Origin of the sequence: Sedimentimonas flavescens (genome assembly GCF_025154035.1) — a bacterium.
GTDB classification, from domain to species: Bacteria; Pseudomonadota; Alphaproteobacteria; order Rhodobacterales; family Rhodobacteraceae; genus Rhodobacter; species Rhodobacter flavescens.
Window position 1 is genome coordinate 1 of sequence record NZ_JAOALJ010000005.1, and the last position, 109689, is coordinate 109689.

114 protein-coding genes, 4 tRNA genes and 1 riboswitch (1 of these 119 only partly in view) are annotated in these 109689 nt (G+C 65.1%); of the genes, 35 read left to right on the plus strand and 83 right to left on the minus strand.

The features are described 5' to 3' along the window. Positions 1-195 precede the first annotated feature (195 nt). The 16 genes from N3C64_RS10025 to N3C64_RS10100 form a co-directional block, all read right to left on the minus strand. Entirely contained in the window at positions 196-1374 is a 1179-nt protein-coding gene (locus tag N3C64_RS10025) for a DUF6538 domain-containing protein (RefSeq protein WP_260014212.1), read from the minus strand. Between the two features lie 61 nt (positions 1375-1435). Beyond that, positions 1436-1511: transfer RNA gene (locus N3C64_RS10030), tRNA-Phe, on the minus strand. Between the two features lie 173 nt (positions 1512-1684). Beyond that, positions 1685-1870, minus strand: a complete 186-nt coding sequence (gene yacG, locus N3C64_RS10035) for a DNA gyrase inhibitor YacG (RefSeq protein WP_218630779.1) — start codon at positions 1868-1870, stop codon at positions 1685-1687. After that, positions 1867-2907: a ribonuclease E/G gene (locus N3C64_RS10040; protein ID WP_260014560.1), complete on the minus strand. Its 1041-nt coding sequence runs from the start codon at positions 2905-2907 to the stop codon at positions 1867-1869. Before N3C64_RS10040 ends, yacG begins: the two co-directional genes overlap by 4 nt. Continuing rightward, complete coding sequence (locus N3C64_RS10045) at positions 2907-3479, minus strand: Maf family protein (protein WP_260014213.1); 573 nt, start codon at positions 3477-3479, stop codon at positions 2907-2909. Before N3C64_RS10045 ends, N3C64_RS10040 begins: the two co-directional genes overlap by 1 nt. Next, positions 3476-3694, minus strand: a complete 219-nt coding sequence (gene infA / locus N3C64_RS10050; RefSeq protein ID WP_036636451.1) for a translation initiation factor IF-1 — start codon at positions 3692-3694, stop codon at positions 3476-3478. Before infA ends, N3C64_RS10045 begins: the two co-directional genes overlap by 4 nt. 82 nt (positions 3695-3776) lie before the next feature. Continuing rightward, complete coding sequence (locus tag N3C64_RS10055) at positions 3777-4679, minus strand: carbon-nitrogen hydrolase family protein (RefSeq protein ID WP_260014222.1); 903 nt, start codon at positions 4677-4679, stop codon at positions 3777-3779. Further along, positions 4676-5257, minus strand: a complete 582-nt coding sequence (locus tag N3C64_RS10060) for a GNAT family N-acetyltransferase (RefSeq protein ID WP_260014224.1) — start codon at positions 5255-5257, stop codon at positions 4676-4678. Before N3C64_RS10060 ends, N3C64_RS10055 begins: the two co-directional genes overlap by 4 nt. Then, positions 5257-5664, minus strand: coding sequence for a ketosteroid isomerase-related protein (locus tag N3C64_RS10065; protein WP_260014226.1), 408 nt, complete (start codon positions 5662-5664; stop codon positions 5257-5259). Before N3C64_RS10065 ends, N3C64_RS10060 begins: the two co-directional genes overlap by 1 nt. A gap of 16 nt (positions 5665-5680) precedes the next feature. Beyond that, on the minus strand, positions 5681-6136 hold the full coding sequence (locus N3C64_RS10070; protein ID WP_218630785.1) for an arsenate-mycothiol transferase ArsC: 456 nt from the start codon (positions 6134-6136) through the stop codon (positions 5681-5683). Further along, entirely contained in the window at positions 6133-6612 is a 480-nt protein-coding gene (locus N3C64_RS10075) for a UPF0262 family protein (RefSeq protein WP_218630786.1), read from the minus strand. The genes N3C64_RS10070 and N3C64_RS10075 overlap by 4 nt, the downstream gene beginning before the upstream one ends. Continuing rightward, complete coding sequence (gene hisD, locus N3C64_RS10080) at positions 6612-7922, minus strand: histidinol dehydrogenase (protein WP_218630787.1); 1311 nt, start codon at positions 7920-7922, stop codon at positions 6612-6614. The genes N3C64_RS10075 and hisD overlap by 1 nt, the downstream gene beginning before the upstream one ends. 77 nt (positions 7923-7999) lie before the next feature. Next, a complete protein-coding gene (locus N3C64_RS10085; RefSeq protein WP_260014229.1) occupies positions 8000-8476 on the minus strand; it encodes a GNAT family N-acetyltransferase in 477 nt (158 codons plus the stop codon). After that, complete coding sequence (locus N3C64_RS10090) at positions 8473-8949, minus strand: DUF2948 family protein (protein ID WP_260014231.1); 477 nt, start codon at positions 8947-8949, stop codon at positions 8473-8475. The genes N3C64_RS10085 and N3C64_RS10090 overlap by 4 nt, the downstream gene beginning before the upstream one ends. Beyond that, positions 8949-10217 carry a UDP-N-acetylglucosamine 1-carboxyvinyltransferase gene (murA, locus tag N3C64_RS10095; RefSeq protein WP_218630790.1) on the minus strand — a complete coding sequence of 423 codons (1269 nt, stop codon included), beginning with the start codon at positions 10215-10217 and terminating at the stop codon, positions 8949-8951. The genes N3C64_RS10090 and murA overlap by 1 nt, the downstream gene beginning before the upstream one ends. Continuing rightward, entirely contained in the window at positions 10218-10391 is a 174-nt protein-coding gene (locus N3C64_RS10100; protein ID WP_260014232.1) for a hypothetical protein, read from the minus strand. A 115-nt stretch (positions 10392-10506) separates the two neighbouring features. On the opposite strand from N3C64_RS10100, the gene N3C64_RS10105 reads away from it, so the two are divergent. Together N3C64_RS10105 and N3C64_RS15275 are read left to right on the plus strand one after the other, a co-directional pair. Beyond that, positions 10507-10581, plus strand: a tRNA-Thr gene (locus tag N3C64_RS10105). A gap of 161 nt (positions 10582-10742) precedes the next feature. Then, on the plus strand, positions 10743-11024 hold the full coding sequence (locus N3C64_RS15275; RefSeq protein WP_375546112.1) for a DUF6538 domain-containing protein: 282 nt from the start codon (positions 10743-10745) through the stop codon (positions 11022-11024). A gap of 250 nt (positions 11025-11274) precedes the next feature. On the opposite strand, the gene N3C64_RS10110 is transcribed toward N3C64_RS15275, so the two are convergent. The 7 genes from N3C64_RS10110 to gltX form a co-directional block, all read right to left on the minus strand. Next, positions 11275-11350 (minus strand) — tRNA-Ala (locus N3C64_RS10110). Positions 11351-11434: 84 nt separating this feature from the next. Continuing rightward, positions 11435-11878 carry a thioredoxin TrxC gene (trxC, locus tag N3C64_RS10115; RefSeq protein WP_260014233.1) on the minus strand — a complete coding sequence of 148 codons (444 nt, stop codon included), beginning with the start codon at positions 11876-11878 and terminating at the stop codon, positions 11435-11437. A gap of 128 nt (positions 11879-12006) precedes the next feature. Continuing rightward, positions 12007-14841, minus strand: a complete 2835-nt coding sequence (gene gcvP, locus N3C64_RS10120; RefSeq protein ID WP_260014561.1) for an aminomethyl-transferring glycine dehydrogenase — start codon at positions 14839-14841, stop codon at positions 12007-12009. A 1-nt stretch (position 14842) separates the two neighbouring features. Next, a complete protein-coding gene (gcvH, locus tag N3C64_RS10125; protein ID WP_260014234.1) occupies positions 14843-15202 on the minus strand; it encodes a glycine cleavage system protein GcvH in 360 nt (119 codons plus the stop codon). An 11-nt stretch (positions 15203-15213) separates the two neighbouring features. Beyond that, complete coding sequence (gcvT, locus tag N3C64_RS10130) at positions 15214-16311, minus strand: glycine cleavage system aminomethyltransferase GcvT (protein ID WP_260014235.1); 1098 nt, start codon at positions 16309-16311, stop codon at positions 15214-15216. 143 nt (positions 16312-16454) lie between these two features. Then, positions 16455-16544, minus strand: a riboswitch (glycine riboswitch). 94 nt (positions 16545-16638) lie between these two features. Then, positions 16639-17421 carry a glycosyltransferase family 25 protein gene (locus N3C64_RS10135; RefSeq protein WP_260014236.1) on the minus strand — a complete coding sequence of 261 codons (783 nt, stop codon included), beginning with the start codon at positions 17419-17421 and terminating at the stop codon, positions 16639-16641. A gap of 15 nt (positions 17422-17436) precedes the next feature. After that, positions 17437-18765, minus strand: coding sequence for a glutamate--tRNA ligase (gene gltX, locus N3C64_RS10140; RefSeq protein WP_260014237.1), 1329 nt, complete (start codon positions 18763-18765; stop codon positions 17437-17439). 88 nt (positions 18766-18853) lie between these two features. Between gltX and N3C64_RS10145 the strand changes: the two genes are divergently transcribed. From N3C64_RS10145 to N3C64_RS10155, 3 genes are all read left to right on the plus strand, one after another. After that, positions 18854-19258, plus strand: coding sequence for a metallopeptidase family protein (locus N3C64_RS10145; protein WP_260014239.1), 405 nt, complete (start codon positions 18854-18856; stop codon positions 19256-19258). Positions 19259-19321: 63 nt separating this feature from the next. Beyond that, positions 19322-20251, plus strand: a complete 930-nt coding sequence (locus tag N3C64_RS10150) for an MBL fold metallo-hydrolase (RefSeq protein ID WP_260014240.1) — start codon at positions 19322-19324, stop codon at positions 20249-20251. A gap of 83 nt (positions 20252-20334) precedes the next feature. Then, positions 20335-21282: a 1-phosphofructokinase family hexose kinase gene (locus N3C64_RS10155; RefSeq protein ID WP_260014241.1), complete on the plus strand. Its 948-nt coding sequence runs from the start codon at positions 20335-20337 to the stop codon at positions 21280-21282. 4 nt (positions 21283-21286) lie between these two features. On the opposite strand, the gene N3C64_RS10160 is transcribed toward N3C64_RS10155, so the two are convergent. After that, complete coding sequence (locus N3C64_RS10160; RefSeq protein WP_260014242.1) at positions 21287-22945, minus strand: NAD+ synthase; 1659 nt, start codon at positions 22943-22945, stop codon at positions 21287-21289. A gap of 200 nt (positions 22946-23145) precedes the next feature. Here N3C64_RS10160 and N3C64_RS10165 point away from each other — a divergent pair, with 200 nt between their 5' ends. The 8 genes from N3C64_RS10165 to N3C64_RS10200 all read left to right on the plus strand — a co-directional run bounded on the left by N3C64_RS10165 (position 23146) and on the right by N3C64_RS10200 (position 33393). Further along, the gene (locus N3C64_RS10165; RefSeq protein WP_218630803.1) at positions 23146-24630 is read left to right on the plus strand and encodes an MORN repeat-containing protein; all 1485 of its coding nucleotides are present in this window, start codon (positions 23146-23148) and stop codon (positions 24628-24630) included. A gap of 330 nt (positions 24631-24960) precedes the next feature. Next, positions 24961-26520, plus strand: coding sequence for a 2-isopropylmalate synthase (locus N3C64_RS10170; RefSeq protein WP_260014243.1), 1560 nt, complete (start codon positions 24961-24963; stop codon positions 26518-26520). Positions 26521-26863: 343 nt separating this feature from the next. After that, on the plus strand, positions 26864-27901 hold the full coding sequence (locus N3C64_RS10175; protein ID WP_260014562.1) for a rod shape-determining protein: 1038 nt from the start codon (positions 26864-26866) through the stop codon (positions 27899-27901). A 45-nt stretch (positions 27902-27946) separates the two neighbouring features. Next, entirely contained in the window at positions 27947-28840 is an 894-nt protein-coding gene (gene mreC, locus N3C64_RS10180) for a rod shape-determining protein MreC (protein ID WP_218630806.1), read from the plus strand. Next, positions 28833-29372 (plus strand): rod shape-determining protein MreD, encoded by a 540-nt coding sequence (locus tag N3C64_RS10185; protein ID WP_218630807.1) that lies wholly within the window; start codon positions 28833-28835, stop codon positions 29370-29372. Before mreC ends, N3C64_RS10185 begins: the two co-directional genes overlap by 8 nt. A 10-nt stretch (positions 29373-29382) precedes the next feature. Then, positions 29383-31305 carry a penicillin-binding protein 2 gene (mrdA, locus tag N3C64_RS10190; protein ID WP_260014244.1) on the plus strand — a complete coding sequence of 641 codons (1923 nt, stop codon included), beginning with the start codon at positions 29383-29385 and terminating at the stop codon, positions 31303-31305. 11 nt (positions 31306-31316) lie between these two features. Further along, complete coding sequence (gene rodA, locus N3C64_RS10195) at positions 31317-32456, plus strand: rod shape-determining protein RodA (protein WP_260014245.1); 1140 nt, start codon at positions 31317-31319, stop codon at positions 32454-32456. A gap of 1 nt (position 32457) precedes the next feature. Next, the gene (locus N3C64_RS10200) at positions 32458-33393 is read left to right on the plus strand and encodes a 2-hydroxyacid dehydrogenase (RefSeq protein ID WP_260014247.1); all 936 of its coding nucleotides are present in this window, start codon (positions 32458-32460) and stop codon (positions 33391-33393) included. Here the strand turns inward: N3C64_RS10200 and N3C64_RS10205 are convergent. The 4 genes from N3C64_RS10205 to hisS form a co-directional block, all read right to left on the minus strand. Beyond that, on the minus strand, positions 33390-34316 hold the full coding sequence (locus tag N3C64_RS10205; protein ID WP_260014248.1) for a carbohydrate kinase family protein: 927 nt from the start codon (positions 34314-34316) through the stop codon (positions 33390-33392). The genes N3C64_RS10200 and N3C64_RS10205 overlap by 4 nt on opposite strands. Before the next feature lie 373 nt (positions 34317-34689). Next, positions 34690-35394, minus strand: coding sequence for an ATP phosphoribosyltransferase (gene hisG, locus N3C64_RS10210; protein ID WP_260014249.1), 705 nt, complete (start codon positions 35392-35394; stop codon positions 34690-34692). Beyond that, entirely contained in the window at positions 35391-36461 is a 1071-nt protein-coding gene (locus tag N3C64_RS10215; protein ID WP_260014250.1) for an ATP phosphoribosyltransferase regulatory subunit, read from the minus strand. Before N3C64_RS10215 ends, hisG begins: the two co-directional genes overlap by 4 nt. Beyond that, positions 36461-37948 carry a histidine--tRNA ligase gene (gene hisS, locus N3C64_RS10220; protein ID WP_260014251.1) on the minus strand — a complete coding sequence of 496 codons (1488 nt, stop codon included), beginning with the start codon at positions 37946-37948 and terminating at the stop codon, positions 36461-36463. Before hisS ends, N3C64_RS10215 begins: the two co-directional genes overlap by 1 nt. A 96-nt stretch (positions 37949-38044) precedes the next feature. Here hisS and N3C64_RS10225 point away from each other — a divergent pair, with 96 nt between their 5' ends. Both N3C64_RS10225 and N3C64_RS10230 read left to right on the plus strand, forming a co-directional pair. Next, a complete protein-coding gene (locus tag N3C64_RS10225; RefSeq protein ID WP_218630815.1) occupies positions 38045-38251 on the plus strand; it encodes a SlyX family protein in 207 nt (68 codons plus the stop codon). Positions 38252-38312: 61 nt separating this feature from the next. Continuing rightward, the gene (locus N3C64_RS10230) at positions 38313-39377 is read left to right on the plus strand and encodes an AbrB family protein (RefSeq protein ID WP_260014252.1); all 1065 of its coding nucleotides are present in this window, start codon (positions 38313-38315) and stop codon (positions 39375-39377) included. 62 nt (positions 39378-39439) lie between these two features. Here the strand turns inward: N3C64_RS10230 and dnaE are convergent, their stop codons facing one another. After that, positions 39440-42943 carry a DNA polymerase III subunit alpha gene (dnaE, locus tag N3C64_RS10235; RefSeq protein WP_260014253.1) on the minus strand — a complete coding sequence of 1168 codons (3504 nt, stop codon included), beginning with the start codon at positions 42941-42943 and terminating at the stop codon, positions 39440-39442. Positions 42944-43152: 209 nt separating this feature from the next. Between dnaE and N3C64_RS10240 the strand changes: the two genes are divergently transcribed. The 9 genes from N3C64_RS10240 to N3C64_RS10280 all read left to right on the plus strand — a co-directional run bounded on the left by N3C64_RS10240 (position 43153) and on the right by N3C64_RS10280 (position 55718). Continuing rightward, on the plus strand, positions 43153-44511 hold the full coding sequence (locus N3C64_RS10240) for a xanthine dehydrogenase small subunit (RefSeq protein WP_260014256.1): 1359 nt from the start codon (positions 43153-43155) through the stop codon (positions 44509-44511). Next, on the plus strand, positions 44508-46784 hold the full coding sequence (gene xdhB, locus N3C64_RS10245) for a xanthine dehydrogenase molybdopterin binding subunit (protein WP_260014258.1): 2277 nt from the start codon (positions 44508-44510) through the stop codon (positions 46782-46784). The genes N3C64_RS10240 and xdhB overlap by 4 nt, the downstream gene beginning before the upstream one ends. Then, positions 46781-47722 carry a xanthine dehydrogenase accessory protein XdhC gene (gene xdhC / locus N3C64_RS10250; protein WP_260014261.1) on the plus strand — a complete coding sequence of 314 codons (942 nt, stop codon included), beginning with the start codon at positions 46781-46783 and terminating at the stop codon, positions 47720-47722. The genes xdhB and xdhC overlap by 4 nt, the downstream gene beginning before the upstream one ends. Beyond that, positions 47719-49239: an ABC transporter ATP-binding protein gene (locus tag N3C64_RS10255; RefSeq protein ID WP_260014263.1), complete on the plus strand. Its 1521-nt coding sequence runs from the start codon at positions 47719-47721 to the stop codon at positions 49237-49239. The genes xdhC and N3C64_RS10255 overlap by 4 nt, the downstream gene beginning before the upstream one ends. Next, positions 49236-50315 (plus strand): ABC transporter permease, encoded by a 1080-nt coding sequence (locus N3C64_RS10260; protein ID WP_218630822.1) that lies wholly within the window; start codon positions 49236-49238, stop codon positions 50313-50315. Before N3C64_RS10255 ends, N3C64_RS10260 begins: the two co-directional genes overlap by 4 nt. Further along, positions 50312-51244, plus strand: coding sequence for an ABC transporter permease (locus N3C64_RS10265; RefSeq protein ID WP_218630823.1), 933 nt, complete (start codon positions 50312-50314; stop codon positions 51242-51244). Before N3C64_RS10260 ends, N3C64_RS10265 begins: the two co-directional genes overlap by 4 nt. A 45-nt stretch (positions 51245-51289) precedes the next feature. Further along, the gene (locus tag N3C64_RS10270) at positions 51290-52369 is read left to right on the plus strand and encodes a BMP family ABC transporter substrate-binding protein (RefSeq protein WP_260014267.1); all 1080 of its coding nucleotides are present in this window, start codon (positions 51290-51292) and stop codon (positions 52367-52369) included. A gap of 151 nt (positions 52370-52520) precedes the next feature. Then, positions 52521-54263 (plus strand): OmpA family protein, encoded by a 1743-nt coding sequence (locus tag N3C64_RS10275; RefSeq protein ID WP_260014268.1) that lies wholly within the window; start codon positions 52521-52523, stop codon positions 54261-54263. A 171-nt stretch (positions 54264-54434) separates the two neighbouring features. After that, on the plus strand, positions 54435-55718 hold the full coding sequence (locus N3C64_RS10280) for an NAD(P)/FAD-dependent oxidoreductase (protein WP_260014269.1): 1284 nt from the start codon (positions 54435-54437) through the stop codon (positions 55716-55718). A 118-nt stretch (positions 55719-55836) separates the two neighbouring features. On the opposite strand, the gene N3C64_RS10285 is transcribed toward N3C64_RS10280, so the two are convergent. Continuing rightward, positions 55837-56316, minus strand: coding sequence for a cupin domain-containing protein (locus tag N3C64_RS10285; RefSeq protein WP_260014270.1), 480 nt, complete (start codon positions 56314-56316; stop codon positions 55837-55839). Between the two features lie 57 nt (positions 56317-56373). Here N3C64_RS10285 and N3C64_RS10290 point away from each other — a divergent pair, with 57 nt between their 5' ends. Further along, a complete protein-coding gene (locus N3C64_RS10290) occupies positions 56374-57360 on the plus strand; it encodes a LysR family transcriptional regulator (RefSeq protein WP_260014271.1) in 987 nt (328 codons plus the stop codon). Positions 57361-57436: 76 nt separating this feature from the next. On the opposite strand, the gene N3C64_RS10295 is transcribed toward N3C64_RS10290, so the two are convergent. Beyond that, positions 57437-57513 (minus strand) — tRNA-Met (locus N3C64_RS10295). A gap of 136 nt (positions 57514-57649) precedes the next feature. On the opposite strand from N3C64_RS10295, the gene N3C64_RS10300 reads away from it, so the two are divergent. After that, positions 57650-59815: a slr1591 family oxidoreductase gene (locus N3C64_RS10300; RefSeq protein WP_260014272.1), complete on the plus strand. Its 2166-nt coding sequence runs from the start codon at positions 57650-57652 to the stop codon at positions 59813-59815. On the opposite strand, the gene mnmH is transcribed toward N3C64_RS10300, so the two are convergent. The 3 genes from mnmH to N3C64_RS10315 all read right to left on the minus strand — a co-directional run bounded on the left by mnmH (position 59805) and on the right by N3C64_RS10315 (position 61755). After that, positions 59805-60851 (minus strand): tRNA 2-selenouridine(34) synthase MnmH, encoded by a 1047-nt coding sequence (gene mnmH / locus N3C64_RS10305; RefSeq protein ID WP_260014273.1) that lies wholly within the window; start codon positions 60849-60851, stop codon positions 59805-59807. The two genes, N3C64_RS10300 and mnmH, sit on opposite strands and share 11 nt — an antisense overlap. Then, a complete protein-coding gene (locus N3C64_RS10310) occupies positions 60851-61444 on the minus strand; it encodes a L,D-transpeptidase (RefSeq protein WP_260014276.1) in 594 nt (197 codons plus the stop codon). The genes mnmH and N3C64_RS10310 overlap by 1 nt, the downstream gene beginning before the upstream one ends. A 101-nt stretch (positions 61445-61545) precedes the next feature. Next, positions 61546-61755 (minus strand): YgaP family membrane protein, encoded by a 210-nt coding sequence (locus tag N3C64_RS10315; protein ID WP_218630830.1) that lies wholly within the window; start codon positions 61753-61755, stop codon positions 61546-61548. A gap of 139 nt (positions 61756-61894) precedes the next feature. On the opposite strand from N3C64_RS10315, the gene N3C64_RS10320 reads away from it, so the two are divergent. Next, complete coding sequence (locus N3C64_RS10320) at positions 61895-64342, plus strand: heavy metal translocating P-type ATPase (protein WP_260014277.1); 2448 nt, start codon at positions 61895-61897, stop codon at positions 64340-64342. Between the two features lie 8 nt (positions 64343-64350). Here the strand turns inward: N3C64_RS10320 and glpD are convergent, their stop codons facing one another. Further along, entirely contained in the window at positions 64351-65898 is a 1548-nt protein-coding gene (gene glpD, locus N3C64_RS10325; protein WP_260014564.1) for a glycerol-3-phosphate dehydrogenase, read from the minus strand. Positions 65899-66083: 185 nt separating this feature from the next. Between glpD and N3C64_RS10330 the strand changes: the two genes are divergently transcribed. After that, on the plus strand, positions 66084-66548 hold the full coding sequence (locus N3C64_RS10330) for a lytic transglycosylase domain-containing protein (RefSeq protein WP_260014278.1): 465 nt from the start codon (positions 66084-66086) through the stop codon (positions 66546-66548). Between the two features lie 12 nt (positions 66549-66560). Here N3C64_RS10330 and N3C64_RS10335 read toward each other — a convergent pair whose 3' ends face one another. Further along, complete coding sequence (locus N3C64_RS10335; protein ID WP_260014279.1) at positions 66561-69059, minus strand: ABC transporter permease; 2499 nt, start codon at positions 69057-69059, stop codon at positions 66561-66563. After that, entirely contained in the window at positions 69056-69736 is a 681-nt protein-coding gene (locus N3C64_RS10340) for an ABC transporter ATP-binding protein (protein WP_260014280.1), read from the minus strand. Before N3C64_RS10340 ends, N3C64_RS10335 begins: the two co-directional genes overlap by 4 nt. On the opposite strand from N3C64_RS10340, the gene N3C64_RS10345 reads away from it, so the two are divergent. Further along, positions 69735-70424, plus strand: a complete 690-nt coding sequence (locus N3C64_RS10345; RefSeq protein ID WP_260014281.1) for an arylesterase — start codon at positions 69735-69737, stop codon at positions 70422-70424. The genes N3C64_RS10340 and N3C64_RS10345 overlap by 2 nt on opposite strands. A 1-nt stretch (position 70425) precedes the next feature. On the opposite strand, the gene N3C64_RS10350 is transcribed toward N3C64_RS10345, so the two are convergent. Genes N3C64_RS10350 through hemC form a run of 3 tightly spaced genes read right to left on the minus strand, consistent with a single transcriptional unit; the run spans position 70426 to position 74007 of the window. Next, positions 70426-71631: an MFS transporter gene (locus N3C64_RS10350; protein WP_260014282.1), complete on the minus strand. Its 1206-nt coding sequence runs from the start codon at positions 71629-71631 to the stop codon at positions 70426-70428. Positions 71632-71686: 55 nt separating this feature from the next. Further along, positions 71687-73066 (minus strand): FAD-binding oxidoreductase, encoded by a 1380-nt coding sequence (locus N3C64_RS10355; protein WP_260014283.1) that lies wholly within the window; start codon positions 73064-73066, stop codon positions 71687-71689. Next, a complete protein-coding gene (hemC, locus tag N3C64_RS10360; protein ID WP_375546113.1) occupies positions 73063-74007 on the minus strand; it encodes a hydroxymethylbilane synthase in 945 nt (314 codons plus the stop codon). The genes N3C64_RS10355 and hemC overlap by 4 nt, the downstream gene beginning before the upstream one ends. A gap of 106 nt (positions 74008-74113) precedes the next feature. On the opposite strand from hemC, the gene hemE reads away from it, so the two are divergent. Next, positions 74114-75145, plus strand: a complete 1032-nt coding sequence (hemE, locus tag N3C64_RS10365; RefSeq protein WP_260014287.1) for a uroporphyrinogen decarboxylase — start codon at positions 74114-74116, stop codon at positions 75143-75145. Positions 75146-75193: 48 nt separating this feature from the next. Here hemE and N3C64_RS10370 read toward each other — a convergent pair whose 3' ends face one another. Next, positions 75194-77104, minus strand: a complete 1911-nt coding sequence (locus N3C64_RS10370; protein WP_260014289.1) for a DEAD/DEAH box helicase — start codon at positions 77102-77104, stop codon at positions 75194-75196. 118 nt (positions 77105-77222) lie between these two features. Continuing rightward, positions 77223-78104: an oxygen-dependent coproporphyrinogen oxidase gene (gene hemF, locus N3C64_RS10375; RefSeq protein WP_260014290.1), complete on the minus strand. Its 882-nt coding sequence runs from the start codon at positions 78102-78104 to the stop codon at positions 77223-77225. Positions 78105-78216: 112 nt separating this feature from the next. On the opposite strand from hemF, the gene N3C64_RS10380 reads away from it, so the two are divergent. Then, a complete protein-coding gene (locus N3C64_RS10380; RefSeq protein WP_260014292.1) occupies positions 78217-78624 on the plus strand; it encodes a hypothetical protein in 408 nt (135 codons plus the stop codon). Positions 78625-78627: 3 nt separating this feature from the next. On the opposite strand, the gene N3C64_RS10385 is transcribed toward N3C64_RS10380, so the two are convergent. Genes N3C64_RS10385 through clpS form a run of 3 tightly spaced genes read right to left on the minus strand, consistent with a single transcriptional unit; the run spans position 78628 to position 80894 of the window. Further along, positions 78628-79437: an SDR family NAD(P)-dependent oxidoreductase gene (locus N3C64_RS10385; RefSeq protein ID WP_218630843.1), complete on the minus strand. Its 810-nt coding sequence runs from the start codon at positions 79435-79437 to the stop codon at positions 78628-78630. Between the two features lie 41 nt (positions 79438-79478). Then, positions 79479-80516 carry a class I SAM-dependent methyltransferase gene (locus tag N3C64_RS10390; protein ID WP_260014293.1) on the minus strand — a complete coding sequence of 346 codons (1038 nt, stop codon included), beginning with the start codon at positions 80514-80516 and terminating at the stop codon, positions 79479-79481. Positions 80517-80570: 54 nt separating this feature from the next. Then, positions 80571-80894 carry an ATP-dependent Clp protease adapter ClpS gene (clpS, locus tag N3C64_RS10395; protein WP_236021211.1) on the minus strand — a complete coding sequence of 108 codons (324 nt, stop codon included), beginning with the start codon at positions 80892-80894 and terminating at the stop codon, positions 80571-80573. A gap of 152 nt (positions 80895-81046) precedes the next feature. Between clpS and N3C64_RS10400 the strand changes: the two genes are divergently transcribed. After that, positions 81047-81742, plus strand: a complete 696-nt coding sequence (locus tag N3C64_RS10400) for an HAD family hydrolase (RefSeq protein ID WP_260014294.1) — start codon at positions 81047-81049, stop codon at positions 81740-81742. On the opposite strand, the gene N3C64_RS10405 is transcribed toward N3C64_RS10400, so the two are convergent. Beyond that, complete coding sequence (locus N3C64_RS10405; RefSeq protein ID WP_218630847.1) at positions 81739-82470, minus strand: SDR family NAD(P)-dependent oxidoreductase; 732 nt, start codon at positions 82468-82470, stop codon at positions 81739-81741. The genes N3C64_RS10400 and N3C64_RS10405 overlap by 4 nt on opposite strands. 137 nt (positions 82471-82607) lie before the next feature. Between N3C64_RS10405 and argB the strand changes: the two genes are divergently transcribed. From argB to trpB, 3 genes are all read left to right on the plus strand, one after another. Next, entirely contained in the window at positions 82608-83486 is an 879-nt protein-coding gene (gene argB, locus N3C64_RS10410; RefSeq protein WP_218630909.1) for an acetylglutamate kinase, read from the plus strand. 619 nt (positions 83487-84105) lie between these two features. Continuing rightward, the gene (locus N3C64_RS10415) at positions 84106-84618 is read left to right on the plus strand and encodes a SixA phosphatase family protein (protein WP_218630848.1); all 513 of its coding nucleotides are present in this window, start codon (positions 84106-84108) and stop codon (positions 84616-84618) included. A 22-nt stretch (positions 84619-84640) separates the two neighbouring features. After that, positions 84641-85840, plus strand: a complete 1200-nt coding sequence (trpB, locus tag N3C64_RS10420; RefSeq protein WP_260014295.1) for a tryptophan synthase subunit beta — start codon at positions 84641-84643, stop codon at positions 85838-85840. Positions 85841-85918: 78 nt separating this feature from the next. Here trpB and N3C64_RS10425 read toward each other — a convergent pair whose 3' ends face one another. The 37 genes from N3C64_RS10425 to rplB all read right to left on the minus strand — a co-directional run. Continuing rightward, positions 85919-86710 (minus strand): amino acid ABC transporter ATP-binding protein, encoded by a 792-nt coding sequence (locus N3C64_RS10425; RefSeq protein ID WP_301654574.1) that lies wholly within the window; start codon positions 86708-86710, stop codon positions 85919-85921. A 10-nt stretch (positions 86711-86720) separates the two neighbouring features. Next, the gene (locus tag N3C64_RS10430; protein ID WP_260014296.1) at positions 86721-88031 is read right to left on the minus strand and encodes an amino acid ABC transporter permease; all 1311 of its coding nucleotides are present in this window, start codon (positions 88029-88031) and stop codon (positions 86721-86723) included. Position 88032: 1 nt separating this feature from the next. Continuing rightward, positions 88033-89298, minus strand: coding sequence for an amino acid ABC transporter permease (locus N3C64_RS10435; protein WP_218630851.1), 1266 nt, complete (start codon positions 89296-89298; stop codon positions 88033-88035). Between the two features lie 125 nt (positions 89299-89423). Next, on the minus strand, positions 89424-90440 hold the full coding sequence (locus N3C64_RS10440) for an amino acid ABC transporter substrate-binding protein (RefSeq protein WP_218630852.1): 1017 nt from the start codon (positions 90438-90440) through the stop codon (positions 89424-89426). Positions 90441-90649: 209 nt separating this feature from the next. Next, complete coding sequence (locus tag N3C64_RS10445; RefSeq protein WP_260014298.1) at positions 90650-91360, minus strand: ATP12 family chaperone protein; 711 nt, start codon at positions 91358-91360, stop codon at positions 90650-90652. Further along, positions 91357-92022: an HAD-IA family hydrolase gene (locus N3C64_RS10450; RefSeq protein WP_260014299.1), complete on the minus strand. Its 666-nt coding sequence runs from the start codon at positions 92020-92022 to the stop codon at positions 91357-91359. The genes N3C64_RS10445 and N3C64_RS10450 overlap by 4 nt, the downstream gene beginning before the upstream one ends. Continuing rightward, positions 92019-93092, minus strand: a complete 1074-nt coding sequence (locus N3C64_RS10455; protein WP_260014300.1) for an RluA family pseudouridine synthase — start codon at positions 93090-93092, stop codon at positions 92019-92021. Before N3C64_RS10455 ends, N3C64_RS10450 begins: the two co-directional genes overlap by 4 nt. Next, a complete protein-coding gene (gene crcB, locus N3C64_RS10460) occupies positions 93089-93469 on the minus strand; it encodes a fluoride efflux transporter CrcB (protein WP_218630856.1) in 381 nt (126 codons plus the stop codon). Before crcB ends, N3C64_RS10455 begins: the two co-directional genes overlap by 4 nt. A gap of 44 nt (positions 93470-93513) precedes the next feature. Beyond that, complete coding sequence (locus tag N3C64_RS10465; protein WP_260014301.1) at positions 93514-94821, minus strand: replication-associated recombination protein A; 1308 nt, start codon at positions 94819-94821, stop codon at positions 93514-93516. A gap of 139 nt (positions 94822-94960) precedes the next feature. Further along, positions 94961-95269, minus strand: coding sequence for a RidA family protein (locus N3C64_RS10470; protein ID WP_260014302.1), 309 nt, complete (start codon positions 95267-95269; stop codon positions 94961-94963). Between the two features lie 66 nt (positions 95270-95335). Continuing rightward, positions 95336-95824: a GFA family protein gene (locus N3C64_RS10475; protein ID WP_311201875.1), complete on the minus strand. Its 489-nt coding sequence runs from the start codon at positions 95822-95824 to the stop codon at positions 95336-95338. Positions 95825-96012: 188 nt separating this feature from the next. Then, a complete protein-coding gene (locus N3C64_RS10480; RefSeq protein ID WP_260014303.1) occupies positions 96013-96597 on the minus strand; it encodes an acyl-homoserine-lactone synthase in 585 nt (194 codons plus the stop codon). Positions 96598-96644: 47 nt separating this feature from the next. Further along, positions 96645-97229 carry a helix-turn-helix transcriptional regulator gene (locus N3C64_RS10485; protein ID WP_236021214.1) on the minus strand — a complete coding sequence of 195 codons (585 nt, stop codon included), beginning with the start codon at positions 97227-97229 and terminating at the stop codon, positions 96645-96647. A gap of 294 nt (positions 97230-97523) precedes the next feature. Then, positions 97524-97943: a 50S ribosomal protein L17 gene (gene rplQ / locus N3C64_RS10490; protein ID WP_260014305.1), complete on the minus strand. Its 420-nt coding sequence runs from the start codon at positions 97941-97943 to the stop codon at positions 97524-97526. Positions 97944-98095: 152 nt separating this feature from the next. Beyond that, positions 98096-99112, minus strand: a complete 1017-nt coding sequence (locus tag N3C64_RS10495) for a DNA-directed RNA polymerase subunit alpha (protein WP_218630862.1) — start codon at positions 99110-99112, stop codon at positions 98096-98098. A gap of 120 nt (positions 99113-99232) precedes the next feature. Beyond that, positions 99233-99622, minus strand: a complete 390-nt coding sequence (gene rpsK / locus N3C64_RS10500) for a 30S ribosomal protein S11 (RefSeq protein ID WP_068765008.1) — start codon at positions 99620-99622, stop codon at positions 99233-99235. A 15-nt stretch (positions 99623-99637) separates the two neighbouring features. Further along, positions 99638-100006 carry a 30S ribosomal protein S13 gene (rpsM, locus tag N3C64_RS10505; protein WP_218630863.1) on the minus strand — a complete coding sequence of 123 codons (369 nt, stop codon included), beginning with the start codon at positions 100004-100006 and terminating at the stop codon, positions 99638-99640. 171 nt (positions 100007-100177) lie between these two features. Beyond that, on the minus strand, positions 100178-100834 hold the full coding sequence (locus N3C64_RS10510; protein WP_260014306.1) for an adenylate kinase: 657 nt from the start codon (positions 100832-100834) through the stop codon (positions 100178-100180). A gap of 14 nt (positions 100835-100848) precedes the next feature. Further along, positions 100849-102207, minus strand: coding sequence for a preprotein translocase subunit SecY (secY, locus tag N3C64_RS10515; protein WP_260014307.1), 1359 nt, complete (start codon positions 102205-102207; stop codon positions 100849-100851). 103 nt (positions 102208-102310) lie between these two features. After that, positions 102311-102781, minus strand: a complete 471-nt coding sequence (gene rplO / locus N3C64_RS10520; RefSeq protein WP_218630866.1) for a 50S ribosomal protein L15 — start codon at positions 102779-102781, stop codon at positions 102311-102313. A 150-nt stretch (positions 102782-102931) separates the two neighbouring features. After that, positions 102932-103261, minus strand: a complete 330-nt coding sequence (locus N3C64_RS10525; protein ID WP_260014308.1) for a ribonuclease E inhibitor RraB — start codon at positions 103259-103261, stop codon at positions 102932-102934. A gap of 80 nt (positions 103262-103341) precedes the next feature. Beyond that, the gene (gene rpmD, locus N3C64_RS10530) at positions 103342-103530 is read right to left on the minus strand and encodes a 50S ribosomal protein L30 (RefSeq protein WP_218630868.1); all 189 of its coding nucleotides are present in this window, start codon (positions 103528-103530) and stop codon (positions 103342-103344) included. A 12-nt stretch (positions 103531-103542) separates the two neighbouring features. Beyond that, positions 103543-104103, minus strand: coding sequence for a 30S ribosomal protein S5 (rpsE, locus tag N3C64_RS10535; protein WP_218630869.1), 561 nt, complete (start codon positions 104101-104103; stop codon positions 103543-103545). A gap of 123 nt (positions 104104-104226) precedes the next feature. Beyond that, entirely contained in the window at positions 104227-104586 is a 360-nt protein-coding gene (gene rplR / locus N3C64_RS10540; protein ID WP_260014309.1) for a 50S ribosomal protein L18, read from the minus strand. Positions 104587-104597: 11 nt separating this feature from the next. Then, complete coding sequence (gene rplF / locus N3C64_RS10545) at positions 104598-105131, minus strand: 50S ribosomal protein L6 (protein ID WP_218630871.1); 534 nt, start codon at positions 105129-105131, stop codon at positions 104598-104600. Positions 105132-105141: 10 nt separating this feature from the next. Continuing rightward, entirely contained in the window at positions 105142-105540 is a 399-nt protein-coding gene (gene rpsH, locus N3C64_RS10550) for a 30S ribosomal protein S8 (protein ID WP_218630872.1), read from the minus strand. A gap of 12 nt (positions 105541-105552) precedes the next feature. Then, entirely contained in the window at positions 105553-105858 is a 306-nt protein-coding gene (gene rpsN / locus N3C64_RS10555; protein WP_218630873.1) for a 30S ribosomal protein S14, read from the minus strand. Between the two features lie 18 nt (positions 105859-105876). Beyond that, positions 105877-106434 carry a 50S ribosomal protein L5 gene (gene rplE / locus N3C64_RS10560; protein WP_218630874.1) on the minus strand — a complete coding sequence of 186 codons (558 nt, stop codon included), beginning with the start codon at positions 106432-106434 and terminating at the stop codon, positions 105877-105879. Then, positions 106434-106739, minus strand: coding sequence for a 50S ribosomal protein L24 (rplX, locus tag N3C64_RS10565; protein ID WP_218630875.1), 306 nt, complete (start codon positions 106737-106739; stop codon positions 106434-106436). Before rplX ends, rplE begins: the two co-directional genes overlap by 1 nt. Beyond that, positions 106739-107107, minus strand: coding sequence for a 50S ribosomal protein L14 (rplN, locus tag N3C64_RS10570; RefSeq protein WP_022705624.1), 369 nt, complete (start codon positions 107105-107107; stop codon positions 106739-106741). The genes rplX and rplN overlap by 1 nt, the downstream gene beginning before the upstream one ends. A 91-nt stretch (positions 107108-107198) precedes the next feature. Beyond that, positions 107199-107432 (minus strand): 30S ribosomal protein S17, encoded by a 234-nt coding sequence (gene rpsQ, locus N3C64_RS10575; RefSeq protein ID WP_218630876.1) that lies wholly within the window; start codon positions 107430-107432, stop codon positions 107199-107201. A gap of 11 nt (positions 107433-107443) precedes the next feature. Continuing rightward, positions 107444-107644, minus strand: coding sequence for a 50S ribosomal protein L29 (gene rpmC / locus N3C64_RS10580; protein ID WP_038144431.1), 201 nt, complete (start codon positions 107642-107644; stop codon positions 107444-107446). A gap of 181 nt (positions 107645-107825) precedes the next feature. After that, complete coding sequence (rplP, locus tag N3C64_RS10585) at positions 107826-108239, minus strand: 50S ribosomal protein L16 (protein ID WP_218630877.1); 414 nt, start codon at positions 108237-108239, stop codon at positions 107826-107828. Positions 108240-108251: 12 nt separating this feature from the next. Then, complete coding sequence (gene rpsC, locus N3C64_RS10590) at positions 108252-108962, minus strand: 30S ribosomal protein S3 (protein WP_218630878.1); 711 nt, start codon at positions 108960-108962, stop codon at positions 108252-108254. After that, a complete protein-coding gene (rplV, locus tag N3C64_RS10595; RefSeq protein WP_218630879.1) occupies positions 108962-109342 on the minus strand; it encodes a 50S ribosomal protein L22 in 381 nt (126 codons plus the stop codon). The genes rpsC and rplV overlap by 1 nt, the downstream gene beginning before the upstream one ends. 5 nt (positions 109343-109347) lie before the next feature. After that, positions 109348-109626, minus strand: coding sequence for a 30S ribosomal protein S19 (rpsS, locus tag N3C64_RS10600; RefSeq protein WP_218630880.1), 279 nt, complete (start codon positions 109624-109626; stop codon positions 109348-109350). Positions 109627-109629: 3 nt separating this feature from the next. Next, positions 109630-109689: the end of a 50S ribosomal protein L2 gene (rplB, locus tag N3C64_RS10605; protein WP_218630881.1), read on the minus strand. 777 nt of this gene lie beyond the right edge of the window; 60 of the gene's 837 nt are visible here — the last part of the coding sequence; its start codon lies off the right edge, out of view — the gene reads right to left on this strand; its stop codon occupies positions 109630-109632.

Consider the following 109689-nt stretch of genomic DNA (forward strand, 5'->3'; position numbering starts at 1 on the left):
CACGCGACACCTGTTGACCCCAACTCCACTCTGCGATTATCCCTGTGTTTGCTGAGGCTTGGAGCTGATGCGATGCCTGTAACGGGAACATAACCCAATACAGAGGGAGCCTCCGGGCACCATAGCATCCGCTAAGCAACTGTTTTGCCTCAGCTTTATCGCAAGATGGAGCTACTGTAGAACATGGCCATCCGGCTATGCTGCAGCTCGCATCCATTTGGCCAGCACGTCGAGCGGGTAACCTGTGCCATAGCTGTGTCCGACGCCCTCTGTCTGCCACCCTCCGATTTGGTCCACGATGTCGGCAGGACACTCAACCGCCCGCAGCCGGTCACGCATCGAGTGCCGGAAGCTATGCATGGTCCCTTTGTCGTTGACGTGTGTCTTCAACCATTTGTTCAGTGCCGCACTTGCCGAGTTGGCGTTGGTATGATCGCCCTTGTTGTATCTCGGGAAGGCGAACTCGCTGTCCTTGAAGTTCTCTTGGAGGCGCTTAGCGGCCCAGAGCGATGCACCGACCAGCGGGACCTTCCGGTTGCTGCCTGCCGTCTTCAACCGCCGCCATGGATGCTCTCGCACGACCACATGTGGGATCGGATCATTGAGCTTGAGGTCCTCCCTCAACAGGCCTGCGGCCTCAGCGAGGCGCATCCCGGTGTCGGACACCAGGGCGACAAGCCAGCGCAAGTCATCGTCCAACTTGCGGCACTCCTTCTGTAGGGTGCGGATGGCATCGAGCGACAGCGGTTCCCGATCCTCGACGCCTGCGTTGCGGTCGTAGTAAACTCCGCCGAATGGGTTGGTGATGTTGATGCCGATCTCGGCGGCAGCGAAGTTGATGACCGAGCGCACCGTTCCGAAGACCCGCGTCATGCTGCTGCCTGCCAGTCCGCGCTTGATCAGGTCGTCGCGGAAGGCGTTCGCCTCTGCTTTGGTGTAGGCAGTGATGTCTTTGTTGCCGCAGACGTCAATGACATAGCCGCAGGACCGCTCAGCGGCGCGGTGGAAGGTGACCGGGCGACCTTGTCCCTTGAGCCGCAGGTAGATGCCCACGGCTTCCGAGAGCGTCACGGTTACTGCTGCAGCGGCAGTCATGGCCATCACGGCGGGGACAGCGTTGGTATTCTGCGCCAAGCGAAGCATGTGCTTCCCCGGTAGATCGCAGTCGTTGATCCTGAGGAAATACCAGTGCTCGTCCAGCCGTTGCGCTGCTCTCATTGCGCGAGAGGCAGCGACGGATGCCGACCTCGTGCGCAGTGAGAACGAAATTTTCGAAGATGTGTAGTGGTGCAGCAGGTCCTTGGGGACGCGCCTCACAAAGTAGTAGACGCCATCTTTCACAAATGAGTGCGGTGCAGGTTTGTTCTCCGCCATGTTCTACAGTAGCTCCATCTTGCGATAAAGCTGAGGCAAAACAGTTGCTTAGCGGATGCTATGGTGCCCGGAGGCGGATTCGAACCACCGACACGCGGATTTTCAATCCGCTGCTCTACCAACTGAGCTATCCGGGCACCGGGCCATCGGCTAGGCCGATCCGGCGTTGGTGGAGGGTTACTAGACGCTGGCGCGGGGGCTGTCCAGAGGGTTTTTCTTTTTTTTTTGCGGATACTTGCAGCGCCAGCTTAAGAACCTCGACACGCCCTGAAAAATCACTGTGCAATCAAGACAATACGCAGGAATTCGATCAGTGCAGCGCGCCTTCCGGGCCACCCGGAGCGCCGTCTTGCGGGCGCTCCTCTTCCTCGGTCAAATCGCCGGGAATCACGTAGGAACCCTTCAGCCAGCGCGCCAGATCGACATCGGCGCAGCGCTTCGAACAGAAGGGGCGATATTTGTCTTCCGCCGGTTTGCCGCAGATCGGGCAGCTCATTTCGCGGCTTCCAGAAGCTGCGTCAGGGCCACACGGTCGCGCTTGCGCTGCAGCTCGTAATTCCCCAACGGCGTCCATCCGGCAAGGCTGGTTTCGGCGGCCTCGCCCTTGAAGGCCACGCGCAACTGCTGCTCCAGCGTGGCGCGATCTTTCTTGGGCATCGGCGCGAAATCGACCGTCACCTGCCCGCCCAGACCCCGCAAGCGCAACTGGCGCGGCAGGTCGCGCGCGGCGGCGATATTGGCCTTGAGGCTGGCGGCGGGCGAGGTATCCGCGCCCGTGTTCACATCGACCGCGATCAGCGCGCGGGTTGGCTCAATCATCATATGGCCGCCGCCGGTCAACGCCACGCGGGGGCTTAGCACGGTGTCGATGGCCTCCAGAACGCCATGTTCCTCGAAGCCCTCAACGATCTCGTCGGGCGCGGGCTCAGCCCATTCGCGCCAGGCCTCTTCATGCGGGGCGGGCGCATCGACCAGCAGTTCGGGCTCGCCCTCGGTATCGGTGGTCACCGCCTCCGCCAGATCGCGCATCGCGGCGATATCCTCGACGATCTCGCCATCCTCGGCGCCCTCACAGGCCGAGCGCAGGATCAGCCCCATCTCGGAGCCCTCCATGACAACCTTGGCCAGCGCGCCCAGATCCTCGCGCAGGTCTTCGTCGCGGATGCGGCGCGAGATGTTCAGCCCCGGCGCGCCCGGCGTGACGATGGCGTAGCGTGACTTGAATAACAGACGAAGCGACACCGGCAGGGCCTTGCCCGCCTCGGTCCCGCCGGTCACCTGGCAGATCACCGTCTGGCCGGGCGCCAATCCCTTGGCATCGCGCAGAAAGCCCTTCTCACCGCCGGGGAGGCGCACGAAAACGCCGCCCTGACCTTTCATCTGGCGTTCGATCAGACCGCGACAGATCGCGCCCGGCACAAGCGCCACGGCGTCCGAGCTATCGACCAGCAGATCTTCAAGCTGTCCGTCAACCATAAGCGCTGCGGCCTCAAGCCCGCGCAACTGGCCCAGAACGACCACGCGTCCCTTCATCATGCCCCCTTGGCAGCGATTCCGGCTGCCCGCAACAGAACCGCGGTTTCGGCCAACGGCAATCCGACCACGCCGGTGAACGAGCCCTGAATCCAGGGAATGAACGCCCCGGCAAGGCCCTGGATGGCGTAGCCGCCCGCCTTGCCGCGCCACTCGCCCGAGGCGAGATAGCCGTTCACATCCTCATTCGACAGCGGGCGAAAGCGCACGATGGTATCGACGAGACGTTCGTGCTGGCCGGCTGCCGTGCGCACCGCAACGGCGGTCAGCACGTGATGGCGCCGCCCGGACAGAAGCCACAGGAACTCGGCCGCCTCTTTCTCATCTTCAGGTTTCCCGAGGATACGCCGCCCGCAGGTCACCGTCGTATCGGCGCACAGCACGACCTCTTCGGCGCCGCAATCGATCGCAGCGGCCTTTTCCCGCGCCATGCGCGCCACGTAATCGCGCGCGCGCTCGGCCTTCAGCGGGGTTTCGTCGATATCGGCGGGGCGCACCGCATCGGGGGACAGCCCAAGCTGCCCCAGAAGCTCGAGCCTGCGCGGGCTCGCCGATCCGAGAATTAGCTTCACTTGAAGCGGTAGTTGATACGACCCTTCGAGAGGTCGTAGGTGTTCATTTCCACCTGAACCTTGTCGCCGGCCAGAACGCGGATGCGGTTCTTACGCATCTTTCCTGCCATATGCGCGATGATCTCATGGCCGTTTTCCAGCTCGACCCTGAACGTCGCATTCGGCAGGAGTTCCTTCACGACGCCGGGGAATTCGAGCATTTCTTCCTTGGCCATGGTCACTCCTGATAAGATTACCCGCGCTATGCCGCAGGCGCGCGATACATGCGCCCGGATGCGGCAAAATTCAAGGCCAATGTCAAGTTTCGACCGGGGTTTCGCGCGTAATCGTGACGTCTTTGATCTGCGAAAGCTGCTCGGGCCAATGCGCGAAAGGCAAAACCCGGCCATCGGCACGGCTTTGCGCGACCAGATCAAGATCGACGCGACCGATAACCCAACCGGGCGTATCCAGCGCACCTTCGGCAATCACGCCGGTTTCGGGCCAGCCGGTGTCGGGCGGGCCGAAGATCGCGGCGGCGCCCCGGTTTTCATCGACGGCAGGGCACCAATGAGCATCCCCGACCGTCGGCGCCTGAACGGCAACGCACTGGTTTTCCAGCGCCCGCGCCATCGCCCCCACGCGCACCCGCGACCAGCCGGCGATCGCGTCGGTGCAGGACGGCACCAGAAGGATCTCGGCCCCGGCCTCGCACAGCGCGCGCGCAAGCAGCGGGAACTCGCTGTCATAACAGATCACGATGCCGATCTTGCCAAGCGCGGTGTCGAACAGTTGCAGCCCCTGCCCGGCCGAGACATCCCAGATCTCGCGCTCGAAGCGCGTCATCATCACCTTGTCCTGATGCCCGATCCGGCCCGCGGGGCCGAAGAAGGCCGCGCGGTTGAGGCGCTTGTCACCCTCGATCACGGGGCCGGAGGGTGCCAGGATATAGACCTCGTATTGCTGCGCGAAGCCCGCGAACATCTGCTCCATGGCCGGGCGGTGACGCGCGACCTCGTGCAACGCGGTCTCGATATTGCCTGCCACCTCTGGCCCGCCAAGCGAGGCCAGTTCCATCGCCGCATATTCGGGGAACACCAGGATGACCGCGCCCTGCCCGACCGCATGTTCGACCCAAGCGCGCGCCTTGGCCTCATAGGCCGACCAATCCTCGAGCCAGTCAAGCGGGTAGCCCGCCGCCGCGATGGTTACTTGCCTCATAGCTCTCGCCCCCAGAATTGCAGCGGTTTTTCGGTGCTTTCAGCCTCGCCCAAATCCCGCCATTTGAAGCGCGCAACGACGCCCGGCAGGGGCGCATAGCCGCGCTTGCGCCAGAAGGAATCGAGCGGGCGGTAATCGGCGGGCCGCAACGGGTGGTCGGGCGACCGGATCACCGAGCAGAACACCGAATGGCTGCGCCCGAGGCCGCGGGCATGGGCCTCGCGCGCATCGAAAAACGCGTGGCCCAGCCCCTGCCCGCGATAGTCCGGCAGCAGGACCGACTCGGCGCAGTAAAAGACCTGATTCAGCGCCAGACCGGTCTGCGCGAAGGGGGCGGCAAAACCTTCGGCGTGGTCTTCCAGCGGCGTTCCGGTCGCAGCGCCGACCAGCCGGGCACCGTCAAAAGCGCCGACAACCACCGCCGCCGCCGAGGCGCGGTAGCTTTCCAGATAGCCGCGCTCATAGTCGAGCGATCCGTCATAAAGGTAGGGCCAGTCCCGAAAGACCGCGATCCGCAGCCGCGCCACATCGTCAAGCGCGGCGTCCAGCGCCGCGCCGGTCAGGACGCGGACCTCCATCAGCTGACCTGCCGGATCCAGTCAGCGAGGTTGTAAAAGGTCGTCACACGTTGGATACGCCCGTCGCGCAGCGTGAAGAAGGCACCCGCGGGCAGGATATATTTCTGGCCCTTGGCCTCGGGCAGACCATCGTCGCTTTGCAGATAGACCCCGTTCACGACGAATTCCGCCGCGGCGCGAGTACCCGCGTCATTGGCCATGACCACGACGTCGCTCAGATGCTCGCGGTAGCAGCGCGTCATATGGGCGTTGAAGGCGCGGAAGGCCTCGATGCCGTGGCGGATCTGGCCCTCATTGACGTGATGCTCGAAATCTTCGGTCAGCAGGGCTTCCATCCCCGCCGTATCCCCCGCGTTGAACGCGTCGTAATAGGCCGAGATCGTGGCAAGGGCGGTCGCGCGGGGCATTGCAGTCTCCGTGGGGTTATTCTTTGGGCGGGCCGAAACGCTCAATCATATGGCGTCTGATCTGCTCGCGGGTGGCGCGGTAGGCCGCCAAACGAGCCTCGCGGTTCTCTCCCGCGCCCGTTGGATCCGTGATCGGCCAGAATTCGACCGGCACATGGTGCAGCCGGGACATCTCTTCGACCATCGCGCGCGAAGCGGGCGTCAGCGCAATCACCAGATCGAATGACTCAAGACTATCCCCGAAATCCGACAATTCGTTGAAATCGCGCGAGCGGTGGCGGGTCAGATCGACACCGATCTCATGGCACACCGCGATGGTGAAACCGTCGATCTCCAGATCCGACTTCACGCCCGCAGACTGAACATAGACTTCCCGACCATAGAGCTTCTTCATCACCCCCTCGGCCATCGGCGAGCGCGTGGCGTTGTGGTCGCAGCAGAAAAGGACCGAATGGGGAAGACTGGGCATCATTTCACCGGAGCAAGAGCACAGACGAGGGTGAACAAGCGACGCGCCGTGTCAATGTCGATCTCGGCCTTACCTTCGAGGCGTTCTTGCAAGATGCGCGCGCCTTCGTTGTGGATGCCGCGCCGCGCCATGTCGATCGCCTCGATCTGGCTGGGGGGCAATCTCTTGACCGCTTCGAAATAGCTCTCGCAGATCTGGGCATAGTCCTTGACCGCCTGCCGGAAGGGACCAAAGGACAGGTGAAACTCGGCCACCTTGTCGCCGCCCTCGGTGGAGGTGTCGAACACCAGGCGCCCGTCGCGCACGGCAAGCATCAGGGCAAAGGGGCCTTCGGGCGCGGCTTCGCCCTCGCGGCCGGGAATGGCGAAGGAATTGTCTTCGAGCAGATCGAAGACGGCCACACGGCGCTCCTGCTCGATCTCCGGGGTCGGCGCGGACAGGCCCGAGTCGTCAATTTCCAACTTGGCGATTCGTGCCATCACTCGTCTCCTTCATTCAGTGCCGCAAGGCGCGCACGCACCGACAGGCCATGCGCCTCAAGGCTTTCCGATTTCGCCAGGGTTTCAGCCGAAGGGCCGATTGCCTTGAGCGATTCGGGCGTCATCTTGGCCAAAGTCGTGCGTTTGACAAAGTCGAGGACCGAAAGCCCCGACGAAAAACGCGCCGAGCGTGCGGTGGGCAACACATGGTTGGGGCCGCCGACATAGTCGCCGATGGCCTCGGGAGTATAGGCCCCCAGGAAGATCGCACCCGCATGGGTGATCTCCTCGGCCAGCCCGTCGGGATCGGCCACGCACAATTCCAGATGTTCGGGCGCGACGCGGTTCGACAGCGCCGCGGCCTCGGAAAGATCCTTCGCCACAATCACCGCGCCGAAATCGCGCCAGCTGGCACCGGCGATGGCGCGGCGCTCAAGCGTCTCAAGCCGCTTCTCGACCGCGCGGGTAACCGCATCGGCAAAGCCTTGATCGGTGGTGATCAGGATCGACTGGGCGGATTCGTCATGTTCGGCCTGGCTGAGCAGGTCGAGCGCGATCCAGTTTGGGTTGTTGTCGCCATCCGCGATCACCAGAATCTCGGACGGACCGGCGATCATGTCGATACCGACCTTGCCAAAGACCCGCCGCTTGGCCGCCGCCACGAAGGCATTACCGGGGCCGGTGATCTTGTCCACGGGCACGACGGTCTCGGTGCCATAGGCCAGAGCCGCGATCGCCTGCGCGCCGCCGATGCGATAGACCGTATCGACACCGGCCAGCTTTGCTGCCAGCAGCACCAGCGGGTTGACCACACCGCCCGGCGTCGGGCAGGCAACCACAAGGCGCTGCACCCCGGCAACCTTGGCCGGGATCGCATTCATCAGCACCGAGGACGGATAGCTCGCCAGCCCGCCCGGCACGTAAAGCCCCGCCGCCGAAACCGGCGTGAAGCGCCAGCCCAGCATCGCGCCCGACATATCGCGCCACATCGCATCATGCGGCATCTGGCGCAGGTGGTAGGCACGGATGCGTTCGGCCGCGAGTTCCAGCGCCGCGCGCTCTGCGGGGCTGACCTTGGCGATCTCGGCCTCGATCTCGGCCTCGGAAAAGGCGAGCGTCTCGGGCGTCAGGTCGAGCCGGTCGAATTTCGAGGTCAGCTCGATCACCGCCGCGTCGCCGCGCGCACGTACATCCGCGATGATCCCCGCCACCGCCGCATCGACATCGGGGCTGTCCTCGCGCTTCATGCCAAGCAGTGCGGTAAAACGGGCCTCGAAATCGGCATCGCTTGTGCTGAGGAAATGCGGCATCACGGTCTCCTTATCCGTTCAACGGGATAGAGAGTTGCACGCCCCTCGGCAAGCGCGCGCATTCAAAAAATAAGGCCTCAGGACAGATCCTTGCGCATCGGGCGGCCCAAAATCCAGCGCCCCTCGCGCGGCGGGCCATCGACGTGCCAGCCGTGATGACGGTAGAAGGCAAAAGCCGTGGCGGTCGAGGTCAATAGGCCCCGGCTGCGGCCCATCCCGACCAGCTCGGCCTCCATCGCCGCGAGCAGCGCCGAGGAGTAGCCCTGACGCCGCGCCTCGGGGTGAACGTATAGAAGCGTGATCTTGCCCGTATCCTCAGGCAGTCCGGCCCATTCGATGGCGCCGACCGCCTCGATCCGCTCCTGCCCGGCCACATAAAACCGCCCGCCGGGTGCTGCGATCATCGCCGCCACGCTTTCGGGCGTCTTGTTGGCCAGCCAGTTGGAAATCTTCGCCGGATCATCTTGATGATCGGCGCCGCACAGATCCCGGATCGACGCGCAGAGCACTTCCGAGATGCGCGCGGCATCCTCGGGGCGCGCCGCGCGGATCATTCCGGATGCACCGGCGCCGCGCCCGACACCGCGCGGTAAGGTCGCGTCACGTCGCGCAGATCGACCGAGAGGCACTCGGCCGTGGCTGCGATGGCGCCGTCGCCCGCCAGCGTCAGCACGAGTTGCCCGGCCCCGTCTTCGCCCGCCTCCCAGGCAATGTCGAGAATCGACAGAACCAGATCACGGTCCGCCCGGTCGATACCGCTTGAGGCCACGCGGGTTACATCCGATATTACCAGCAGCGACTGAACCCGTTCAAAGGGCCGCCCCTCTGCCTCGGCGCGCGCCTTGTCTTCCCAGCGAAAGCGATTGACCAGCAGCGCCAAACGGCGGGCCTTGGCCTCCCACACGATCTCGGTGATCGGCAAAACGGCATCCTGCACGAGCGTGGCGATCACGCCCAGATCCTCGGGCGACTCTGCCCGCAGGCTCAGCGCCCCTTCCGCCGCATCCTCGAATCGTGCGTCCGCCATCAGTCCCCCTTCACCCGCTCGATCTTGGCGCCAACGGCGCTGAGCTTTTCCTCGACCCGCTCATAGCCGCGATCAAGGTGATAGACGCGGCTGACCATGGTCTCACCCTCGGCCGCAAGTGCCGCCAGAATCAGCGACACCGAGGCCCGCAGGTCGGTCGCCATGACGCGCGCGCCCTTCAGCTTCTCGACGCCATGCACCGTCGCGTGGCCGCCATGCACCTCGATCTTGGCGCCCATGCGCACCAGTTCGGGCGCGTGCATGAAGCGGTTCTCGAAGATCTTCTCTTCCAGCACCGAGGTTCCCTCGGCCGTGCACAACAGCGCCATCATCTGCGCCTGAAGGTCGGTGGGGAAGCCCGGGAAGGGCTCGGTCACCACATCGACGGCACGCACGCGGCCGTTCTTGCGGCTGACCTTGATGCCGGTATGGGTCTGCTCGACCGAGATACCCGCCCCGTCGAGCTTTTCGCAGAAGCTCTCGATCAGGTCGATGCGGCCGCCCAGGCACTCGACCTCGCCGCCGCAGATAGCCGGGGCCAGCATATAGGTGCCCAACTCGATCCGGTCAGTGACCACCGGGTGAGTCGCGCCATGCAGCCGGTCCACGCCCTCGATGGTGATGTCCGAAGTGCCCTCGCCCTCGATCTGCGCCCCCATGGCGCGCAGGCATTTCGCCAGATCGACGATCTCGGGCTCGCGCGCGGCGTTCTTGAGAACCGAAGTTCCCTTGGCCAGCACCGCCGCCATCAGGAAGTTCTCGGTCGCACCGACCGAGGCAAAGCGCATCTCATGCACCGCGCCCTTGAGGCCGCCGCGCGCATTGGCGTGCAGATAGCCTTCCTTCAGCTCGATCTCGGCGCCCAGGGCGGCCAGCGCGTCGATGTGAATATCCATCGGGCGCGCGCCAATCGCGCAACCGCCCGGCAGCGACACGACCGCATGGCCCAGACGCGCCAGCAAAGGCCCCAGCACCAGGTTCGACGCGCGCATCTTGCGCACGATGTCATAATCCGCGACCGGGTTGATCTCACCATGGCACGAGGCCGCCAGAACCTTGCCATCCTGCAACGCCGTCACCTCAGCCCCGAGCGAGGCGAGAAGCTCCGTCATGGTGCGGATATCCGACAGGCGCGGCGCATTGGTCAGCGTCAGCGGCTCCTCGCTCAGAAGCGTTGCCGGCATCAGCGCAAGACATGCGTTCTTGGCCCCGGCAATCGGGATCTGGCCCTTGAGCGGCCCGTTGCCGCGCACGATGATCGAATCCATCTACTCGTTCCCTTCCGCCTCATCCCCGGTCTCGGCCGCCCGCGCGCGCGACTGCGCCTTGCGGCGTTGCAGATTCGCACGCAACGCCGCCGCCAGCCGCTCGTCGCGGCTCAGCTCGGCAGAGGGTTTGTCCTTACCCTGCTGGCTTTTCGATCCGGAGGTTTTGTCATTCATGGCCCCTCTGTAGCCTGCCCTGAAAAATGTGTCGAGAGAGGGTGCGACTTTGCGCTTGCGCTGTTCGGCGAATACGTCTAAATCCCCGCCCACGGTCGAAACACACCGGTTCGGCGCTGTGGTAGCTCAGTGGTAGAGCACTCCCTTGGTAAGGGAGAGGTCGAGAGTTCAATCCTCTCTCACAGCACCATCTTTTCACTTTGAAAATCAAAAAGATGGCCCCCATCAAGGGCTTAGATTGACTTCGGCTCTACACCGAGGTTCTACACCATGGTCTTGCAGATGGCTCGTCCGCACAAGAATCCAAAGTCTGGCGTCTACTAATTCCGCCCCAAAAAAACCGCCGATTTGGTGGAGGCATTTGGCCGCAAAGAGGTCATTTGGTCGCTAAGAACGAAGGACCCGGACGAAGCAAAGCTGCGATACGTTGAGGCCGCGCGCAAACAGGCGATGGTATTGGCTGTATTGCGCAAACGCCCTGCGCACTTTCCACATCAACAAATCGTCGCGTTATTCGAAGATGCAGAAAGCGGCACGCAGCCTCCCCCCGCTCTGAACCGGCCAACCGATCGCAATCGGATCTCACTGAGGCTTCGATCCTCCTCGAAGAGCTCCAACGCTGCTCTCTACTAGCCGCTCAGAGCCCAATCTCGCGCCCGGGAACCGCCCCTGCGCTCTGTCCTCTTCGTGGTGAGCGCCGGGAGCGTGCCGCATGGCCGCCAACCCGCAGATTCAGAAAGAACTATTTTGCATTGCGCGCCTTTACAGCGCGTACAGTCCGCCGTCGCATCAATGCACAGGCCTCGAAATAATGTCGCCCTTGGTCCGCCAAAAAACTATCGACGACCAATTTCCATTCACATGGTCCGGTGGCTGTGGAGAATGGTGGAGCAGAGGGGGATCGAACCCCTGACCTCGTCATTGCGAACGACGCGCTCTCCCAACTGAGCTACTGCCCCTCACCGTGGGCGGGCTTTTCGCGCAGGCACGGGGCGTTGTCAAGCGCCCCAACCCGCGCTGCGCGAAAAATAATCCCGCCTGCGTCAGGCCGCCACGCCCAGCTTCGAACGCACGAAAGCTGCAAGGTCCGTCGCCGGTCTGGCACCCGCAGCGCGGGCCACTTCTCGCCCCTTCCGGAACAGGATGAAGGACGGAATCCCCTGGATCCGATAGCGTTGCGTCGCGACCGGATTGACCTCGGTATTGATCTTGGCAAGCCGTACCTTGGGCGCCAGCATCCCGGCAGCCGCCTGGAACTGAGGCGCCATCTGACGGCAAGGCCCGCACCACGGCGCCCAGAAATCCACCAGCAGCGGCAAGTCGTCCTTTTCGGCCTTCGCGAGGATCTCGAAATCCACCTCCGTGACCTTGCCCGAGTTCAGCGCACCCCCGCAAACCCCGCATTTCGGCCCCGCCTCCAGCTTCTCGGCAGGCACCCGGTTCGGCTGCCCGCACTCAAGACAGGTCACACGCATCGCTTCGGCCATGACAGCCTCCATTCGAATTCCATTTCGAGAATATATTGGAGCGCACTCGCCTGCTTGCAAGGGCAGCTCTTTCGGCTTTGTCCAAATATCCCGGGGGGTCCGGGGGGCAGCGCCCCCCGGCCTCATGCTCATTCTGCCGCGTAGGCCTCAAGCGGCGGGCAAGTGCAGATCAGGTTCCTGTCACCGAAGACGTTGTCGACCCGCCCAACAGGCGGCCAGTACTTGTCCACGCGGAACGATCCGGGAGGGAAACAGCCCTGCTCGCGCGAGTAGGGACGATCCCATTCGGCCACCAGATCCTCCACGGTGTGGGGCGCGCGGCGCAGCGGGCTTTCCTCGGCGCCGATCTTGCCATCGGCCACATCGCGCACCTCCTCGCGGATGGCGAGCATGGCGGTGATAAAACGGTCGATCTCGGCCTTGGTCTCGCTCTCGGTAGGCTCCACCATCAGCGTACCCGCCACCGGCCAGCTCATCGTGGGCGCATGGAACCCGTTGTCGATCAGTCGCTTGGCAATGTCGTCGACGGTCACACCCACCTCGGCGAACTCGCGGGTATCGAGGATGCACTCATGCGCCACACGGCCCCGGTTGCCCATGAACAGGATCGGATAGGCCGCCTTGAGCCGCGCCGCGATATAGTTGGCGTTGAGGATCGCCACGCGGGTCGCCTGCGTCAGCCCGGCCCCGCCCATCATCAGGCAATAGGCCCAGGAGATCAGCAGGATCGAGGCCGAGCCGTATGGCGCCGCCGAAACCGGCCCCTCTTCGCCGCCCACCTCGGGGTGACCCGGCAGATAGGGCGCCAGATGTGCCTTGACCCCGATCGGCCCCATGCCGGGGCCGCCACCGCCATGCGGGATGGCAAAGGTCTTGTGCAGGTTCAGGTGGCTCACATCCGAGCCTATCTCACCCGGCTTCACCAGACCCACCAGCGCGTTCATGTTGGCGCCGTCCAGATAGACCTGCCCGCCATGCTCATGCGTGATCTCGCAGATCCGGCGCACGGTTTCCTCGAACACGCCGTGGGTCGAGGGGTAGGTGATCATGCAGGCCGCAAGATTACCGCCTGCCTCCGCCGCCTTGGCCTCGAAATCCTCTAGGTCCACGTCGCCATTCGGGGCAGATTTCACGACCACCACCTTCATCCCCGCCATCTGCGCCGAGGCCGGGTTCGTGCCATGCGCCGAAACCGGGATAAGGCAGATGTTCCGGTGCCCCTCGCCGCGCGCGCGGTGATAGGCGGCGATGGTCAGAAGCCCCGCATATTCCCCCTGCGCGCCCGAGTTGGGTTGCATCGAGAAGGCATCGTAGCCGGTGATCTCGCACAGCTTCGCGGTCAGATCGTCGATGGCCTCGTGATAACCCTGCGCCTGATCGGCGGGCGCGAAGGGATGCAGCGCGCCGAACTCGGGCCAGGTGATCGGCATCATCTCGGCCGCCGCGTTCAGCTTCATGGTGCAGGAGCCAAGCGGGATCATCGCACGATCCAGCGCGAGGTCGCGGTCCGACAGGCGGCGCATGTAGCGCATCATCTCGGACTCGGCGCGGTTCATGTGGAAGACCGGATGGGTCAGGTAGGCGCTTTGGCGCAGCAGTTCCTCGGGGAAGCCAAGGCCGACCGTCTCGGGCACCGGGTCGGTGATGCCGAAGGCGTCGAGGACGCGCACCAGCACATCGGTATCGGTCAGCTCATCGACCGAGATGCCGACGCGATCGCGCCCGACCTTGCGCAGGTTGATCCCGCGATGGCGCGCGGCGGCCATGATGCCCATCTGCCCCACGCCGACCTTCACGGTGATCGTGTCGAAGAAGGCGCCCGGCGCAACCTCTGCCCCCGCGGCGACCAGCGCATCGCGCAGACGAACGGCGTTGGAATGCACCATCTCGGCGATGCCGCGCAGACCCATCGGCCCGTGGAACACCGCGTAGAACGACGCCATCACCGCGAGCAGCGCCTGCGCCGTGCAGACGTTCGAGGTGGCCTTCTCGCGGCGGATGTGCTGCTCGCGCGTTTGCAGGCTGAGGCGATAGGCCTTGTCGCCATGGCTGTCGATCGACACGCCGACGATGCGTCCCGGCATGGAGCGCTTGAACTCGTCCCGGCAGGACATGAAGGCCGCGTGCGGGCCGCCATAGCCCATCGGCACGCCAAAGCGCTGCGCCGAGCCCACAGCAATATCGGCGCCCATCGCACCCGGCTCTTTCAGCAGGCACAGCGCCAGAAGGTCGGTCGCCACCACGGCGAGCGCCTTGGCGGCGTGCAGCTTCTCGATCAGGTCGGTGAAGTCGCGCACATGGCCGTAGGTGCCGGGATATTGGAAGATCGCGCCAAAGACCGCCTCGGGCACCAGATCGTCGGGCAGGCCCTTGACGATCTCGATCCCGAGCGGAAGGGCGCGGGTCTCGATCACGGCGATGGTCTGCGGATGCAGGTTGAGATCGACAAAGAAGGCGCGCGCCTTCGATTTCGCGCTGCGCTCGGCCATGGCCATGGCCTCGGCGGCGGCGGTGGCCTCATCAAGCAGCGAGGCATTTGCGACCGGCAGGCCGGTCAGATCGGCCACCATGGTCTGGTAGTTCAAAAGCGCCTCAAGCCGGCCCTGCGCAATCTCGGGCTGGTAGGGGGTGTAGGCGGTGTACCAGGCCGGGTTTTCCAGAATGTTGCGCTGGATCGCGGGCGGGGTGACGGTGCCGTAATAGCCCTGCCCGATCAGCGAGGTCATCACCTTGTTCTTTCCGGCCACCTTGCGCAGGCGGGCCAGCAGCGCGTGCTCGGTCAGCGGCGCCCAGCCAAGGGGTTCGGACTGACGGATGCTTTTCGGCACCGTTTCGTCGATCAGGGCGTCGAGGTTCGGCACCCCCACGGCTTTCAGCATCTCGGACATTTCCGCCGGGCTCGGCCCGATGTGGCGGCGGTTCGCGAAATCGTAGGTGTTGTATGTCGTGGGGGTGAACATGATATTACCCGATGAAATCCTTGTATTCGTCTTCCGACATGAAGCCGTCGAGCTGGCTCATATCCGCGACCTTCATCTTGAAGAACCAGGCGGCGCCAAGCGGGTCTTCGTTCACGAGGCCCGGGTTATCGGCCAGCGCCTCGTTGACCTCAACGATCTCGCCATCGACCGGGGCGAGGATGTCCGAGGCGGCCTTGACCGACTCGATCACGCAGATCTCGTCGCCCTTGGCGACCTGGGTTTCAAGTTCGGGCAGCTCCACGAACACCACGTCGCCCAGCTGTTCCGAGGCATGGTCGGTGATGCCCACGAGCACCAGATCGCCCTCGACGCGCAGCCATTCGTGTTCTTCGGTGAATTTCATGGGGAAGCTCCTCAGCGTTTGTAGGAATGGGGATGGAAGGGCATGGGCACGATGCGCGCGGGCAGACGCTTGCCGCGCACCTCGCCGTAAACCGTGGTGCCCTCGGAAAGGTCGGCAGGCAGGTAGGCCATGGCCATCGGTGCCTCGATCGAGGGGCCAAAGCCGCCCGAGGTGACCTGGCCGATGGGCGCGCCGCCCTCGGCCTCGGCATAGATCTCGACGCCTTCGCGCATCGGCGCGCGGCCCTCGGGGCGCAGGCCCATGCGCAGGCGGGCAGGCCCTTCGGCCAGCTCGCGCAGGATGCGCTCGGCTCCGTGGAAACCGCCCTCGGCCCGCCGACGCTTCTGGATGGCCCAGTTCAGGCCCGCCTCGATCGGGGTGGTCGAAGTGTCGATGTCATGGCCGTAAAGGCACAGCCCCGCCTCCAGCCGCAGGCTGTCGCGCGCACCAAGACCGATGGCCGCAACCTCGTCCATCTCCAGCAATTCGCGGGCGAATTCCTCGGCCCGGTCGGAGGGCAGCGAGATTTCATAGCCGTCCTCACCGGTATAGCCCGAGCGCGAGATCCACAGCTCGGCCCCGTTCCAGCCATGGGTCTGCACATCCATGAAGCGCATCCCGGCAACGGCCGGAACCAGACGCGCCAGCGCCGTTTCCGCCGCAGGCCCCTGCAAGGCCAGAAGCGCGCGGTTGCGGATCACGCAGACCCCTTCGAGGTAATCTTCAAGGTGGCGAATATCGGCCTCGGCGCAAGCGGCATTGACGACAAGGAACAGATGATCGCCGCGGTTGGCCACCATCAGGTCATCAAGGATACCGCCCTCGGCATTGGTGAACATCGCATAGCGCTGACGCCCCTCGCCCAGACCGGTCACATCCACCGGAACCAGTTCCTCAAGCGCCTTCGCCGCGCTGGCTGGCAGGATCACCTGACCCATGTGGCTGACGTCAAACAGCCCCGCCTGCGCGCGGCAGTGCAGATGCTCCTTCAGCACACCCATCGGGTATTGCACGGGCATCTCCCAGCCCGCGAAAGGCACCATCTTGGCGCCCAGTTCAATATGCAGATCGTATAGCCCCGTCCGCTTGAGGACCGCATCATCGGCCATCTCGCCCCCTTGTCAGCCGGATGCCCGGCACCGAATCCCATGACCTTTCGGCCCGCTCGATGCCCCCTCTGTCCCTACCCCGAACGGGGCGCCTGAGATCGTTATCCCTTCGGCGGGCGCATGCGCGCCTCTCTCCAGAGTCCTGTGTCAGAACGGTCCTTTTGCCTGAGAGTTTACCGGGGCGGTTGCTCCTTCGGCACTGGTCCGGAACCAGATTCTCCCGATCCTGACCCTTCTCGGATAGCCGAGCGCCCGCGCGCCTGACAAGCACAAAATCCAGAATCGACACTTTTCGGAAGAATGCGACACACGCCCGTCGCAAATGCGTCAGGAGACCCGGCGAGACGTAATCTTGATCAGTTTGCGCCGCCAATAGTCCCGTCGACCAAAGCGCTGCCAGCGAGGTGCTGCGGGGTTCGCAGCGCGTTCCTGCGCGCGAGCAGCCTGCAAGCGCGCGCGCTCCGCCTCGAGAAACGAGCTGTCTTGATGGAGCGGAGGATGATCAACGACACGGGGTACGGTGCAGCAGGCCATCATCTGCCGAACGACTTCGGGCCAGTCGGCAACTCTGCGCACCGGCAACCCGTCTTCTGCAATCCGGTGAGCCACGTCGCACCGCAACGAATAGCCCGTAGTCAGCCAACTCGGCGCGACCTGCTGACGAATCACGAAACTGTCGCAACGATGGACCGGCGGGCGATGCGCCCAAACGCGCGCGTGCAAATGATCCAACTGGATGAATGGCGCGCTTCGGTAGGCCTGCTGATCGACGAACGACTTGAACGTAGGTCCCACGATCGCATCATCTTCCAGCACGATCGCACCGGGGAGGCCTTCGTTGCAGATCCGACGGTAGACCAGCAGATGCGACAGTGCACAGCCATACTCGCCCGGGCTCATGGGGCGTCCGAGGTTGCGCTGCGTGCCTTCGCGGTCGATCAGCGCCTCATACTCCGGCGGAACCCCCTGCCGCGCGTCGATTGCATCGAACAGGATGAACGGAAGGCCAAGGGCTTGCAGTTGCGCCGAGATCGCGCGGCGACGCTCCTGCGCCGCCGCGAGCGAGATCACAAAGATCGGCCAAGGCGTTTCATCGTGACCTGCGATCACATCACTCTCCGGGCCTTAGCCTTTCGCGCGCACCTTGTGCAGCAGCGGCATCAGGTCGGCCATCTCCGGCCCATGCGCCTGACCGGTCAGGGCCTTGCGCAGCGGCATGAACAGCCCCTTGCCCTTGCGGCCCGTCGCTTCCTTGACGGCGGCGGTCCACTCGCCCCAAGTTTCGGCACTATAGGGCGGCGCGGGCAGCAGCGCGAGCGCCGCGGCGATGAACTCGGCATCCTCGGGCTCGATCACGGGCTCGGCGCCGTTCAGGCACAGATCGGCCCAGTGCTCCAGATCCGACAGCTTGTCGATGTTTTTCGAGGCCACGGCCCAGAAGGCCTCGCCTTGCGCAGCCGGAATGCCGAGGCGCGCGATGTCGTCCTTGACCGCGTCATAGGGCAGTTGCTGGTTGCGCGCGCGGGTCAGCGGGATCAGGTCATTGGCGTCGAACTTGGTCGGCGCTGCGCCGAACTGGCTCAGATCGAACCCATCGGCGATCTCGTCGATGCTCATCTTCAGCTCAATCGGCTGGCTCGACCCCAGACGCGCCATCATGCTCAGAAGCGCCTCGGGGGCGATGCCCGAAGCCCGCAGATCGCGGATCGACAGCGCGCCGAGGCGCTTCGACAGCTCCTCGCCCTGCGCGCCGGTCAGCAGCGAATGGTGCGCGAAGGCCGGTGCCTTGCCGCCAAGCGCCTCGATGATCTGGATCTGGGTCGCGGTATTGGTGACGTGGTCGGCGCCGCGCACGATATGGGTGACGCCCATCTGGATGTCATCGACCGACGAGGCGAAGGTATAAAGCACCTGCCCGCCCGCCTTGATCAGCACCGGGTCCGACACCGAGCCCGCGTCGATCGAGATCGGCCCAAGGATGCCGTCTTCCCATTCGGTCCGCACCTGGTCGAGCATGAAGCGCCAGTAGCCCTCGCGGCCCTCGTCGCGGTAGCGGTCCTTCTGGTCCTCGGTCAGGGCAAGGGCAGCGCGGTCATAGACCGGCGGCTTATGCATGTTCAGCAGCTTCTTGCGCTTGAGGTCCAGCTCGGTCGGGCTTTCGAAACATTCGTACAGTTTGCCCATCCGGCGCAGGCTTTCGGCCGCCGCCTCATAGCGGTCAAGGCGCAGCGACTGGCGCTCTTCGCGATCCCACTGGATGCCAAGCCATTCGAGGTCGGCCTTCAGCGCGTCCACATATTCCTGCTTCGAGCGTTCCTGGTCGGTATCGTCGATACGCAGGATGAAGGTGCCGCCGGTCTTGCGGGCGATGAGGTAGTTCATCAGCGCGGTGCGCAGGTTGCCGACGTGGATATAGCCCGTGGGCGAAGGGGCGAAGCGGGTAACGGTGGTCATGAAGGGTCTCCTGTTCCGCCTGCTCTTTCACAAAGGGCCTCTTTTGTCCATATCAAGCAGGGGCCGGCAGCTTTGGAGGGCGTTGGATATGGACGGTTGGAACGGGCGGCTTGCGCCCACGCTTGCGGAATTCGAGGCGCTGGCCGAGGCGGCGCGCGCAAGCCTGCCCGAGGCGTTCCGCACCCCCGCTGCGACGGTGGTGCTGCGCGTCGAGGATTTCGCCCCCGAGGATCTGCTCGACGAGATGGAAATCGAAGATGCGTTCGAGTTGACCGGCCTTTACGAGGGCATCCCGATGACCGAGAAATCGGTGGTGGACCCCGGCGGACCGGATGTGATCTGGCTGTTCCGCCGCCCGATCCTCGATGAATGGGCCGCGCGCGGCGACGTGCCCCTCGACGAGTTGATCGCCCATGTCTTCATCCACGAACTCGCGCATCATTTCGGCTGGTCCGACGATGACATCGCCACGATCGACCGCTGGTGGGAATAGGAAATCCTTGCCCCGTGCGGGCGCGGTGCTACCCTTTTGCCCATCAAACAGGGAGGCCTTTTCATGACGATCCGACTGAACAGACGCACTGCCCTTGCCACCGCCGGTCTGGCTTTCGCAACCCCTGCGCTCCTGCTCGGGCGCGCAGCAGTGGCTCAGGGCACGACCGCCCCACCCGCCGCCATCCCGCCTTACCGGCGGATGATGCTTGGCAATTTCACCGTGACTACGCTTCTGGCGGCCACCGGCAAGATGGAGGAACCCCAAAGCGTTTTCGGGATGAATGCCAGCCCCGAGGAGTTCGCGGCGCTCTCGGAGGCGGCCTTCATCCCTGCCGACAGATCGTTCAGTTTCTTCACGCCGACGCTGGTTGAAACCGGCGGCGAGAAGATCCTTTTCGACACCGGGCTTTCGGCCGATGGCATCCGTGCGGCGCTTGGCGCGGCCGGGCATGACGCGGGCTCGATCACCACGGTCGTGTTGACCCATATGCACCCCGACCATATCGGCGGCCTGTCGGACGATGCTGGCGCGACCTTCGCCAATGCCACCTATGTCACCGGCCAGGCCGAGTTCGACCACTGGGCCGCCACCGGGAACGAGGGCTTCGAGGCCAAGGTGCGCCCGCTGGCTGAAAAGATGCGCTTCCTCGGCGATGGAGAGGATGTCGCGACCGGCGTCACCTCGGTTCTTGCCGCAGGGCATACGCCCGGCCACATGGCCTATTGGCTGCAAAGCGAGGGGCGCGAACTTGTGCTGACCGCCGACACCGCCAACCATCACGTCTGGTCGCTGCAAAAGCCCGACTGGGAAGTGCGCTATGACGCCGACAAGGCCGCCGCCGCCGCGACCCGGCGCAGCCTTCTGGGGCGCATCGCGGGCGACAAGGTGCCCTTCGTGGGCTACCACATGCCCTTCCCGGGCGTGGGGTACCTTGAGACCAAGGACGACGGTTTCCGCTTCGTGCCCGCCAGCTACCAGCTCGATCTTTAAACCTTCTGCGCTGCGGCGATCCCCTTGGATCGCCGCGCCCAACCTGTCATGATTGCGCTAAACCTACCCGTGCAGGGGCGCCCATGACCTCGATCCTGACCATCACCCTCAATCCCACGGTTGATCTGTCGATCACCGCCGAGCATGTCGAGCCAGACCGCAAGCTGCGCTGTTCGCGACCCGACGAAGACCCGGGCGGCGGCGGCATCAACGTCAGCCGCGCGATCACCGTTCTGGGCGGCCACTCCACCGCCTTCGTGGCGCTTGGCGGCCCCACCGGCGACAAGGTCATGCACCTGCTGGCCGAGCAAGGGATCGGCCTCTATCCCTTTCGCGCCCCGGCCGAGACGCGCCAAAGCCTGACCGTCACCGACGCCTCGACGGGCGAGCAATATCGCTTTGTCATGCCGGGTCCGACCTGGGGTTCGGGCGATGTGAAGAAGGCGCTTGACCGGATCGCACGGGCGGCGCCGGAAAACGGGATCGTCGTGCTTTCGGGTAGCCAGCCGCCGGGCGTGCCCGACGACTTCCCCGCGCGGCTCTCGTCGCGGATCGCCCGGACCAAGGCGCGCTTCTTCCTCGATACCTCGGGGCGCGCGCTGCACAATCTGCTCTATGCGGGGGCCAAGCCCGCCGACGTGCTTCGGATGGACGATATCGAGGCCGAGGAACTGGCCCGCCGCCCGCTGCCCAACCGCACCGACAGCGCCGATTTCGCGCAAAGCCTCGTGCTGCGCGGAATCGCCAAGGCGGTGATCGTGGCGCGTGGCGGTGATGGCAACGTGCTGGCCACCGCAACCGAGCGGTGGGTGGCCGAGGCCGCGCCCGTGCCGGTCGTCTCCAAGGTCGGCGCAGGCGACAGTTTCGTTGGCGCCTTCACCCTTGCGATGGCGCGCGGTCTGACCCTGCCCGAGGCGCTGCGTTGGGGCGCGGCGGCGGCCTCGGCGGCGGTGATGACCCCCGCCACCGACCTGTGCGAAATGCGTGAGGTCCGGCGCCTGCTGCCCGCCAGCCCCGTCTCGGCGCTCTGAGCAGTCAGCTCGGGTCGCGCCAGCGGTTGACCATCGGGTAGCGGCGATCCAGCCAGAAGGCCCGCGTCGTCAGGCGCGGCCCCGGCGCCGACTGGAAGCGCTTCCATTCCGAGATATAGAGCAGATGCTCGATGCGCTTGACCGTGGCGCGGTCGAAGCCCGCGGCAACGATCTCCTCGACCGACTGATCCTCTTCCACCAGCCGCTCAAGGATCGCGTCGAGCACCTCGTAGGGCGGCAGGCTGTCCTGGTCCTTCTGGTTCTCGCGCAGCTCGGCCGAGGGCGGCTTGGTGATGATCTGCAGCGGCACGACCTCGCCCTCCGGGCCCTTCATCCAGGGGCGGTGATTGGCGTTGCGCCAGCGGCAGGTCTCAAACACGCGGGTTTTATAAAGGTCTTTCAGCGGGTTATAGCCGCCCGCCATGTCGCCATAGATGGTGCAGTAACCCACCGCGACCTCGGATTTGTTGCCCGTGGTCAGCAGCATCGCACCGAACTTGTTCGAGATCGCCATCAGCATCACGCCGCGCAGACGCGACTGGATGTTTTCCTCGGTGACGTCAGGCTTGGTGCCCTCCATCAGATGCGCAAGCGCCCCCTCCACCGCGTGGCGGCTTTCCTCGATCGACACGGTATCGAGCCGACAGCCCAACCGCCGCGCAGCATCCGCCGCATCATCGAGCGAACCCCGCGAGGTAAAGCGCGAGGGCAGCATGACGCAATGCACATTCTCAGGCCCCATCGCATCGGCCGCGATCGTCGCCACCAGCGCCGAGTCGATCCCGCCCGACAGGCCCAGTACGACCTTCTTGAAGCCCGACTTTGCCAGGTAGTCATGCAGCCCCATGACCATGGCGCGGTAGTCCTGCTCCCAATCGTCGGGTTGCGCGTCCTTGCGGCCGGGCAGCGCGCGCCAGCCCTCGGGGCCGCGCTCAAAATCGACATGGTCGATGACCTCGTCGAAGGGAGCAAAATGCACCGCCATCTCGCCATGCGGGTTCAGAACGAAGCTGGAGCCGTCGAAAAGCTGGTCATCCTGCCCGCCGACCATGTTGAGGTAAACCAGCGGCAGCCCCGTCTCGACCACCCGCGCCACGGTGACATTCATCCGCAGATCAAGCTTGCGGCGGCGGTAGGGTGAGCCGTTCGGCACCAACAGGATCTCGGCTCCGGTCTCGGCCAGCGTCTCGGCCACATCGGGATGCCAGGCATCCTCGCACACCGGCGTGCCGACGCGCAGCGGCCCGATCCGGTAAGGCCCCGAGATCGGCCCCGAATCGAACAGGCGCATCTCGTCGAAGACGTCCTCATATGGCAGGTGATGCTTGAGCAGCCGGGCCACCACCTTGCCCTCCTGCAAAATCCAGTAAGCGTTGTATTGCCCGCTCTCGTCCCAGTACGGCCCGCCGATCCCAAGCGCGGGACCATCGGTGATCTTCGCTGCCAGAGCCTCCATCGCCGCCATCGCGTCGCGCACGAAGGCGGGTTTGAGCACCAGATCCTGCGTCTGGTAGCCGGTCAGGAACATCTCGGGCAGGGCCACCATCTGCGCCCCGGCGCGCTTGCCCTCTTGCCAGGCGGCCAGCGCCTTGTCGGCATTGGCCCCAAACGCGCCCACGGTGGCGTTCAACTGGGCAAGGGTCAGGCGAAATGTCTCGGCCATCGGCGGCTCCTCTTACACGTCTGGCTTGGTTTAGCGCCAAGGCCGAGCGGTTGAAAGGCAGGCTGCGTCAATTTTGCCCCGTTCGGCAAGGCTTGGCACCCGCGAGGCCCTGCGGAGCGCTTGTCTCGGCCCGAAGCTGCCTTTAGGCTGTGCACGCCCGGGCAGAGCAGGCCAGGGGCCAAGATTGATAGGGGGCACGCATGGCAGGCAACGGCAGCAGAGTCGGTCACTTCCGGGCATATGGTCTGGCACTGGCACTCTCGGGCCTTGCGGCATCGCTACCGCTGAGCGTGGCGGCGCAGGACGTCATCACCAAGCAATATGACGACGGCGGCGTCTATGAGGGCACCTTCAAGGACGGCAAGCAGCACGGCACCGGCAGCTACCGCCTGCCCTCGGGCTATGAATACGAAGGCGACTGGGTCATGGGTGAGATCCTGGGCCAGGGCCGCGCGAAATTCCCCAACGGCTCGGTCTACGAGGGTCAGTTCACCAAGGGCGAGCCGAACGGCAAGGGCAAGATCACCTTCGCTGATGGCGGCACCTATGAAGGCGACTGGGTCGCGGGCCAGATCACCGGAGAGGGTGTTGCGACCTATTCGAACGGCACCACCTACACCGGCAGCTTCAAGAACGCGTTGCATGACGGCAAGGGCGTGCTTACCGGCCCCGATGGCTACCGCTACGAGGGCGACTGGGTCGCGGGCGTCAAGCAAGGCACGGGCAAGATCAGCTACCCCGATGGCGCGGTTTACGAGGGCGCCATGCTGGCCGGGCTGCGCGCCGGGCAAGGCAAGCTGACCATGGCCGACGGGCTGACCTACGAGGGCGGCTGGAAAGAGGGCCAAATGGACGGCGCTGGCCGCCTTGTGCAGAGCAATGGCGATGTCTTCGAAGGCGCCATGGCCGCGGGCAAGCGCGAGGGACCGGGCAAGGTCACCTATGCGAATGGCGATGTCTACGAGGGCGGATTTGTCGCCGACCGCCGCCAGGGCAAGGGCGTGTTCCGCGGCACCGACGGCTATATCTACGATGGCGACTGGTTTGAGGGTCGGATCGAGGGCTCCGGCACCGTGACCTACCCCGATGGCTCGGTCTATGCCGGGCAGTTCCTCAACGACCTGCCGCAGGGCAAGGGGCTGATCACCTACCCCGACGGCTCGACCTATGAGGGCGACTGGCAGGCGGGCGTGATCGAAGGCACCGGCGTTGCGCGCTATGCCAACGGGCTGGTCTACGAGGGCCAGTTCCTCGCCGCGCGCAACCACGGCATGGGCAAGATGACCTACCCCGACGGCTACATCTATGAGGGCCAGTGGGCCGACGGCCAGCGCCATGGGCAGGGCCGCGCGACCTATTCGGACGGCACGGTCTACGAGGGCAATTTCGACGCGGGCCAACGCTCGGGCCAGGGCAAGATCACCATGCCCGGCGGCTTCACCTATGAGGGCGGCTGGCGCAACGGCGAGATCGACGGCGAGGGCGTGGCCACCTACGCCAATGGCGACGTCTACGAGGGCACCTTCGTCATGGGCAAGCGACAGGGCAAGGGCGTGATGCGCTATGCCTCGGGCGAGGTTGCCTCGGGCACCTGGAACGAGAACGTGCTGACCGAGGAAGCCCCCGCCCCGACCGAAGCCGAGCAGGCCCCGGTCGAAGCAGCCCCCGCCCCCGCCGGGAACTGAGCCTCACGCATTGCCTCTGTCGCGGATCATGCCGCGACAGACCGCCGGCGCCGAGCGGGCCGCATTTTTCGCTTTTCAATCGCGCTCGACGCCCTATAGTCCCACCCCATGACACGGATGATGAACATTTCGACCGACCGTACCGGGGCCTTCGCCCCCGGCCTGTCCGTCCGTGGTCTCCTTCTTCTTAGCAGCCTCTGAGCGTGCCCTCGGGCGCGACCGCTCAGGGGTATCCAGCGCCCGAAGTTCCCGAAGCCCAAGCGAGTGCTGGCCTTCGGGATCCCATGACGCTAAGGAAAATGACGAAGAGACAATCCCATGGCCCAGAATATGACTGATAATTCCCGAGTTCTGATTTTCGACACCACCCTGCGCGACGGCGAACAATCGCCCGGCGCGACCATGACCCATGACGAGAAGCTGGAAATTGCGCAGCTGCTCGACGACATGGGCGTCGATGTCATCGAAGCGGGCTTCCCGATCGCCTCCGAGGGTGACTTCGAAGCGGTCTCGGACATCGCGAAGAACGCCAGGAACTCGGTGATCTGCGGCCTGAGCCGCGCGAACTACAAGGATATCGACCGTTGCTGGGAGGCCGTGCGCCACGCCAAGCGGCCGCGCATCCATACCTTCATCGGCACCTCGCCGCTGCACCGGGGCATCACCAACCTCGATCAAGACGAGATGATCGCCCGCATCCACGAAACCGTCACCCATGCCCGCAACCTGTGCGAGGATGTGCAGTGGTCGGCGATGGACGCCATCCGGACCGAGCGTGACTACCTCTGCCGCGTGGTGGAAACCGCGATCAAGGCCGGTGCGACCACGATCAACATCCCCGACACTGTGGGCTACACCCTGCCGCAGGAATCGGCCGACATCATCGCGATGCTGCTGGAAAAGGTGCCGGGCGCCGATCAGGTGATCTTCGCCACCCACTGTCACAACGACCTTGGCATGGCGACGGCGAACGCACTGGCGGCGGTTTCGGCCGGGGCACGCCAGATCGAATGCACGATCAACGGCCTGGGCGAGCGCGCAGGCAACACGGCCCTCGAAGAGGTCGTGATGGCGATCAAGGTGCGCAAGGATCTGATGCCCTTCACCACCCGGATCGACACCACCAAGATCATGGGCATCTCGCGCCGCGTCAGCCAGGTCTCGGGCTTCCCGGTGCAGTTCAACAAGGCCATCGTCGGCAAGAACGCCTTCTTGCATGAATCGGGCATTCACCAGGACGGCGTGCTGAAGAACGTCGAGACCTTCGAGATCATGAAGCCCGCCGACATCGGCATCACCGAGACGAACATCGCCATGGGCAAGCACTCGGGCCGCGCGGCGCTGCGCTCCAAGCTGCAGGACCTGGGCTTCGAGCTGGCCGATAACCAGCTCAACGATGTGTTCGTGCGCTTCAAGGCTCTGGCCGACCGCAAGAAGGAAATCTACGACGATGACCTGATTGCGCTGATGTCGGACTCGGCGGCCAATACCGACACCGACTATCTGCAGGTCAAGTGGCTGCGTGTGGTCTGCGGTTCGGACGGGCAGGAAGCCGAGTTGAAGATGCTGGTCGACAACGTCGAGAAATCGGCCAAGTGCGAAGGCGACGGCCCCGTCGATGCGGTGTTCAACTGCGTCAAGGCGATCTATCCGACGACCGCACGGCTCAAGCTCTATCAGGTCCATGCCGTGACCGAGGGCACCGACGCGCAGGCCACCGTCTCGGTTCGCATGGAAGAGGACGGTCGCATCGTGACCGGCTCGGCCGCAGATACCGACACGATCCTGGCCTCGGTCAAGGCCTATGTCGGCGCGCTGAACCGCCTGCGCGTGCGCAGCCAGAAGACCGCGCCGGATGCCGACGTGAAATCGATCAGCTACAAACTCTGAGCGAATTTTCGACCCTCGGGCGCCGTGCAGATCCCTGCGCGGCGCCTTTTTCCTGCGCGCGCGTTGGTTCGAAAATGAAAACTTCCGTAGCGCCACCCTGAAATCGGCCATCTGGCGCACGGTTTCGTGAGATGTTGGAAATTATCAACTCTTGAGACCATGAAGGCACCCAAAGCCCCCAAAAAGTTGCAAAACCGAAAACCTTGCTCAATCGATACGCGGAATGCCGCGTGCCTGCCCCGGTGCGACAGGGATTCGGCTTCCGCATTTGCGGCGCTTTGCCTATACGGACTGAAACCCGCTCGGACACGAGTCGGGGCATGATTCTATTGGGATGGGTAAAATGATGGGTCTGGGCGGGATCTTCTCCTCTGACATGGCAATCGACCTCGGGACGGCGAACACGCTGGTCTACGTGAAGGGCAAGGGGATCATCCTCAACGAGCCCTCGGTGGTGGCCTACCACGTCAAGGACGGCAAGAAGCAGGTTCTGGCCGTGGGCGAGGACGCCAAGCTGATGCTCGGGCGCACCCCCGGCTCGATCGAGGCGATCCGCCCGATGCGCGACGGGGTCATCGCCGACTTCGACAGCGCCGAAGAGATGATCAAGCACTTCATCCGCAAGGTCCACAAGCGCTCGACCCTCTCGAAACCCAAGGTCATTGTCTGCGTGCCGCATGGCGCGACCCCGGTTGAAAAGCGCGCGATCCGTCAGTCGGTCCTCTCGGCAGGCGCCCGCCGCGCCGGTCTGATCGCGGAACCGATCGCTGCGGCTATCGGCGCGGGCATGCCGATCACCGATCCCACCGGTTCGATGGTTGTCGATATCGGCGGTGGCACCACCGAAGTTGCGGTGCTTTCGCTGGGTGACATCGTCTACGCGCGCTCGGTCCGCGTTGGCGGCGACCGCATGGACGAGGCGATCATTTCCTACCTGCGCCGCAACCAGAACCTTCTGGTTGGCGAATCCACCGCCGAGCGGATCAGGACCACCATCGGCACCGCGCGGATGCCCGATGACGGCCGCGGCGCCAGCCTGATGGTGCGCGGGCGCGATCTTCTCAACGGTGTGCCGAAGGAAGTCGAAATCACCCAGGCGCAGGTCGCCGAGGCCCTCTCGGAGCCGGTTCAGCAGATCTGCGACGCGGTGATGCAGGCGCTTGAGACCACCCCGCCGGATCTGGCGGCCGACATCGTGGATCGCGGCGTGATGCTGACCGGTGGCGGCGCGCTTCTGGGCGAGTTGGACCTGAGCCTGCGCGAGCAGACCGGCCTGTCGATCTCGATCGCCGACCAATCGCTGAATTGTGTTGCGCTCGGCACCGGGAAGGCACTGGAATACGAAAAGCAACTTCGGCATGTGATCGACTACGACAGCTGACACCGTCAGCGGACGGGGGGCACGCCCCCCTAGGCGGAGGCGCGATTGGCACGCAATCGGGACGATCAGGATTACGCAGGCCCCCTGCGCCGCATCGGCATTGCGGCGCTGATCCTCGTGCTGGCCGCAACCTTCCTTGTCTGGCGCATCGACAGCCCGCGGGTTGAACGCTTCCGCGCCAGTTTCATTGACCGTTTCGTTCCGACCTTCGACTGGGCCATGGTGCCGGTGACGAATGTGCTCGGCATGGTCGAAGGCTTCCGCTCCTACGCGCGCATCTACGAGCAGAACCAGGAGCTGCGCCGCGAGTTGCAGCAGATGAAATCCTGGAAAGAGGCCGCCGTTCAGCTGGAGCAACAAAACGCAAAGCTCTTGGCGCAGAACCAGGTGCGGCTTGATCCCAAGCTGACCTCGGTTTCGGGTGTGGTGCTTGCGGATTCGGGCAGCCCGTTCCGGCAGTCGGTCCTGCTCAATGTGGGCTCGCGCGACGGGATCGTGGATGGCTGGGCGACGATGGACGGGTTGGGGCTGGTCGGCCGCATCTCGGGCGTCGGGCGCACGACAAGCCGCGTGGTGCTGCTGACCGATTCCTCATCGCGCATCCCGGTCACGATCCAGCCCTCGGGGCAGCGTTCGATCCTGACGGGTGACAACTCGCCCTTCCCGCCCCTCGATTTCCTTGAAAACCCTGACCAGATCCGTCCCGGCGACCGGGTGATCTCGTCAGGCGATGGCGGCGTTTTTCCGGCGGGCCTTCTGGTCGGCCAGGTGATGCAGGGCCAGGACCGGCGCCTGCGCGTGCGCCTTTCGGCCGATTACGAGCGGCTCGATTTCCTGCGCGTGCTGCGCTCGCACCCGGCCGAGCAGTTGCAGGACGCGGGCCCCCTGATCCCGCCACCGCCTGCGACGATCGAGATGTCGGAGGGCGGCAATGGTTGATCCGCTGACCAGACGCCGGATCTTGCATCGCGCGCTCTATGTCGGGCTGGTGGCGGCGATCCTGTTCCTGCGTCTGCTGCCGGTCAACCCGATGGCCACTGGCATCCCCGGCCCCGACCTGACGCTCGCGCTGACGCTGGCCTGGGTGCTGCGCCGTCCCGATTACGTGCCCGCACTGCTGATCGCCGGGGCCTTCCTGCTCGAAGACCTGATGTTCTGGCGCCCCGTGGGCCTCTGGGCGCTGATCGTCCTTGTCGGGACCGAATTCCTGCGCGCCCGCGAAGGCGCCACCCGCGACCTGCCCTTCCTGCTGGAAATGGCGCTGGTGGCGGGCGTGATGGTGGCAATGCTGCTTTTGAACCGCATGATCCTGGGCCTTGCCATGGTCGATCAGCCTGCCCTTGGCCTTGAACTGCTGCGGCTGGTGATGACCCTGATCGCCTATCCTTTCGTCGTCGCCCTGTCGCGGCTTGCCTTCGGGTTGCGACGCGCCGCACCGGGCGAGATCGACCCGCTCGGGCATCGGCTGTGAGGGCGCAGGCATGAGACGCTCGGAAAAACAGACGCAGGAAAGCCGCTCGACGATCACGCGTCGCGGGTTGATGCTGGGCGCGGCGCAGGCGGCGATCGTCGCCACGCTCGGGCTCAGGATGCGCAAGATGCAGCTCGAGCAGGCCGACGAATACCGCCTGCTGGCCGAGGGCAACTCGGTCAAGATCCGCCTGATCCCGCCCGCCCGCGGCCTGATCCATGACCGCAACGGCACGATCATCGCGGGGAACGAGCAGAACTACCGCGTGACGATCACCCGCGAGGATGCGGGCGATGTCGAGCAGCTTCTGGCCGATCTGCGCCGCCTGATCGCGATCACCGACGAAGAGGCTGCCGAGGTTCTGGCCGAGATCAAGCGCCGCCCGCCGCACGCGCCCGTCACCGTCGCCGACCGGCTGAGCTGGGAGGAGTTCTCGCGCGTGGCAGTCAATGCCCCTGCCCTGCCCGGCGTGACGCCGGATGTGGGCCTGTCGCGGCTTTATCCGCAGCGGGGCGATTTTGCCCATGTCATCGGCTATGTCGGCCCGGTCTCGGATTACGATCTCAGCCAGATCGCCGATCCGGACCCGCTCTTGCGTATCCCCAAGTTCCAGCTTGGCAAGCTGGGCGTCGAGGCCAAGCTTGAGGACGATCTGCGCGGCCATGCGGGCCAGCGCCGGGTTGAGGTGAACAGCGCTGGCCGCGAGATGCGCGAGCTGGACCGCCGCGAGGGCGACCCCGGCGTGAACCTGCAACTGACGCTCGATTACCGGCTGCAAAACTTCGCACACCAGCGGCTTGGCGAGGAGTCCGCTGCCGCCGTGGTGATGGATGTGACCAATGGCGATATCCTGGCGATCACCTCGGCGCCGTCCTTCGACCCCAATCTCTTCGTGCGCGGGATCTCGTCTGCGGATTACCGCACGCTGACCAGCGACGATCACCGACCGCTTGCGGACAAGACGGTGCAGGGCCTCTACCCGCCCGGCTCAACCTTCAAGATGGTGACCGTGCTCGCGGCACTTGAAGGCGGCGTCATCGGCCCCGAGGAGACCGTCTATTGCCCCGGCCATATCGAGATGGGCGGGCGGCGCTTTCACTGCTGGAAGCGCGTGGGCCATGGCCGCGTGAATGTGGTGCAAAGCCTCGAGCAATCCTGCGACGTCTTCTACTACGAGGTCGCGCAGAAGATCGGCATCGACAAGATCGCCGAGATGGCGCGCAAACTCGGCCTTGGCACACGCCACGATCTGCCGATGTCGGCGGTGGCCGAAGGGATCGCCCCCACCAAGGCCTGGAAGCAGGAGCGCTACGGCAAGGAATGGCGGATCGGCGACACGATCAACTCATCCATCGGGCAGGGCTATGTGCTGGCCTCGCCGCTACAACTGGCGGTGATGACCTCGCGCATCGCGACCGGGCGCGCGATCAAGCCGCGCCTGATCCTGTCGCGCGACGGAGTTGAGGAGCCGCTGGCCGAGGCTCCGCCGCTGGATCTGCAACCGGGCTGGCTCGAGCAGGTGCGGCGCGGGATGGACGCGGTGATCAACGGCTCGCGCGGCACGGCGCGCGGATCGCGCATCGTCGCGGCCGAGTGGAGAATGGCCGGCAAGACCGGCACCAGCCAGGTGCGCTCTGCCGTGGTCGATAACAAGGAAGTCCCGTGGGAGCAGCGCGACCACGCGCTGTTTGTCTGCTATGCGCCGGCGGACAACCCAAAGTACGCGGTCGCGCTGATCGTTGAACATGGCGGCGGCGGCTCGGCTGCGGCCGCGCCGATCGCGCGCGACATCATGCTGTTTGCCCTGAACAACGGGCTGCCCCCGCTGGCTGCCTACCCGACCGAGCAGCGCGGCACGATCAAGACCCGGCTGGACGAAATGCAGCTTATCGACCCCGAGACGGTCACCACGAGCGGCAAGAGCCGGGCCTGAGGGGGAATGGGATGAGCTATCTCGAAAGCAATCTCAAGACGGTACCGACCGGCCTGCGCAAGGTGCTTTACCTGAACTGGCCGCTCATCATCCTGCTGTCAGCGGTGGCGAGCTTCGGGTTCCTGATGCTCTACTCGGTCGCGGGCGGAGATGCCGCGACCTGGGCCGAGCCGCAGATGAAACGCTTTGCCGTCGGCATGATCGCGATGCTGATCGTGGGCTTCACCCCGATCTGGTTCTGGCGCAACATCTCGGCGCTGGCCTATCTGTTCGCGCTGCTTTTGCTGGTGGCGGTCGAGTTCTTCGGCGACATCGGCATGGGGGCGCAGCGCTGGCTCGTGCTTGGCCCGATCCGCCTGCAACCTTCCGAGTTGATGAAGATCGCCCTCGTGATGTTCCTGGCGGCCTATTACGACTGGCTCGGCGTCAAGAAGGTCTCGCGCCCGCTTTGGGTGCTGATCCCGGTGGCGATCATCCTCGTGCCGACATTTCTTGTGCTGACCCAACCCGACCTCGGCACGGCGGTGATGCTGGTTCTGGGCGGCGGTTTTGTCATGTTCGCCGCCGGGGTCAGCCTCTGGTATTTCGGCACCGTCATCGCGCTGGTCGTGGCGCTGGTTTTCGGCGTTCTGGAAAGCCGCGGGACCGATTGGCAGTTGCTGCACGACTACCAGTTCAAGCGGATCGACACCTTCCTCGACCCCTCGGCCGACCCGCTTGGCGCCGGCTACAACATCACGCAGGCGCAGATCGCGCTTGGCTCGGGCGGCTGGTCGGGGCGCGGCTTCATGCAGGGCACCCAGTCGCGGCTCAACTTCCTGCCCGAGAAGCACACCGATTTCATCTTTACCACACTCGCGGAGGAGTTCGGCTTTGCCGGAGCCTTCTCGCTCCTGATGCTCTACGCCGGGATCATCGCTTTTTGTATCTATGCCGCGCTGATCAACAAGGATCGATTCTCAAGCCTGCTGACATTGGGCATCGCGGGGACGTTCTTTTTCTTCTTCGCGATCAACATGGGCATGGTGATGGGGCTCTTGCCGGTGGTGGGCGTACCATTACCCCTTGTGTCCTACGGCGGGACGGCGATGATGATCCTTCTGGCCGCCTTCGGGCTGGTGCAGAGCGCGCATATCCATCGCCCGAGGTAAGATGCTGACGATCCTTTACGATGGCGCGGCCAAGATGTGGCCCGTCTATCAACCCGCCCTCAGCACCGCGCTGGCCGAGGCGGGCATTGCCGCGCGCCTTGCGCTACCCGGCGAGGTCGCGCCCGAGGCCGTGGATTACATCGTCTATGCGCCGACCGGCCCGGTGCAGGATTTCACGCCCTTCATCCGCGCCAAGGCGGTCCTGAGCCTCTGGGCCGGGGTCGAGCGCGTTGTCGGCAACGCCACCCTGACCCAACCGCTTTGCCGCATGGTCGATGAGGGGCTGGAGCGCGGCATGATCGAATGGGTCACTGGCCATGTGCTGCGCGCCCATCTCGGGATGGACAAGCACATCCTCGACCAAAGCGGAAAGTGGGAGCAGATCGCCCCGCCGCTCGCGCCCGAACGTTCCGTCGTGATCCTGGGGCTTGGGGCGCTTGGCGCGGCCTGCGCGCGCACGCTGGCAAGCCTTGGCTTTCGGGTCAGCGGCTGGAGCCGGACACCGAAAGAGATCACTGGCGTCGACTGCCTGTCAGGCACGGGCGGCCTGCGCACGGCGCTTGCCCGCGCCGAAATCCTTGTCACGATCCTGCCCAACACGCCCGAGACGACAAACCTTCTGAACACCGAGACGCTGGCGCAAATGCCGCGCGGCGCGGTGATCCTGAACCCGGGCCGTGGTAACGTGATCGACGATGACGCGCTTTTGGCGGCGCTCGACTCCGGGCAGATCGGGCAAGCGACGCTGGACGTGTTCCGCATTGAGCCCCTGCCGCCCGAGCACCCCTATTGGGCGCATCCGCACGTCACCGTCACCCCCCACATCGCCGCTGAAACGCGGCCCTCTTCGGCCGCGCGGGTCATTGTCGAGAATATCCGGCGCGGCGAGGCAGGCGAGCCCTTCCTCAACCGCGTCGATCGCGACCGGGGTTACTAAAGTTCCTCGCGCCAGGGCGGGTTCGCGCCCGCGCGGCTGACGGTGATCCCCGCCACGCGCGCACCAAAGGCCAGCGCGGCGCGCAGGGCCTCGGGGCCGATGCCGCGCACGCTCGCCTTGCTCAGCAGGCCGAAACTGGCCAACCGGTCGAGCACACCGGCGTTGAACGTATCGCCCGCGCCGACCGTATCGACGACGGCGACCTTGTTCGCCGCGATGCTGACCTCGGTCCCGTCCGCCGTCCAGGCCGTAGCCCCTTCGCCCCCGCGCGTCACGATTACCAGCGCGGGCCCACGCGCCTGCAACAACACGGCCTTCTCGGCCAGCCCTGCGGGGCCGGGGATCAGCCAGTGCAGATCCTCGTCCGAGACCTTCACGATGTCAGCCCTTGCAAACATCCGGTCGAGCCGCGCACGGAACGCCCCCTCATCGCGAATGAAACCGGGGCGGATGTTGGGGTCGATCATCACCGCGCGGGTTGCGCCCTCGCGTTCGAGCAAGGCCGCATAGGCCTCGGCCCCCGGCTCGCAGGCTAGGCTGATACCACCGAAGAAAAGCGCGTCCACCCTGTCCGGCAGGCTTGGCAGGTCCTCGGGCGCGATCATCCGCCCGGCCGAGTTCTCGTCGTAGAAGGTGTAGCTTGCATGGCCCTCGCGCAGTTGCACGAAGGCCAGCGTCGTCAGCCGGTCCGAGTAGATCACCTGCGAGGCATCCACCCCGCTTGCCGCCAGCGCGGAGGCCAGTTGCGCGCCGAAAAGATCGGTCGAGAGGCCCGTCAGCATGCCGACGTCGGCGCCAAGGCGGCCAAGCGCGATGGCGGTATTGAACACCGCGCCGCCCGAATGGGGCGCAAAGGCGCCGCCGCGCTCGGCGGTGCGAGCCGGGATCATGTCAATCAGGGCCTCACCACAGCACAGGATCATCGACTTACCCTTTCAGACAGGCGCTCAGCGCGGCCACTTGCCAAAGGCCTCCGCAAAGCACGTCTCGTCCGCAAGATCGCCGTAAAGCGCGCGGTTCTCCAGCCAAATCTGCGGGTTGGTGCAAGCAGTCGCGACGCGCGAGGGGACCGGGTTGACTATTTCGTGCAGAGTATCAAGACGCGACACCACGCAGAAACCCTTGGTAATCGGGCGATGCCTTCGGTCGCCACAAGGGCAACGATACGAATCGCGAAATCGGCCATCTTCTCGCGCATTTGCGCGACCTAGGGGGTGCCGACACTATCACGATGGGCCTGACGCGCGGCGCCAAGCGTCCGGGGCCGAGATGGTCTCGCACTCGAAGATGGCGGGATCAGAGCCGTGGCGGCGCAACGCCAAGCTGCGCGGCAAGCGCGGTCAGCGCCGCCTCTTGCCCCTGCCAGTCGGCAGCCCGCGCGGCGAACAGTGTCGCCTGGCTCTGGTGGATCAGCCCGTCCGAGAGGATCTTGAGGTGGTTGGCGCGCAGCGTCTCGCCCGACGAGGTAATATCGGCGATCGCCTCGGCGGTGAGGTTCTTCACCGTCCCCTCGGTCGCGCCCTGACTATCGACCAGCTGATAGTCGGCCACGCCCTCGCGGGTCAGGAACTCGCGCACAAGGCGGTGGTATTTGGTGGCGATGCGCAGGCGGAATCCATGCGCGGCGCGGTAAGCATGCGCCGCGGCGTCCAGATCCTCCAGCGTGTCGACATCCGCCCAGCAGGTCGGCACGGCAATGATCAGATCGGCATGGCCAAAGCCCATCGGCGCAAGCTCGGCCACCTGGGTTTCCCAGTCGGCCAGCTTGTCGCGCACAAGGTCGGACCCGGTGACGCCCATATGGATGCGCCCGGCAGCCAGCTCGCGCGGGATCTCTCCCGCCGACAGCAGCACGAGTTCCACCCCCTCGGCGCCGTCCACGGCACCGGCATATTCGCGCTCGGACCCGGTGCGGCGCAGGGTGATGCCACGTTCGGCAAACCACTCGAAGGTCTTTTCCATCAACCGGCCCTTGGAGGGCACGCCCAGCTTGATCGTCATGCCAGCCCCTCCAGATCGGCGACCAGTCCGGGGCGGATCACGCCGCCCACGGCGGGGATCTCGCGCCCCTGCCCCAAGACACGGGTCAGCGCATCATAGCGCCCGCCCGAGGCCACGGGGGGCAGCGCGGGATCGGCGGCCGACAGCGTGAAGACGAAGCCGTCGTAATATTCCATCGTGGTGCGACCGTGGCTCGCGTCGAAGGTCAGCGCAGACAGATCCACCCCACGCTTGTCGAGCGCCGACAGGCGACGTTCGAGCCGCTCGGTCGCCGCCTCGATGGCGGGCAGGTCCAGCGCACGAAGCCGCGCGGGCGCCTCGATAGCCGGGCAGCGCAGGGCAAAGAGCGCATCGAGCCGCGCCACATCCGCCGTGGCAATCGGCGCGGCCTCGGCGTCGCGGGTCAGCCGCGCGATGCGCTCTTCCATCTCGGCAGGCGCGCGCATTCCGATCCAGGGCGCGTCAGAGCGGCCACCGGCCAGAACCGCTGCGCGGGTCTCGGGCGCGGGCACGAGGCCCGCATAGCGCGCCATCAGCTTGTGAAAGCGCTGCGGGCGCCAGATGTGCCGCGCCAGCGCCGCCTTGCGCTCGGGGATCGTGTCGAGCCCTTCAACCGCCGCGCTGAGGATACCGATGTCGCCAATGGTCGCGTTCAGCGCCAGCGGCGCCAAAGCGCCCGCGATCAGGGCGAAGACCTCGGCATCGGCGGCCTCGGGATCGGCGCGATCAAAGACCTCGTAGCCGACCTGATTATATTCCGAAACGCGGGAGGCGCCGCGGTGATCCTGCTTGCGGAAGACCTCGCCCAGATAGCAATAGCGCGCGGGCTCGGCACCGTTGGCCATGTGCTCCTGCACGACCGGGACGGTAAAGTCCGGGCGCAGCATGATCTCGCCACGCAGCGGGTCGGCGGTGACATAGGCGCGGGCGCGAATATCCTCGCCATACAGGTCCAGAAGCGCCTCGGCCGGTTGCAGGAGGTCGGGCGCAATCTCGACGGCACCCGCCGCGCGGAAAGCGGCCAGGTAGCGCTCGCCGGTGGCGCGGGCTGCGGCTTTGCTGGCCATTACGCCCCCAACATCTTCTTGACGGTGGAGACCATATCGGCACGGGTCACCTCGACCTGCGCGGGCTGTTCTTTCCACTCTTCAAGGCTGGCCGAGGCCGCGATCTTGGCCCCAAGCACCAGATCCTTGATCTGCACGACGCCGCGCGCGGCCTCGTCAGTGCCCTGAATGATGGCCACCGGGCTTTCGCGCTTGTCGGCGTATTTGAGCTGGTTGCCGAAGTTCTTGGGGTTGCCGAGGTAGACCTCGGCACGGACACCCGCACGGCGCAACTCGGAGGCCATACCAAGGTAATCACCCATCCGGTCGCGGTCCATCACCGTCACGACGACCGGCCCCTTGGCGACGCCCCCGATGCGGCCCTTGGCCCGCAGCGCCGAAAGAAGCCGGTCAACACCGATCGAGACGCCCGTCGCCGGCACCGCCTGCCCGGTGAAGCGCTTGACCAGATCGTCATAGCGCCCGCCGCCCGCGACCGAGCCGAACTGCCGCTTGCGGCCCTTCTCGTCGAGGATTTCAAAGGTCAGCTCGGCCTCGAACACCGGGCCGGTGTAGTAGCCCAGACCCCGCACGACCGAAGGGTCGATCACGATGCGGTCGGGGCCATAGCCCTGGCTGTCGAGAAGCGAGGCGATCAGTTCCAATTCATCGACGCCCTCGGCGCCAAGTGCCGATCCCGCGACCAGCTCGCGCAGACGCGCGACGGTCTCGGCTCCGGTGTCGCGCTTGGCCTCCATGAAGCCCATGACGACATCGGCCTGTTCGTCCGACAGGCCCGCGCCCTTGGTGAAGTCGCCCGACTCGTCCATCCGGCCCTTGCCCATCAGCAGGCGCACGCCCGCCTCGCCGAACTTGTCGAACTTGTCGATGGCGCGCAGCACGATGCCGCGCTCATGGGCGAATTTCTCGGGGTCGGTCGGGTCCAGAACGCCCGCAACCTCCATCACGCCGTTCAGAACCTTGCGGTTGTTGACGCGCACGATGTAATCGCCGCGCGGAATGCCCACGGCCTCCAGCGCATCGGCAAGCATCCCGCAGATCTCCGCATCCGCCGCGACCGAGGGCGCGCCCACCGTATCGGCATCGCATTGGTAGAACTGGCGAAAACGCCCCGGACCGGGCTTTTCGTTGCGCCACACCGGCCCCATCGTATAGCGCCGATAAGGCGCGGGCAGATCGTTGCGGAACTGCGCGGCCACGCGAGCCAGCGGCGCCGTCATGTCATAGCGCAGCGCCAGCCAGTCGCCGCCCTCGTCCTGCCAGGCAAAGACGCCCTCGTTCGGGCGATCGACGTCGGGCAGGAATTTGCCAAGCGCCTCGACCGTCTCGACCGCGCTCGTCTCAAGCGGATCGAACCCATGGGCCCGGTAGACCTCGGCAATCGTGGCGAGCATCTCTGCCCGCTCGGTCACCTCCGCCCCGAAATAGTCGCGGAAACCCTTGGGGGTTTCAGCGCGGGGACGGCGGGGGGCTTTGTCCTTGGCCATGGGTCCACTCCGGCTTGCACCTTGTTGCATCTCGCGCGAGGGTGTAGCGGAAGGGCCGCGGCGCGGCAAGCCAAGGATGGCAGGGGGAACAGGGCGATGCAGGACAGGATGGACCGCGCGGAGGAAGAACTCGCGCATCTGGCGCGCACGGTCGAGGAACTCTCGGACATCGTCGCCCGCCAGACGATCGAGATCGAGCGGCTGAGCCGCAAGGTCGGCCTCTTGATGGAGCGCGAAGCCGAGCGCGAATATGCCTCGGGCGGGCAGATCCCGCTGGCCGACCAGAAACCGCCGCATTGGTAAGCGAGCTTGTCCTTTCGTGCCGGTGCTGTAAGTCTTGGCGCGAACAGGACGCCCGGCGGACATGCGCTTCATCTCTGAACAGATCCACCTGCCCACACTCGGGTTGACGCTGGCCCTCGGGCTGGCGGGCGGGCTGATCGGCCAGGCGATCCACTTGCCGCTGCCGATGCTGCTTGGCCCGCTCCTGGCGGTGGCGGCCGCGGCGCTCGGGCGCTGGAAGCCGCTCGGGCATCCGGTGCAGTTCCCGATGATGCTGCGGATGATCTTCATCCCGATCATCGGCGTCGCCATCGGCGGCACCTTCACCCCGGCGATTCTGGACGAAACGCGCGGCTGGTGGCCCTCGCTCCTCGCCATCGCGGTCTTCATTCCCGTGGCGCATATCATCAGTTTCCGCGCCGTGCGCGCGACGGGCCAGATCGACCCCGTCACGGCGTTCTTTGGCACAGCACCGGGCGGGCTGATCGAAGCGGTGCAGATGGGCGAGGAAATGGGCGGCGATACTGCCATGCTGACGATGCTGCAATTCCTGCGGCTGATCGTAACCATCGTCTGCGTGCCGATCTTCTTCACGGTAATGACCGGCCATGCGGTCGGCTCGGCGGGCGGCGCCACCCTGACCCGCACCGCCATGATGCTGGCCGACCTGCCCTGGCTAATCGGCGCAGGGGTCGTGGGCGGGCTGCTTGGCTGGCGCCTCAAACTGCCCGGCGGGATGGTCACCGGCCCGATCCTCGTCTCGGCCATCGTGCATCTGACGGGACTGGCACAGGGCAGCCCGCCGAACTGGCTGGTGAATGCCACGCAACTCGTGATCGGCACCTCGCTCGGGGTGCGCTTCGCGGGCATGCCGCTCGGCCGCTTCTGGCTTGCGATCCGGCTTGCGGGGCTATCGACGGCGCTGTCGATCACGCTCGCAATCATCTGCGCCTTCAGCCTCGCGGGCTTCGTCGGCGAACCCCCGGCCGCGGTCTTCCTGGCCTTCGCCCCCGGCGGACTGACCGAGATGTCGCTGATCGCGCTCTCACTGCAAATGAGCATCGTCTATGTCACCGCCCACCACGCCGCGCGCATCCTGCTTGCCGTGGCGGTCGCGCGGCTTCTGGCGGGCAAACTCGCCCGCTGACCCTTCAATGTGGAAAAAATATCCCGGGGGGCCGAGGCAAGGCCTCGGCGGGGCAGAGCCCCTTACACCTCTTCGACCATCGCAACGCCCCGCAGCGCGCGGATCGCGCCCTTCACCTGCGGATTGACCGGGAAATCGCGCCCGGCGCTCAGCATGTAGCGGCAGCCGCGCTCGGGGTCGAAGACGGTGAAGCTGATCGGACCGCGCCCGCGCACCTTGCCCTCGGCCTCGACCCGCTCAAGCAGCGATGCAATCGAGGCCACCGCCTCGGCCGTGTCGAGATGGATCATCAGCCCCGCGCCGCCCGCATCCGCCGTCACGGTATCAACGGCGGTCGCGGTCTGCGCCAGCATCCGCACGCTTTCGCCCTCAACCTCAACCTTGACGCTCAGCACGACCAACCGACCGGGCTCAAGCACTCCACGCGCGGCCTCCAGCGCGTCAGAGAAGAACGTGGCCTCGTAGGGCCCCGACACATCTGACAGCGCGACAAAGGCGAAACGGTTCCCCTTGGCCGATTTCTTCTCGCGGACCGAAGCGACCTCGCCCGCGATCTTGGCAAAGAACGGCCCGTTCACCGCCTTGGCCTGCACCTCTTCCAGCGTCATGATCTTCTTGCGCTTGAGCGCGGGCATGTAATCCTCAAGCGGATGGCCCGAGAGGTAGAAGCCGATGGCCTTATGCTCTTCGGCCAGACGCTCGCCCGGCAGCCAGTCGTCGGTATCGGCCAGACGCGGCGGCGGCAGATCGTCCCCGGCCTCACCAAACAGCGACACCTGCGCCGAGCCCTTGGCCTCGGCCACTGCCGCCGACCATTGCACGAGGCTGTCGAGACTGCTGAACACCCGCTTGCGGTTCGGATCGAGCTGATCGAACGCCCCGGCCCGCGCCAGCATCTCCAAGGGGCGCTTGCCCACTCGCTTCATATCCACGCGACGGGCAAAATCGCTCAGCTCTCGGAAGGGGCGCTCACCCCGTGCCTCGACGATCAGCTGCATCGCCTCGACGCCGACGTTCTTGAGTGCGCCGAGCGCATAGACCAGCTTTTGATCCACCACATCGAAAGTCGCAAGCGAGCGGTTCACGCAGGGCGGCACGATCTCGGCGGCAAGTTCCTTCTTCACCTCCTGCGCGTATATCGCAAGCTTGTCGGTCAGGTGAATATCGCAGTTCATCACCCCGCCCATGAACTCGACGGGGTGGTTCGCCTTCAGCCAGGCGGTGTAATAGGACACCACCGCATAGGCCGCCGCGTGCGACTTGTTGAAGCCGTAGTTGGCGAATTTCTCGAGCAGGTCGAAGACCTCGCCGGCCTTCTTCTCATCGACATTGTGGGTCTTCTTGGCGCCCTCGACGAACTTGGGGCGCTCTTTCGCCATCTCTTCGGCGATCTTCTTACCCATCGCACGGCGCAGCAGGTCGGCGCCGCCAAGCGTATAGCCCGCCATGACCTGCGCGATCTGCATCACCTGTTCCTGATAAACGATGATGCCCTGCGTCTCGGCCAGGATCGGGTCGATCGTGGGGTGGAGTGAGGTCAGCGGCTTCAGCCCGTGCTTGACCTCACAATAGGTTGGGATGTTCTCCATCGGGCCGGGACGATAGAGCGCCACAAGCGCGACGATATCTTCGATACAGGTGGGCTTCATCTGGCGCAGGGCCGATTTCATGCCCTCGGATTCCACCTGGAACACCGCGACCGTGCGCGCATCGGCGTAAAGCCGGTAGGTCTTTTCGTCATCAAGCGGAATGGCGTTGATCAGGTTCGCGGCGCCCTCGGCGGGCTCGTAAAGCCGGTTGCCCGCCGGATCGACATGCAGCGGGCGGCCCGATTTGAAGATCAGGTTCATCGCCGACTGGATCACCGTCAGCGTCTTGAGGCCGAGGAAGTCGAACTTCACCAAACCCGCCTGCTCGACCCATTTCATGTTGAACTGGGTCGCGGGCATGTCCGAGCGCGGGTCCTGGTAGAGCGGCACCAGCGCATCGAGCGGCCTGTCCCCGATCACCACGCCCGCCGCGTGGGTCGAGGCGTTACGCAACAGCCCCTCGACCTGCTGCGCGTAATCCAGAAGGCGCTTGACCACCTCTTCGTTGCGCGCGGCCTCGCGCAGGCGCGGCTCGTCGGCCAGCGCCTTCTCGATGCTGACGGGCTTGACCCCCTCGACCGGGATCATCTTCGAGAGCTTGTCCACCTGCCCGTAGGACATCTGCAACACGCGCCCCACGTCGCGCACCGCCGCCTTGGACAGAAGCGCGCCGAAGGTGATGATCTGCCCCACCTTGTCGCGGCCATACCGGTCCTGCACGTAGCGGATCACCTCTTCGCGGCGATCCATGCAGAAGTCGATGTCGAAGTCCGGCATCGAGACACGCTCGGGGTTCAGGAAGCGTTCGAACAGAAGCGAATAGCGCAGCGGGTCAAGGTCGGTGATGGTCAGCGCATAGGCCACCAGCGAACCCGCGCCCGAGCCCCGCCCCGGTCCGACCGGGATGTCGTGATCCTTGGCCCATTTGATAAAGTCGGCAACGATCAGGAAGTAGCCGGGGAAACCCATCCCCTCGATGATGCCCAATTCGAACTCCAGCCGCGCCTCGTATTCCGCGACCGAGACGGCATGGGGGATCACCTCAAGGCGCGCGCGGAGCCCGTCCCAGGCCTGGCGGCGCAGTTCCTCGACCTCGTCATCGGCGAAACGCGGCAGGATCGGCTTGCGCTTGTAAGCGGCAAAGGCGCAGCGGCGGGCGATCTCGACCGTGTTTTCAAGCGCCTCGGGCAGGTCCGCGAAAAGCGCGCACATCTCGGCTTCGGATTTGAAATAGTGCTGCGGGGTCAGGCGGCGGCGTGGCTCGATCTGATCGACATAGGCGCCCTCGGCGATGCAGATCAGGGCATCATGCGCCTCGAACATCTCGGCCCTGGGGAAATAGACATCGTTGGTGGCAACCAGCGGCAGGCCGAGGTCATAGGCCATCTCGACAAAGGGGCGCTCGGTCGCGCGCTCGCCCTCGGTCAGGCGGCCGCCCTCGCCGGGATGGCGCTGCAATTCGACGTAAAGACGGTTGGGGAAGGTCGCGGCCAGACGCTCCATCAGCAGACGCGCCTTGCCCGCTTGCCCGGCCTGAATGAGCTTGCCCACCGGCCCCTCGGCCCCGCCGGTCAGGCAAATCAGCCCCTCGGAATGCGCGGCCAGTTCATCGAGCGCGACCTGCGGCAACTGCCCGCCCTTATCCACGTAAAGGCAGGAGCTGAGCTTCATCAGGTTCTCATAACCCGCCTCGGACTGCGCCAGCAGCACAAGCGGCGCGGGCATCCGCGGCTTTTCGCCGGGCTGCGCGGGGTCATATGCGATCGAGACCTGGCAGCCCACGATCGGCTGCAACCCCGCCCCCTGCGCCAGCACCGAAAACTCAAGCGCCGCGAACATCGCATTCGAGTCGGTGACGGCGACCGCTGGCATCTTGGCCGCATCGCACATCTTGATCAGCTTCTTGACGGGTACGGCCCCCTCAAGCAGCGAATACTCGGTGTGAACGCGCAGGTGGATGAATCGAGGTGCGGACATGCCAAACTCATAGCGCGGCAAAAGGTGGTCACGCCAGCCCAATGCGCCCCGGCCACTGCCCATTACTTGATCATCGGATCAAAATGCGCGCAGCGGGTTGCGCCAAAACACTTGCCACAACGCCAACCTTGGGTTTTGCTGATCAATGCCCCGCTCTACGCCGCATCGAGCGGGGGAACGCGCAATCTGGTAACGCGGCGGATAAACGCATGGATATCTCGTTTCTTCTGAACGGAGAAACCCGGACCGCGCGGATCACGGACCCGACGCAGAGCGTTCTGGACTGGCTGCGGGCGCAAGGCCTGACCGGCACCAAGGAGGGCTGCAACGAGGGCGACTGCGGCGCCTGCACCGTGATCGTCACCGACGCGGGCGGTGCGCGCGCGCTCAATGCCTGCCTGATGATGATGCCGCAACTGGCCGGCAAGGCGCTGCGCACGATCGAGGGCATCGCCTCGCCCGAAGGTGCGCTGCACCCGGTGCAAAGCGCGATGATCGAGCATCACGGCTCGCAATGCGGGTTCTGCACGCCGGGCATCGTGGCCTCGCTGGCGGCGGCGCATTGCAACGGGCGCACCGACCATGACGATATATTGGCGGGCAACCTGTGCCGCTGCACGGGCTATGCGCCGATCATTCGCGCCGCTGTTGCCGCGCAGAACGCCCCCGTGCCCGACTGGATGCACGACGTGCCGCCCGCCGCCGATTTACCCGGCGCCGTCCTGCCGCAAAGCGCCGATGACCTTGCCGCCTGGTATCTCGCCAATCCCGATGGCACGCTGATCGCCGGGGCGACCGATGTCGGGCTCTGGGTAACCAAGCAATTGCGCAGCCTGCCCAAGGTCGCCTTCCTCGGCCATTGCACCGATCTGCAAGAGATCACCGAGACCGAGGCGGGCTATCGCATCGGCGCAGGCGCAAGCATCGCCGCCCTGCGGACCTGGGCTGAGGGGCCGCACCCCGCGCTGGCCGCCCTGTTGCGCCGCTTCGCCTCCGAGCAGGTGCGCCAAGCCGCCACCATTGGCGGCAATATCGCCAATGGCTCGCCCATCGGCGATGCCCCGCCCGCGCTGATCGCCATGGGCGCGACACTGACCCTGCGGCGCGGGGATACACGGCGCGAGATCGCGCTGGAGGAATTCTTCCTCGACTACCGCAAACAAGATCGCCAGCCGGGTGAGTTTGTCGAGGCCGTCACGGTGCCCAAGAGCGCCCCGGATCTGGCCTGCTACAAACTCTCAAAAAGGTTCGATCAGGATATTTCTGCGGTCTGTGGCTGCTTCAATGTCACCATAAATAGTTCGAAAATTGAAAGTGCCCGTGTGGCCTTTGGCGGCATGGCGGGCATCCCGAAACGGGCAGCGGGCTTTGAGGCCGCTCTGCTCGGCCAGCCCTTCACCGAAGAGACGATCCTAGCCGCCCTGCCCGCGCTTGATGCGGATTTCGCACCGCTCAGCGACATGCGCGCCTCCGCCGCCTACCGGCGCGAGGCCGCCCGCGCCATGGCACTGCGCTATCTGCGCGAGGCCTCGGGCGAGGCAACCTCGGTACTGGAGGTCTCGGCATGAGCGCCTCGCAGCCCCACGATTCCGCCCGCCTGCATGTCACCGGCCAAGCGCGCTACCTTGATGACATCCCGACGCCCGAGGGCACGCTGCATCTGGCCTTTGGCCTGTCGACCGAGGCCAGTGCCACGATCGACGCGCTCGATCTGGACCCGGTGCGGCAAAGCCCCGGCGTGCTGCATGTGCTCTGCGCGTCCGATCTGCCCTTCGCCAACGATGCCTCGCCCGCGCCGCAGCCCGAACCCGTGCTGGCCGAGGGCGAGGTGCATTACATCGGCCAGCCGATCTTTCTGGTGATCGCCAACTCGCATCGCGCGGCCCGCATCGCGGCGCGCAAGGCGCGCGTCAGCTATACGCCCCGCCCTGCGATCCTGACCCTCGACGAGGCGCTCGCCGCCGGCAGCCGCTTTGAGAACGGCCCCGTCATCTGGGCACGCGGCGACGCTGAAACCGCCCTCGCCCAAGCCACCCATATCGCCGAGGGCACCCTTGAGGTCGGCGGGCAAGAGCATTTCTACCTTGAGGGTCAGGCCGCCCTCGCCCTGCCGGCCGATGAGGGCATGATCATCCATTGCTCAAGCCAGCATCCGACCGAGATCCAGCACAAGGTCGCCGAGGCGCTTGGCCTGCACATGCACGATGTCCGCGTCGAGATGCGGCGCATGGGCGGCGGCTTTGGCGGCAAGGAGAGCCAGGGCAGCCACCTCGCCATCGCCTGTGCGGTGGCCGCGCGACTGACCGGACGGCCCTGCAAGATGCGCTACGACCGCGACGACGACATGGTCATCACCGGCAAGCGCCACGACTTCCGAATCCACTACCGGATCGGCGCCGACGCCGAGGGCCGCGTGCTCGGTGCCGATTTCGTGCAACTGGGCCGTTGCGGCTGGTCGCCCGATCTCAGCCTGCCGGTCTGCGATCGCGCCATGCTGCATTCGGACAACGCCTATTTCATTCCCGCGCTGCGGGTCGAAAGCCACCGGCTGCGCACCAACACCCAGTCCAACACCGCCTTTCGCGGCTTTGGCGGCCCGCAGGGGATCTTGGGGGTCGAGCGCGCAATGGAGCATCTGGCGCAGGTCAGCGGGCTTGATCCGCTCGAGTTGCGCCGACGTAACCTCTACCGCGCCGAGGCACCGTTCCAGAGCACACATTACGGCCAGCCGGTTGAGGATTGCATCCTGCCCGAACTGATGACCGAGTTGGAGAAATCCGCCGATTACACCGCAAGACGCGCGGAGATCGACGCCTGGAACAGCAATAATCGAACCATCAAGCGCGGGATTGCGCTAAGCCCGGTCAAGTTCGGGATCTCGTTCACGCTGACCCACCTGAACCAGGCGGGGGCGCTGGTCCACCTCTATTCGGACGGCTCGATCAGCATCAACCACGGCGGCACCGAGATGGGTCAGGGCCTGCACCAAAAATGCTGTCAGGTCGCCGCGCGGGTCTTTGGCGTAGAGGCCGAACGGGTGCGCATCACCGCAACCGACACATCGAAAGTGCCCAACACCTCGGCCACGGCGGCCTCGTCCGGCGCGGATATGAACGGCATGGCGGTCAAGGCCGCCTGCGAGGCAATCCGGGCGCGGCTGGTCGATTTCCTCGGCGCGCGCGAGGGTTGCTCAGCCTCCGAGATCACCTTTGAAGCGGGCGAGGTGCGCGCGGGCACCCGCAGTTTCGCCTTCGAGCAGATCGCCAAAGAGGCCTATCTGGCCCGCGTCAGCCTGTCCTCGACCGGGTTCTACGCGACGCCCAGGATCAGTTGGGATCGCGTCAAAGGACAGGGGCGGCCGTTTTTCTACTTCGCCTATGGCGCGGCGGTGACCGAGGTCGCCATAGACACGCTGACCGGCGAGAACCGCATCCTGCGCTGCGACATCGTGCATGACGCGGGGGCCTCGCTGAACCCCGCGCTCGACATCGGCCAGATCGAGGGCGCGTTCGTGCAGGGCGCGGGCTGGCTGACGACCGAGGAACTGGTCTGGAATGACCGTGGCGCCCTGACGACCCATGCGCCCTCGACCTACAAGATCCCGGCCTGCTCTGACCGGCCGCGCATCTTCAACGTGCGCCTTTGGGACGCGCCGAACCGTGAAGAGACGATCTTCCGCTCGAAAGCCGTGGGTGAGCCGCCTTTCATGCACGGGATCTCGGCCTTTCTGGCGCTGAACGATGCCTGCGCCGCCTGCGGCCCGCATTGGCCCGACCTGCGTGCCCCCGCCACGCCCGAGGCCGTGCTGGCCGCCGTCCATCGCGCGCGGGGCGATGCATGAGCCTTGACCCCGCATATTTGGCGCGCGCCGCCAGCCACGGCCCCTTCGTGCGGGTTCTGGTGGTGGCCGTTCAGGGTTCGACCCCGCGCGAGGCCGGGGCCGAGATGCTTGTGTGGCCCGACCGGACCGAGGGCACGATCGGCGGCGGGCAACTGGAATTCGAGGCGATCGCCCGCGCCCGCGCCAATCCGGCGGCGCGGCTTGAGCGTATTCCGCTTGGCCCCGCGATGGGGCAGTGCTGCGGTGGATCGGTCACCCTGGCCTATGAGGCGATGGATGCGGACAGCATCACGCGGATCAAGGGCACCCATCACACGCGCCCTCTGGGCAACGCCTCCGAGATGCCGCTGGCCGTGCACCGCGCCCTTGCACGTGCCCGCGACCGGGGCGAGGCGCCGCCCCTGCTGGTCGAGGGCTGGCTGATCGAGCCGGTCGCCCCCGCGCGCCAGACGCTCTGGGTCTGGGGTGCGGGGCATGTCGGGCGCGCGGTCGTCGGCACACTCGCCCCGCTACCGGATCTGGCGCTAAGCTGGCTTGATACCGGGGCCGACCGCTTTCCTGCCTTGCCGCATGGCGTCACCCAGATGATCGCGGAAAACCCCGCGCATCTGGTTTCTCTGGCGCCGCGCGATGCCCATCACCTGATCCTGACCTATTCGCACGCGCTCGACCTTGAGTTGTGCCACCGCCTGCTGGACCACGGCTTTGCCAGCTGCGGGCTGATCGGCTCGGCCACGAAATGGGCGCGCTTTCGCAAACGTCTGAGCTTGCTGGGACATTCCGACGCACAGATTTCGCGCATTGCCTGTCCAATAGGCGATCCGACTTTGGGTAAACACCCGCAAGCCATTGCGATTGGGGTCGGGGCCGCGCTACTCAGAGAGCTGAGCGCCACCAGAGCCCAAAGGGCCAACCACAAGAAGGATCGCGCCGGGTGACAGGGGACAAACTGCTACAGATCGAGGGGCTGACCAAGGCCTATCCCGGTGTTGTCGCCAATGATGGCGTCGGCTTTTCGGTCGCGCCGGGCGAGGTGCATGCGCTTCTGGGCGAGAATGGCGCGGGCAAATCGACGCTGGTCAAGATGATCTACGGCCTCGTCAAACCCGATGCGGGCACGATGCACCTGATGGGCAAGCCCTACACCCCGGCCGAGCCGCGCGCCGCGCGGGCCTCGGGGGTGGCGATGGTTTTCCAGCATTTCTCGCTCTTCGAGGCTCTGAACGTGGCCGAGAACGTCGCGCTTGGCATGGAAAACCCGCCGCCTATGGGCGATTTGGCCAAGCGCATCCGCGAGATCTCCAACGCCTATGGCCTGCCGCTCGACCCTGAACGCCTCGTGGGCGACCTGTCGGCGGGCGAGCGTCAGCGGGTCGAGATCATCCGCTGCCTGCTGCAAGACCCCAAGCTTTTGATCATGGACGAGCCGACCTCGGTCCTGACCCCGCAGGAGGTCGAGATCCTGTTCCATACGCTGCGCAAGCTGTCGTCGGAAGGGACCGCGATCCTTTATATCAGCCACAAGCTCGAAGAGATCCGCAGCCTGTGCGACGGCGCGACCATCCTGCGCGGCGGCAAGGTCGTGGCCAGCTGCACGCCACGCGAAAAGACCGCGCGCGAACTGGCCGAGATGATGGTGGGCGGAGAGTTCAAGGCCACCGACCGCTCGCAACGCACCCTTGGCCACACCATTTTCGAGGTGAAGGATCTCGACCTCGCGCCGATGTCGCAATTCGGCCCCGCGCTGAAGAAAGTAACGCTCAGCCTCCGCGCGGGCGAGGTTCTGGGCGTGGGCGGCGTGGCCGGTAACGGCCAGGAGGAGCTGCTGGCAACCCTGTCGGGCGAGCGTGTCTCGGCCCCCGGAACGGTCTTGTTGCACGGGCAGGATATCTCGGACCTCGGGCCAAACGACCGCCGTCGCCTTGGCCTGCAAGGTGCCCCCGAAGAGCGCCTCGGCCATGCAGCGGTCCCGGCCATGAGCCTGACCGACAACGCCCTGCTGACCGGCACCGTCCGCCGCCCGCTGACCAACAGGGGCTTTCTGGACATGAAGGCCGCGCGGCTTTTTGCCGAAGAGATCATCAAGAATTTCGATGTGCGCACGCCTGGCCCGCATGTGGCCGCGCGCGCGCTTTCGGGCGGGAACCTGCAAAAATTCGTCATCGGCCGCGAGGTGCTGCAATACCCCGAAGTGCTGATCGTGAACCAGCCGACCTGGGGCGTGGATGCCGCCGCGGCGGCCTCCATCCGGCAGGCGCTGCTGGATCTGGCCAGCAAGGGCGCGGCGGTCATCGTGATCAGCCAGGACCTAGATGAGCTGATGGAAATCGCGGACCGGTTCTGCGCACTGAACGAAGGGCGCCTGAGCGCGCCGCGCGACACCGAAGGGCTGACGCTGGACGAGATCGGGCTGATGCTGGGCGGCGCCCACGGGATGCAGGAGGCCGCGCTATGATCACCCTTGTCAAACGGCCCACGCCCTCGCGCGGCTGGTCCTACACCACGCCGCTCCTTGCCGTTTTGGCCACGATGATCGTCGGCGGGCTGATGTTCGCAGCCCTCGGTAAGGACCCCGCGCAGGCGATCCGCATGATCTTCTGGGATCCGCTGTTCGGCCCGAACGCGGCCTATTTCCGGGGCCAGTTGCTGGTCAAGGCGGGGCCCCTGATCCTGATCGCCTCGGGTCTGGCGGTAGGCTTTCGCGCGGGTATCTGGAACATCGGCGCCGAGGGGCAGTATATCATCGGCGCGATCTGCGGCGCCTCGGTCGCGCTGGCGGCCTACCCGGCGGAATCGCACCTGCTGTTCCCGGCGATGATCGTGGCGGGCGCGCTTGGCGGCTGGCTGTGGGGGATGATCCCGGCGGTGCTGAAGGTCGTGTTCAACACCTCCGAGATCCTCGTCTCGCTGATGCTGGTCTATGTGGCGCAGAACCTTCTGGCCTATGCGGCCTTCGGCCCGCTGAAGAACCCGCAGGGTTTCGGCTTTCCCGGATCGCGCAACCTTCAGCAATACCCCTCCGCGCATAACCCCGAGCTGTTCGCAGGCACCGGCGCGCATTGGGGCGTGCTGGCAGCGCTGATCGCGGTGATCGGAGCCTATATCCTGATGCACCGCCATATCGCGGGCTTCCGCATCCGCGTCGCGGGCGAGGCTCCGCGCGCCGCGCGCTTTGCCGGTGTCGTGCCCGCGCGGCTGGTGATGTTCTGCCTCGGGCTTTCCGGGGCGCTCGCGGGTCTGGCGGGGCTGTTCGAGGTGTCCGGGCCAAGCGGCCAGATCACCGACGGGTTCAACGCGGGCTATGGCTTTACCGCGATCATCGTGGCATTCCTTGGGCGCCTGCACCCGCTCGGCATCCTTCTCGCGGGCCTGCTGATGGCACTGACCTATATCGGCGGCGACATGGCGCAGATGATGCTTGGCCTGCCCGGCGCGGCGATCCAGGTCTTCCAGGGGATGCTGCTGTTTTTCCTCTTGGGCTTTGATGTGCTGACCAACTACCGTATCCGCATCGGGAGGGCCCGCGCATGACCCTGGGTGGTATCGACATCATCGTTCTGACCGCCACGCTGATGGCGGCCTCGACTCCGGTCCTGCTGGCCGCGACGGGTGAGCTGATCGCCGAGAAGGCGGGCGTGCTCAACCTCGGTGTCGAGGGCATGATGATCATGGGCGCGATGGCGGGTTTCGCCGTCGCGGTCACCACCGGCAGCCCGGTCGCGGGTTTCCTGGCCGGGGCGGTGGCCGGGGCGCTGATGGCGCTGCTGTTTGCCATTCTCACGCAGGTGCTGCTGTCGAACCAGACGGCAACCGGTCTTGCGCTGACGCTGTTTGGGTTGGGCCTCTCGGCGCTCTTCGGCAAGGGGTATGAGGGCGTGCGCCCGCCCTCGACCGGCAAGGTGCCCTTCGGCCCGCTCGCCGAGATTCCGGTGATCGGGCCGGTTCTCTTCTCGCATGACTGGGTGGTCTATGCCTCGTTGATCCTTGTCGCCGTGACCTGGGCCTTTTTGCGCTTTACCCGCGCCGGGTTGATCCTGCGCGCGGTGGGCGAAAGCCACGATGCCGCCCATGCGCTTGGCTACCGCGTCATCGCGGTGCGCGTCGCGGCGCTCGCCTTTGGCGGCGCGCTTGCGGGCCTTGGCGGCGCTTACCTCAGCCTTGTGCGCGTGCCGCAATGGACCGAGGGCATGACCGCCGGCGCCGGCTGGATCGCGCTTGCCATCGTCGTTTTCGCCAGCTGGCGGGCCGAGCGCGTGCTGATCGGCGCCTATCTCTTCGGCGGGATCACCGCCTTGCAGTTGCAGCTGCAAGCGGCCGGTTACGCCATTCCAGTGCACCTGCTGTCGATGGCGCCCTACGTCATCACCATCGTCGTGCTGGTCATCCTGTCCGCCATTCACCGCCGCGGGGCGCAGGCTGCGCCTGCCGACCTCGGGCGGTCGTTCCATGCCTCGGCCTGAGGCGTCAATCAGGGGCCGCGAGCCCACAACCAACGGGGAGTTCCCATGAACCGCAGATCCTTTCTGACCACCACCGCTGCCCTCGCTCTGGCCGCGACCAGCCTTCCGGCCCTGGCCGAAGAGCAGCTGAAAGTCGGCTTCATCTATGTCGGCCCGGTGGGCGACATGGGCTGGTCCTACCAGCACGATCAGGGCCGCCAGGCGATCGAGGCGGAATACGGCGACAAGGTTGCCACCACCTTCATCGAGTCGGTCCCCGAGGGCCCGGACGCCGAGCGCGTGCTGACCCAGCTGGCGTTGGAAGGCAACAAGCTGATCTTCGCGACCTCGTTTGGCTACATGGATGCGGTGATGAACGTCGCCGCCAAGTTCCCTGACGTGAAGTTCGAACACGCGACCGGCTACAAGACCGCCGACAACGTCGCCGTCTATGACGCCAAGTTCTTCCAGGGCCGCGCCATCCAGGGCACCATCGCGGGCCGCATGACCAAGTCGAACAAGATCGGCTACATCGCCTCGTTCCCGATCCCGGAAGTGATCCAGGGCATCAACTCGGCCTATCTGCATGCCAAGAAGGTCAACCCGGACGCCGAGATGAAGGTCGTCTGGGCCTACACCTGGTTCGACCCTGCCAAGGAAGCCGACGCTGCCGCCGCCCTGATCGCCGAGGGCGTGGATGTCGTGATGCAGCACACCGACTCGACCGCGCCGCAAGCCAAGGCGCAGGAGGCGGGCAACGTCATCACCTTCGGTCAGGCCTCGGACATGTCGGCCTTCGCGCCGATGCCCCGCGTGACCTCGACGATCGACAACTGGGCGCCCTATTACGTGCAGCGCGTCGGCGCGATGCTTGATGGTACCTGGGCGTCGGGCGCGACCTGGGGCGGTATCGACACCGGCATGGTCGAGATCGGCGAGATCTCGAGCGCGGTTCCCGAAGAGGTGAAAGCCGAGGCGATGGCGCTCAAGGATGCGATCGCTGCGGGCACCTATCATCCGTTCACCGGCCCGCTGAACAAGCAGGACGGTTCGGCCTGGCTCGCTGAGGGCGAGACGCCGGACGATGGCGCGCTGGCCGGGATGAACTTCTACGTCGAAGGCATCACCGCCGAGCTGCCGAAATAAGCTCGTCGCAGATCGTTTTTCAGGGGGGCGGGCCAACTGGTCCGCCCTTCACATTTGGAAACGAAAATTTGACCCAAAGTGGAGAACCCTTCCGTGAAGGTCATGCTAGTCTGCCCCGAAGCGCGGACATTGCCGCCAGAAGGGAGACCCGATGAAACGCCTCAGAACCACCACGGCCCTTGTCGCCGGACTGGCCACCCTGACCCCCGCACTCGGCCTGGCGCAAAGCCCGCCGGAGCTGGACGCCGCCGTCTGCATCGCCGCGAAGATCGGCGCCGGTGCAAGCGAAGAAGAGGCGCTCACGGCCTGCCTGACCTCGGACCCCGCCCCCGAGGCTGTCGCCGAAGAGGGCGCACCGGCTGAGGAACCGGCGGCCGACGCTGAACCGGCCGAGGAATCCGCCGCAACCGAACCGGCACCGGAGGCAGAACCCGCCGCCGAAGAACCCGCCCCCGAGGCGGTCGTGGAAGAGGCCGCACCGGCCGAGGAACCGGCAGCCGAAGAATCCGTGGCGGCCGAGCCCGCTATGGAGGAACCCGCCGCCGAGGAGACCGCGTCCGACCCGACGCCCGAGCCCGAAGCGGCACAGGCCCCGGCCGAAGAGACAGCGCCTGCTGAAACCGCCGCTGAAGACGCCCCCGCAGCCGAACCCGCGCCTGCGGAAACGGCCGCAGAACCGGCCTCCGAACCAGAGGCTGCCGAGACCACTGTCGCGCCTGAGGCCGAGCCGAGCGATGCCGACACGCTGAAGAAAGCGCTGGCCGCGCAACTCGAAGCCATGCCTGCCGAGGAGGCGCAGGCCGTCCAACAGCTTGAGGCCGCAATCGAGGCGACCGAAAGCGCCGATACTGGCGCCCCGGTCAGCAATGCCGCGCTTGCAGCCGAGGAGACCGCCCCCGCAGCCGCGGAGGTGATCGAAGAGGTCATCACCGAACAAAGCGCCCGCTCCTCGACCGAGGATTTCACCTCGAAGATCGACACCAAGCCCGAAGCGAAGAAAAAGAAGAAAGACAGCGGCCTGTCGGATGCCGAGAAGCTCGCGATCGTCGGCCTCGGGGCGCTTGCTGTGGGCGCCATCCTGAACAATGGCAGCGAGGTTGCCGTGAACTCGGGCGACCGCGTCGTCGTGCAGAACCCCGATGGCAGCTATCAGGTGATCAAGGACGACAACGCCCTGCTGCGCCAGCCCGGCTCGACCATGCGCACGCAAAGCTTCGCCGATGGCTCGACCCGCACCGTCAGCACCAAGGCAGACGGCACGCAGATCATCACCGTCTATGATGCGCAGCGCCGGATCGTGCAGCGCACCCGGATCGATCCGGACGGCAGCCGCTATATCCTGGTCGACGACTCGGTCGGCGCCGATCCGGTCGAGGTCTCGACCCTGCCGCGCTACAACCTGACCGAAGAGGCCAGCAGTGACGACGCCCTGCGCGCCGCTATCGCGCGCGAAACCGAGATCGACCGCCGCTTTACCCTGGCGCAGGTGCGTCAGATCCCGGCGGTGCGTGCCCTTGCCCCGGCCATCGCGGTGCGCAACATCACCTTCGCGACCGGCTCGGCCGCGATCCGCCCGGAACAGGCGCGCGACCTTGTGGCCCTTGGCGATGCGATCCGCGCCCGGATCGACGAGAACCCCTATGAGGTCTTCCTGATCGAGGGGCATACCGACGCGGTCGGCAACGCCGCCTACAACCTCGCCCTGTCGGATCGCCGCGCCGAGTCGCTGGCACTTGCGCTGACCGAGTATTTCGACGTACCCGCCGAAAACCTCGTCGTGCAGGGTTATGGCGAGCAGTTCCTGAAGGTAGACACCCAGGTCGCCGAGGAGGCCAACCGCCGCACCACCGTGCGCCGGATCACCGACTTGCTGAGGATATCCGCCGCGAACTGAGCGAAGTTCGATAAAAGGGCGCCCCAGGGCGCCCTTTTACGTTCGCCCCTATTTTTCTTGGCTCCGCGCCATATTGACCTGAATCATGGTGCTTGGCAGAAACCTTACTCACATTCATAAATGCGAATTCAACCCGGAACCGGTATCCGGGCCAACAGGGGGGAACGAAACATGGCACATATAGTGGTGCTCGGCGCGGGTCTTGGCGGCGCCATCATGGCGTATGAGTTGCGCGACACGGTACGCAAGGAAGACAAGATCACCGTCATCACCAAGGACCCGAAGTATCATTTCGTACCTTCGAACCCCTGGGTCGCCGTCGGCTGGCGTGATCGCAAGGACATCACCGTGGACCTCGCGCCGACGATGGCGAAGAAGGGGATCGATTTCATCCCAGTCGCCGCACAAAAGCTCCATCCCGAGGAGAACCGTGTCGAGCTCGCCGATGGCCAGTCGGTTTCCTATGATTATATCGTCATCGCCACCGGCCCCGACCTTGCCTTCGACGAGATCGAGGGCTTCGGCCCCGAAGGCCACACCCAATCCATCTGCCATATCGACCATGCCGAGGCCGCCCGCGTGGCCTTCGACCGTTTCTGCGAGAACCCCGGCCCGATGATCATCGGCGCGGTGCAGGGCGCATCGTGCTACGGCCCGGCCTATGAGTTCACCTTCATCCTCGACACCGCCCTGCGCCGCCTGAAAATCCGCGACAAGGTGCCGATGACCTTCATCACCTCCGAGCCCTATGTCGGGCACCTCGGCCTTGATGGCGTGGGTGATACCAAGGGCCTGCTTGAATCGAACATGCGCGACAAGCACATCAAATACATGACCTCGTGCCGCGTGAAGAAGGTCGAAGACGGCAAGATGATCGTCGAGGAAATCGCCGATGACGGCTCGGTCAAGGCTGAGAAGGAAATGCCCTTCGGTTATGCGATGATGCTGCCCGCCTTCCGCGGCATCCCGGCGGTCTCGGGCATCGAGGGCCTGTCGAACCCGCGCGGCTTCACCATCGTGGACAAGTATCAGCGCAACCCGAAGTATCAGAATGTCTTCGCCGTGGGCGTCTGCGTCGCCATCCCGCCGATAGGTCCGACCCCGGTGCCGGTGGGCGTGCCCAAGACCGGCTTCATGATCGAATCGATGGTCACCGCCACCGCCCAGAACATCGGCAACATCGTGCGCGGGATGGAACCCGACAGCGTCGGCACCTGGAATGCCGTCTGCCTTGCCGATTTCGGCGATCAGGGCATCGCCTTCGTCGCGCAACCGCAGATCCCGCCGCGCAACGTGAACTGGTCGAGCCAAGGCAAGTGGGTCCACTGGGCCAAGGAGGGTTTCGAGCGCTACTTCATGCACAAGCTGCGCAAGGGCACGTCCGAGACCTTCTACGAGAAGTTCGCCATGAAGATTCTGGGCATCGACAAGCTCAAGGAAGTCAAGAAGGGCTGATTTCCCATAGGTGCCGGGCCTTCGGGCCGGGAGCCACTCTGCTGCGGCGGACAAGAGGCGGGTTGAGGCCCGCCTCTGTGCGTTTTGTCGGCACTGCGGCGCCGACGATCGGGTGGTGTCAGGCTTTCTCGCTCGGACGCAGGGGCTCCCCCACCATGCGTATCCCATGGCGCGCGCAGGCCGCGGTAAGTGCTGCGGCCATTTCCGGGGTCGGCGGGCCAGAGGGCGCGGGAAGCCCGGGCGCCGTCGCGGGGCGGGCGGTTTCACGAACAAACGCCTCGAAATCGCCGGGGCGCGTCACCGTCAGCCATTTCGCACCCTCATGGGATTCGACCACATAGCTATGCCCAATCCCCTTGGGGGCCATGATCGTCTGACCGGCGGCAAGCAGGGTGACCTGGCCCCCGACTGAGAAGCGCACACGCCCTTCGATCACGTGGAAAACCTCATCCTCGGTGTCGTGGATATGCAAAGGTGGCGAGTCTTCATAGGGCGCCCAGTGCTTGATCACCGACAGGCCATCGCTGCCAGAAGCTGCGGGCACCACGATGCGAACACGCGTGTTGAGAAACCAAAGGGCAGTATCGGAAGCGGTCATTTCGGGTCTCCTGATCCAGATGGCATGGACAGAAGGCTAGCCCTCGCACTAACAATCATGAAATCGAATGATGTTATGGCAGTCATCGACATGGTGAATTTCCGGACACTCGACCTGAACCTGCTGCGCGTCTTCGCCGCCCTTTACGAGGCGCGAAACGTCACCCGCGCCTCAGAGCGACTGGGGCTGAGCCAACCCGCCGTCAGCGCGGCGCTCGCGCGTCTGCGCGCTCAGCTGGACGATCCGTTATTCGTGCGCGTCGGCAACGGGATGACCCCCACCCCCCAGGCCGAGGTGATCGCCCCTGCCGTCACCGAGGCCCTCTCGCGCCTCGAAGCGGCCCTGAGCGCGACCGAGATCTTCCACCCCGAAACCGCCGAAACGATCTTTTCGCTGCGCGGCGCGGATTTCTTCTCGACGCGCCTGATACCACCGCTGGCCGCCGCCCTCGCGCAGGAGGCCCCCGGGGTCACCTTGCGGTTTCTCGATAGCGGACGCGGCGATCTGATCGAGCTTCTGGAAACCGGCGAGATCGACCTGGCGCTGGAACAACCGACAGAGGTGCCCGGCTGGGTGTCACGCGCACTCCTGTTCCCCTCGCCCTTCAAGATCGTGGCCGCACGGAACAACCCCGCGATCCGCAAGGCCGGGCTGCGCGCGGGCGACACCCTGCCCCTTGAGCTGTTCTGCGCACTGCCCCATGCGCTGCGCTCGATCGACGGGACGATGACAGGCATGACCGACGCGGCCTTGGCACGCAGCGGGCGGCGGCGCAGGGTGGCCCTTGTGGTGCCGCATTTCGACGCGGTGCTGCGCGCGGTGGCCCGTAGCGGGATGATCTCATCGGTGCCCGAGCAGCTCGTCGCGGACGACGCCTGGCCCGACGAACTGATCGCTTTCAAACCGCCTATCGAAATCCCGACCCCAAACATGCAACTCTACTGGCACGCCCGCCATGACAAGACACCGGCGCAGCAATGGTTTCGCACGCGCCTTCTGACCGAGGTCGCCCGGCTTTGGGGCAGCGACCCAGCCTTTGACTGAGGCCGCGCCGAGACAAAACGCTGAAAATCCGCGCGTTAGCGCGTCGGTTCAGGCTACGAATTTCCAAGGGGGAAGTTGGTGGCGAGGGGGGGACTCGAACCCCCGACCCCGTGATTATGAGTCACGTGCTCTAACCTGCTGAGCTACCTAGCCACGTTGGCGCGTAGCTAAGCGAAGGCGCGCGAGGCGTCAAGGGCAGAATCAGAGAAAGTCTGCGCCGCACGTGACGAATTGCACATTGGCCTTCGGGCGGCGGCACGGTAGCTCTGAGGCGACGAAGGAGAGACCGATGCCGCCTGCCCCCCTGCCCCTGACACGCGATATCGTCCTGATCGGCGGCGGGCATGCCCATGCGCTTGTGCTGCGCATGTGGGGGATGAAACCCCTGCCCGGCGCGCGGTTGACGTTGATCAATCCGCTGCCCACGGCGGCCTATTCGGGGATGCTGCCCGGCCATATCGCCGGGCATTATCCACGCGAGGCGCTGCAACTCGATCTGGTGCGGCTGGCGCGCCACGCGGGGGCGCGGTTGATCCTTGGATACGCCGAGGGGATCGACCGCGAGAACCGGCTGATCCATGTGCCAGGGCGCGCGCCGATCGCCTATGACATCGCCTCGATCGACACGGGCATTACCGCCGAAATGCCCGATATTCCGGGCTTTTGCGATTACGTGACACCCGCCAAACCGCTCGATGCCTTCGCCGACCGGTGGGAGGCGTTCGCGACCTCCGCCCCGCCCGGGCCGCGCATCGCCGTGGTGGGCGGGGGCGTTGCGGGCGTTGAACTGGCGCTGGCCTTCACCCACCGCCGCCCCGATGCGCAGGTGAGCGTCTATGAGGCCGCGCCCGAGACACTCACTGCACTTGGGCGCGGTGCGCGGCAACGGCTGCGTGCCCATTGCGCGCGCCATAGTGTGCGGCTGGTCGAGAACGCGCGCCTGACCGAGGCCCGCGCGGATGGCCTGCGGCTCAGCAACGGCAGTTTCGAACCCGCCGATTTCATCCTTGGCACCGGTGCGACCAAACCCGCCGACTGGCTACACGGGACCGGGCTTGATCTGCACGAGGGCTTTGTGAGCGTCGGCCCGACGCTGCAAAGCTCGGACCCCACGATCTTTGCCGCCGGGGATATCGCGCATCTGACCTGGGCGCCGCGCCCCAAGGCCGGTGTCTATGCAGTGCGCGAGGCGCCGGTGCTGTTTCACAATCTGCGCGCGGCGGTGACCGGGTGCGCGATGCGCAGCTACCGGCCGCAGCGCGATTACCTCAAGCTGATCTCGACCGGCGACAAGCGCGCGGTGGCGGACAAATGGGGCCTGCCGCTTGATGGCGCGTGGCTCTGGCGTTGGAAGGACCGGATCGATCAACGCTTCATGGCGATGGTGGCCGATCTGCCGAACATGCCCCCGCCCGCCCTGCCACCCGAGCGTGCGCAGGGGATCGAGGAGGTTCTGGGCGCCAAGCCGCTTTGTGGCGGTTGCGGCGGCAAGCTGGGGGCTGCCGCCCTGCGCGAGGTGCTGGCCGATCTGCCGCCGCCGCAGCGGGGCGATGTGCGGCTTGGCGCGGGTGGCGATGCGGCGGTGCTGGCGCATGGCTCGGGTGTGCAGATGTTCACCACCGATCACGTGCGCGCCTTTAGCGAAGACCCATGGCTGCTTGGCCGCGCGGTCGCTATTCACGCGCTTGGCGATATCTGGGCCGCGGGCGGGCAGCCGCAAGCGGCGCTGGCGCAGGTCACCCTGCCGCGCATGGCCGAGGGGATGGCCGCGCGCAGCCTGGCCGAGATTCTAGCTGCTGCCGGCGAGGTGCTGCGCGAGGCTGGCGCCGATCTGGTCGGCGGCCACACGAGCCTTGGCGCCGAGGTCATGCTGGGCTTCTCGATCACCGGCCTCGCCGAGCGCCCCGTGGGGCAGGATACCGCGAAGCCCGGCGATGTCTTGATCCTGACCAAGCCGCTCGGGACGGGTGTCATCCTTGCCGCCGAGATGCTCAAGGCCGCACCGGGTGAGATCGTGGCCGGGGCCTGGGCGTCGATGGCCACATCCTCGGCCCGCGCGGCGGCGGTTCTGGCGCCGGTGGCCCATGCGATGACCGATGTGACGGGCTTCGGGCTTGCAGGCCACCTGCTCGGGCTGTGCCGCGCGTCGGGCGTGGGGGCCGAGCTTGCACTGGCCGATATTCCCCTTCTGCCGGGGGCCGAGGCGCTCTCAGCGGCGGGGCATGGCTCCAGCTTGCTTGCGCAGAATATCGCGGCCTGCGCCGGGGCGATCATCGCGCCCCCCGGTCCACGCACCGAACTGCTCTATGATCCACAGACGGCGGGCGGGTTGCTGGCGACCGTGCCGCAGACGCGCGCGCAAGAGGTGATCGAGGCCCTGCGTGAGGCAGGTTACGGCGCTGCGGCCATCGGGCGGATCGTCGCGGGCGCGCCCCTATTGCGGATCAGCGGCTGATCGCGGCAACCGCTTCGATCACGCGCGCGGCCACGCCCTCCAGCGCCTCGGGGGCGAGGCTTTCGACGGGCAGCGTCGCCTCGGCTTGCGCATGGCGGGCGCGGTGCTTTTCGTAGCGCGGGTCATAATGCAGCGCCATCAACCCCTCGGCCAGCTCGCGATGCGCGCCCTGCCGTGCCAGCGCCTGCCATTGCTCGATAACATCGGCAGACTGGAACGGCCGCAGCTTGTCGATCAGGGCCAAGAGGCCCGTGTGATCATCCGCGATATCGGCATAGGCCCGCGCGAGGTAGCCTGCGCGCTCGGGCAACGAGGCCGCGATCCTCAGGCGCGGCGCGGCGCACAGCACCGACCACACGCCCTTGGGCAGCATGATATTCCCGATGCGAGAGCTTTCCGCCTCGACCAGAACGGGCCGCGCCGGGTCGAGCGCCGCAAGCTCCATCGCCAGCCGCCCCTCGAAGCCCTTTTGCGCGGGCTGACCGCCGGGCATCGCCCCGAAGATCGAGCCGCGATGGTTCGCCAGCCCTTCAAGGTCGAGCACCTGCGCTCCCTGCCTGCGGGCTTCCAGCAAGATCTCGGTCTTGGCTGAACCGGTATTGCCATCAAGCACGACGAAAGGCGAAACCGGGGTCTGCGTCAGGGCCTCGACGACCAGCCCGCGCCAAGTTTTGTAGCCGCCCTCGACAAGCTCGGCCCGCCAGCCGACCTGCCGCAGGATCGTCGCGAAAGAGCCTGAGCGCTGCCCGCCCCGCCAGCAATATACCAGGGGCCGCCAGCCGCCCGACATGCCCGAAAGCGGGCCTTGCAGGTGCCGCGCGGCATTCTGCGCCACCAGCGCCGCGCCGATCTTGCGCGCGTCAAAAGGCGAGACCTGCTTGTAGATCGTACCGACGCGGGCACGTTCCTCATCATCCAGGACCGGCAGGTTGATCGCGCCGGGGATGTGATCCTCGGCGAATTCGGAAGGCGAGCGGACGTCGATGACGGAGTCGAAATCGAGCGCCGCCACCTGCGCCAAAGAGGCAAGTTGCATCAGTAGACCGTTACAGGGGTTCCCACCGCGACCTGATCGAACAGGGCGATGACATGATCGTTGACCATGCGCAGACAGCCGTTCGAAACCGCGTGCCCGATCGACGAGGGCTCGGTCGTGCCATGGATGCGGATCGCCGTATCACGGCCATTCTGGTAAAGATAGAGCGCCCGCGCGCCGAGCGGGTTCTGCGGGCCGCCCGGCATCCCGTCGGCATATTTCGCGTATTTCTCGGGGCTGCGCTGGATCATCTCGGGGGTGGGTTTCCAGCTCGGCCACTCGACCTTGCGCCCCACCACGGCCTGGCCGCGGAATTTCAGCTCTTCTCGGCCGACGGCCACGCCATAGCGCATCGCCTTGCCCGGGGCGGTGATGTGATAAAGGAAGAATTTGTCCGACACGATGATGATCGAACCCACGGCCAGATCCGGCTTCACGCGCACCTGGGTCGGGTAATACTGCGAGGCAATGGGCCATTTGGGCTGCGCACCGGTCTCGATCTGTGCGCTGACGGTGGATTTGACCACTTCGGCCCCGGCCAGGGTGGGCAGGGTCAGCGCGGCGAGGGTGCTCAGAAAGGTGCGGCGATACATCGCGTTCTCCGGTTGCTTGGGGAAAGGCTAGCAAAGGCGCCTTTGGCCCTCAACCGGGAAAGGGCCGGGCGGGTTCCCCCGCCCGATCAATTCCGTGGGGCTTACTTCGCCTGGAAGGCGCAGCCGGTCTTGAACCCGAGCTTGCCGAAGATCATCGCGGCCGGGCAGAAGCCGGTGAAGGCAGACTGGAACATGTTCGCGCCGATGAACACGGTGAACCACATGAAATAAGGCGAGACGAACTGAGTCAGCAGAACGCTGAGCAGAACCATCGTGCCGGCGAAGGCGAACATGATGCGGTCGAGAGACATGGGAGGACTCCGTTCAAGAGGTTGTTGTGTCTAGCCCTTCACGTAGCATCCCCGCCAATCAAATTCAAGATCTCGAATATTTAAGCGTTACTTGACCCCGATCCCGCTTCGCGCCAAGTGAAGGGCAAAGGGGTGCAAGATGAACCAGGCAGTCTCCCACACGACTTTCATCATCGACGGAATGCATTGCGGCGCCTGCACCGGGCGGGTCGAGCGTGCGCTGGAAGCCGAAGAGGGCGTCATGGCCGCATCGGCCAACCTGATGGCGCGCTCGGCGCGGGTCGAGTTTGCGGCACCGGCCACGCCCGCCACACTGGCAGAGGCCCTGTCCAAGGCGGGATACCCGGTCAACCAGGCCGAGGCGCGGCTGGAGATCGAGGGGATGACCTGCGCCACCTGCACCGGCCGGGTCGAGCGTGCACTGGCAAGCACCCCGGGCGTCATCGCGGCCTCGGTCAACCTTGCCACGCAAAGCGCCGCCGTCACCTATGCGCAGGGCGCCGTGGCGCCCTCGGAACTGGTGCGCGCGGTTGAAGGCGCGGGCTATCACGCGCGCGTCCATTCGCAGGGCGAGGCCCCCGCCCCGGTCGCCGACCGTCAGGCCGCCGAGGCCGAACAGATCAAGCGCAACGTTCTGATTTCGGGCGTGCTGACGCTGCCGGTCTTCGTTCTTGCGATGGGCGTGCACATGATCCCGGCCTTCCACCACTGGGTCGCCGGCACGATCGGCGAGCGCACGAGCTGGTGGATCCAGTTCGTGCTGACCGCGCTGGTGCTGGCCTTCCCGGGCCGCGTCTTCCTGCGCATCGGCATCCCCGCCCTGCTGCGCGGCACGCCCGAGATGAACTCGCTCGTAGCGCTCGGCTCGCTGGCGGCATTTCTCTATTCCGCCGTCGTCACTATCGCACCCACGCTGCTGCCCGCCTCGGCGCGCGAGGTCTATTTCGAGGCCGCAGCCGTCATCGTGACCCTGATCCTTCTGGGCCGCTGGCTAGAGGCCCGTGCCAAGGGCCGCGCGGGTCAGGCGATCTCACGCCTTGTGGGCCTGCGCCCGACCACGGCCAAGGTCGAGCGCGCCTCGGGCGTAATCGAACTGCCGGTCGAGGAACTCGCGCCGGGCGACATCATCCAGCTGGCGCCGGGCGAACGTGTCGCGGTCGATGGCGAAGTGATCGAGGGCCACGGCTGGATCGACGAATCCATGCTGACGGGCGAGCCCGCCCCGGTCGAGAAAACCCCGGGCGCCAAGGTCACCGGCGGCACGGTCAACGGCCCCTCGGCGGTCAGCTTCCGTGTCACGGCGACGGGCGGCGACACGGTGCTGTCGCGCATCATCGCGCTGGTTGAAGAGGCGCAGGGCGGCAAGCTGCCGGTGCAGGCACTGGTAGACAAGGTCACGCGGGTTTTCGTGCCGGTGGTCATGGCGCTCTCGGTGCTGACCTTCGCGATCTGGATGCTGGCCGGTCAGGGCTTCACCCATGCGCTGGTCGCGGCAATCTCGGTGATGATCATCGCCTGCCCCTGCGCGATGGGTCTGGCCACGCCGGTCTCGATCCTCGTCGGCACCGGGCGCGGCGCGGAACTCGGGCTGCTCTTCCGCCGTGGCGACGCGCTGCAACGCCTCTCCGAGGTCGAGATCGTCGCCTTCGACAAGACCGGCACCCTGACCGAGGGCCATCCCGCCCTGACCGACCTTCTGCCCGCGAGCCCCCTTTTCACCCCCGACGAGATCATCGCGATGGCCGCCGGGGCCGAGGCGCGCTCCGAACACCCGCTGGCGCAGGCGATCCTGACTGAGGCCGAGGCGCGCGGCATCACGCCCGCGAAGGCGCGCGGCGCCAAGGCGCTGCCCGGCCGGGGCCTCTCGGCCAAGGTGGACGGGCGCGAGGTGCTTCTGGGCAACGCCCGCGCGATGGAAGAGGCAGGCGTCGATTGCGCCATGCTGGCCCCCGCCGCGCAGGCGCTGGCGAGCGAGGGCAAGACCCCGGTCTGGCTGGCGGTCGACGGTGGACTGGCGGCGCTGATGGCGGTGTCGGACCCGCTCAAGAAATACGCCCATGACGCGGTAGCCGCGCTGCAATTTGACGGTGCCGAGGTCGCGTTGATCTCGGGCGATACCAAAGCCACGGTCGAGGCCGTGGGGCGCCAGCTTGGCATCCTGCGCGTCATCGCAGGCGTGCTGCCCGAGGGCAAGGTCGAGGCGGTCAACTCGCTGCGCGAGCGCGGGCCGACGGCCTTCGTGGGCGACGGGATCAACGACGCCCCCGCGCTGGCGGCGGCAGATGTGGGGATCGCCATCGGCACCGGCACCGATGTGGCCATTGAGGCGGCCGAGGTCGTGTTGATGCATGGCGACCCGCAAGGCGTGGCGCGCGCCTTTGCCCTGTCGCGCGCAACCATGCGCAATATCAAGCAAAACCTGTTCTGGGCCTTCGCCTACAACACCGCCCTGATCCCGGTGGCCATGGGCATTCTGGTGCCCTTCGGCGGTCCCGGCCTCTCGCCGATGCTGGCGGCCGGGGCGATGGCGTTTTCATCGGTTTTCGTGGTGACGAACGCGCTGCGTCTGCGCCGCGCGGGTGCCTGAGGGGGCATTTAGCCAGCCTGCGCCTCGGCCATGAAGGCCGCCAGCGCGGTCGTTTGGTCCTGCGTCAGGCGCAGACCCAGCTTGGTGCGCCGCCACAGCACGTCTTCTGCGGTGCGCGCCCATTCCTTCTCGATCTGCCAGAGGATCTCGGTCTCGGTCAGCGTCGCGCCGAAATCGCGCCCGAGATCGGCCGCCGAGGTCGCCCGCCCGAGGATCGTGCGCGCCTCGGTACCATAGGTTCGAACCAGACGCGCGGCCCAGGGCATGGTCAGGAACGGGTAGTCGCCGCAGAGCGCCTCGCGCAGGGCGGCAACCTTGGGCGCAGAGAAATCTCCGCCCGGCAAGGGCACGCCTGCCGTCCAGTCCCCCGTCATCTGCGGGAAACTCGGGGCCAGCGCTGCCAGTGCGGCCTGCGCCAAACGCCGATAGGTCGTGATCTTGCCGCCGAAGATATTCAGAAGCGGAGCGCCGCGATCATCGAGCCGCAAGACGTAATCGCGCGTGGCCGCCGTGGCCGAGCTTGCCCCGTCATCATAGAGCGGCCGCACCCCCGAGAACGTCCAGACGATATCCGCCTGCGTCACCGGGCGGGCGAAATACTCGGATGCGAAGGCACAAAGATATTCCTGCTCGGCCTCGGTGCAGACCGGTGCATCGGGCGCGCCGAGGTGATCCTGATCGGTAGTGCCGATCAGGGTGAAGTCGCATTCAAAGGGGATGGCGAAGCAGATCCGCCCGTCGCGACCCTGAAAGAAATAGGCGCGTTCATGGTCGAACAGCTTGCGCGTGACGATGTGCGAGCCGCGCACCAGCCGCACCCCGTCGCGCGAGGGGATATGGATCGTGTCACGGATCACCTCGCCCACCCAAGGGCCCGCAGCATTGATCAGGGCACGCGCGAGATGAGTTCCCTCTTCGGTCTCGATGCGCCACAGGTCGCCCTCGCGATGCGCCTCAAGCACCTTGCAGCGGGTCAGGATCGTCGCGCCGCGCGCCCGCGCATCGCGCGCGTTGAGCACCACGAGCCGCGCATCATCGACCCAGCAATCGGAGTATTCATAGGCATGGGCGAAATCTGCCTTCAACTCGCGCCCGGCCGGATCGCGGCGCAGATCAAGCGCACGCGTCCCCGGCAACAGTCGCCGCCCGCCGAGATGGTCATAGAGAAACAGCCCCGCCCGGATCATCCAGCCGGGCCTTCGCCCGCGCAACCACGGCATCGCCAGCCCCGCCAGACGGCTGACGGGCGATGTCGGCTCGAAACGCATCTGCGGATACAAGGGCAACACGAAGCGCATCGGCCGCGCGATATGGGGCATCGCTTTCAGCAGCACCTCGCGCTCGGCCAGAGCCTCATGCACAAGACGCAATTCGAGGTACTCAAGATAGCGCAACCCACCGTGGAACAGCTTGGTCGAGGCCGAAGACGTCCCCTGAGCCAGATCTCCCTTCTCGGCCAGCGTAACGGACAGACCCCGCCCCGCCGCGTCACGTGCAATCCCGCAGCCGTTGACGCCGCCACCTATGATGAACAGATCCACTGGGTTCCCGGCCATATCTGACAAGGAAAACCTCCTTTGACATCATGCCCTTGATTTCAGTGGGCGCCTTTACCGCGCTCTTGTCAAAACGAAATTTCGCGAGGAGATCGGCAAAGCTCCGCTTACGTTCAGCCAACGCGCTATGCGCATGACGCCGCGAAGGGTATCAATCTCTCGATCCGAATTGCTCCGAGGTAGCGATGCAACTGACCCGCCGTTCCGCGCTTTTGTCGCTGATCGCACTTGCCGCCTGTGGCTCCGCCCCGCGCGAATCCTCGAAATCGGTTGAGTTTGACCTGTATCCGGGCGAGACCCCGGAACTGCGCCGACTGATCAACCGCTACGCCGACGAATACGAGGTTCCGCGCAGCCTGGTGCATCGCGTCATCCAGCGCGAAAGCGACTACAACCCCGGCGCACGCAACGGTCCCTATTACGGCCTGATGCAGATTCTGCCGCAGACCGCGCGCGGGATGGGTTTCGACGGCAAGCCGACCGATCTTCTGGATGCCGAAACCAACCTCAAATACGCGGTGAAATACCTGCGCGGCGCGTGGCTTTGCGCCGATGGCTCGCATGATGCCGCCGTCAAATGGTATGCGAGCGGCTATTACTACGAAGCCAAGCGCCGTGGCATCCTGCAGGAAACCGGTCTGCGCGCCTGACGTTAGGCGCGCCTATTCGCGGTCACGCAGTACGCCGGCGGGTCGTTGCGCCAGCGGTCGCAGTGCAAAGGCAAGGCCCGCAACCAGGGTTGCCAGAACACCCCCCGTCACGATCGCCAGCGCCGGCAGCGGCGCAAAGCGGAACTCGGCCTCCATCACCAGATCGACGACGGCCCATCCCGCAAGTGCGCCAAACAGGATTGCAACCAGCCCCGCTGCCGCACCCATCAACGCTGCCCGCAGCGCGAATGAGGCCAGGATCGTCGCGCGCGTAGCCCCAAGCGTCTTGAGCAGAGCGGCCTCCCAGGCGCGTGTACGCTCGCCCGCCGCTGCGGCCCCGATCAGCACCACAAGGCCTGTCAACAATGTCACCCCCGCCGCAAGCGAGGTTGCCCGCGCGATCGCGCCAAGGGCGTCGGTCACGCGGTCGATGGCGTCACGCACCCGAATCGCCGTGATATTGGGGAATGCCCGCGCCAGATCGCGCAGAATCTGCGCCTCGGCGCTTGGCGGGGCGTAGATCGTGGCCAGCATGGTATGCGGCGCGCCCGATAGCGCAGCGGGGTTGAAGGTCAGCACGAAGCCAATCCCCATCGTCGAGAAATCGACATTGCGGAACGAGGCGATCCGCGCCTCGATATCGCGCCCGAGAATATTGACGGTCAGCCGGTCACCGAGCTTCAGGCCCAGTTCCGCTCCCTCCTCGGCCGAAACGGAAACCAGCGGCTCCCCCGCGTAATCGGCGGGCCACCATTCGCCCTCTGTGAGGGTCTCGCGCGGGATTTCGGCATAGGTTACACCGCGATCCCCGCGCAGAACCCAATGCTCGCCCGCCACCTCGCGCGCGTTCTGGCCGTTGATGCGGGTCACGACGCCGCGCAGCATCGGCACGGTCTCGACCCGCCCGACCTCGGGCATGGCATCGAGCGTGCTCTGGAAGGGCTGCAATTGGTCGGGCTGGATGTCGATCACGAAATAGGCGGGTGCCTCGCTTGGCAGATCGCGCTGGATCGCGCCGCGCAGCCCCGCATCGACCTGCCCCACCGCCGCCAGTACCGACAGCCCCAGCCCGAGCGAGAGGATCACCGCCGTCGCCTCGGAGCGCGGGGCGCCAATGGCCGCAAGTGCCGCGCGCAGGGCGGTCCGCCCGCGCACAAGATGCGCACTGGCCCGCGCGGCCCATCGCACCAGCAAGGCCGCACCGGCAAGGATCATAAGGGCGAAGGCGACACCGCCAAAGGTGCCAAGCGTCAGCTGCCACAGCCCCGAGAACCAGACAGCCGCCGCCACAAGCACCGCGACCAGCCCGGCCACCAGCCCGAAGGCCCGCCATGAGGGCAGGCGCCGCCCGCCCTGCGTCTCACGATAGAGCAGCGCCGCGCGCATCTGCGACATGCGCGACAAGGGCCAAAGCGCGAAGATCGCGGCCACAAGCGCACCGTAAAGCGCGGCCTCAAGCATCGGCGGGGCGCTCAGACGCACCTCGACCGGGATCGGCATCAGCCGCTCGATCACGCCGGCTGCGGCGAGCACGACCCCGGCCCCCAGCCCAAGACCCGCCAGAATGCCGACGAGCCCTAGGGCCGCCAGTTGGATCAGGAAGGCCGCGCGGATCGTGCCCCCCTCGGCGCCAAGGGCGCGCAGCGTCGCGATGGTCTCGGCCTTGCGCTCCAGCCAGCCCGCGACGGTGGCCGAGATACCCACCCCGCCCACGGCCAGCCCCGCAAGGCCGACAAGCACGAGGAACGAGCCAAGCCGGTCCACGAAACGCTCGGCGCCAGGGCTGGCGCGACGGCTGTCGGACCAGCGCAGGCCAGCGTTTTCAAAGCGGTCCTCTGCGGCGGCTTTGGCGGCCTCCAGATCGGTGCCCACCGGCAGCAACACGCGATATTCGCTTTCAAAGAGGGCGGCGGGCGCCAAGAGGCCGGACCCCTCCAGCGCATCCAGCGCGATCAGCGTGCGCGGGCCAAAGGCCATACCCATGCCGGTCGAGTCCGGCTCGCGCAGGATGCGCGCCATCATCACGAAGGGCGTGCCGCCCAGCTCGAACCGGTCGCCGGGGGCAAGGCCCAGACGATCGGCCAGAACCGGGTCAAGAAAGGCGCCGGGCAGCCCGCCCTGCCCCGCCAGTGCGTCCATACGCACGGGCGGATCAAGCTCCAATTCTCCCAACAACGGATAAGCGCCATCGACTGCCTTGGCCTGCGTCAGCGCGCGCTCATCCCCGACCGAAACCATCGAGCGGAAATCGACCACCTCGGACAGCGCCTCGGCGCGGGAGGCGATCCAGTCGCGCTCTTCCTGCGTGGCCTGGCGATAGGTGAATTCGTATTGCGCATCGCCCCCCAGCAGGGTCGCGCCCTGATCGGCAAGGCCCGCTCGGATCGCCCCGCGCACAAGACCCACGGCGGCAATGGCCGCCACACCCAGCATCAGGCAGAGCAGGAAGACGCGAAAGCCGCGCACGCCCCCGCGCAACTCGCGCCGGGCGATGGTCAGGGCTGCGCTCATCCCGCCGCTCCGACGATCTTGCCGTCGAACAGCTGCACCACGCGGTTGCAACGCTCGGCCAGTTCGGGGGCGTGGGTGACCATGATCAGTGTCGCACCATGGCGCTCTTGCAGGCCGAACAGCAGATCCATGATGGCCTCACCATTGGCCGCATCAAGATTGCCCGTCGGCTCGTCCGCCAGCAGGATCGCCGGGCGCGGCGCAACGGCGCGGGCCAGCGCCACGCGCTGCTGCTCCCCCCCCGACATCTCGGACGGGTAGTGCCCCCGGCGATGGCCAAGGCCAACGGCCTCCAGTTCCGCCTCTGCGCGCGCAAACGCATCGCCATGCCCGGCGATTTCCAGCGGTAGCGCCACGTTTTCCAGCGCGGTCATCGTCGGGATCAGGTGGAAGGATTGGAAAACGATCCCCATATTCCCCCTGCGGAAGCGCGCAAGCTGGTCCTCGTCCATCGCGGACAGATCCTGCGACAGCGCGCGCACCGTGCCCCCGGTGGCGCGTTCGAGCCCACCCATCAGCATCAGGAGCGACGACTTGCCAGACCCCGAAGGCCCCGTAAGCCCCACGCTTTCGCCGCGCTCGATATCGAGGGTAATGCCCCTAAGGATCTCGACCGGCCCCGCGTTTCCATCTAGCGTCAGGCGGGCATCGGTCAGGGACAAAATGGCAGGGGTCATGCGTATCTTCCGGAAATGTCTTTCCTTCGCATATGGGGTGCGTGGCGCCGTCAGCAAGCTTGTAGTTGCAGCATTTATTGCCGCACCGCTGCCCGCGATGGCCGCACCGGTCACCGTTCTGGCGCTTGGCGACAGCCTGACGCAGGGCTACGGGCTGGCCCCGGAGGAGGGGCTGGTGCCCGCGCTCGGGCGTTGGCTGGCGGAAAACGGCGCCGAGGTCGAGCTGATCAATGCAGGTGTGTCGGGCGACACCACGGCGGGTGGGCGGGCACGCGTCGCCTGGTCGCTGACGCCCGAAGTCGATGCCGTGATCGTCGAACTTGGCGGCAATGATCTGCTTCGCGGCCTGCCGCCCGAAGAGGCGCGGGCTAACCTAGACGCAATCCTCTCTGAGGTCAGCGGGCGCGGTCTGCCCACGCTTCTGGTCGGATTGCCCGCACCGGGTAATTACGGGCCGCGCTACAAGGCGGATTTCGACGCGATCTGGCCCGAGTTGGCGGCAAAATACGACGCCGTGCTGTTACCCAACCTGCTGGCACCGATTGCCGAGCTGTCGCCCAGGGACCGGGCCGGGCGCAACCTGATGCAGGATGACAATATCCACCCTGCCCCCGCCGGGGTCGCGCTGGTGATCGAGGCACTCGGGCCGAAGGTGCTTGAACTGCTGGCGAAAGTGCCTGCGGGCTGAGTTACTGGCGGCGGTGGTCGAGCGCCCAGAGCGCCCCGGCCCCCACGAGCCCCAGACCGGCCCCCAGGATCGCCGCAAGGCTGTAACCGCCAAGCATGGCCCCGATCGCGAAGACACCCGCGCAGATCGCATCCCCCGCGAGCTTTTGCAGCGCCATGAGCGAGGCCCCCGCCCCCGGCCGCGCGGCCAGAAGCTCTTGCAGATAGGCCATCGGCTGGGTCAGCACGATGGCGCCGCCCGCCGCTCCGGGGATGGTCAGCAGCCAGACATAGGGCGTCTCGGCCAGGATCGGAAGGCCCGCCAGATGCACGCCATAAAGCGCCATGCCCCACCAGATCAGCCCGGTCTGCGACACCCGGCCCAACACCATCGGAAGCGCAAGCATGAAGGGCACCTCCAGCCCCGCCAGAATACCCGCGTAAAGCGCGGTATCGCCCGCGCCGCGATGCGCGATCCCGGCGAAGACAAGGCCGATCACCACGAGATAAAGCGTCACCGCCCCGTGGATCGTGCCAAGCGCCAGCACCCGGATCAGCACCCGCGCCTCGGCCATCTCGCGCAGCGATTGGGCAAAGCTGAGGCCCGATTTCGGGTCAGGCCAGCGGGTTGCCCCGTCGCGCGGCCAGAACCCCCAGACCAGCGCCAGCAGGATCCCGGCCACCACCAGCGACACCGGGTAGATCGTGATCAGCGGCACACCCGCCCCGAAGACCACCGACCAGATCGGCAGCACGCAAACCCAGGGCAGCGCGAAGGCTGCGCGCAGGGTCGCCTGAATGCCGGGGCGGTCGCGCTCGGGGTGAAGCGTCGCCGCCAGCCGCGCCAGCGCGAAGAACTGCCCGAAGAGCGAGCCTGACAGCGGCAGGATCAGCGCATGGGCCAGAACGAAGCGGGTGACCGAGGGGCCGAAGGTCATCAGCCCCGTTCCCGCCACCAGAAACCCGCCCGACACCAGCGCGATCACCCTGCGGTTCGCGCGCTGATCAGCCAGGATACCAAACCCCACCGAGGCCGAAACCGAAAGCACCGAGGCGACCACCAAAAGCGCCGAATAGGCACCGTCCGACAGGCCGAACACCGTCACCGCCAGCGCCGAGGCATAGGGCGCCAGCGTCGCGGCATAGGCTCCGAACAGGATCAGAAGCGCCCCCGAGAGCATCAGCATCGGGTCTCGCAGGATCGGACGAAGGGAAGACGGGAGCGCCATGACTTACCTATGGGTGAAGGCAATCTGTGCTCTGCCAACGCCCCGAATGCAAGGGTCAGGGAATGGTCTTGCCGGGGTTCAGGATGCCCTTGGGATCAAGGGCCGCCTTGATCGCGCGCATCACATCCAGCGCAACAGGGTCCTTGTGCGCGGCCATGGTAGCGCGCTTCGACAGCCCCACTCCATGCTCGGCGCTGAAGGTGCCGCCCAGAGCCACGGCCTCTTCGGCCACGGCGGCGCGGATCGTGTCGTTCAGCGCAGGATCGGTGCGCGTCGGATAGGCGGTGTAATGGATATTGCCGTCGCCGAGATGGGCGATCACCAGCTCTTCGGCGCCGGGGTCGATGGTGGCAAGCCGCGCCGTCATCCGGTGCAGAAAAACCTCAAGCCGATCGAGCGGGAAGGCCACATCGCAATCCACCAGATCGGGGGTGGTGAAGGTGATCTCGGCCGCCGATTCGCGCATCTGCCACAGCTTGCGGCGCTGTGCCTCGGAGGTGGCGATGACAGCCTCGAGCACCTGCCCTGCCTCAAGCGCCGCGCCGAGCACCTCTTCGAGCAGCGCCGTAGGGTCATCGCCCGTGCGGGTCGTCGCGATCTCCAGCAGGATATTCACTGGCTGCGGCGGGAAGGGGCAGGCAAGTTCAGGGCGCAGCCGGGCCAGACGCGCCATGTAATGGGCGGGCATATACTCAAAAGCCTCGACCGCGCCACCCGTCGCCGCCTGCACGCGGTTGAGCAACTCGAGCGCGACGCCAAGGCTTTCAACGCCCAGAAGCGCCGTGCCATAGGCCACCGGCGCGGGCAGCAGCCGCAGCACCGCCGCAGTGATGATACCGAGCGTCCCCTCGGCGCCGATGATCAGATCGCGCAGGTCGTAACCGGTGTTGTCCTTGTGCAGCTGCGTTAGCAGGTTCAGCACGCGCCCATCGGCCAGCACGACCTCCAGCCCCAGACATAGCGCGCGGGCCGAGCCGTAGCGGATGACGTTCGAGCCCCCGGCATTGGTGGACAGAAAGCCCCCCACCATGGCCGAACCCTTGGCACCGAAGGTCAGCGGAAAGGCCAGGCCGTGCTCGGCCGCGATCCCGTGCAGCGCCTCAAGCACGACGCCCGCCTCGGCAACTACGGTGCGGGCGGCGGGGTTGATCTCGCGCACACGGTTGAGGCGCGCAAGCGACAGCATCAATGCGCCCTCGGCGAAGGTTCCGCCATTCAGCCCGGTATTTCCGCCCACCGGCACGACCGGGGTGCCGGTCTCATGCGCAAGGCGCAGGATGGCCGAAACCTCGGCCACCGTCGCGGGGCGCAGAACCGCCAGCGGGGTCCAGTGATAGTGGCCCGTCCACTCGCGCCCATAGGCCGCCGCATCGGCGCCCCTCAGCACATGCGCCGGCCCGATCAGGTCACGCAGGCGGGCGAGCAGGTCGTTCATCGCCAGTCGAAGAAACCCTTGGGCGCCTGCGCCAGCAAGCGTCGCGCAAGATCCGTGCCGAGTTCCGCCGCATCGGCAATCGCGCCGCGTGCTTCGCCCGAGATCGCCTCGGAGCCATCTGGGCGCAGGATCTCGCCGCGCAGCCAGAGTTGGTCGCCCTCGAGCGTCGCGAGCCCGGCGATCGGCGTCTCGCACGAGCCGTCAAGCGTCGCCAGATAGCTGCGTTCGGCCGTCAGACGATGGCCTGCGGGCGCGTCATGGATCGCCGCCAGCAGACGTTCGGTCATCGGATCGGCCAGACGCCGCTCGATCCCGATGCAGCCCTGCGCCACGGCGGGCAGCATCTCATCGACCTCGATGGCCGAGCGCGCGACGTGGCTCATGCCCAGACGGTTCAGGCCCGCCATCGCGAGGAAGGTGGCAACCGCCACACCCTCATCAAGCTTTTTCAGCCGGGTCTGCACATTGCCGCGGAACTCGACCAGCTTCAGATCGGGGCGCTTGTTGGCCAGCTGCGCGCGGCGGCGCAGGCTCGAGGAACCAACCGTCGCACCCTGCGGCAGATCGGCCAGACGCGCGACACCGGGGCTGACGAAAGCATCGCGCACATCCTCGCGCGGGAGGTAGCAGTCAAGCACCAGCCCCTCGGGCTGCGCGACCGGCATGTCCTTCATCGAATGGACCGCGATGTCGATGCGGCCCTCCAGCATGGCCTCTTCGATTTCCTTGGTGAAAAGGCCCTTGCCGCCAAGCTCCTTCAGCGGCTTGTCGGCTGCGATCAGCGCGGCATTGTCGCCGGTCGTCTTGATCACCACGATCTCGAAGGCCGCCTCGGGCAGATCATGGGCGGCCATCAGCCGCGCGCGGGTTTCATGGGCCTGCGCCAGCGCCAGCGGGCTGCCACGCGTGCCGATCTTCAGCGGGTCCGTAATGGAAGGCATCTTGGTCATGGCCAAGCGATAACTGCGGCAATCGGCCCGCGCAAGCGCCGAACGCTTGACATCGCGCCGCAGGGCGGGCTTGTGGGGGACAATTGAGGAGACAGCGATGACCGACAAGACCATCCTTCGTGCCCTGCGGGGCGAGGTTCTGCCCACCCCGCCGGTCTGGATGATGCGGCAGGCGGGCCGCTATCTGCCGGAATACCGCGCGACTCGCGCCGAGGCGGGCGATTTCCTGTCGCTGTGCTACAACCCCGAGCTTGCCGCCGAGGTCACGCTGCAACCGATCCGCCGTTACGGCTTCGACGCGGCGATCCTGTTCGCCGACATCTTGCTTCTGCCGCAGGCACTTGGCGTCGATCTGTGGTTCGAGACCGGCGAAGGCCCGCGCATGAGCACGGTCACCACGCCCGCCGAACTGGCCGCCCTGAAGGGCAAGGACGACATCCACGACACGCTTTCTCCGATCTATGAGACCGTGCGTATCCTGTCGCGCGAACTGCCCAAGGAAACCACGCTGATCGGTTTTGCCGGCGCGCCTTGGACGGTGGCCACCTATATGATCGCCGGACGCGGCACCAAGGATCAGGGCCCGGCCCATGCGCTCAAAGCCGCCGACCGCGCGACCTTCGCCGGGCTGATCGACCTGCTGACCACTTCGACCATCGAATATCTCTCGAAACAGGTCGAGGCCGGCGCCGAGGTCATCAAGATCTTCGACAGCTGGGCGGGCAGCCTCAAGGGTCAGGATTTCGAGGATTTCGCCGTCGAGCCCGCCCGCCGCATCATCGCGGAACTGAAAGCACGCTTCCCCGGCCTGCCGATCATCGCCTTCCCGCGCGAGGCGGGCGAGGGCTATATCGGCTTTGCCAAGAAAACCGGCGCGGATTGCGTGGCCATCGACAACTCGGTCTCGGCCGAATGGGCGGCGGCGAATGTGCAAAAAGACGGTTGCGTGCAGGGCAACCTTGACCCGCGCCACATGGTCACCGGCGGCCAGCCGCTGATCGACGCCACGCGCGAGGTGGTGCGCGCCTTCTCGAAAGGGCCGCATCTCTTCAACCTCGGGCATGGCATCACGCCCGATGCCGACCCCGAGAATGTCGCGCTGATGATCGAGACGATCCGCAAGGGCTGAACATCGCCCCCACGAGCCATGAAAAAAGGGGCCTCGCGGCCCCTTTTCTTATCCCTTGAACTTCTTCGGGCCAGGCTTGCCGGTCTTGGCGCCCGGCTTTCCGAAGGGCTTGCCACCGGGTTTGCCGAACGGCTTACCCGCAGGTTTCTCGCCCGGCTTGCCGTATTTCGCCTTGGGCTTATCGGTTTTCTGTGCAGCGCCATGACCGCCTTCGCGGGCCCAGGGGGCAGCCTTGCGGCCCTTGGGGGCACCGAAGTCCTCGTCGCGGTCACGCGCCGGACCCTTGCGGTGCGGTTTCTTTGGACCGCGATCATCGCCGCCCTTGCTCCAGCGCGCGGGCTTGGGCGCGGGGCGGTCGAGTCCCTCGGGCGCTTCGGCCAGAACCTCGACCTTGCACTTGTCCTCAAGCCGCATCGCGGGGCCAAGGCCGGTCATGAAGCGCGCGGCGGCGTCTTCATGGATCTGCACGAAGGTGTGGTCCTGCATCACGCGGATCGCGCCGATGTCGCGGCGGGTCAGATCGCCCGCACGGCACAGCATCGGCAGAAGCCACTTGGGATCGACCCATTCGTCATGGCCCATGCCAAGACGCAGCCAGGTGGCGCGGTCGAATTCGGCGCGGGCGCGCGGCTTCGGCCCATCGACCGTCACCGGTGTCAGATCCTCCGGCGCCGAACGCGCGGCGCGGAAGTTGCGCAGCACGGCAGCGGCCAGCTGGCGCGGCTCGAACGCTTCGAGAAGCTGCGCGATCCCGTCGAATTCCTCGGCAGTCGCCGCAGCGGTCAGTGCCGGATCTTGCAGGATACGCTGTTGATCTTTGGCCAGAATTTCTTCGGGGCCAGGTGCGCTGTCCCAGGTTGCGGTGACCTGGGCCTCGCGCAGCAGGCGCTCGGCCTTGGCACGCACGTTCAAGGGAACGATCAGCGCCGAAACGCCTTTCGAGCCAGCCCGCCCGGTGCGGCCCGAGCGGTGCAAAAGCCCCTCGCGGTTGACCGGCAGATCGGCGTGGATCACCAGTTCCAAGCCCGGCAGGTCGATGCCGCGCGCGGCCACGTCGGTGGCGATACAGACCCGTGCCCTGCCGTCGCGCATCATCTGCAGCGCGCGCGATCGTTCGTCCTGCGACAACTCACCCGACAGCGCCACGACCGAAAGGCCACGGTTCAAAAGGCGCCCGGTCAGGTGCGTCACGGCCGCGCGGGTCGAACAGAAGACGATGGCGCGCTCGGCCTCGTAGAAGCGCAGCACGTTGACGATGGCGTTCTCGCGGTCGGATTTGTCCACCATCAGCGCGCGGTAGTCGATATCGGCGTGCTGTTCGCGCGCGGCGATGGTCGAAATGCGCTGCGCATCTTTCTGATAGGTCGCCGCCAGCTTGGCGATCGGCGGGGAAACGGTGGCCGAGAACATCAGCGTGCGACGCTCTTCCGGGGCCGCTTCAAGAATGAATTCGAGGTCTTCACGGAAACCGAGGTCGAGCATCTCGTCGGCCTCGTCCATCACCACGACCTGCAGGTCGGACAGATCGAGCGCGCCGCGACGGATATGGTCGCAGATCCGGCCCGGCGTGCCCACGACGATGTGGCAGCCGCGTTCGAGCGCGCGGCGCTCACTGCGGGCGTCCATCCCGCCAACGGCACCGGTGATCACCGCGCCGGCCTTGGCATAAAGCCACGACAGCTCGCGGCTGACCTGTTGGGCCAGTTCACGGGTGGGGGCGATGATCAGCGCATGCGGCAGATCGGCATAGGGCGCAAAGGCGCCGTCGGCCAGAAGCTCTGACGCCATCGCGAGACCGAAGGCCACCGTCTTGCCCGAGCCGGTCTGCGCGGACACCAGCAGGTCTGCCCCTGCCAGCGCGGGGTCCGAGACCGCCTCCTGCACCGGGGTCAGAGTGGTGTATCCCTTCTCGGACAACGCCGCAGAAAGGGCGTCGGGAAGGTGCGGAAACTGGGTCATGTCGGGGCCTTCTGAAAACACGAAGGCCGCGTTCTAGTCCAAACCCCGCCGAGTGTATAGGGCGAATCGCCTGCGCAGAGGGCAACCCCGCCAAGCGTTTACTGCGTTGTCGTGCGTTTTACGGCCACTTGGCCAGCGGCGGCAAGCTCATCAGCACCGCATCGGCATTGTGCCCGGTCTCAAGCCCGAACTTGGTGCCCCGATCATAGACGAGGTTGTATTCGGCATAGAGTCCGCGATGGACCAGCTGAGTGTCGCGATCAGCCTCCGACGCGGGCGTGCCAAGGCGGCGTTCGGTCACCGGGATGAAGGCGGGCAGGAAGGCCGCACCGACCGAACGGGTGAAGGCAAAATCCGCCTCCCAGTCGCCGGTGTTCAGATCGTCGTAGAAGATGCCGCCGACGCCGCGCGCGCGGCCCCGGTGCGGGACAAAGAAATACTCATCCGCCCAGGCCTTGAAGCGGGGGTAATACTCGGCGTCATGCGCGTCGCAGGCGCCCTGCATCTGCGCATGGAAATGCGCGGTATCCTCGGGGTATTCGATGCAGGGGTTGAGGTCTGCACCGCCGCCGAACCACCAGGCATTGGGCGTCCAGAACATGCGGGTATTCATGTGCACAGCGGGGGTGTGCGGGTTTTGCATATGGGCCACAAGGCTGATCCCCGAGGCCCAGAAGCGCGGGTCTTGCTCCATCCCGGGCACGCCGCGTGCCGCCATCGCCTTTTGCGCGCGCGGGGCCAGCTCGCCCCAGACGGTCGAGATATTCACCCCGACCTTCTCGAAGACGCGCCCGCCGCGCATCACGCTCATCTTGCCGCCGCCGTGATCCTCGCCTGCGGGGCCGGTGCGGGTGGTGGGGGTGACCTCGAAGCGGCCCGGCGCGGCGCTACCCGGACCGCGATCTTCCAGATCCTCGAAAGCCGCGACGATGCGGTCGCGCAGATCCGAGAACCACTGGCTGGCCTGCGCCTTGCGCTCGGTGAAATCGGTGTCGATCATACGCGGCTCCTCCTGATCACTTTTTGGGTTCATTAACAGGCGCAGCCCGCGGGCGGAATTGCCTTTTGCACCGCGCCGTCGCAGGATGGGCCGTGGATTTCAGGAGGTAGCTATGTTTTCGCGCGTGACCCTGGCAGTTCTTGGCGGAGTGATGCTTTTGGGCGCCTGCGGCACCCCGCAGGAACAATGCATCAGCCGATCAACGCGCGAAGTACGCAATCTTGAGTACCTGCTGAAGGAAACCGAAGAGAACCTTGCGCGCGGCTACGCCTGGGAGGAATACGAGGTCCCCACCTGGCGGCGTGAGATTTGCGGCACGCAACTGGTGCCCGGCACAGGTGGACCCGTCGAGAGACCGCGCTACTGCCTTGTGCGCGACACCGAGACAAAGCGTCGCATCAAGTCGATCGACCCTGCGCAAGAGGCCCGCAAGCGCGATGCGCTGAAGGCCAAGATCGCGGCGCTCATGCCGCAGGTCGAGGCCAATATCGCCGCCTGCCGCGCGACCTATCCCGAGTAAGCCTTAGAACATCGGCACCGAGATCGGATCGACCACGCTGCGCCCGCCATCGACCTGAATGATCTGGCCGGTCATGAACGACGCGCCCGGCGAGGCGAGGAATTGCACCGCCTCGGCCAGTTCCGTGGCGGGGGCGATGCGGCCAAGGGGGGTACCCTCGGTGATGGCGGCGCGCCACTCGGGGTTCTCCTTGATGCCTGCGAGCAAAGAAGCGCTCATGACCGAGCCGAACGAGACCCCGTTCACCCGGATGCGGTGCGGCGCCAGCGCGACAGCAAGGCTGCGCGTCGCCTGATCCTGCGCTGCGCAGGCAATCGAATAGGCCAGCAGTTCGGGCTGCGCGTGCAGCGATGCCTGGGTCGAGACGTTGATGATGCAGCCCACCTCGCCCTCGGTCCGGCGCTCCTTCTCGGCCTGGCTCATCATCCGCTTCGCGGTCATCTGCGACAGGCGCAGCGCACCGCGCATGTTCTGGCGCATCATGTCGTCGAGGATATCCTGCGCGGGATCGAGCGGATCGCAGGGCGTCACCGCCCGCGCCGCGTTCACCAGAATGTCGATCTTGTCGAACGCGTCAATCGTGGCCGAGAGCAGGTTGTTCACCGTCAGCTTCTCGCACAGGTCGCCCGCGAAATAGCGCGCAGGGCCCTCGGTCTTGGCGTTCTCGCCCAATTCCGCGATCAGCTTGGCCTCGTCGATATCGGCGCACATGACATAGGCGCCACGGTCCAGAAAGTGGCGCGCGATGGCTAGGCCGATGCCATGGGCGGCGCCGGTGATGATCGCAGTCTTGCCGGTGATGGAAAGCGACATGGGCTGTCCCCTGAGATTGGTTTGCGGGCTTTTACCCGATTTTAACGGCGCGGACGAGCCATGCGCGTGCGTGACGCGGCGACCGGCTTGGATCCGCCGACGATGGGCTTGCTGGCGCGGATGATCTTGAAGCCGCCATCCCCGCCGAGTTCCTCGATCTCGTGGAAACTGGCGCGCAGGGCCTCTTCATAGGGCAGGTGGCGGTTGGCGACCATCCACAGCGTCCCGGAGAGCGACAGCATCGAAGCCGCCGCACGAATGAAGGCCGCGCCCAGCGCCGGATCGGCCACGCGCGAGGTATGGAAGGGCGGGTTCATCACGATGCCCGAATAGCGCGCCTCGGGCACGTAAGCGGTGGCATCGGCCCAGACGAAGCGCGCGCGCGGGTCGGCGATGTTACGCCGCGCGCAGTCCAGTGCGGCGTGTTCGGCCTCGATCAGGTCGATGCTCTCAACGCCCTCGCGGGCCAGAACCTGCGCGGCAAGCCAGCCCCAGCCCGCGCCCAGATCGGCCATCCGGGCGGGCAGCTTGGCCGGAAGCGCCTCGGCCAGCAGCGCAGAGCCGCGGTCGATGCCATCGGCGGAAAAGACGCCGGGCGCGGTGACAAAGCCGGGCGCGGGCTCGCCCGGACGGGCCTGCCACTCGGCCGGGGCGGCCGCGCCCGCAGCGAAGGCAAAGATCTTGCCATGCGCCTTGGCCAGCGGCGGGGTGACAAGGGCCCAAGCGCGCAGATCCTTGAGCGCCGAATCCACGCCATCATGCTTGGCGCCATCGACCCAGACCGGGCCGTTGGGTGCAACGCGCGTATTGGCCTCAAACAGGATCGCGCGGGCCTCGGCCTTGGCGCGGGGCAGGAACACGATGGCGCCCGTGTACTCGGCGCCAGGTTCGGCCACGACATCGAAGCCACGCGCCTTCAAAGCATCGAAATCGGGCGCGAAACCCTGGATCACCTGCACCCGCTCGCGCGGCAGGTCGGACAGATCGGTGTCGCGGGTGGCGCGCCAGACGGCGATACGGCCCTCGGCGGGCAAGGCATCAGGCGCGGCAAGCGCGAGGGAAACTCGGGGATGGCTCATGGGGACCTTCGGGTCTGGCAATGGGGGCTGGCATCGGCGCGCAGGCGCGATGCGTCATTCCTTTTCCATCGTGCATTGCAGCGGGTGCTGGTGGCGGCGGGCGAAATCCATCACCTGGGCCACCTTGGTCTCGGCCACTTCGAACGAGAAGACGCCGACGACGGCAAGCCCCTTCTTGTGCACGGTCAGCATGATCTCGAAGGCCTGCGCATGGGACATGCCGAAGAACCGCTCGAGGATATGCACGACGAATTCCATCGGCGTGTAATCGTCGTTCAGCAGCAGAACCTTGTACATGGGCGGGCGCTGCGTCTTGGGACGAGTCTTGAGCGCGACGCCGGCTTCGCCTTCGGCGTCGTCCTTTCGGTCGGCCATCATGTGAATGGGCTCGCGCAAGTCGCTCTCTCGCAGGAATCGGATCTTTCTGTCCGGCGAATATAGGCGCATCTGCCCATATGAAAAGCCTTTTGCGGAAAGGGAATTGCCTTTTGCCCCCGCGTCGGGCCACTCTCGCGGCTCGGGAGGCGCCCATGACCCTGACGACGATTGGCTTCGATGCCGATGACACGCTCTGGCACAACGAGCGGTTCTTTCACCTCACGCAGGAGCGGTTTCACGACCTGCTGGCCAACCATGCCCCGCGCGAGCATCTGGCCGAACGGCTGCTGGCGGCCGAGCGGCGCAACATCGGCCATTACGGCTTTGGCGTGAAGGGCTTCACCCTGTCGATGATCGAGACTGCCATCGAGGTCAGCGAGGGGCGCGTGCCCGCCTCGGTCATCAGTGAAATCATGGCCGCCGGGCGCGAGATGCTGGCCCATCCGATCGAATTGCTACCCCATGCCCGCGAGGCGATCGAGGCGCTGGCCGGGCACTACCGAATCGTGCTGGTCACCAAGGGCGATCTGCTCGATCAGGAGCGCAAGCTGGCGCAATCGGGGCTGGGGGAGTTGTTCAACGCGGTCGAGATCGTCTCTGACAAGAAGCCCGAGGTCTATCGCACCGTCTTCGCCCGCCATGGCACTGGACCCACCGAGGGCATGATGGTGGGCAATTCGCTGAAATCCGACGTGATCCCGATGATCGAGGCCGGGGGCTATGGCGTGCATGTCCCCCATGACCTGACCTGGGCGCTGGAACATGCCGATCCGCCGACCGCCGATCCGCATTTCGCCGAACTGCCCGATCTGGGCGCCCTGCCCGATCTGGTGGCGCGTCTGGCCTAGACGTGCTGGCCCGCGTTCACCTCAATCTCGGTCCCGGTGACATAGCTTGAGGCATCCGAGCACAGGAACCAGATCACATCGGCCACCTCGCGCGGTTGGCCAAGGCGCCGCAACGGCAGGTTCTCGACGATCTTCTCGGTGCCGGGGGAGAGGATCGAGGTCTCGATCTCACCCGGCGCGATGGCGTTGACACGCACGCCGAGCGGGCCGAAATCATGCGCCATCTCGCGCGTCAGCGCCTTCAGCGCGGCTTTCGAGGTGGCATAGGCCGCGCCCGCGAAAGGATGCACCCGGCTGCCCGCGATCGAGGTGACGTTGACCACCGCACCCTTGGCCGCCGACAATTCCTCCTTCAGCCCGCGCGCCAGCACGATCGAGGCGAAGAAGTTGACATGGAACACCTGCCCCCAGGCGCTGAGGTCGGTGTCGAGCGTGTTGAGGCGGCTGCCCCCCGGCCCCTTCGGCGAGATCCCCGCGTTGTTGACCAGCGCGTGCAGCTTGCCATCCAGCCGCGCACGGATCTCGGAAATCGACTCGATCGTCTTCTTGGGGTCGGCGAGGTCGATCACGATATGATCCTCGCGCCCGCCGCCCCAGGGGCATTGCTCGGGGAAGGGCTGGCGCGAGCAGGTGATGATGCGCCACCCCTCGCGGGCGAATCGTTTCACCGTGGCATGGCCGATCCCCCGGCTCGCCCCCGTCAGCAGCATCACCTTGCGGTCGTCCATTCCGGCCCCCTGTCCTTCGCGCTTGTCCGTGAACCTAATCCCCTGCGCGGCAATGGCAATGCCCTTGGCATGGGGCAAGTTTGGCCGTAACACTGAGCGCCGACTTTTCCCGGGGGCAAGACATGAGAAAGCAGACCATGGACCGTGACTGGATCGCCACCGCCCGGACGCTCTCCGAGGCGCTTCCCTACCTGCAACGCTACACGGGGGCCGTTGTCGTCGTGAAATTCGGCGGCAACGCGATGGGCGACGATGACGCCATGGCCGAGTTTGCCCGCGACATCGTGCTGATGAAGCAGGTCGGCATGAACCCGGTCGTCGTGCATGGCGGCGGCCCGATGATCAACGAGATGCTGGCCAAGCTCGGCATCAAATCGGACTGGGTGCGCGGCAAGCGCGTGACCGACAAGGCCACCGTCGAGGTGGTCGAGATGATCCTGTCGGGTCTTGTGAACAAGCGCATCGTGCAGGCGATCAACGATCAGGGCGGACGTGCGGTCGGTATCTCGGGCAAGGACGATGACCTGATGGTCTGCGAGGCCGACGACCCGGAACTGGGTTTCGTGGGCCGCCCGGTCGAGATGAACGTGCAGGTGATCCGCGACCTTTACAGCGCGGGCATGATCCCGGTGATCGCCCCGGTCGCGACCGGCGTGAACGACAACGAGACCTTCAACGTCAACGGCGACACCGCTGCGGGCGCCATCGCGGGCGCGCTGCAGGCCGACCGCCTGCTGCTGTTGACCGATGTCGCGGGCGTCAAGGACAAGGCTGGCGAGGTCATCACCAACATGACCCCCGACGAGGTGCAGGGCTTGATCGCCGACGGCACGATCTCGGGCGGCATGATCCCCAAGGTCGAGACCGCGCTGAAGGCGGTCAAGGAGGGCGTGCGCGCCGTGGTCATTCTGGATGGCCGCGTGGCGAATGCCTGCCTGCTGGAACTGTTCACTGAACATGGCGCGGGCTCGATGATCCGCTCCACCATGCCGAAGGTGAAGCCACGTCGCGGATAAGCACCGATTTCCTCAAGGACCTGAATGCCGAGCGGCTCTTCGTCGCCGGCACCCTTGAGGATGCGGGCAGGCACATCGCCCTCATCGCCCCCGCAGAGCCCGGCTTCTGGGCACATCTGACGGCGAGCCCCGAGTTTCGCGACGGCACCCCAGATCCGATCGACCGCTGGTCGGCGCGTGTTATCGGCGCACTTGCGCAGCGCCATGGCGGCGCGGCGGTCTTTCCGTCCGACGGGCCACCCTACCCGCCGTTCTTCGACTGGACACTGCGCTCGGGGCGGTTCCACCGCTCGCCGGTGCAATTGCTGGTACATCCGCAGATGGGGCTTTGGGCCAGCCTGCGTGGCGCCATCCTGTTCGAGATCCTGCCCTGTGCGCCCTTGCCTGCCCTGACAAGCCCCTGCGCGGCCTGCCCCGCGCCATGCCTCAGCGCCTGCCCGGTTGGCGCACTGAGTGAGGGCGCACCCTATGATGTGCCCGCCTGCCACGATTTCCTCAATAAACCCGAAGGCATAGACTGTCTTTCTCGGGGCTGTGTCGTTCGGCGCGCTTGCCCCGCAGGGCGAAGCTATGGCAGGCTCGACGAGCAGTCCGCTTGGCATATGAGGCACTTCCACAAATGACACCGCTCGGCCACCGCCGCCTGATCCTGACGCGTCACGCGAAATCCAGCTGGGACGACCCGCTGATGGAGGATCACGACCGCCCCCTGAACGCCCGGGGCAATGCCGCCGCGCGGGAGCTGGGCGACTTTCTGGCCTCGCGCGGGCTCGAACCCGAAGAGGTTCTGTGCTCCACAGCCAAACGCACCCGCGAAACCTGGGACCGCGTGGCCGCCGCCGTGATCGAAACGCGCCCCGAGGTGCATTACCTCGACGCGCTCTACCACGCCTCGGCCGACACCATGCTTGAGGTGCTGAAGACCGCCACGCAGCCCTGTGTGATGATGATCGGGCACAACCCCGGCATCGCCGAGTTCGCCGCGCGGCTGCCCTCTCGCCCGGTCTTCGACCCCGAGTTCCGCAAATACCCGACCTGCGCCACGCTGATCGTCGATTTCCAGATCGAAGACTGGTCACAGGTCAAACCCGGCTTCGGCTCGATGCTGGAATTCTTCCGCCCAACGCGATGACTATCAGAAGTGAGGATTTTTCATGGGGTATCTGAAATCGACACCCAACGCCGAAGGTTTCTTCGGTGAATATGGCGGCGCGGATCTGCCGCCGCCGCTCGTCCCACATTTCAAGGAAATCACGGACGCCTATCTGCGCCTGTCGAAATCGGCCGATTTCATCGCCGAGCTGCGCTATATCCGCAAGCATTTCCAGGGCCGCCCGACCCCGGTCAGCCATCTCAAGAACCTCTCCGATCTGTGCGGCGGCGCCCAGATCTACGCCAAGCGCGAGGATCTGAACCACACCGGCGCGCATAAGCTCAACCACTGCATGGCCGAGGGGCTTCTGGCCAAATACATGGGCAAGAAGAAGCTGATGGCCGAGACCGGCGCAGGTCAGCACGGCGTGGCGCTGGCCACGGCGGCTGCCTATTTCGGGCTCGAGTGCGAGATTCACATGGGCGAGATCGACATCGCCAAGGAGGCGCCGAACGTCACCCGAATGAAGCTTCTGGGTGCGACCGTGGTGCCGGTGGGCTTCGGCGGGCGCTCGCTCAAGGAGGCTGTGGACAGCTGCTTCCAAAGCTACGTGTCGCAGGCTGACACGGCGCTCTTCGCAATCGGCTCGGTCGTCGGGCCGCACCCGTTCCCGCGCATGGTGCGCGACTTCCAGCACGTGATCGGCGTCGAGGCGCGCGAGCAGTTCCTGGAAATGACCGGCGAGCTGCCTGACATCGTGGCTGCCTGCGTCGGCGGCGGGTCGAACGCGATGGGCCTCTTCTCGGGCTTCATCGAGGATAAGGACGTGGCGCTTTACGGGGTGGAGCCGCTCGGCACCTCCTCGAAACTGGGCGATCACGCCGCCACCATCACCTATGGCGAGGATGGCGACATCCACGGCTTCCGCACCATCGTGCTGAAGGACGCCGAGGGCAACCCGGCCCCGGTCCACACCGTGGCCTCGGGCCTCGACTATCCCGGCGTCGGCCCCGAGCACGCGCATCTGCACCGCACCGGCCGCGTCACCTACACGGCCGCCAGCGACAAGGAGGCGCTCGACGCCTTCTACAAGCTCTCGCGCCATGAAGGCATCATCCCCGCCCTCGAAAGCGCCCATGCGGTGGCCTTCGCGATCCGCGAGGCCAAGGCCCATCCTGGCAAATCGATCCTGATCAACCTTTCAGGACGGGGCGACAAGGATATCGACTATGTGACCGAAACCTACGGCTTCGGCGCATGACAAAAGGGGCCCTGCGGGGCCCCTTCTTCTTGGTGCAAATACCTCGGGGGTCCGGGGGCGGCGCCCCCGGCCTTGGCCTCAGTGTCCCAGGATCTGGCTCAGGAACAGCTTGGTACGTTCGGACTGCGGGTTGTTGAAGAAGTCGTGCGGGTTGTTCTGCTCGACGATCTGCCCCTGGTCCATGAAGATCACGCGGTTCGCCACGGCCTGAGCAAAGCCCATCTCGTGGGTCACGCAGAGCATCGTCATCCCCTCTTCGGCCAGCTCGATCATGGTGTCGAGCACCTCCTTGATCATCTCGGGATCAAGCGCCGAGGTCGGCTCGTCGAACAGCATGATCCGCGGCTTCATGCACAGCGAGCGTGCAATGGCCACACGCTGCTGCTGACCGCCCGAAAGCTGCCCCGGATATTTCAGCGCCTGATCCGGGATCTTCACCTTCTCGAGGAAATACATCGCCGTTTCCTCGGCTTCCTTCTTCGGGATCTTGCGCACCCAGATCGGCGCCAGCGTGCAGTTCTCGAGGATGGTCAGATGCGGGAAGAGGTTGAAGTGCTGGAACACCATCCCCACTTCCGAGCGCACCTTGTCGATGTTCTTGAGGTCCGAGGTCAGCTCGGTTCCATCCACGATGATCCTGCCCGACTGGTGCTCTTCCAGACGGTTGATGCAGCGGATCATCGTCGATTTGCCCGAACCCGAAGGTCCTGCGATAACGATACGCTCGCCCTGGTTCACGGTCAGGTTGATGTCGCGCAGAACATGGAACTGGCCGTACCATTTGTTCATGTTCTCGATCTGGATGGCGACCTCGTCGCTGACCTGCATGTGGCTGCGGTCGATGTCACGTTCGAAATGCGGCTCCGTCATGGGTCGCTCCTTAACGGTGGTCACGCTTCAGCTTGCGCTCAAGATACATTGCGTACCGCGACATGCTGAAGTTCAGGATGAAGAAAATGGCGCCGACGAAGACGAAAGGTTCCCAGTAGATACCTTTCCAGTTGAAGTCGGCGCGGATGAAGTCGGGGATGCCCTTGAGCGGATCGAACAGGCCCACGAAGGTCACAAGCGTTGTGTCCTTGAACATGCCGATGAAGGTCGACACGATCCCCGGGATCGAGATCTTGAGCGCCTGCGGCAGAATGATCAGCCGCTGCGCTTTCCAGTAATCCAGACCCAGGGCGTCAGCCGCCTCATACTGCCCGCGCGGAAGCGCCGCGAGACCGCCGCGGATCACCTCGGCGATATAGGCTGCGGCGAACATCGTCACCAGGATCATGACACGCAAGATGATGTCGAAGTTCGTCCCCGGCGGCAGGAAGTAGTTCAAGAGCAGTGAGGCCACGAACAGGAGCGTGATCAGCGGCACGCCGCGGATGAACTCGATGAACATCACCGAGCAGCTCTTGATCAGGAACATGTTCGACTGACGGCCAAGCGCGAGGATGATCCCCAGCGGCAGCGACAGCGCGATGCCCCCGGCCCCGATGGTGATCGCCAGCAGGAAACCACCGAAGCGGTCCGAGGCCACAGGCTCGATCGCCAGGGGGATCATGGTGCTCAGAATGTCATCCAGCGGCCCCACGGCGAACAGCCAGAACAGGATCGGCGCGACAATCGCGGCCACGATTGCCAGGATCGAGCTGACTTCATCCAGAAAGCGCAGGGCAAGGAAGCCGATCCCGAAACCCGCGGCGATCATGATGACCGGCCAGGCCGAACCGCCCCAGAGCAACCAGATTGCCAAGAGCGGATAAGCCAGGCTGAACAGCAGCATCTGCCGGGGCAGTTGGGTGAACAGCACCGGGGCGACTGCAAGCAGCAGGCCCAGGAAGACTGCAATCGGGCGCCAGTAAAGCTCGGGCGGATAGAACCCGAAGATGAACTGGTGCCAGCGCTCACGCAGCATGGCCCAGCAGGCGCCGCTGGCGCCCTCGCCCCAATTCGCCGCGATGATCGTGCGGCACTCGGCGAGCGAGTTGGCATTCCAGACCGAGTGGCGGAACCACGGGTAGAAATGCGTCACCAGCAGGTAGATCACGAACACGCTGGACAGGGTCAGGATGGCATTGAACCAGCTTGCGAACAGGTTTTCGCGCAGCCATTTCACCAGACCGGCCTGTGAGGTCGGCGGATCTTGCGGCGGCAGCATGTCCTTGCGCACGAAGGCGGCGGTTTGCGAAGTGCTCATCTTACCGCTCCTTCAGTTTGACGGATTTGTTGTAGACGTTCATTAGCCCCGAGATTGTCAGAGAGATCGCGAGGTAGATAAGCATCATCAACAAGATAGCCTCGAGCTCTCGCCCGGTCTGGTTGAGCGTGACGCCCCCTAGGGTGCCGCGCAGGTCCATGTAACCGACGGCGATCGCCAGCGACGAGTTCTTGGTCAGGTTCAGATATTGCGAGATCAGCGGCGGGATGATCACCCGCAGCGCCTGCGGCAGGATCACCAGCTTCATCGTACGGTTCGGGCGCAGGCCCAACGCATAGGCGGCCTCGCTCTGACCCTTCGAGATAGCCAGGATGCCCGCGCGGACGATCTCGGCGATGAAGGCCGCCGTGTAGAGCGTCAGCCCCAGCCAAAGTGCCACAAAGGCGTTCGACACGTTGTTGCCGCCAGTAAAGTTGAAGCCCTTGAGCGTCGGCGAAACCAGATGGAAGCCCAAGGCCACCAGCACCACAAGAAGCGGGCCGAACAGGATCAGCAGGCTTTTCCACCAGGTTACCGGGCGCACGCCGGTTTCATTCTGCACCTTGTGCGCATGGGCCTTAAGCCGGCGATTCCCCCAGATCGAAACGATTAAGACGACCGCGATCAGAAGGAAGTTCAGCGAAATCGGTGCAAAGGCGGTGTCGATCGTCCCAAGCGAGTTGGTGAACTCGATCGCCGGTATCGCGGTGTAGCGGTTCGTCACCGCCACAGAGTCGAAGAGCAGCATGGAAACTGCGGACTCTCCGGTCTCCGGGTTGATCTTGTAGGCGTTCGGAGAGGGCGTGACTTCAGACAGCAGTGCGATGCAGACGAGGATCCACAGCAGGACCGGGATGTTGCGAAACATCTCGACGTAGGAGGTCATCAGCCGCGCCACCAGCCAGTTGTGCGACAGGCGCAGAACGCCAATGATGATCCCCAGAACGGTCGCCGCCGCACAGCCCAGGACCGACACCCAAAGGGTGTTCAGCAGCCCGACCAGCATCGCGCGGGCATGCGTATTGTCGTTGGTATAGGGGATCAACTGCTGGCCGATATCGTAACCTGCACGGTTACTCAGGAAGCCAAAGTTGAAATCTTTCCCTAGTTGATTGAGGTTCTGGATCGTGTTGTCCACAAGCCAGGCGACCCCTGCCATCACCAAAATGAAGGTCACGACCTGAATGGTCAGAGAGCGATAGCGGGTATCGTAGATAAGCTGACTGAGCCGGAAACCTTGTTCCGGCGCATCCGATGCGCTTGTCATTCGTGTTTCCCCTGTTCCAGACACGCGTCCTGGGCTTAGGCCCATGTTGCGAGGTCATGCCTCCGCGCGCAGGATATTATTTGATGAGAGGGCGCGCCGACCTGTCGGCGCGCCCTTCCTGTTTCTTAGCGGAACGGCGGAGCGTACAGCAGGCCGCCCTGGGTCCATTGCGCGTTCAGACCGCGCGCCAGAGCGATCGGAGTCGCCTCGCCGATGGTTGCGGCGAAGATCTCGCCGTAGTTGCCGCTGGCCTTGATGGCGCGCACGGCCCAGTCGTTGTCGAGACCGGTCATCTTGCCCAGCTCGCCTTCGACGCCGAGCAGACGGTTGATTTCCGGGTTCTCGGTGCCCTTGGCCAGTTCATCGACATTGGCCGAGGTCACACCGTATTCCTCGGCGGCGATGAGCGCGTTGAGCGTCCAGCGGACGACGTCGCCCCACTGGCTGTCACCGTGACGCACTGCCGGCCCGAGCGGCTCTTTCGAGATGACTTCCGGAAGGATGATGTGGTTTTCCGGATCCGCGTAGGAGGCGCGGGTGGCGGCGAGGCCCGAGATATCGGTAGTGTAGGCATCGCAGGCGCCAGCCAGGTACTGCTGCTCACCCTCGGCGTTCGAGTCGATGGTGATCGGCTGGTAGGTCATGTTGTTGGCCTTGAAGAAGTCGGCCAGGTTCAGTTCGGTCGTGGTGCCGGTCTGGATACAGACCGAGGCGCCGTCGAGCTCTTTCGCCGAGGTCACACCCAGATCCTTGCGGACCATGAAGCCCTGACCGTCGTAGTAGTTCACGCCGACGAAATCGAGCTTGAGGTCGGTATCGCGCGAGAAGGTCCAGGTGGAGTTGCGCGACAGCATGTCGACCTCACCCGAAGCCAGCGCGGTGAAGCGGGTCTGGCCGGTGGTCGGCACGTATTTGACCTTGGACGGGTCGCCCAGAACGGCTGCGGCAACGGCCTTGCAGACGGCCACGTCGAAGCCCGACCAGTTGCCGTTGGCATCCGGCGCGGCAAAGCCGACAAGACCGGTGTTCACGCCGCAGTTCAGCTCGCCACGGGCCTTTACGTCATCCAGGGTGCCGGCAGCAGCCACACCCGCAGAGACCGCGGCCACAGCCAGCGTGCCGAGAAGTACGGATTTTTTCATATTTACCTCTTCCTGAGTTGCCGCCCTCTTGGGGCGGTTCTTGCGCCCGTTTTCGGGCAGGAACACTCTGAGGTTGATCCCCAGTGGGCCGAGTTTGAGCCATTTGATCAAAGAACGTCAAGCGAGATTGCTGTTTTGGACCGAATACCTGTCCAATTTGCCGATAAACGCTTATTCGGCCAACATAAGTTTTGCGCGGCGCCGAGGCGCTACAGATGACGCAGGGCCCAGAATCGTTCGGCCTCCAGCAGAGCTTCGCGCTTCAACGCGGCCTGCTCAGCAGCCTCTTCGTCCTCGCCCCATTGCTCGATCTGCCAGGTCTCGTCGATTCGAGCGAGATCCCAGGCCGTCGCCGCATCAAGCCGCCCCATGGCCACCGCCAACCCCAAGACGAGCGAGCCGGTGATTCCCACCAGATCGTGCACCGAGGCCATCTCGTACTCATCGAGCGCGGCGACGCGCGCCGCCAGCGCGGACAGTGCGGGCGCGGGCTGCGCCACGGGGATTACCCCTTTGGTGACCACAAGACGGGCGCCCAGCTCGGCCTCGGCCCAGTCCAGAAGTGCGTCCCACGCCTCAGCCTGGCGTGCGACCAGCTCATCGGGCTGCTCGGCGCGGTAACACAGCAGGTCGGTACCACCATAGGCCGCGATCAGCTCGGCAACCTCGGCGTGCTGATGACGGACCTTGTCGATGGCGGCATTGGCCGAACGCGTCACCGGCATCGTCGTGGGGTCGATCTTCTCGTCCTGCGCATCCCATTCGGCTGCAATCGCCTCGGCCATGGCGCGGGTAGGCACCTCAAGCAGTGCCTTCGCCGGGGTCTTGAGAGCCCGCCCGTCGAGCGACACGCCGAAGCCGCCGGGCTGCTCAGTAACCGTTGCCGCCTTCCAGAACCGCTTTGCCGTCCATCCGCTCATACATGCATCTCCACGAAATCGCCCAGCGCGGCCTCAAGCGCCGCGAATGTATCCACAAGCCGATCCGCGCCCGCCGCCAGCAGATCGGAAACGGGGTGGTAACCCCAACTTACCGCAATCGTGCCGCAGCCCGCCGCGCGCCCCATCTCGATGTCAAAGGTCGTGTCGCCGATCATCACCGCATCGCGTGCGTTGACGCCGGTATCCGCCAGCGCGGCAAACAACATCTCGGGGCTTGGCTTGGACGGGTGGTCATCCGCCACCTGCCGCGTCACGAAAATCCCCTCAAGCCCGTGATGGCGCAAAAGCGCATCGAGCCCGCGCCGCGACTTGCCCGTCGCCACGGCCAGAAACAGATCGTCGCGCTGCGCGAGCTTGCGCAACAGATCGGCCGCGCCCGGATAGAGCGGCGCGGGCGAGGCCGCACGGCTGGTGAAGTAGCTGGCCTTGTAGCCCTCGACGATGGCGGCCTGGGTGGCGGCGTCCTGATCGGGCGCAAGCCGCGCGATGGCCACGGGCAGAGACAGCCCGACGATAGACAGCGTTGCTGCGCGCGAGGGCGCGGGCAGGTCAACGGCCTCAAACCCCAGCGCCATCGCGTGACAGATATGCGCCTGGCTGTCCGAGATCGTGCCGTCCACGTCAAAGACGATCAGCTTCATAGAAGATCCTCGAACGGATCGGCGGGCACCTCGTTTTCGTGCCAGCCCAGCGTCTTCCAGGTGCGCTTCATGTGATCGGGCAAGGGCGCGCTGATGGTGACGCGCTTCTTGGTGATCGGGTGGTCAAAGCTGATCTGGCGGGCGTGCAGGTGCAGCTTGCGGCTGATCTCGCCGCCCAGCTGCGCACCCCAGCCATCGCCTAGGTTCTCCTGCCCCGAGCCGCCGTATTTCCCGTCCCCCACGATCGGATGGCCCAACTCGGCCATATGCGCGCGCAGCTGGTGCGTGCGCCCGGTGATCGGCACCAGCGCGACCCAGCTGACCCGCGAGCCAAGCGCATCGAGCACCGCGTAATCGGTCGTGGCGCGCTTGGCATCCGGGTAATCGCCGATCTTGGCGGGGTGGATACAGATCATCTTCTCGCCCTCGCCGCCGCGCCCATGGCCCGGCGCCTTCATCAGGGCAAAGCGCACCGTTCCCATCTTGGGGTTGGGCACACCGGCGACCGCCGCCCAGTAGATCTTGCGCGTAGTCTTGTGCCGAAAAGACTCTGACAGAGCCCGCGCGATCCGGTCGGTTCGCGCGATCAGCAGCACCCCCGACGTGTCCTTGTCGAGCCGGTGCACCATCTTCGGCTTGTCCTTGTAGCCAAAACGCAGCGCATCGAGCAGCCCATCGACATGCCGATCCCCCTGCCCCGAGCCGCCCTGCGAGGGCAGCCCCGGCGGCTTGTTCAGCGCGATGATATGCTCGTCACGCCACAGCACACAGGCCTGGATCATCTCTTCATCGGCGGACGAGATCTGCGGCCCGCCGCCGTCACGGATACGCTCGGCGGCAGCCCCCCTGGGGGTGGCCGTCGCGGGCGGCAGCGGCGGCACGCGCACCTCCTGCCCCGGCGCGACGCGGCTGTTTGCCTTGACCCGTCCGCCATCGACGCGCAGCTGGCCGGTCCGGCACATCTTCTCCACCGCGCCCTGCGTGAGCTGCGGAAAGCGTTTCTTCAACCAGCGATCGAGGCGCTGCTCGCCCTCGTTCTCGGTCACCTTGATCATTTGTACGCCGCTCATGCCAACACCCACCGCATGAAATGAACTCCGAACATCAGCCCCGACAGCGCGCCGAGAACCGATATCGCTACATAGAAGGCCGCGTTGCCCACATCGCCCCGCTCGATCAGCGTCCAGACCTCAAGCGAGAAGGACGAGAAGGTCGTGAAGCCGCCTAGCACGCCCGTCGCGAGAAGCGGATTAAGATGCGTCAACATGCGCTGCCCGAGGAAAACCACAAGGCAACCCATCGCAAACGAGCCCACGATATTCACGAAGATCACACCCAGCGGGATGGTCTGCGGGCCGAACAGCCGCAGGATCGCCACCCCCGAGAGGTAGCGGCCCGAAGCCCCGATGGCGCCGCCGAGGGCGACCTGTAGAATGGTGGACAGCATGGAGTTCTCCTTTGGCGCCGAGAAACCCTCGGGGGGGCCAAATGTCAACCGTTACGCTTGTCTCGCAGCTTCGCGAACCATTCGACACGCTTTTTCAGCTCACGTTCGAAGCCGCGCTCGACCGGATTGTAGTAGACCGGGCGCTTCATCGTGTCGGGGAAGTAATTCTGCCCCGAAAAGCCATCCTCGGCATCGTGGTCATAGGCATAGCCCGCGCCATAGCCCTGCTCTTCCATCAGCCGGGTCGGCGCGTTCAGGATATGCTTGGGCGGCGGCTCTGACCCCGTCTTGCGCGCGCCGTCACGCGCGGCCTTGTAGGCAACGTAGCCCGCGTTCGATTTCGGCGCGAGGGCCAGATAGACCACCGTCTGCGCCAATGCCAACTCGCCCTCGGGCGAGCCAAGCCGCTCATAGATCTCCCAGGCGTGCAGCGCGTGGGTCTGGGCCTGCGGATCGGCAAGGCCGATATCCTCGACCGCCATACGCACGAAGCGCCGCGCGAGGTAGCGCGGGTCTTCGCCGCCTTCGAGCATCCGGGCGAACCAGTAAAGCGCCGCGTCCGGGTCAGACCCGCGCACCGATTTGTGCAGGGCCGAGATCAGATTGTAATGCTCATCCCCCGACTTGTCGTATTTCGCCGCCCGCCGCATCAGTCGCGCCGAAAGTGCCTGCGTATCAAGCGGCGCCGCGACCTTCCACGCCATCACCTGCTCGATCAGATTGAGCAGTGCGCGCCCGTCGCCATCGGCCATCTCCAAGAGCGCCTCGCGCGCCGGGGCCTTGAGCGGCAGCGCCCGGCCCAGGGTCTGCTCGGCGCGCTGCGCCAGCCGTTCGAGGCTGGCGAGGTTCAGACGCTCCAGCACGATCACCTGCGCGCGGCTGAGCACGGCGGCATTCAGCTCAAAGCTCGGGTTCTCGGTGGTGGCGCCGACCAGAAGGATCGTGCCGTCCTCCATATGCGGCAGGAAGCTGTCCTGCTGCGCCTTGTTGAAACGGTGAATCTCGTCGACGAAAAGCAGCGTTCCCCGTCCCTGCCGGAAGCGCAGCTTGGCCGCCTCGAAGACCTTGCGGAGTTCCGGCACACCCGAGAAGATCGCCGAGATCTGAACGAAGCTGCGGTCGGTTTCCGATGCCAGCAGCCTCGCGATGGTGGTCTTGCCGACGCCCGGCGGCCCCCAGAGGATGAGCGAACTCAGCGACCCCGCCGCCAGCATCGCGCCCAAGGGACCCTCGGGGCCAAGCACATGCTCCTGCCCGATCACCTCCGAAAGGTGCTGCGGCCGGATACGGTCCGCGAGGGGGCGATGGGCCGGAGCCTCTTTCGCCGGTTGGCTATCGAACAGGTCAGACATGCCTCATAGGTAATCCGCGCAAGAGCGGCGCGAAAGCCCCCCGCCACAAGAAACCCGGACGCTGTGCGCCTCAGTCGGGCACGACGGCGTCCACCTCGATCTCGACCAGCCACTCGGGGGTTCAAAAAGCGATTGATCGCTATGATCGTATCGACGGGGCCGCATCGAGGCTGTAAGGCTTGCGTGCCTCGATAGCCTGTTTCCAGTTGTCGATGGCAGTCAGGATCAGTCTTGTGCGCGCTACTGCCTGCAGGCCTGATCCGGCCTTAATGATCTCGAAACATTGCCTGGTCTGCAGGAACATGTCGTCGGCTCCAACCGTGTTGCCATCGGGTCCGACCGGCGCGGTGCCGCCCACCGCGAAGAAGTTCCCGACCCTGACGGCGCGGCTAAGCCCCACGAGGTTTTCCTTGGGATTGCCATTGGAGATATGCGGCCCCCCCTGCACGATGGCTTCTCCTGCCCAAAGTTGTCTCCAGGCGCCGCAAGACCCGCGTTGCTCCGCGCGCTCGCCTTACAAGTCCCCAGTGCGGCGGCAGGTTTCGAAGATCGTCGCCTGCTGTGGTGTGCCGTCGTTCGTGGTCGCATGCTCGGTGAAGGTCGGAACCCCGGCGGGCACGATGGTGTCCGGACGAGCCGCCCCAAGAAAGATGTGCTTCGAGGCCTCGGGGGCGAGCGGAAACCAACAGGGGTCATCAAAGGTCCCGGCATATATGCCGACGGCGCCGGGAAACCGCTCAAAACTCAGCCAGAGCTTGGTTCCGCAATCCGGGCAGAAATGAATATGAACAACCTTGCCGGAGCCCGCGGAGACCTGATCATAGATCTTGGGCGCGCCCGAAAGCACGACCAGATCGCGCTCGTCGAAGATCGGCTCGACCATATAGGCCGATCCGGTGGCCCTTTGGCAAAACCGGCAATGGCAGACCGTAACCCGGCTCGGCATGGCAAGCGTTGCGTAGCGAACGGCCCCGCACAGGCAGCCCCCCTCGTGTCGTGTCATCGCGCATTCTCCTAGTCCGGAAATGAACCCGGCGGCAGCCGCGCTCGGGCCCAGCCTATCACGGGACTTGGCTGCACGCGGAAAGATCCGTGACGAACGCCGGCCCAAAAAAGAAAAAGGCCCCCGCGTTTGGCAGGGGCAAGTCAGTCATACAGGCTGCGGCACGTTGGTTTCGGCCGCATGTTGGATCAGTGCATCTTGGTGGCGAGGCTGATCTCGACGCAGACATGCGCGCCGCCGATGTCGAGCACCGGCCCCGTCGGCTCGCAGTCCAGCCCCACCCGGCGTGCCAGACGCGGCGCAAGGGCCGGGATCAGACCCAGTACCTGCGTCGCCCCGAAGGTGCGCGCCGAGATGACCATCTCGTGGATCAGTTGCGACTGAACGCGCATCCGCTGCCCCGAGGGGACATGCTCGGACACGAAGATGCGCGAGCATTCCCAGATATGCTCGCCGATCGGCGCTTCCTGCCAGAGCAGGTTCGACGGGATCGCCTCAAGCAGCCCGCGCTGTGCGTCGCGGATCATGTAGGAATAGATGCCGCACTGGTGCGTGGTGGGCAGCAGCCGCACCCCGGCCAGAACCCGGCCGTTTTCGTGCACGGCGACCCAACGGCTTGCCGCCGTGTCGTATTGGTCGAACTCCATCCCGTCGACCTGCGGCAGATCCCACCGCTTGCGACCGATGAAAGTTTCGTGTCGTGCGCGAAAGAAATTCGCGAACAACTCGCCATGGTTGTGCAGATTGGCGTAAGAAAGAGTGGTAGCTTCCATAGTAGTGCCTCCTTGGGGTTGAAACCTGGCAGGAAGCGCCACAGAGCTCAGAGCAATCTGTATTCTCGCGCTTTTCGCACGGCCTCGGAGGTGGTGCGGGCCTCAAGTCGGATCCGGGCCGACTTCAACCTCGCTTTCAACGCACTCTCCGATATCCCCAGTTTGGCAGCGGCAGCAGTGTGGCGATCCCCGTTCGAAATGCATTGCAGGGCCTCGATCTGAGCGGTTGTCAGCTCAGTCGGTGGCGTATTCTCCTCATGCAGGCGCAACGCTATTTCCAGAAGCTTCGCCAACTCGGCGTCGGTAAATTCCCGGTCCCCCCGACCGATACCGACGATGGAGCGCGAAGAGATCGGCCCACAAGAGGCCGATGCTCCAAATTTCATGCCGAATGCCGCCGCCTGTTTGATGACATCAAACGGGTCGGGAAAGGTAATCTCGCTCCAGCGGGTGACCCCAGTGCAGCCAATCCCCCAAAAAACGAGGGGATCGCGCAGGTAGTAAGAGTTGTCGTTGTAGAGACGGACCCAACCGGGCGGAAACGTGCTGTGATAGATCAGCGGCGTGGCGAAGCGTATGTGCAACCCTACGGTGAATCCGAGAGGTGACAGCTGGGCCAGTTCGTTCAGCATTTCAGACGTCGCGCGATTAAAAGACATATCCTTTTAGACAGGTCGCTGTGGGGTCCGTCAACTTTTAATTGAATTTGCTGACTTTCCCGGGTGGGTGTTAACCATGTATAAACTTAAAGGCGCAGGAATTGCACACCCATTGGCGCGGCCAGGGCGCCGCAGGGTGCTCTATTTCGTATAGCGCGGGGGGAGATGGGGCCGAGCGCCCGAGCGCGATTCTCGCCAAGATCCGAAAAAGAAAAATCCCGCCCAAGGGCGGGATTCTCAGTTCGGTCGGACCGAGCGGCCAGAGGATTATTCCTCGGCGGCTTCCTCGGCAGCCAGGCGGGCCTTGTCGGCAGCGCCTTTGGCGGCGGGGTCACGGTCAACCAGTTCGATGATCGCCATCGGAGCCATGTCACCATAGCGGAAGCCGGCTTTCAGAACGCGGGTGTAACCACCGCTGCGCTCTTTGAAGCGCGGGCCGAGCACGTCGAACAGCTTAGCGACGTACTGGTCTTCCTTCAGCTGCGAAGCGGCCAGACGGCGCGCGTGCAGGTCACCGCGCTTGGCCAGCGTGATCAGCTTTTCGATGATCGGGCGCAGTTCCTTGGCTTTCGGCAGCGTGGTCTTGATCTGCTCGTGCTCGATGAGCGAGCCAGCCATGTTGGCGAACAGCGCCTTGCGGTGTTCGTGGGTACGGTTCAGACGGCGGTAGCCGCGAGCGTGACGCATCGTATTTCTCCAGTCTTGCGTTTTTGCTTTGTGTTGCGCCGCCTGCGTTGGACGGAGCGTCGTTGGGGCATTTGCCCATGGTTCCCGGGACGTCCCGGCATTGGATGGGGGGCCTTTAGCCCACGCCCCCCGAATGAGTCAAGCGCGCAAGATCAGAACTGATCTTCGAAACGCTTGGCCAGATCCTCGATGTTCTCCGGCGGCCAATCCTCGACTTCCATGCCGAGGTGCAGACCCATGCCCGAGAGCACTTCCTTGATCTCGTTGAGCGACTTGCGGCCGAAGTTCGGGGTGCGGAGCATCTCGGCTTCGGTTTTCTGGATGAGGTCGCCGATATAGACGATGTTGTCGTTCTTGAGGCAGTTGGCCGAACGCACCGAAAGTTCCAGCTCGTCCACCTTCTTGAGGAGGAGCGGGTTGAACTCGAGGCCTTCGTCGGCATCCTGCTTCGAGGCCGATTCCGGCTCTTCGAAGTTCACGAAGATCGACAGCTGATCCTGCAGGATGCGCGCAGCATAGGCCACGGCGTCCTCGGGGGTCAGCGAACCGTCGGTTTCGATTTTCATCGTCAGCTTGTCGTAGTCGAGCACCTGGCCCTCACGGGTGGGCTGAACCTCGTAAGCGACTTTCTTCACCGGCGAGTAGATCGCGTCGATGGCGATCAGGCCGATCGGCGCATCTTCCGGCTTGTTCTTGTCGGCGGCCACATAGCCTTTACCGGTGTTCACGGTGAGTTCCATGAACAGGTCGGCGCCGTCGTCGAGATGGCAGATCACGTGATCCTTGTTCAGGACCTCAATGCCGTTCGATTCCGAGATGTCGCCACCGGTGACAACGCCCGGGCCCTTGGCCGAGATCGACAGGCGCTTCGGCCCCTCGACTTCCATCTTCAGCGAGATGCCCTTGAGGTTCAGGATGATGTCGGTGACATCCTCACGCACACCGGCGACCGAGGAAAACTCGTGCAGCACGTTGTCGATCTGCACCGAGGTGATGGCGGCGCCCTGGAGCGACGACATCAGCACGCGGCGCAGCGCGTTGCCCAGCGTCAGACCGAAGCCGCGCTCAAGCGGTTCGGCGATCACGGTAGCCTGACGTTGCGGGTCGTTGCCGGCTTTGACTTCAAGCTGCGTCGGCTTGATCAGTTCGGCCCAATTCTTATGGATCATGCGCTCTGCCTCCATACTTGTTTCGGACCCATGTCCAATAGTCCGAAACGCCCGAGGAAAAATGCGAAAGCAGCCGGGCCGTGCAGGAACCCCCGCACGGCCCGACCGTCGAAACTTTGATTAGACGCGGCGGCGCTTGGGCGGGCGGCAGCCGTTGTGTGCGATCGGGGTCACGTCACGGATCGAGGTGATCGTGAGACCAACAGCGGCCAGCGCGCGCAGCGCCGACTCGCGGCCCGAACCCGGGCCTTGCACTTCAACGTCGACCGTCTTCAGGCCGTGCTCCTGCGCCTTGCGGGCAGCATCTTCAGCAGCCATCTGGGCGGCATAGGGGGTCGATTTGCGCGAGCCCTTGAAGCCCATGGTGCCCGAGGACGACCACGAAATGGCGTTGCCCTGAACGTCAGAGATCAGGATCTTGGTGTTGTTGAACGACGAGTTCACGTGAACGACGCCAGCGGCGATGTTCTTGCGCTCTTTGCGTTTAACGCGGGTTTTATCGCGAGCCATTAGTTCACCCTCCCCTTACTTCTTCTTGCCGGCGATCGGCTTGGCCGGGCCCTTGCGGGTACGGGCGTTGGTGTGGGTGCGCTGACCGCGAACCGGCAGGTTGCGACGGTGACGCAGGCCGCGGTAGCAGCCAAGGTCCATCAGGCGCTTGATGTTCATCGACACTTCACGGCGCAGGTCGCCCTCAACCGTGAGGTTGGCGTCGATGTATTCGCGGATCGCGAGCACTTCGGCGTCCGAGAGTTCATTCACACGGCGCGTCGGCGCAATGCCAACGGCTTCGACGATCTGGTTGGCGAACATCGCACCGATGCCGTGGATGTACTGAAGAGCGATCGGGACGCGTTTCCCGGTCGGAATGTTGACGCCAGCAATACGTGCCAAAGCGACTTTCCTTATGTTGCGGTTCCGTAGCACCAGAACCTTTTTTCACAACAACCCCGGTCAGATGTCCGGGATCACGAAAGCCTGAGACTGCATCGCAGACTCAGGCGATTCTCAAGCGAGACGCCGTGACCTAGAAGGATTTGTCCACCGGGTCAAGCGCCTTCGCGTTTATTTCGAGGCAGCATCCAGAATGGTGTCGATCTGACCCGCAACCTCGTCGATCTCGGCCAGGCCATCGACGGTGCTCAGCGCGCCGGCGTGGTAGTAGTAGCCGATCAGCGGCGAGGTCTTCTTGTAGTATTCCATCAGCCGGGTCTTGAGGCTGTCCTCGTTGTCATCGGCGCGCCGCTTCATGTCGTGGCTGCCGCAGACATCGCAGGTGCCCGCAACCTTGGTCGGCTTGGTTTCGTCGTGATAGACCTCGCCGCAGTTGCCGCAGGTAAAGCGGCCGGTGATGCGCTTGACCAGCGCCTCGTCGTCCACCCGCATCTCGATCACCGCGTCCAGCGCCTGACCGGTCTTGGCCAGCAACGCGCCAAGCGCATCGGCCTGCGGCAAGGTGCGCGGGAAGCCGTCGAAGATGAAGCCATTGCCCGAGGCCGAGGCCATCTTTTCCTCGATCAGGCCGATGACGATCTCGTCGGTGACCAGCTCGCCGCGGCTCATTACCCCGGCGACCTTCTGACCCATCTCGGTGCCCGAGGCCATGGCCTCGCGCAGCATGTCCCCGGTGGAGAGCTGAACCATGTTCCGCTCGTCCACCAACTTGCGGGCTTGCGTGCCTTTGCCAGCGCCGGGCGGGCCCAGAAGAATGATATTCGTCATGCCGGTCCCTTTTCTCAGCGACGCGCCGGAGCCTTGCGGCCCGTCTTCTTCTTGCCGCGCAGCTGCGACTTCTCGATCAGGCCCTCATACTGGTGAGCCAGCAGATGCGACTGCACCTGGTTGATCGTGTCCATCGTCACCGACACGACGATCAGCACAGAGGTGCCGCCGAAGTAGAACGGGATCGACAGCTGCGAGCGCAGGATCTCGGGCAGCAGGCAGACGGCGGCCAGATAGGCCGAACCGATGACCAGCACGCGCGCGACGACATAGTCGAGGTAGTCCTCGGTCTTCTTGCCGGGGCGGATACCGGGGATGAAACCACCCTGGTTCTTGAGGTTGTCGGCAACCTCATCCGACTTGAACGCCACGTTCGCGGTGTAGAAATACGCGAAGAAGACGATCATGACCGTGAAGAACAGCAGGTAAAGCGGCTGGCCCGGGCCGAAATAGGCCAGAACCGTCGACATGATCGGGCCGGTCGAAGCGCCCGAGAAGGTCGAGATCGTGGTCGGAAGCAGCAGAAGCGACGAGGCGAAGATCGCCGGGATCACGCCCGCCGGGTTCACCTTGATCGGCAGGTGCGACGAGCCGCCGTCATAGATCTTCATGCCGACCTGGCGGCGGGGGTATTGGATATGGATCTTGCGCAGCGCGCGCTCCATGAACACCACGAAGGCGATCACGGCGACCACCATCACGATCACACCCAGGATCACCGGGGTCGAGATGGCACCGGCGCGGCCCTGCGCGAAGAACTGTGCCAGAGCAGCCGGGATCTCGGCGACGATGCCGACGAAGATGATCAGCGAAACGCCGTTGCCGATGCCGCGCGCGGTGATCTGCTCACCCAGCCACATCAGGAACATGGTGCCGCCGACCAGCGTGATCACCACGGAAGCCACGAAGAACATGCCCGGGTTATGTGCTAGGTCGCCCGCCTCAAGCGAGCGTGCCAGACCGAAGGCCTGGAAAGTCGCCAGACCCACGGTCGAGTAGCGGGTGATCTGGTTGATCTTCTTGCGGCCCTGCTCGCCCTCTTTCTTCATCTGCTCCAGCGAGGGAACCAGCGCGGTCAGCAGCTGAACGATGATCGAGGCCGAGATGTAAGGCATGATGCCGAGGGCGAAAATACCCATCCGGCCAAGCGCACCGCCGGTGAACATCGACAGGATGCCACCGATGCCGGAGGCTGCGCCTTCCATGAATTCACGCAGCGCCACCGTATCGATGCCCGGCACCGGGATATAGGTGCCGAGGCGATAGATGATCAGCAGCCCGATCGTGAAGAAAATACGTTGGCGCAGCTCGGTGGCCTTGCCCAGGGCGCCCCAGCTGAGGTTCGCCGCCATTTGCTCTGCAGCAGATGCCATATGCCCGTCTCTTTCATGCAAAACGCCGCCGGACCGTTCCCCGGTCGGCGGCGCCTGGAAAACTATTGCCTATGTAAGCGGGCCGAGGCCCGCCCACAACCGCTTATTCCGCAGCGGCGGCGGCAACGGTCAGCGTGCCGCCGGCCTTTTCGACGGCTTCGATAGCCGCTTTCGAAGCGCCCGTGACGTTCAGGGTGACTTTCGAGGTGATCTCGCCCTTGGCCAGAACGCGCACGCCATCAAGCTTGCGGCGCACCAGACCCGAAGCGACCAGCGCGTCTTCGGTGATGGCCTCAGCAGCGTTCAGCTTGCCCTCGGCGATGAACTTCTCGATCAGGCCGAGGTTCACGACGGCGAACGACAGGCGGTTCGGCTTGGTGAAGCCGCGCTTCGGCAGGCGACGGTAGAGCGGCATCTGGCCGCCTTCGTAACCGTTCAGAGCCACGCCCGAGCGCGATTTCTGACCCTTGATACCGCGACCGGCGGTCTTGCCCTTGCCCGAGCCCGGGCCGCGCGCGACGCGCTTGGATTTCTTGGCGGCGCCCGCGTTGTCGCGGAGTTCATTCAGTTTCATGTCGCTTCTCCTTTGCCGGAAATGCCCCCACAAGCGACAGAGGGGCACACGCGGCGTTTCTTGATTGATTCTTGTGACCACAGAGGGCCACCGGGGGCGTATAGACGAGGTGCTGGCGGGGGGTCAAGTAACATAGACGCCCCCACCGGATCAGACCGGCTCGATCGCCCAGCCCTCGGTAGCGAAGCCATGCAGCGCGCCAAGCAGGATCAGGGGCTCTTCCCAGCTCCAGAGCCAAGCGAGCGACGGGGCGCCGGGCGGCGTCTCGACCTCAATGCAGGCTTCGTCCTCGCCCTCGGCGTCATACCAGGAGACGTCGAAACCAGCATCCTCGGCCGCCTCGGAAAAGGCGTCCCAGTCGGCATCCGGCCCCTCGGCCGCGAAGCAGAACACCGCGACGGCAAGCGCGGGCAAGTCCCCCTGCCCTTCGAATTCCGCGAAAAACCGCGCCGTCTCGGCCTTCAGTTCCTCGAGTTCCATTGCGTTCATCCTTCCACAGGGATCATGAAAAACGCCCCGGCCTTGCGACCGGGGCGTTTTCCCAAGCGTATTCGCTGAAATCAGCCGCGCTCTTCGACGATGGTCACCAGATGCGGGATCTTGTTGACCATGCCGCGGACCGAGGGGGTGTCCTCGAGTTCACGGGTGCGGTTGATCTTGCCGAGGCCCAGCCCCTTGAGGGTCGCGGCCTGGATGGCCGGACGGCGGGCTGCCGAGGCGATTTGCTTAACAACGATGGTTTTTGCCATGGTTCAATCTCCTCAGGCTTCAACCGAAGCTTCAGCTTCGGGCTTGGCGAGGATGTCCGCAACCTTCTTGCCGCGACGCTGCGCGACCTGACGGGGCGAGGCTTCCTTCTTGAGGCCATCGATCGTGGCACGGATCATGTTGTAGGGGTTCTGCGAGCCGAGCGACTTCGCAACAACGTCCTGCACGCCGAGCATTTCGAAAACGGCACGCATCGGGCCACCGGCGATGATACCGGTACCGGCCGGGGCGGTGCGCATCACGACCTTGCCAGCGCCGTGACGGCCCTCGACGTCGTGGTGCAGCGTGCGGGCATCCTTGAGAGCGACGCGAACCATCGAGCGCTTAGCTTGCTCGGTGGCCTTGCGGATCGCTTCCGGAACTTCTTTCGCCTTGCCCTTGCCGAAGCCGACGCGACCACGCTGGTCACCGACAACGACGAGCGCGGCGAAGCCGAAGCGCTTACCACCCTTCACGGTTTTCGACACACGGTTGATCGCAACGAGACGATCGGCGAATTCCGGGGTCTCTTCGCGCTCGGCGCGACGGTCCCGACGGTTCTCACGTTCTGCCATGGGGCATTCCTTTCGTGATGGCGTGGTTTCACGCCGTTAGATCCAATCCTGGTGGGTGCCCGGAACTGCGTTCTGGGCAAACCCCCGGATCATCGGGGTGGCGCGAACGCCACCCGCCGGTTCTTAGAACTTCAGACCAGCTTCGCGGGCCGCATCGGCCAGAGCCTTGATCTTCCCGTGGAACAGGAAGCCGCCACGGTCGAAGTAGCACTCTTCGACACCGGCCTTCTTGGCACGCTCGGCGATGGCAGCACCGATCTTGGCGGCTGCTTCGACGTTGTTCTTGCCAACCAGGCCCAGATCCTTTTCGAGGGTCGAGGCCGAGGCAAGGGTCACGCCGTTCACGTCGTCGATCAGCTGGACGCTGATGTTCTTCGACGAGCGATGCACCGACAGACGGGCACGGCCATTGGCCATTGCTTTCAGTTTGTTCCGGACGCGCAGGCGGCGCTTGAGGAACAGCTCTCTTTTGTTGTTCGCCATTTTCGCTACCCTTACTTCTTCTTGCCTTCTTTGCGGAAGACATACTCGCCCTTGTAGCGGATACCTTTGCCCTTGTAGGGCTCGGGCTGCCGCCACTCGCGGATATTCGCCGCCACCTGGCCGACCAGTTGCTGGTCAATACCTTCGATGGTGATCTCGGTCTGCTTCGGGGTCACGACGGTCACACCGGCGGGAACCTCGAAGTTGACCTCGTGCGAGTAGCCGAGCGACAGCTTCAGAACGTTGCCCTGCATCGCGGCGCGGTAACCCACACCCTGAATTTCGAGCTCTTTCTTGAAGCCGGTGGTGACGCCGACGCCGAGGTTCTCGATCATCGAGCGGGTCATACCCCACTGCTGACGCGCACGCTTCGAAGTGCCGCGCGGCGTAACAGTGACGGTATTGCCGTCGATGGCGATGGTCACATCGTCGGTAGCGGTGAAGCTGCGGGTCCCTTTCGGGCCCTTCACTTCGATGGTCTGACCAGCCAGCGTGGCAGTGGTGCCAGCGGGCAGCTCGACCGGTTTCTTACCAATACGAGACATGCTTCCCTCCTTAGAACACGGTGCAGAGCACTTCACCGCCAACGTTGGCAGTGCGCGCAGCCGCGTCCGTCATGACGCCTTTCGGCGTGGAGACGATCGACACGCCCAGGCCCTGACGGACCGTCGGGATGTCCTTCACCGAAGCGTAAACGCGACGACCGGGGGTGGAAACGCGCTTGAGTTCGCGGATCACCGGGGTGCCTTCGTAATACTTCAGGCTGATCTCGAGCTGGGGCAGGCCCTTCTCGCAGGTCACTTTCTCATAGCCACGGATGTAGCCTTCCGCTGCAAGCACGTCGAGAACCCAGGCGCGAAGCTTCGAAGCCGGGGTGCGGACGGTGGACTTGCCGCGCAGTTGCGCGTTGCGGATGCGGGTCAGCATATCGCCGAGGGGATCGTTCACAGACATTCCCTGACTCCCTTACCAGCTCGACTTCACCATGCCGGGGATCTGGCCGAACGAGGCCAGTTCGCGCAGCATGATCCGCGAGAGTTTGAGCTTACGGTAGTAAGCGTGGGGACGGCCGGTGAGCTGGCAACGGTTGTGCAGACGCACGGCCGACGAGTTGCGGGGCAGTTCCGCCAGTTTCAGAGACGCCTTGAAGCGCTCTTCCATCGGGCGGTCCTGATCGGCGACGATCGCCTTGAGTTCTGCGCGCTTGCCAGCGTACTTGGTCACAAGACGCTGACGCTTCACTTCGCGCGCAACCATGGATTTCTTAGCCATAAGTGTTGTCTCCCGCGATCAAGCGTTGAAGGGCATGTTGAAAGCTTTCAACAGCGCCTTGGCTTCAGCGTCCGATTTCGACGAGGTCACCATGATGATGTCCATGCCGAGAACTTCGTCCACCTTGTCGAAGTCGATTTCCGGGAACACGATGTGCTCTTTGAGGCCCATCGCGAAGTTGCCACGGCCATCGAACGAAGGCTTCACGCCGCGGAAGTCGCGAACGCGCGGCATCGCCACGTTGATCAGGCGGTCCAGGAATTCGTACATGCGGTCGCCACGCAGGGTCACCTTGCAGCCGAGCGGCATTTCCTCACGAACGCGGAAGCCGGCGATCGACTTCTTGGCCTTCGTGGTGACAGCCTTCTGACCAGCGATGAGCGACAGCTCCTCGGCGGCCTGCTTGACCTTCTTGGTGTCCTTGACAGCTTCGCCGACGCCCATATTGAGAACGATCTTCTCGAGCTTCGGGATCATCATGTCGTTCTTGTAGCCGAACTGCTCTTTCAGAGCGGCGCGGATGGACGAATGATAGAGCGCCTTGAGGCGCGGGGTATAGGTCGCTTGATCCAGCATCAGATCGCCTCCCCGGTGGTCTTGGCGAAACGCACCTTCTTGCCGTCTTCAAAGCGGAAGCCGACGCGGGTGGCCTTGCCGTTGGCATCAACCAGAGCCAGGTTCGACAGGTCGATCGGCATCGCCTTCGACACGCGGCCGCCCTGGGTGGTCTGGGTTTGACGCTGGTGACGGATGGCGGTGTTCACGCCTTCCACGATCGCCTTGTTGTCCTTGGGCATAACGGTGGTGATTTCACCCTGTTTGCCCTTGTCCTTGCCGGCGAGCACGACGACCTTGTCGCCTTTACGGAGTTTCGCAGCCATCACAGCACCTCCGGAGCGAGCGAGATGATCTTCATGAAGTTCTTGGCGCGCAGCTCACGCACGACCGGCCCGAAGATACGGGTGCCGACCGGTTCGCCCTGGTTGTTCAGGATGACGGCGGCGTTACGGTCGAAGCGGATGGCGGTGCCATCTTCACGACGGACTTCTTTGGCGGTGCGCACGACGACGGCCTTACGGACGTCACCTTTCTTCACGCGGCCGCGCGGGATGGCTTCCTTCACGGAAACGACAATGATGTCGCCGACCGACGCATAGCGACGGTGCGAACCACCCAGGACCTTGATGCACTGAACTCGGCGAGCGCCGGAGTTGTCAGCAACATCCAGATTGGTCTGCATCTGGATCATTTGGTTACTCCCGACCTTTGGGGACGCCTATGCAGTTAGCCGCCCCAGGGTTTCGATAAACTGAAAGTTTATCGCCGGGACCTGAGAGAACTCAGGCCTCGACGACGACCTTCCAGCGCTTGGTTTTCGAGATCGGCGCGCACTCTTCGATGCGAACGGTGTCACCGGCCTTGAAAGTGTTGTCCGCATCGTGAGCGCGATATTTCTTCGACTTACGAACGGTTTTTTGCAGCAGCGGGTGCTTGAAGCGGCGCTCGACGAGAACGGTAACGGTCTGGTCGTTCTTGTCCGACGTCACGACGCCTTGGAGGATACGTTTGGGCATGGAAGGGCTCCTTACTTCGCGGCTTCAGCGGCTTTTTGGTTCAGAACCGTCTTCACGCGGGCAACGTCACGGCGGACCGCGCGCATGCGGGCGGTGTTCTCGAGCTGACCGGTGGCCTGCTGGAAGCGGAGGTTGAAGGCTTCCTTCTTGAGCGCGACGAGCTGATCACGCAGCTCATCAGGCGTTTTCGCCTTGAGTTCTTGGGCGTTCATCCCATGGTCCTTTCTTGGCACCAGAGAGCCCCGAAGGTGACTCTATGTCTGGTGGGTTATGTCTGTCCTGCCTGCAGGACCTGCGCGCTCTAACACCGGCGCGCCAATCATGCAAGCGATTCCGAAGAAAAAGTGAACCCCCGGCGACGAGGCCGGGGGTTCGTGTTCTTACGCGCGGATCTTACCAGTCTTCGCGAGCGACGATGCGGGTGGTCACCGGCAGCTTGTTCGCGCCGAGACGCAGGGCCTCGCGGGCGATCACTTCCGAGACGCCATCGATCTCGAACATGATGCGACCCGGTTTGACCTTCGCCGCCCAGAAGTCCACCGAACCCTTACCTTTACCCATACGGACTTCGGTCGGCTTCGAGGTGACCGGGGTATCCGGGAAGATACGGATCCAGACACGGCCCTGACGCTTCATGTGGCGAGTGATCGCACGACGCGCAGCTTCGATCTGGCGGGCGGTCACGCGCTCCGGCTCGGTCGCCTTCAGGGCGAACGAACCGAAGTTCAGGTTGAAGCCGCCTTTGGCCTCACCGTGAATCCGGCCCTTGTGCTGTTTGCGGAACTTAGTCCGTTTCGGTTGCAGCATCTTTCATACTCCTCAGCGAGCGTCGCGGCGCGGGCCACGCGGAGCCGGGCCTTCTTGGGCCTCGGCGGCCTTGCGGTCGCGTGCTTGCGGATCATGTTCCATGATCTCGCCTTTGAAGATCCAGACTTTCACGCCGATGATCCCGTAGGGGGTCGTCGCTTCGTCCAGGGCGTAGTCGATGTCGGCGCGCAGCGTGTGCAGCGGCACACGGCCTTCACGGTACCATTCGGTACGCGCGATCTCGGCACCGCCCAGACGGCCGGCGACGTTCACGCGGATACCCAGGGCACCCATGCGCATCGCGTTCTGCACCGCGCGCTTCATGGCGCGACGGAACGAGACACGACGCTCGAGCTGCTGGCAGATCGACTCGGCAACCAGCTGGGCGTCCAGCTCGGGTTTGCGGACCTCGACGATGTTGAGGTGCAGTTCCGAGTCGGTGAAGTTCGCCAGCTTCTTGCGCAGGACTTCGATGTCCGCGCCTTTCTTGCCGATGATGACGCCCGGACGCGCAGCGTGAATGGTCACGCGGCACTTCTTGTGCGGACGCTCGATGATGACGCGCGAGATGCCCGCCTGCTTGACTTCCTCGTGGATGAATTCACGCATCTTGAGGTCTTCGAGCAGCAGGTTGCCGTACTCTTTGCTGTCGGCATACCAGCGGCTGTCCCAGGTGCGGTTGACCTGGAGACGCATCCCAATGGGGTTAACCTTCTGTCCCATTACGCACGCTCCTCGACTTGACGCACCTTGATGGTGATTTCCGAAAACGGCTTCATGATCTTGCCGAAACGGCCGCGGGCACGCGGACGGCCACGCTTCATCACGAGGTTCTTGCCAACCCAGGCTTCGGCGACGACGAGGCTGTCGACGTCCAGGCCGTGGTTGTTTTCAGCGTTGGCGATAGCCGACTGCAGGCACTTCTTCACGTCAGCAGCGATCCGCTTGTTCGAGAAGGTCAGATCGGCCAGGGCGCGATCGACTTTCTTGCCGCGGATCAGGGCGGCGACGAGATTCAGTTTCTGCGGCGAGGTGCGAAGCATCTTGGTCTTGGCCATTGCTTCGTTATCCGCCACGCGGCGCGGATTCTGTTCCTTACCCATGGCTCTTACTTCCTCTTGGCTTTCTTGTCGGCAGCGTGCCCGTAGTAGGTACGGGTCGGCGAGTATTCACCGAACTTCTGACCGATCATCTCTTCGGTCACCGCGACCGGGATGTGCTTCTGACCGTTGTAGACCCCGAAGGTGAGGCCCACGAACTGCGGCAGAATGGTGGAGCGACGCGACCAGATCTTGATCACTTCGCCTTTGCCCGACGCGCGCGCTTTTTCCGCTTTCTTCAGCAGATAGGCGTCAACGAAAGGGCCTTTCCAAACAGAACGTGCCATATCTTAACGACCCTTCTTAGCGTGACGCGAACGGAGAATGTACTTGTCCGTCTTCTTGTTCGA

What these genes read in the sequence shown, in the direction of transcription:
- N3C64_RS10400 (WP_260014294.1), top strand. Translation starts at nt 81,047, where the DNA reads ATGACCCTGACGACGATTGGCTTCGATGCCGATGACACGCTCTGGCAC.
- N3C64_RS10405 (WP_218630847.1), bottom strand. Translation starts at nt 82,470, where the DNA reads ATGGACGACCGCAAGGTGATGCTGCTGACGGGGGCGAGCCGGGGGATC.
- N3C64_RS10170 (WP_260014243.1), top strand. Translation starts at nt 24,961, where the DNA reads ATGACTGATAATTCCCGAGTTCTGATTTTCGACACCACCCTGCGCGAC.
- N3C64_RS10155 (WP_260014241.1), top strand. Translation starts at nt 20,335, where the DNA reads ATGACCTCGATCCTGACCATCACCCTCAATCCCACGGTTGATCTGTCG.
- gltX (WP_260014237.1), bottom strand. Translation starts at nt 18,765, where the DNA reads ATGACCACCGTTACCCGCTTCGCCCCTTCGCCCACGGGCTATATCCAC.
- hisS (WP_260014251.1), bottom strand. Translation starts at nt 37,948, where the DNA reads ATGGCCAAGGACAAAGCCCCCCGCCGTCCCCGCGCTGAAACCCCCAAG.
- N3C64_RS10495 (WP_218630862.1), bottom strand. Translation starts at nt 99,112, where the DNA reads ATGATCCATAAGAATTGGGCCGAACTGATCAAGCCGACGCAGCTTGAA.
- N3C64_RS10355 (WP_260014283.1), bottom strand. Translation starts at nt 73,066, where the DNA reads ATGAACGACCTGCTCGCCCGCCTGCGTGACCTGATCGGGCCGGCGCAT.
- xdhC (WP_260014261.1), top strand. Translation starts at nt 46,781, where the DNA reads ATGAGCCTTGACCCCGCATATTTGGCGCGCGCCGCCAGCCACGGCCCC.
- N3C64_RS10475 (WP_311201875.1), bottom strand. Translation starts at nt 95,824, where the DNA reads ATGACACGACACGAGGGGGGCTGCCTGTGCGGGGCCGTTCGCTACGCA.
- N3C64_RS10085 (WP_260014229.1), bottom strand. Translation starts at nt 8,476, where the DNA reads ATGATCCGCGCGGCGCGCCCCGAGGATGCCGCGCGCATCTCGGAAGTG.
- N3C64_RS10300 (WP_260014272.1), top strand. Translation starts at nt 57,650, where the DNA reads ATGCCGCCTGCCCCCCTGCCCCTGACACGCGATATCGTCCTGATCGGC.
- N3C64_RS10510 (WP_260014306.1), bottom strand. Translation starts at nt 100,834, where the DNA reads ATGACGAATATCATTCTTCTGGGCCCGCCCGGCGCTGGCAAAGGCACG.
- mnmH (WP_260014273.1), bottom strand. Translation starts at nt 60,851, where the DNA reads ATGCAACTTGCCTCTTTGGCGCAGGTGGCGGCGCTCGATTTCGACTCC.
- rplN (WP_022705624.1), bottom strand. Translation starts at nt 107,107, where the DNA reads ATGATCCAGATGCAGACCAATCTGGATGTTGCTGACAACTCCGGCGCT.
- N3C64_RS10370 (WP_260014289.1), bottom strand. Translation starts at nt 77,104, where the DNA reads ATGACCCAGTTTCCGCACCTTCCCGACGCCCTTTCTGCGGCGTTGTCC.
- N3C64_RS10060 (WP_260014224.1), bottom strand. Translation starts at nt 5,257, where the DNA reads ATGGAGGTCCGCGTCCTGACCGGCGCGGCGCTGGACGCCGCGCTTGAC.
- N3C64_RS10240 (WP_260014256.1), top strand. Translation starts at nt 43,153, where the DNA reads ATGGATATCTCGTTTCTTCTGAACGGAGAAACCCGGACCGCGCGGATC.
- rpmC (WP_038144431.1), bottom strand. Translation starts at nt 107,644, where the DNA reads ATGAACGCCCAAGAACTCAAGGCGAAAACGCCTGATGAGCTGCGTGAT.
- N3C64_RS10070 (WP_218630785.1), bottom strand. Translation starts at nt 6,136, where the DNA reads ATGATGCCCAGTCTTCCCCATTCGGTCCTTTTCTGCTGCGACCACAAC.
- N3C64_RS10310 (WP_260014276.1), bottom strand. Translation starts at nt 61,444, where the DNA reads ATGTATCGCCGCACCTTTCTGAGCACCCTCGCCGCGCTGACCCTGCCC.
- N3C64_RS10165 (WP_218630803.1), top strand. Translation starts at nt 23,146, where the DNA reads ATGGCAGGCAACGGCAGCAGAGTCGGTCACTTCCGGGCATATGGTCTG.
- N3C64_RS10285 (WP_260014270.1), bottom strand. Translation starts at nt 56,316, where the DNA reads ATGACCGCTTCCGATACTGCCCTTTGGTTTCTCAACACGCGTGTTCGC.
- N3C64_RS10065 (WP_260014226.1), bottom strand. Translation starts at nt 5,664, where the DNA reads ATGCCCCGCGCGACCGCCCTTGCCACGATCTCGGCCTATTACGACGCG.
- N3C64_RS10225 (WP_218630815.1), top strand. Translation starts at nt 38,045, where the DNA reads ATGCAGGACAGGATGGACCGCGCGGAGGAAGAACTCGCGCATCTGGCG.
- rpsQ (WP_218630876.1), bottom strand. Translation starts at nt 107,432, where the DNA reads ATGCCCAAACGTATCCTCCAAGGCGTCGTGACGTCGGACAAGAACGAC.
- rodA (WP_260014245.1), top strand. Translation starts at nt 31,317, where the DNA reads ATGAGCTATCTCGAAAGCAATCTCAAGACGGTACCGACCGGCCTGCGC.
- N3C64_RS10330 (WP_260014278.1), top strand. Translation starts at nt 66,084, where the DNA reads ATGCAACTGACCCGCCGTTCCGCGCTTTTGTCGCTGATCGCACTTGCC.
- N3C64_RS10265 (WP_218630823.1), top strand. Translation starts at nt 50,312, where the DNA reads ATGACCCTGGGTGGTATCGACATCATCGTTCTGACCGCCACGCTGATG.
- N3C64_RS10055 (WP_260014222.1), bottom strand. Translation starts at nt 4,679, where the DNA reads ATGAGGCAAGTAACCATCGCGGCGGCGGGCTACCCGCTTGACTGGCTC.
- infA (WP_036636451.1), bottom strand. Translation starts at nt 3,694, where the DNA reads ATGGCCAAGGAAGAAATGCTCGAATTCCCCGGCGTCGTGAAGGAACTC.
- N3C64_RS10185 (WP_218630807.1), top strand. Translation starts at nt 28,833, where the DNA reads ATGGTTGATCCGCTGACCAGACGCCGGATCTTGCATCGCGCGCTCTAT.
- N3C64_RS10200 (WP_260014247.1), top strand. Translation starts at nt 32,458, where the DNA reads ATGCTGACGATCCTTTACGATGGCGCGGCCAAGATGTGGCCCGTCTAT.
- rplO (WP_218630866.1), bottom strand. Translation starts at nt 102,781, where the DNA reads ATGAAACTGAATGAACTCCGCGACAACGCGGGCGCCGCCAAGAAATCC.
- yacG (WP_218630779.1), bottom strand. Translation starts at nt 1,870, where the DNA reads ATGAGCTGCCCGATCTGCGGCAAACCGGCGGAAGACAAATATCGCCCC.
- N3C64_RS10160 (WP_260014242.1), bottom strand. Translation starts at nt 22,945, where the DNA reads ATGGCCGAGACATTTCGCCTGACCCTTGCCCAGTTGAACGCCACCGTG.
- gcvH (WP_260014234.1), bottom strand. Translation starts at nt 15,202, where the DNA reads ATGAAATTCACCGAAGAACACGAATGGCTGCGCGTCGAGGGCGATCTG.
- xdhB (WP_260014258.1), top strand. Translation starts at nt 44,508, where the DNA reads ATGAGCGCCTCGCAGCCCCACGATTCCGCCCGCCTGCATGTCACCGGC.
- rplX (WP_218630875.1), bottom strand. Translation starts at nt 106,739, where the DNA reads ATGGCTGCGAAACTCCGTAAAGGCGACAAGGTCGTCGTGCTCGCCGGC.
- trpB (WP_260014295.1), top strand. Translation starts at nt 84,641, where the DNA reads ATGGGGTATCTGAAATCGACACCCAACGCCGAAGGTTTCTTCGGTGAA.
- N3C64_RS10320 (WP_260014277.1), top strand. Translation starts at nt 61,895, where the DNA reads ATGAACCAGGCAGTCTCCCACACGACTTTCATCATCGACGGAATGCAT.
- trxC (WP_260014233.1), bottom strand. Translation starts at nt 11,878, where the DNA reads ATGGCCGAAGCGATGCGTGTGACCTGTCTTGAGTGCGGGCAGCCGAAC.
- hemC (WP_375546113.1), bottom strand. Translation starts at nt 74,007, where the DNA reads ATGCCTTCCATTACGGACCCGCTGAAGATCGGCACGCGTGGCAGCCCG.
- N3C64_RS10390 (WP_260014293.1), bottom strand. Translation starts at nt 80,516, where the DNA reads ATGAGCCATCCCCGAGTTTCCCTCGCGCTTGCCGCGCCTGATGCCTTG.
- glpD (WP_260014564.1), bottom strand. Translation starts at nt 65,898, where the DNA reads ATGGCCGGGAACCCAGTGGATCTGTTCATCATAGGTGGCGGCGTCAAC.
- rplR (WP_260014309.1), bottom strand. Translation starts at nt 104,586, where the DNA reads ATGGCGAACAACAAAAGAGAGCTGTTCCTCAAGCGCCGCCTGCGCGTC.
- rpsC (WP_218630878.1), bottom strand. Translation starts at nt 108,962, where the DNA reads ATGGGACAGAAGGTTAACCCCATTGGGATGCGTCTCCAGGTCAACCGC.
- secY (WP_260014307.1), bottom strand. Translation starts at nt 102,207, where the DNA reads ATGGCATCTGCTGCAGAGCAAATGGCGGCGAACCTCAGCTGGGGCGCC.
- N3C64_RS10270 (WP_260014267.1), top strand. Translation starts at nt 51,290, where the DNA reads ATGAACCGCAGATCCTTTCTGACCACCACCGCTGCCCTCGCTCTGGCC.
- N3C64_RS10175 (WP_260014562.1), top strand. Translation starts at nt 26,864, where the DNA reads ATGATGGGTCTGGGCGGGATCTTCTCCTCTGACATGGCAATCGACCTC.
- N3C64_RS10465 (WP_260014301.1), bottom strand. Translation starts at nt 94,821, where the DNA reads ATGTCTGACCTGTTCGATAGCCAACCGGCGAAAGAGGCTCCGGCCCAT.
- N3C64_RS10230 (WP_260014252.1), top strand. Translation starts at nt 38,313, where the DNA reads ATGCGCTTCATCTCTGAACAGATCCACCTGCCCACACTCGGGTTGACG.
- N3C64_RS10445 (WP_260014298.1), bottom strand. Translation starts at nt 91,360, where the DNA reads ATGAGCGGATGGACGGCAAAGCGGTTCTGGAAGGCGGCAACGGTTACT.
- clpS (WP_236021211.1), bottom strand. Translation starts at nt 80,894, where the DNA reads ATGATGGCCGACCGAAAGGACGACGCCGAAGGCGAAGCCGGCGTCGCG.
- N3C64_RS10425 (WP_301654574.1), bottom strand. Translation starts at nt 86,710, where the DNA reads ATGACGGAGCCGCATTTCGAACGTGACATCGACCGCAGCCACATGCAG.
- N3C64_RS10215 (WP_260014250.1), bottom strand. Translation starts at nt 36,461, where the DNA reads ATGGCCAGCAAAGCCGCAGCCCGCGCCACCGGCGAGCGCTACCTGGCC.
- N3C64_RS10100 (WP_260014232.1), bottom strand. Translation starts at nt 10,391, where the DNA reads ATGAATGACAAAACCTCCGGATCGAAAAGCCAGCAGGGTAAGGACAAA.
- rpsE (WP_218630869.1), bottom strand. Translation starts at nt 104,103, where the DNA reads ATGGCAGAACGTGAGAACCGTCGGGACCGTCGCGCCGAGCGCGAAGAG.
- rpsH (WP_218630872.1), bottom strand. Translation starts at nt 105,540, where the DNA reads ATGTCTGTGAACGATCCCCTCGGCGATATGCTGACCCGCATCCGCAAC.
- N3C64_RS10450 (WP_260014299.1), bottom strand. Translation starts at nt 92,022, where the DNA reads ATGAAGCTGATCGTCTTTGACGTGGACGGCACGATCTCGGACAGCCAG.
- argB (WP_218630909.1), top strand. Translation starts at nt 82,608, where the DNA reads ATGGACCGTGACTGGATCGCCACCGCCCGGACGCTCTCCGAGGCGCTT.
- N3C64_RS10315 (WP_218630830.1), bottom strand. Translation starts at nt 61,755, where the DNA reads ATGTCTCTCGACCGCATCATGTTCGCCTTCGCCGGCACGATGGTTCTG.
- N3C64_RS10455 (WP_260014300.1), bottom strand. Translation starts at nt 93,092, where the DNA reads ATGAGCGGCGTACAAATGATCAAGGTGACCGAGAACGAGGGCGAGCAG.
- crcB (WP_218630856.1), bottom strand. Translation starts at nt 93,469, where the DNA reads ATGCTGTCCACCATTCTACAGGTCGCCCTCGGCGGCGCCATCGGGGCT.
- rpsS (WP_218630880.1), bottom strand. Translation starts at nt 109,626, where the DNA reads ATGGCACGTTCTGTTTGGAAAGGCCCTTTCGTTGACGCCTATCTGCTG.
- N3C64_RS10350 (WP_260014282.1), bottom strand. Translation starts at nt 71,631, where the DNA reads ATGGCGCTCCCGTCTTCCCTTCGTCCGATCCTGCGAGACCCGATGCTG.
- N3C64_RS10340 (WP_260014280.1), bottom strand. Translation starts at nt 69,736, where the DNA reads ATGACCCCTGCCATTTTGTCCCTGACCGATGCCCGCCTGACGCTAGAT.
- N3C64_RS10415 (WP_218630848.1), top strand. Translation starts at nt 84,106, where the DNA reads ATGACACCGCTCGGCCACCGCCGCCTGATCCTGACGCGTCACGCGAAA.
- hisD (WP_218630787.1), bottom strand. Translation starts at nt 7,922, where the DNA reads ATGCCGCATTTCCTCAGCACAAGCGATGCCGATTTCGAGGCCCGTTTT.
- dnaE (WP_260014253.1), bottom strand. Translation starts at nt 42,943, where the DNA reads ATGTCCGCACCTCGATTCATCCACCTGCGCGTTCACACCGAGTATTCG.
- N3C64_RS10385 (WP_218630843.1), bottom strand. Translation starts at nt 79,437, where the DNA reads ATGTCGCTTTCCATCACCGGCAAGACTGCGATCATCACCGGCGCCGCC.
- rplP (WP_218630877.1), bottom strand. Translation starts at nt 108,239, where the DNA reads ATGCTGCAACCGAAACGGACTAAGTTCCGCAAACAGCACAAGGGCCGG.
- rplQ (WP_260014305.1), bottom strand. Translation starts at nt 97,943, where the DNA reads ATGCGTCACGCTCGCGGCTACCGCCGTCTGAACCGTACCCACGAACAC.
- N3C64_RS10075 (WP_218630786.1), bottom strand. Translation starts at nt 6,612, where the DNA reads ATGGCACGAATCGCCAAGTTGGAAATTGACGACTCGGGCCTGTCCGCG.
- N3C64_RS10145 (WP_260014239.1), top strand. Translation starts at nt 18,854, where the DNA reads ATGGACGGTTGGAACGGGCGGCTTGCGCCCACGCTTGCGGAATTCGAG.
- rpsK (WP_068765008.1), bottom strand. Translation starts at nt 99,622, where the DNA reads ATGGCTCGCGATAAAACCCGCGTTAAACGCAAAGAGCGCAAGAACATC.
- hemF (WP_260014290.1), bottom strand. Translation starts at nt 78,104, where the DNA reads ATGATCGACACCGATTTCACCGAGCGCAAGGCGCAGGCCAGCCAGTGG.
- N3C64_RS10275 (WP_260014268.1), top strand. Translation starts at nt 52,521, where the DNA reads ATGAAACGCCTCAGAACCACCACGGCCCTTGTCGCCGGACTGGCCACC.
- N3C64_RS10025 (WP_260014212.1), bottom strand. Translation starts at nt 1,374, where the DNA reads ATGGCGGAGAACAAACCTGCACCGCACTCATTTGTGAAAGATGGCGTC.
- N3C64_RS10435 (WP_218630851.1), bottom strand. Translation starts at nt 89,298, where the DNA reads ATGACAAGCGCATCGGATGCGCCGGAACAAGGTTTCCGGCTCAGTCAG.
- hemE (WP_260014287.1), top strand. Translation starts at nt 74,114, where the DNA reads ATGACCGACAAGACCATCCTTCGTGCCCTGCGGGGCGAGGTTCTGCCC.
- N3C64_RS10280 (WP_260014269.1), top strand. Translation starts at nt 54,435, where the DNA reads ATGGCACATATAGTGGTGCTCGGCGCGGGTCTTGGCGGCGCCATCATG.
- rpsN (WP_218630873.1), bottom strand. Translation starts at nt 105,858, where the DNA reads ATGGCTAAGAAATCCATGGTTGCGCGCGAAGTGAAGCGTCAGCGTCTT.
- N3C64_RS10090 (WP_260014231.1), bottom strand. Translation starts at nt 8,949, where the DNA reads ATGGCGGACGCACGATTCGAGGATGCGGCGGAAGGGGCGCTGAGCCTG.
- rplF (WP_218630871.1), bottom strand. Translation starts at nt 105,131, where the DNA reads ATGTCTCGTATTGGTAAGAAACCGGTCGAGCTGCCCGCTGGCACCACT.
- murA (WP_218630790.1), bottom strand. Translation starts at nt 10,217, where the DNA reads ATGGATTCGATCATCGTGCGCGGCAACGGGCCGCTCAAGGGCCAGATC.
- N3C64_RS10205 (WP_260014248.1), bottom strand. Translation starts at nt 34,316, where the DNA reads ATGATCCTGTGCTGTGGTGAGGCCCTGATTGACATGATCCCGGCTCGC.
- N3C64_RS10260 (WP_218630822.1), top strand. Translation starts at nt 49,236, where the DNA reads ATGATCACCCTTGTCAAACGGCCCACGCCCTCGCGCGGCTGGTCCTAC.
- N3C64_RS10440 (WP_218630852.1), bottom strand. Translation starts at nt 90,440, where the DNA reads ATGAAAAAATCCGTACTTCTCGGCACGCTGGCTGTGGCCGCGGTCTCT.
- N3C64_RS10335 (WP_260014279.1), bottom strand. Translation starts at nt 69,059, where the DNA reads ATGAGCGCAGCCCTGACCATCGCCCGGCGCGAGTTGCGCGGGGGCGTG.
- mrdA (WP_260014244.1), top strand. Translation starts at nt 29,383, where the DNA reads ATGAGACGCTCGGAAAAACAGACGCAGGAAAGCCGCTCGACGATCACG.
- hisG (WP_260014249.1), bottom strand. Translation starts at nt 35,394, where the DNA reads ATGACGATCAAGCTGGGCGTGCCCTCCAAGGGCCGGTTGATGGAAAAG.
- rplV (WP_218630879.1), bottom strand. Translation starts at nt 109,342, where the DNA reads ATGGGTAAGGAACAGAATCCGCGCCGCGTGGCGGATAACGAAGCAATG.
- N3C64_RS10480 (WP_260014303.1), bottom strand. Translation starts at nt 96,597, where the DNA reads ATGGAAGCTACCACTCTTTCTTACGCCAATCTGCACAACCATGGCGAG.
- gcvT (WP_260014235.1), bottom strand. Translation starts at nt 16,311, where the DNA reads ATGGCCGATGATGCGGTCCTCAAGCGGACGGGGCTATACGATCTGCAT.
- rpmD (WP_218630868.1), bottom strand. Translation starts at nt 103,530, where the DNA reads ATGGCAAAAACCATCGTTGTTAAGCAAATCGCCTCGGCAGCCCGCCGT.
- N3C64_RS10040 (WP_260014560.1), bottom strand. Translation starts at nt 2,907, where the DNA reads ATGAAGGGACGCGTGGTCGTTCTGGGCCAGTTGCGCGGGCTTGAGGCC.
- N3C64_RS10525 (WP_260014308.1), bottom strand. Translation starts at nt 103,261, where the DNA reads ATGGAACTCGAGGAACTGAAGGCCGAGACGGCGCGGTTTTTCGCGGAA.
- N3C64_RS10290 (WP_260014271.1), top strand. Translation starts at nt 56,374, where the DNA reads ATGAAATCGAATGATGTTATGGCAGTCATCGACATGGTGAATTTCCGG.
- rplE (WP_218630874.1), bottom strand. Translation starts at nt 106,434, where the DNA reads ATGCTGGATCAAGCGACCTATACCCCGCGCCTCAAGGCGCTCTATCAT.
- N3C64_RS10430 (WP_260014296.1), bottom strand. Translation starts at nt 88,031, where the DNA reads ATGAGCACTTCGCAAACCGCCGCCTTCGTGCGCAAGGACATGCTGCCG.
- N3C64_RS10345 (WP_260014281.1), top strand. Translation starts at nt 69,735, where the DNA reads ATGCGTATCTTCCGGAAATGTCTTTCCTTCGCATATGGGGTGCGTGGC.
- N3C64_RS10150 (WP_260014240.1), top strand. Translation starts at nt 19,322, where the DNA reads ATGACGATCCGACTGAACAGACGCACTGCCCTTGCCACCGCCGGTCTG.
- N3C64_RS10380 (WP_260014292.1), top strand. Translation starts at nt 78,217, where the DNA reads ATGTTTTCGCGCGTGACCCTGGCAGTTCTTGGCGGAGTGATGCTTTTG.
- N3C64_RS10485 (WP_236021214.1), bottom strand. Translation starts at nt 97,229, where the DNA reads ATGCTGAACGAACTGGCCCAGCTGTCACCTCTCGGATTCACCGTAGGG.